The sequence below is a fragment of the Streptococcus oralis genome (assembly GCF_019929345.1).
Lineage (GTDB): Bacteria > Bacillota > Bacilli > Lactobacillales > Streptococcaceae > Streptococcus.
In genome coordinates this window covers 114,998-230,340 of record NZ_JAHZPJ010000001.1, presented here as the reverse complement: position 1 = coordinate 230,340, position 115,343 = coordinate 114,998, and the positions used below count along the sequence as shown (strand labels likewise).

The 115,343-nt window shown below is 40.6% G+C and carries 118 protein-coding genes and 8 pseudogenes (2 of these 126 running past the window's edge); 114 read left to right on the top strand and 12 right to left on the bottom strand.

Annotated elements, in window-relative coordinates; genetic code table 11:
* The 6 genes in view from K1I97_RS01190 to pepF are tightly spaced (at most 44 nt apart) and all read left to right on the top strand, a layout consistent with a single transcriptional unit that may run on beyond the window.
* Positions 1-502, top strand: partial view of a M50 family metallopeptidase gene (locus K1I97_RS01190; protein ID WP_223330989.1) — the final stretch only. It extends 566 nt beyond the left edge of the window; the window shows 502 of its 1,068 coding nt (coding positions 567-1,068); its start codon lies beyond the left edge, outside the window; its stop codon occupies positions 500-502.
* Between the two features lies 1 nt (position 503).
* Complete coding sequence (locus tag K1I97_RS01185) at positions 504-932, top strand: NUDIX hydrolase (protein ID WP_223330990.1); 429 nt, start codon at positions 504-506, stop codon at positions 930-932.
* A gap of 44 nt (positions 933-976) precedes the next feature.
* Positions 977-1,993, top strand: a complete 1,017-nt coding sequence (locus tag K1I97_RS01180) for an AbiH family protein (protein ID WP_223330991.1) — start codon at positions 977-979, stop codon at positions 1,991-1,993.
* A gap of 12 nt (positions 1,994-2,005) precedes the next feature.
* Positions 2,006-2,956 carry a 50S ribosomal protein L11 methyltransferase gene (gene prmA / locus K1I97_RS01175; protein WP_223330992.1) on the top strand — a complete coding sequence of 317 codons (951 nt, stop codon included), beginning with the start codon at positions 2,006-2,008 and terminating at the stop codon, positions 2,954-2,956.
* A gap of 1 nt (position 2,957) precedes the next feature.
* Positions 2,958-3,701 (top strand): 16S rRNA (uracil(1498)-N(3))-methyltransferase, encoded by a 744-nt coding sequence (locus K1I97_RS01170; RefSeq protein WP_223330993.1) that lies wholly within the window; start codon positions 2,958-2,960, stop codon positions 3,699-3,701.
* 10 nt (positions 3,702-3,711) lie between these two features.
* On the top strand, positions 3,712-5,508 hold the full coding sequence (gene pepF / locus K1I97_RS01165) for an oligoendopeptidase F (RefSeq protein ID WP_223330994.1): 1,797 nt from the start codon (positions 3,712-3,714) through the stop codon (positions 5,506-5,508).
* An 81-nt stretch (positions 5,509-5,589) separates the two neighbouring features.
* Here the strand turns inward: pepF and K1I97_RS01160 are convergent, their stop codons facing one another.
* A complete protein-coding gene (locus K1I97_RS01160) occupies positions 5,590-6,570 on the bottom strand; it encodes a hypothetical protein (RefSeq protein WP_223330995.1) in 981 nt (326 codons plus the stop codon).
* 324 nt (positions 6,571-6,894) lie between these two features.
* On the opposite strand from K1I97_RS01160, the gene K1I97_RS01155 reads away from it, so the two are divergent.
* The 5 genes and pseudogenes from K1I97_RS01155 to K1I97_RS01125 all read left to right on the top strand — a co-directional run bounded on the left by K1I97_RS01155 (position 6,895) and on the right by K1I97_RS01125 (position 10,464).
* Positions 6,895-7,557: a hypothetical protein gene (locus K1I97_RS01155; RefSeq protein ID WP_223330996.1), complete on the top strand. Its 663-nt coding sequence runs from the start codon at positions 6,895-6,897 to the stop codon at positions 7,555-7,557.
* 9 nt (positions 7,558-7,566) lie between these two features.
* Positions 7,567-8,854: pseudogene (locus K1I97_RS10280) on the top strand (Mbeg1-like protein).
* Positions 8,842-9,258, top strand: coding sequence for a hypothetical protein (locus tag K1I97_RS01135; RefSeq protein ID WP_223331000.1), 417 nt, complete (start codon positions 8,842-8,844; stop codon positions 9,256-9,258). The pseudogene K1I97_RS10280 and the gene K1I97_RS01135 overlap by 13 nt, the downstream one beginning before the upstream one ends.
* Complete coding sequence (locus K1I97_RS01130) at positions 9,252-9,566, top strand: hypothetical protein (protein WP_223331001.1); 315 nt, start codon at positions 9,252-9,254, stop codon at positions 9,564-9,566. The genes K1I97_RS01135 and K1I97_RS01130 overlap by 7 nt, the downstream gene beginning before the upstream one ends.
* Before the next feature lie 106 nt (positions 9,567-9,672).
* The gene (locus tag K1I97_RS01125; RefSeq protein ID WP_223331002.1) at positions 9,673-10,464 is read left to right on the top strand and encodes a DUF2785 domain-containing protein; all 792 of its coding nucleotides are present in this window, start codon (positions 9,673-9,675) and stop codon (positions 10,462-10,464) included.
* A 129-nt stretch (positions 10,465-10,593) separates the two neighbouring features.
* Here the strand turns inward: K1I97_RS01125 and K1I97_RS01120 are convergent, their stop codons facing one another.
* Positions 10,594-11,358: a (S)-acetoin forming diacetyl reductase gene (locus K1I97_RS01120; RefSeq protein WP_223331003.1), complete on the bottom strand. Its 765-nt coding sequence runs from the start codon at positions 11,356-11,358 to the stop codon at positions 10,594-10,596.
* Positions 11,359-11,626: 268 nt separating this feature from the next.
* On the opposite strand from K1I97_RS01120, the gene K1I97_RS01115 reads away from it, so the two are divergent.
* Positions 11,627-12,295: an MIP/aquaporin family protein gene (locus tag K1I97_RS01115; protein ID WP_223331004.1), complete on the top strand. Its 669-nt coding sequence runs from the start codon at positions 11,627-11,629 to the stop codon at positions 12,293-12,295.
* A gap of 94 nt (positions 12,296-12,389) precedes the next feature.
* Here the strand turns inward: K1I97_RS01115 and trxA are convergent, their stop codons facing one another.
* The 3 genes from trxA to K1I97_RS01100 form a co-directional block, all read right to left on the bottom strand.
* Positions 12,390-12,704: a thioredoxin gene (gene trxA / locus K1I97_RS01110; protein WP_001029581.1), complete on the bottom strand. Its 315-nt coding sequence runs from the start codon at positions 12,702-12,704 to the stop codon at positions 12,390-12,392.
* A 15-nt stretch (positions 12,705-12,719) separates the two neighbouring features.
* Positions 12,720-12,941, bottom strand: coding sequence for a DUF4649 family protein (locus K1I97_RS01105; protein WP_009730461.1), 222 nt, complete (start codon positions 12,939-12,941; stop codon positions 12,720-12,722).
* A 96-nt stretch (positions 12,942-13,037) separates the two neighbouring features.
* The gene (locus K1I97_RS01100; RefSeq protein ID WP_143989374.1) at positions 13,038-13,418 is read right to left on the bottom strand and encodes a MarR family winged helix-turn-helix transcriptional regulator; all 381 of its coding nucleotides are present in this window, start codon (positions 13,416-13,418) and stop codon (positions 13,038-13,040) included.
* Positions 13,419-13,614: 196 nt separating this feature from the next.
* Here K1I97_RS01100 and K1I97_RS01095 point away from each other — a divergent pair, with 196 nt between their 5' ends.
* Positions 13,615-13,989 (top strand): CidA/LrgA family protein, encoded by a 375-nt coding sequence (locus tag K1I97_RS01095; protein ID WP_061415609.1) that lies wholly within the window; start codon positions 13,615-13,617, stop codon positions 13,987-13,989.
* The gene (locus K1I97_RS01090) at positions 13,986-14,681 is read left to right on the top strand and encodes an LrgB family protein (protein WP_223331005.1); all 696 of its coding nucleotides are present in this window, start codon (positions 13,986-13,988) and stop codon (positions 14,679-14,681) included. The genes K1I97_RS01095 and K1I97_RS01090 overlap by 4 nt, the downstream gene beginning before the upstream one ends.
* 31 nt (positions 14,682-14,712) lie before the next feature.
* Here K1I97_RS01090 and K1I97_RS01085 read toward each other — a convergent pair whose 3' ends face one another.
* Genes K1I97_RS01085 through K1I97_RS01075 form a run of 3 tightly spaced genes read right to left on the bottom strand, consistent with a single transcriptional unit; the run spans position 14,713 to position 16,528 of the window.
* Positions 14,713-15,447 carry a hypothetical protein gene (locus K1I97_RS01085; RefSeq protein WP_223331006.1) on the bottom strand — a complete coding sequence of 245 codons (735 nt, stop codon included), beginning with the start codon at positions 15,445-15,447 and terminating at the stop codon, positions 14,713-14,715.
* A gap of 15 nt (positions 15,448-15,462) precedes the next feature.
* A complete protein-coding gene (locus K1I97_RS01080; protein ID WP_223331007.1) occupies positions 15,463-16,158 on the bottom strand; it encodes an ABC transporter ATP-binding protein in 696 nt (231 codons plus the stop codon).
* Positions 16,159-16,162: 4 nt separating this feature from the next.
* Positions 16,163-16,528, bottom strand: coding sequence for a GntR family transcriptional regulator (locus K1I97_RS01075; protein WP_223331008.1), 366 nt, complete (start codon positions 16,526-16,528; stop codon positions 16,163-16,165).
* Positions 16,529-16,665: 137 nt separating this feature from the next.
* Between K1I97_RS01075 and nrdR the strand changes: the two genes are divergently transcribed.
* The 26 genes and pseudogenes from nrdR to K1I97_RS00940 all read left to right on the top strand — a co-directional run bounded on the left by nrdR (position 16,666) and on the right by K1I97_RS00940 (position 39,403).
* Positions 16,666-17,139 (top strand): transcriptional regulator NrdR, encoded by a 474-nt coding sequence (gene nrdR / locus K1I97_RS01070; protein ID WP_001203677.1) that lies wholly within the window; start codon positions 16,666-16,668, stop codon positions 17,137-17,139.
* Entirely contained in the window at positions 17,140-18,303 is a 1,164-nt protein-coding gene (locus K1I97_RS01065) for a DnaD domain protein (RefSeq protein ID WP_223331009.1), read from the top strand.
* Complete coding sequence (dnaI, locus tag K1I97_RS01060) at positions 18,304-19,200, top strand: primosomal protein DnaI (RefSeq protein ID WP_007521157.1); 897 nt, start codon at positions 18,304-18,306, stop codon at positions 19,198-19,200. It begins immediately after the preceding gene.
* Positions 19,197-19,910 carry an NADPH-dependent oxidoreductase gene (locus tag K1I97_RS01055; RefSeq protein WP_223331010.1) on the top strand — a complete coding sequence of 238 codons (714 nt, stop codon included), beginning with the start codon at positions 19,197-19,199 and terminating at the stop codon, positions 19,908-19,910. The genes dnaI and K1I97_RS01055 overlap by 4 nt, the downstream gene beginning before the upstream one ends.
* A gap of 13 nt (positions 19,911-19,923) precedes the next feature.
* A complete protein-coding gene (gene der, locus K1I97_RS01050) occupies positions 19,924-21,234 on the top strand; it encodes a ribosome biogenesis GTPase Der (RefSeq protein ID WP_001207684.1) in 1,311 nt (436 codons plus the stop codon).
* Between the two features lie 228 nt (positions 21,235-21,462).
* Positions 21,463-22,335: a TPM domain-containing protein gene (locus K1I97_RS01045; RefSeq protein WP_223331011.1), complete on the top strand. Its 873-nt coding sequence runs from the start codon at positions 21,463-21,465 to the stop codon at positions 22,333-22,335.
* Between the two features lie 208 nt (positions 22,336-22,543).
* A complete protein-coding gene (locus K1I97_RS01040) occupies positions 22,544-23,140 on the top strand; it encodes a LemA family protein (RefSeq protein ID WP_223331012.1) in 597 nt (198 codons plus the stop codon).
* 386 nt (positions 23,141-23,526) lie between these two features.
* Positions 23,527-24,171: pseudogene (locus K1I97_RS10275) on the top strand (DUF4956 domain-containing protein).
* A 127-nt stretch (positions 24,172-24,298) separates the two neighbouring features.
* Positions 24,299-24,991, top strand: coding sequence for a phosphoglycerate mutase (locus K1I97_RS01025; RefSeq protein WP_223331015.1), 693 nt, complete (start codon positions 24,299-24,301; stop codon positions 24,989-24,991).
* A 126-nt stretch (positions 24,992-25,117) separates the two neighbouring features.
* The gene (locus K1I97_RS01020) at positions 25,118-25,819 is read left to right on the top strand and encodes an ABC transporter ATP-binding protein (protein WP_223331016.1); all 702 of its coding nucleotides are present in this window, start codon (positions 25,118-25,120) and stop codon (positions 25,817-25,819) included.
* Positions 25,815-28,520 carry an FtsX-like permease family protein gene (locus K1I97_RS01015; protein ID WP_223331168.1) on the top strand — a complete coding sequence of 902 codons (2,706 nt, stop codon included), beginning with the start codon at positions 25,815-25,817 and terminating at the stop codon, positions 28,518-28,520. Before K1I97_RS01020 ends, K1I97_RS01015 begins: the two co-directional genes overlap by 5 nt.
* Before the next feature lie 144 nt (positions 28,521-28,664).
* Positions 28,665-28,934: a 30S ribosomal protein S15 gene (gene rpsO / locus K1I97_RS01010; protein ID WP_001018251.1), complete on the top strand. Its 270-nt coding sequence runs from the start codon at positions 28,665-28,667 to the stop codon at positions 28,932-28,934.
* Positions 28,935-29,311: 377 nt separating this feature from the next.
* Positions 29,312-29,590 carry a TIGR04197 family type VII secretion effector gene (locus tag K1I97_RS01005; protein WP_223331017.1) on the top strand — a complete coding sequence of 93 codons (279 nt, stop codon included), beginning with the start codon at positions 29,312-29,314 and terminating at the stop codon, positions 29,588-29,590.
* Positions 29,587-29,946 (top strand): hypothetical protein, encoded by a 360-nt coding sequence (locus tag K1I97_RS01000; RefSeq protein WP_223331018.1) that lies wholly within the window; start codon positions 29,587-29,589, stop codon positions 29,944-29,946. The genes K1I97_RS01005 and K1I97_RS01000 overlap by 4 nt, the downstream gene beginning before the upstream one ends.
* Positions 29,936-31,567: pseudogene (locus K1I97_RS00995) on the top strand (T7SS effector LXG polymorphic toxin). Before K1I97_RS01000 ends, K1I97_RS00995 begins: the two are co-directional and overlap by 11 nt.
* Before the next feature lie 10 nt (positions 31,568-31,577).
* Complete coding sequence (locus K1I97_RS00990) at positions 31,578-32,183, top strand: TipC family immunity protein (RefSeq protein WP_000721868.1); 606 nt, start codon at positions 31,578-31,580, stop codon at positions 32,181-32,183.
* Entirely contained in the window at positions 32,116-32,646 is a 531-nt protein-coding gene (locus K1I97_RS00985) for a hypothetical protein (protein ID WP_223351600.1), read from the top strand. The genes K1I97_RS00990 and K1I97_RS00985 overlap by 68 nt, the downstream gene beginning before the upstream one ends.
* A gap of 10 nt (positions 32,647-32,656) precedes the next feature.
* On the top strand, positions 32,657-33,265 hold the full coding sequence (locus K1I97_RS00980; protein WP_223331020.1) for a TipC family immunity protein: 609 nt from the start codon (positions 32,657-32,659) through the stop codon (positions 33,263-33,265).
* A gap of 12 nt (positions 33,266-33,277) precedes the next feature.
* Positions 33,278-33,886: a TipC family immunity protein gene (locus tag K1I97_RS00975; RefSeq protein WP_223331021.1), complete on the top strand. Its 609-nt coding sequence runs from the start codon at positions 33,278-33,280 to the stop codon at positions 33,884-33,886.
* A 4-nt stretch (positions 33,887-33,890) separates the two neighbouring features.
* Positions 33,891-34,505 (top strand): TipC family immunity protein, encoded by a 615-nt coding sequence (locus K1I97_RS00970; protein ID WP_223331169.1) that lies wholly within the window; start codon positions 33,891-33,893, stop codon positions 34,503-34,505.
* 4 nt (positions 34,506-34,509) lie between these two features.
* Positions 34,510-35,118 (top strand): TipC family immunity protein, encoded by a 609-nt coding sequence (locus K1I97_RS00965; RefSeq protein WP_223331022.1) that lies wholly within the window; start codon positions 34,510-34,512, stop codon positions 35,116-35,118.
* A 4-nt stretch (positions 35,119-35,122) separates the two neighbouring features.
* Positions 35,123-35,737, top strand: a complete 615-nt coding sequence (locus K1I97_RS00960) for a TipC family immunity protein (RefSeq protein ID WP_223331023.1) — start codon at positions 35,123-35,125, stop codon at positions 35,735-35,737.
* Positions 35,738-35,893: 156 nt separating this feature from the next.
* Entirely contained in the window at positions 35,894-36,940 is a 1,047-nt protein-coding gene (locus K1I97_RS00955) for a FecCD family ABC transporter permease (RefSeq protein WP_223331024.1), read from the top strand.
* A gap of 1 nt (position 36,941) precedes the next feature.
* Positions 36,942-37,697, top strand: a complete 756-nt coding sequence (locus K1I97_RS00950; RefSeq protein ID WP_223331025.1) for an ABC transporter ATP-binding protein — start codon at positions 36,942-36,944, stop codon at positions 37,695-37,697.
* Positions 37,698-37,716: 19 nt separating this feature from the next.
* Positions 37,717-38,727, top strand: coding sequence for an ABC transporter substrate-binding protein (locus K1I97_RS00945; protein WP_223331026.1), 1,011 nt, complete (start codon positions 37,717-37,719; stop codon positions 38,725-38,727).
* The gene (locus K1I97_RS00940; RefSeq protein WP_223331027.1) at positions 38,708-39,403 is read left to right on the top strand and encodes an alpha/beta hydrolase-fold protein; all 696 of its coding nucleotides are present in this window, start codon (positions 38,708-38,710) and stop codon (positions 39,401-39,403) included. The genes K1I97_RS00945 and K1I97_RS00940 overlap by 20 nt, the downstream gene beginning before the upstream one ends.
* Before the next feature lie 121 nt (positions 39,404-39,524).
* On the opposite strand, the pseudogene K1I97_RS00935 reads toward K1I97_RS00940, so the two are convergent.
* Positions 39,525-39,830: pseudogene (locus tag K1I97_RS00935) on the bottom strand (transposase); the annotation flags it as partial.
* 308 nt (positions 39,831-40,138) lie between these two features.
* Between K1I97_RS00935 and K1I97_RS00930 the strand changes: the two are divergent.
* The 35 genes and pseudogenes from K1I97_RS00930 to K1I97_RS00765 all read left to right on the top strand — a co-directional run bounded on the left by K1I97_RS00930 (position 40,139) and on the right by K1I97_RS00765 (position 75,530).
* Positions 40,139-40,414: a TIGR04197 family type VII secretion effector gene (locus K1I97_RS00930; protein ID WP_000509001.1), complete on the top strand. Its 276-nt coding sequence runs from the start codon at positions 40,139-40,141 to the stop codon at positions 40,412-40,414.
* A complete protein-coding gene (locus tag K1I97_RS00925) occupies positions 40,402-40,773 on the top strand; it encodes a hypothetical protein (RefSeq protein WP_223331028.1) in 372 nt (123 codons plus the stop codon). Before K1I97_RS00930 ends, K1I97_RS00925 begins: the two co-directional genes overlap by 13 nt.
* Positions 40,764-42,332 (top strand): virulence protein, encoded by a 1,569-nt coding sequence (locus K1I97_RS00920; protein WP_049519004.1) that lies wholly within the window; start codon positions 40,764-40,766, stop codon positions 42,330-42,332. Before K1I97_RS00925 ends, K1I97_RS00920 begins: the two co-directional genes overlap by 10 nt.
* Before the next feature lie 8 nt (positions 42,333-42,340).
* Positions 42,341-42,970, top strand: coding sequence for a hypothetical protein (locus K1I97_RS00915; RefSeq protein WP_223331029.1), 630 nt, complete (start codon positions 42,341-42,343; stop codon positions 42,968-42,970).
* The gene (locus K1I97_RS00910; protein ID WP_223331030.1) at positions 42,967-43,596 is read left to right on the top strand and encodes a hypothetical protein; all 630 of its coding nucleotides are present in this window, start codon (positions 42,967-42,969) and stop codon (positions 43,594-43,596) included. Before K1I97_RS00915 ends, K1I97_RS00910 begins: the two co-directional genes overlap by 4 nt.
* A gap of 52 nt (positions 43,597-43,648) precedes the next feature.
* Positions 43,649-44,182: a thiol-disulfide isomerase gene (locus K1I97_RS00905; protein ID WP_223331031.1), complete on the top strand. Its 534-nt coding sequence runs from the start codon at positions 43,649-43,651 to the stop codon at positions 44,180-44,182.
* 84 nt (positions 44,183-44,266) lie between these two features.
* Complete coding sequence (locus K1I97_RS00900) at positions 44,267-44,794, top strand: thiol-disulfide isomerase (RefSeq protein ID WP_223331032.1); 528 nt, start codon at positions 44,267-44,269, stop codon at positions 44,792-44,794.
* Between the two features lie 179 nt (positions 44,795-44,973).
* The gene (locus K1I97_RS00895) at positions 44,974-45,600 is read left to right on the top strand and encodes a TipC family immunity protein (RefSeq protein WP_223331033.1); all 627 of its coding nucleotides are present in this window, start codon (positions 44,974-44,976) and stop codon (positions 45,598-45,600) included.
* Between the two features lie 98 nt (positions 45,601-45,698).
* Complete coding sequence (locus K1I97_RS00890; protein WP_223331034.1) at positions 45,699-46,295, top strand: hypothetical protein; 597 nt, start codon at positions 45,699-45,701, stop codon at positions 46,293-46,295.
* 49 nt (positions 46,296-46,344) lie between these two features.
* Positions 46,345-46,875, top strand: a pseudogene (locus tag K1I97_RS00885) (hypothetical protein).
* 180 nt (positions 46,876-47,055) lie between these two features.
* On the top strand, positions 47,056-47,688 hold the full coding sequence (locus K1I97_RS00880) for a hypothetical protein (protein WP_223331035.1): 633 nt from the start codon (positions 47,056-47,058) through the stop codon (positions 47,686-47,688).
* Positions 47,689-47,727: 39 nt separating this feature from the next.
* Entirely contained in the window at positions 47,728-48,216 is a 489-nt protein-coding gene (locus tag K1I97_RS00875) for a hypothetical protein (RefSeq protein ID WP_223331036.1), read from the top strand.
* Between the two features lie 104 nt (positions 48,217-48,320).
* Positions 48,321-49,364 (top strand): D-alanine--D-alanine ligase, encoded by a 1,044-nt coding sequence (locus tag K1I97_RS00870; protein WP_223331037.1) that lies wholly within the window; start codon positions 48,321-48,323, stop codon positions 49,362-49,364.
* 84 nt (positions 49,365-49,448) lie between these two features.
* Positions 49,449-50,822, top strand: coding sequence for a UDP-N-acetylmuramoyl-tripeptide--D-alanyl-D-alanine ligase (locus K1I97_RS00865; protein WP_223331038.1), 1,374 nt, complete (start codon positions 49,449-49,451; stop codon positions 50,820-50,822).
* Positions 50,809-51,420, top strand: a complete 612-nt coding sequence (locus K1I97_RS00860) for an NUDIX hydrolase N-terminal domain-containing protein (RefSeq protein ID WP_223331039.1) — start codon at positions 50,809-50,811, stop codon at positions 51,418-51,420. Before K1I97_RS00865 ends, K1I97_RS00860 begins: the two co-directional genes overlap by 14 nt.
* Positions 51,421-51,615: 195 nt before the next feature.
* On the top strand, positions 51,616-52,320 hold the full coding sequence (locus tag K1I97_RS00855; RefSeq protein ID WP_223331040.1) for a YwaF family protein: 705 nt from the start codon (positions 51,616-51,618) through the stop codon (positions 52,318-52,320).
* 230 nt (positions 52,321-52,550) lie between these two features.
* Positions 52,551-53,733, top strand: a pseudogene (gene ftsA, locus K1I97_RS00850) (cell division protein FtsA); the annotation flags it as partial.
* Positions 53,733-53,927 (top strand): cell division protein FtsA C-terminal domain-containing protein, encoded by a 195-nt coding sequence (locus K1I97_RS10270; RefSeq protein ID WP_411575266.1) that lies wholly within the window; start codon positions 53,733-53,735, stop codon positions 53,925-53,927. The pseudogene ftsA and the gene K1I97_RS10270, both read left to right, overlap by 1 nt.
* 16 nt (positions 53,928-53,943) lie before the next feature.
* Entirely contained in the window at positions 53,944-55,200 is a 1,257-nt protein-coding gene (gene ftsZ, locus K1I97_RS00845; protein ID WP_223331042.1) for a cell division protein FtsZ, read from the top strand.
* Between the two features lie 3 nt (positions 55,201-55,203).
* Complete coding sequence (locus K1I97_RS00840; protein ID WP_223331043.1) at positions 55,204-55,875, top strand: YggS family pyridoxal phosphate-dependent enzyme; 672 nt, start codon at positions 55,204-55,206, stop codon at positions 55,873-55,875.
* Positions 55,876-55,884: 9 nt separating this feature from the next.
* Entirely contained in the window at positions 55,885-56,418 is a 534-nt protein-coding gene (locus K1I97_RS00835; protein ID WP_223331044.1) for a cell division protein SepF, read from the top strand.
* Positions 56,418-56,678, top strand: a complete 261-nt coding sequence (locus tag K1I97_RS00830) for a YggT family protein (protein WP_223331045.1) — start codon at positions 56,418-56,420, stop codon at positions 56,676-56,678. Before K1I97_RS00835 ends, K1I97_RS00830 begins: the two co-directional genes overlap by 1 nt.
* Positions 56,675-57,466 carry an RNA-binding protein gene (locus K1I97_RS00825; protein WP_223331046.1) on the top strand — a complete coding sequence of 264 codons (792 nt, stop codon included), beginning with the start codon at positions 56,675-56,677 and terminating at the stop codon, positions 57,464-57,466. Before K1I97_RS00830 ends, K1I97_RS00825 begins: the two co-directional genes overlap by 4 nt.
* 8 nt (positions 57,467-57,474) lie before the next feature.
* Positions 57,475-57,735 carry a DivIVA domain-containing protein gene (locus tag K1I97_RS00820; protein WP_223331047.1) on the top strand — a complete coding sequence of 87 codons (261 nt, stop codon included), beginning with the start codon at positions 57,475-57,477 and terminating at the stop codon, positions 57,733-57,735.
* Between the two features lie 16 nt (positions 57,736-57,751).
* Positions 57,752-58,558: a DivIVA domain-containing protein gene (locus K1I97_RS00815; protein WP_223331048.1), complete on the top strand. Its 807-nt coding sequence runs from the start codon at positions 57,752-57,754 to the stop codon at positions 58,556-58,558.
* Positions 58,559-58,813: 255 nt separating this feature from the next.
* Positions 58,814-61,606, top strand: a complete 2,793-nt coding sequence (gene ileS / locus K1I97_RS00810) for an isoleucine--tRNA ligase (protein ID WP_223331049.1) — start codon at positions 58,814-58,816, stop codon at positions 61,604-61,606.
* A gap of 270 nt (positions 61,607-61,876) precedes the next feature.
* Positions 61,877-62,257 carry a hypothetical protein gene (locus tag K1I97_RS00805; protein ID WP_223331050.1) on the top strand — a complete coding sequence of 127 codons (381 nt, stop codon included), beginning with the start codon at positions 61,877-61,879 and terminating at the stop codon, positions 62,255-62,257.
* A gap of 225 nt (positions 62,258-62,482) precedes the next feature.
* Positions 62,483-64,996 carry a preprotein translocase subunit SecA gene (secA, locus tag K1I97_RS00800; RefSeq protein WP_223331051.1) on the top strand — a complete coding sequence of 838 codons (2,514 nt, stop codon included), beginning with the start codon at positions 62,483-62,485 and terminating at the stop codon, positions 64,994-64,996.
* Positions 64,997-65,075: 79 nt separating this feature from the next.
* Entirely contained in the window at positions 65,076-66,107 is a 1,032-nt protein-coding gene (locus tag K1I97_RS00795; protein ID WP_084974840.1) for a 3-deoxy-7-phosphoheptulonate synthase, read from the top strand.
* 1 nt (position 66,108) lies between these two features.
* Positions 66,109-67,140, top strand: a complete 1,032-nt coding sequence (locus K1I97_RS00790; RefSeq protein WP_223331052.1) for a 3-deoxy-7-phosphoheptulonate synthase — start codon at positions 66,109-66,111, stop codon at positions 67,138-67,140.
* Between the two features lie 45 nt (positions 67,141-67,185).
* Positions 67,186-67,548, top strand: coding sequence for a holo-ACP synthase (acpS, locus tag K1I97_RS00785; protein WP_223331170.1), 363 nt, complete (start codon positions 67,186-67,188; stop codon positions 67,546-67,548).
* Positions 67,538-68,641, top strand: coding sequence for an alanine racemase (gene alr, locus K1I97_RS00780; RefSeq protein WP_223331053.1), 1,104 nt, complete (start codon positions 67,538-67,540; stop codon positions 68,639-68,641). The genes acpS and alr overlap by 11 nt, the downstream gene beginning before the upstream one ends.
* On the top strand, positions 68,632-70,674 hold the full coding sequence (gene recG, locus K1I97_RS00775; protein WP_317628031.1) for an ATP-dependent DNA helicase RecG: 2,043 nt from the start codon (positions 68,632-68,634) through the stop codon (positions 70,672-70,674). The genes alr and recG overlap by 10 nt, the downstream gene beginning before the upstream one ends.
* Positions 70,675-71,098: 424 nt before the next feature.
* Positions 71,099-72,079, top strand: a complete 981-nt coding sequence (locus tag K1I97_RS00770) for an acetylxylan esterase (protein WP_223331055.1) — start codon at positions 71,099-71,101, stop codon at positions 72,077-72,079.
* A gap of 331 nt (positions 72,080-72,410) precedes the next feature.
* A complete protein-coding gene (locus tag K1I97_RS00765; RefSeq protein WP_223331171.1) occupies positions 72,411-75,530 on the top strand; it encodes an SIALI-17 repeat-containing surface protein in 3,120 nt (1,039 codons plus the stop codon).
* Positions 75,531-75,572: 42 nt separating this feature from the next.
* Here K1I97_RS00765 and K1I97_RS00760 read toward each other — a convergent pair.
* A pseudogene (locus tag K1I97_RS00760) lies at positions 75,573-75,747 on the bottom strand (IS3 family transposase); the annotation flags it as partial.
* 342 nt (positions 75,748-76,089) lie between these two features.
* On the opposite strand from K1I97_RS00760, the gene K1I97_RS00755 reads away from it, so the two are divergent.
* The 7 genes from K1I97_RS00755 to K1I97_RS00725 all read left to right on the top strand — a co-directional run bounded on the left by K1I97_RS00755 (position 76,090) and on the right by K1I97_RS00725 (position 81,004).
* A complete protein-coding gene (locus K1I97_RS00755) occupies positions 76,090-76,317 on the top strand; it encodes a hypothetical protein (protein WP_223331056.1) in 228 nt (75 codons plus the stop codon).
* An 8-nt stretch (positions 76,318-76,325) separates the two neighbouring features.
* Entirely contained in the window at positions 76,326-77,015 is a 690-nt protein-coding gene (locus K1I97_RS00750) for a PoNe immunity protein domain-containing protein (RefSeq protein WP_223331057.1), read from the top strand.
* A 414-nt stretch (positions 77,016-77,429) separates the two neighbouring features.
* On the top strand, positions 77,430-78,128 hold the full coding sequence (locus tag K1I97_RS00745; protein WP_317628029.1) for a PoNe immunity protein domain-containing protein: 699 nt from the start codon (positions 77,430-77,432) through the stop codon (positions 78,126-78,128).
* Between the two features lie 245 nt (positions 78,129-78,373).
* Entirely contained in the window at positions 78,374-79,174 is an 801-nt protein-coding gene (locus K1I97_RS00740; protein WP_223331059.1) for a hypothetical protein, read from the top strand.
* A complete protein-coding gene (locus K1I97_RS00735; protein WP_223331060.1) occupies positions 79,158-79,763 on the top strand; it encodes an immunity protein Imm33 domain-containing protein in 606 nt (201 codons plus the stop codon). The genes K1I97_RS00740 and K1I97_RS00735 overlap by 17 nt, the downstream gene beginning before the upstream one ends.
* 218 nt (positions 79,764-79,981) lie before the next feature.
* The gene (locus K1I97_RS00730; RefSeq protein WP_223331061.1) at positions 79,982-80,458 is read left to right on the top strand and encodes a hypothetical protein; all 477 of its coding nucleotides are present in this window, start codon (positions 79,982-79,984) and stop codon (positions 80,456-80,458) included.
* A gap of 3 nt (positions 80,459-80,461) precedes the next feature.
* Positions 80,462-81,004 carry a T6SS immunity protein Tdi1 domain-containing protein gene (locus K1I97_RS00725; protein ID WP_223331062.1) on the top strand — a complete coding sequence of 181 codons (543 nt, stop codon included), beginning with the start codon at positions 80,462-80,464 and terminating at the stop codon, positions 81,002-81,004.
* Between the two features lie 101 nt (positions 81,005-81,105).
* Here the strand turns inward: K1I97_RS00725 and K1I97_RS00720 are convergent, their stop codons facing one another.
* Positions 81,106-82,059 (bottom strand): aromatic acid exporter family protein, encoded by a 954-nt coding sequence (locus tag K1I97_RS00720; protein ID WP_223331063.1) that lies wholly within the window; start codon positions 82,057-82,059, stop codon positions 81,106-81,108.
* Positions 82,060-82,108: 49 nt separating this feature from the next.
* Entirely contained in the window at positions 82,109-83,320 is a 1,212-nt protein-coding gene (gene sstT, locus K1I97_RS00715) for a serine/threonine transporter SstT (protein WP_223331064.1), read from the bottom strand.
* A gap of 149 nt (positions 83,321-83,469) precedes the next feature.
* Between sstT and K1I97_RS00710 the strand changes: the two genes are divergently transcribed.
* From K1I97_RS00710 to cas6e, 32 genes and pseudogenes are all read left to right on the top strand, one after another.
* Positions 83,470-84,030 carry a mechanosensitive ion channel family protein gene (locus tag K1I97_RS00710; protein ID WP_223331065.1) on the top strand — a complete coding sequence of 187 codons (561 nt, stop codon included), beginning with the start codon at positions 83,470-83,472 and terminating at the stop codon, positions 84,028-84,030.
* A gap of 57 nt (positions 84,031-84,087) precedes the next feature.
* Entirely contained in the window at positions 84,088-84,996 is a 909-nt protein-coding gene (locus tag K1I97_RS00705) for a magnesium transporter CorA family protein (RefSeq protein WP_223331066.1), read from the top strand.
* Positions 84,997-85,013: 17 nt separating this feature from the next.
* Positions 85,014-85,541, top strand: a complete 528-nt coding sequence (locus K1I97_RS00700) for a YqeG family HAD IIIA-type phosphatase (protein ID WP_000963744.1) — start codon at positions 85,014-85,016, stop codon at positions 85,539-85,541.
* 2 nt (positions 85,542-85,543) lie between these two features.
* A complete protein-coding gene (gene yqeH, locus K1I97_RS00695) occupies positions 85,544-86,650 on the top strand; it encodes a ribosome biogenesis GTPase YqeH (protein ID WP_223331067.1) in 1,107 nt (368 codons plus the stop codon).
* 212 nt (positions 86,651-86,862) lie between these two features.
* Positions 86,863-87,174, top strand: a complete 312-nt coding sequence (gene yhbY, locus K1I97_RS00690) for a ribosome assembly RNA-binding protein YhbY (RefSeq protein ID WP_000060169.1) — start codon at positions 86,863-86,865, stop codon at positions 87,172-87,174.
* A 50-nt stretch (positions 87,175-87,224) separates the two neighbouring features.
* Positions 87,225-87,854, top strand: coding sequence for a nicotinate-nucleotide adenylyltransferase (locus K1I97_RS00685; protein WP_223331068.1), 630 nt, complete (start codon positions 87,225-87,227; stop codon positions 87,852-87,854).
* Positions 87,854-88,447, top strand: coding sequence for a bis(5'-nucleosyl)-tetraphosphatase (symmetrical) YqeK (gene yqeK, locus K1I97_RS00680; protein WP_223331069.1), 594 nt, complete (start codon positions 87,854-87,856; stop codon positions 88,445-88,447). Before K1I97_RS00685 ends, yqeK begins: the two co-directional genes overlap by 1 nt.
* Complete coding sequence (gene rsfS / locus K1I97_RS00675; RefSeq protein ID WP_223331070.1) at positions 88,448-88,801, top strand: ribosome silencing factor; 354 nt, start codon at positions 88,448-88,450, stop codon at positions 88,799-88,801. It abuts the gene before it with no gap.
* Between the two features lie 321 nt (positions 88,802-89,122).
* Positions 89,123-89,863 carry a class I SAM-dependent DNA methyltransferase gene (locus K1I97_RS00670; protein WP_317628030.1) on the top strand — a complete coding sequence of 247 codons (741 nt, stop codon included), beginning with the start codon at positions 89,123-89,125 and terminating at the stop codon, positions 89,861-89,863.
* 9 nt (positions 89,864-89,872) lie between these two features.
* A complete protein-coding gene (locus tag K1I97_RS00665) occupies positions 89,873-90,265 on the top strand; it encodes a hypothetical protein (protein ID WP_000252453.1) in 393 nt (130 codons plus the stop codon).
* Between the two features lie 14 nt (positions 90,266-90,279).
* Positions 90,280-91,377, top strand: coding sequence for a nucleotidyltransferase (locus K1I97_RS00660; RefSeq protein WP_223331071.1), 1,098 nt, complete (start codon positions 90,280-90,282; stop codon positions 91,375-91,377).
* Positions 91,378-91,509: 132 nt separating this feature from the next.
* Positions 91,510-91,764 carry a type II toxin-antitoxin system Phd/YefM family antitoxin gene (locus K1I97_RS00655; protein WP_000388572.1) on the top strand — a complete coding sequence of 85 codons (255 nt, stop codon included), beginning with the start codon at positions 91,510-91,512 and terminating at the stop codon, positions 91,762-91,764.
* Between the two features lie 3 nt (positions 91,765-91,767).
* A pseudogene (locus K1I97_RS00650) lies at positions 91,768-92,022 on the top strand (Txe/YoeB family addiction module toxin).
* 200 nt (positions 92,023-92,222) lie between these two features.
* Positions 92,223-93,935 (top strand): P-loop NTPase fold protein, encoded by a 1,713-nt coding sequence (locus K1I97_RS00645; protein WP_223331072.1) that lies wholly within the window; start codon positions 92,223-92,225, stop codon positions 93,933-93,935.
* Positions 93,936-94,069: 134 nt separating this feature from the next.
* On the top strand, positions 94,070-95,683 hold the full coding sequence (locus K1I97_RS00640) for a ribonuclease Y (protein WP_000404958.1): 1,614 nt from the start codon (positions 94,070-94,072) through the stop codon (positions 95,681-95,683).
* Between the two features lie 134 nt (positions 95,684-95,817).
* Positions 95,818-96,444: a guanylate kinase gene (gene gmk, locus K1I97_RS00635; RefSeq protein ID WP_000775041.1), complete on the top strand. Its 627-nt coding sequence runs from the start codon at positions 95,818-95,820 to the stop codon at positions 96,442-96,444.
* A gap of 24 nt (positions 96,445-96,468) precedes the next feature.
* Entirely contained in the window at positions 96,469-96,783 is a 315-nt protein-coding gene (gene rpoZ, locus K1I97_RS00630) for a DNA-directed RNA polymerase subunit omega (protein WP_002875802.1), read from the top strand.
* Positions 96,784-96,848: 65 nt separating this feature from the next.
* A complete protein-coding gene (locus tag K1I97_RS00625) occupies positions 96,849-99,245 on the top strand; it encodes a primosomal protein N' (protein WP_223331073.1) in 2,397 nt (798 codons plus the stop codon).
* Between the two features lie 12 nt (positions 99,246-99,257).
* On the top strand, positions 99,258-100,193 hold the full coding sequence (fmt, locus tag K1I97_RS00620; protein ID WP_223331074.1) for a methionyl-tRNA formyltransferase: 936 nt from the start codon (positions 99,258-99,260) through the stop codon (positions 100,191-100,193).
* On the top strand, positions 100,186-101,499 hold the full coding sequence (rsmB, locus tag K1I97_RS00615) for a 16S rRNA (cytosine(967)-C(5))-methyltransferase RsmB (protein ID WP_223331075.1): 1,314 nt from the start codon (positions 100,186-100,188) through the stop codon (positions 101,497-101,499). Before fmt ends, rsmB begins: the two co-directional genes overlap by 8 nt.
* 15 nt (positions 101,500-101,514) lie before the next feature.
* Positions 101,515-102,255 (top strand): Stp1/IreP family PP2C-type Ser/Thr phosphatase, encoded by a 741-nt coding sequence (locus K1I97_RS00610; protein ID WP_223331076.1) that lies wholly within the window; start codon positions 101,515-101,517, stop codon positions 102,253-102,255.
* On the top strand, positions 102,252-104,144 hold the full coding sequence (gene pknB / locus K1I97_RS00605) for a Stk1 family PASTA domain-containing Ser/Thr kinase (RefSeq protein WP_223331077.1): 1,893 nt from the start codon (positions 102,252-102,254) through the stop codon (positions 104,142-104,144). The genes K1I97_RS00610 and pknB overlap by 4 nt, the downstream gene beginning before the upstream one ends.
* Positions 104,145-104,232: 88 nt before the next feature.
* Positions 104,233-104,991: a threonine/serine exporter family protein gene (locus K1I97_RS00600; RefSeq protein WP_084971362.1), complete on the top strand. Its 759-nt coding sequence runs from the start codon at positions 104,233-104,235 to the stop codon at positions 104,989-104,991.
* 1 nt (position 104,992) lies between these two features.
* Positions 104,993-105,448 (top strand): threonine/serine exporter family protein, encoded by a 456-nt coding sequence (locus tag K1I97_RS00595; RefSeq protein ID WP_084971360.1) that lies wholly within the window; start codon positions 104,993-104,995, stop codon positions 105,446-105,448.
* Between the two features lie 118 nt (positions 105,449-105,566).
* Positions 105,567-106,739, top strand: coding sequence for a hydroxymethylglutaryl-CoA synthase (locus K1I97_RS00590; protein WP_223331173.1), 1,173 nt, complete (start codon positions 105,567-105,569; stop codon positions 106,737-106,739).
* On the top strand, positions 106,739-108,013 hold the full coding sequence (locus tag K1I97_RS00585) for a hydroxymethylglutaryl-CoA reductase, degradative (protein ID WP_223331078.1): 1,275 nt from the start codon (positions 106,739-106,741) through the stop codon (positions 108,011-108,013). Before K1I97_RS00590 ends, K1I97_RS00585 begins: the two co-directional genes overlap by 1 nt.
* Positions 108,014-108,496: 483 nt before the next feature.
* Positions 108,497-111,277, top strand: a complete 2,781-nt coding sequence (gene cas3, locus K1I97_RS00580; protein WP_223331079.1) for a CRISPR-associated helicase Cas3' — start codon at positions 108,497-108,499, stop codon at positions 111,275-111,277.
* Positions 111,264-112,931 (top strand): type I-E CRISPR-associated protein Cse1/CasA, encoded by a 1,668-nt coding sequence (locus K1I97_RS00575; protein ID WP_223331080.1) that lies wholly within the window; start codon positions 111,264-111,266, stop codon positions 112,929-112,931. The genes cas3 and K1I97_RS00575 overlap by 14 nt, the downstream gene beginning before the upstream one ends.
* Positions 112,932-112,940: 9 nt before the next feature.
* On the top strand, positions 112,941-113,534 hold the full coding sequence (gene casB, locus K1I97_RS00570; RefSeq protein ID WP_000893381.1) for a type I-E CRISPR-associated protein Cse2/CasB: 594 nt from the start codon (positions 112,941-112,943) through the stop codon (positions 113,532-113,534).
* On the top strand, positions 113,524-114,597 hold the full coding sequence (cas7e, locus tag K1I97_RS00565; RefSeq protein ID WP_223331081.1) for a type I-E CRISPR-associated protein Cas7/Cse4/CasC: 1,074 nt from the start codon (positions 113,524-113,526) through the stop codon (positions 114,595-114,597). Before casB ends, cas7e begins: the two co-directional genes overlap by 11 nt.
* A gap of 9 nt (positions 114,598-114,606) precedes the next feature.
* Complete coding sequence (cas5e, locus tag K1I97_RS00560) at positions 114,607-115,326, top strand: type I-E CRISPR-associated protein Cas5/CasD (RefSeq protein ID WP_223331082.1); 720 nt, start codon at positions 114,607-114,609, stop codon at positions 115,324-115,326.
* A gap of 4 nt (positions 115,327-115,330) precedes the next feature.
* Positions 115,331-115,343, top strand: partial view of a type I-E CRISPR-associated protein Cas6/Cse3/CasE gene (gene cas6e, locus K1I97_RS00555; protein WP_223331083.1) — the 5' end (the start) only. It continues 635 nt past the right edge of the window; 13 of the gene's 648 nt are visible here — the first part of the coding sequence; it begins with the start codon at positions 115,331-115,333; the stop codon falls past the right edge of the window.

Sequence of the window (115,343 nt, the reverse complement as noted above, 5' to 3'; positions counted from 1 at the left end):
GTTAAGGCATTCTGCCCAAACTTTGCTTGCTCCTCAAGAGTATGATTTGAAAGACTTTATCATGCCTGTTGCTGAGGATGCGAGAGGGAGCTTTGCAGAAAGTATTCAAACTCTTGAGGGAGTGGTTTTCATATTGGATGGTCATTTAGAGGCAGCTAAAAAGCTATTTCAATCTTTACTAGAGAGAACAGAACACTCGCTGTCTGAAACTTTTTGCCAGCTATACCTTCTTCAAATCGCCTTGCTGGAAGGGGATAATGAGAAAGCAGAGGAATATACAAGTATTCGAAGCATTAAATCCTTTTTAGCTCTAAAAATGACAGATGTGCAGGTGATTCAAGCCTGGTATCAATTTAAGGTAAAGAAAGATGTAGCTCAAACTCGCAAGGCTATGAAGATTGCTAGACAGAAAATGAATAGCAGCCGAATGCTACGGGACGAGAAACGCTATTATGAAAACTGGTTAGCAGAGCTGGAAAAGGAATTAGCTGAAGGAGTCTAACATGGAAATAGAAATTTCTGATTTCACAGGTTGCAAAATTGCCCTCTTTTGTGGTGATAAGCTCTTAACTATCTTACGTGATGACAAGGAAAACATCCCATGGCCCAATATGTGGGAACTACCAGGTGGTGGGCGTGAAGGGGATGAAAGTCCTTTTGAGTGCGCAGCGCGTGAAGTTTTTGAGGAACTGGGGATTCGTCTGACTAAAGATTGTCTGCTTTGGAGAAAGGTTTATCCCAGTATGCTTTTTGAGGGGAAGGAGTCAGTCTTTCTAGTTGGCAAGTTGGCTCAGGAACAATTTGATAAGATTGTATTTGGTGACGAAGGACAGAGTTACAAACTGATGAGTATTGACGAATTTCTTGACTCAGATAAGGTTGTACCCCAGTTGCAGGATAGAGTGAGGGATTATATTAATAAAAGTAAATGATTTGAAAAATAGAGAAATTATTAGAGGGAGCAGAATTTAAAGATATGAATATCACTTATATCGTCGGAAATGGTTTAGATTTACAATATGGTTTAAAAACAAAATACAAGGATTTCTATGATTTTCAACATAAAGTTTATATGGAAAGGAAAAAGAAAGAAGGATATTCAAATTTCATTTATGAGTCTCTATTTTCTGATAAAGTAAATGATTATGAAAATTGGTCAGATTTTGAATTGTCAATTGGTAAATTGACAAAAGATAACGACCTCATCTTCTCAAGTATAGAAATGAAGGAGAAGTTTATAGATGATTTTAGTGAAGTAGTTGATGATTTAAGAGAACATCTACGCATACAACAAGAAAAAAATCTTGAGAAAGGTAATGCAATTGACTTTATAAGCACTCTAGATGATATGATAACCTCTCTCCCTGTAATTAATCAACCTGCTATCAATAAAAAATATAATGAAAATCTATATCAACACGATATTGTGAATATATTAACTCTTAATTACACAAATGTTATCGATAAATTATATAATGAGTCAGCAAAATCATTCAGGAATCAATTACGAGCTAATCTTTATAATTTTTATATTGAGCCACCAATTCATGCACATGGGACGGTGGATGTCTGCACGGTTTTAGGGGTTAGTGATGAAACACAAATTTCAAATAGTTTAGAAGAAGAACAAAAGGAATCTCTAATAAAAAGTTTAGTTTTGAAAAACTATAGAGAAAATATGGATGTTAAAAATAGTGATATTATAAAAAACTCTGATATTATTATTCTCTATGGGGTTTCTTTGGGAGAGACTGATAGGTATATCTGGAGTCAAATCGCTGAACGATCAATCAGTAGTTCTGTTCCTGTCATAATTTATCATTATGTACCAAATTTCGATCCAGGGAACCCCACTAGGGTGAAACGTTTATACAGAAAGGTAGAAGATAAATTCATACAGAATAGTGGTATTGATTTAGAGTTAGAGAAGAAATTAAGAGATAATCTTATTGTTGTTATTGGAAAGACTATTTTTAACCTGATGGAAAGGTAAGCACAGTACAAAATGGAAACATGGCAAGAGTTAAAAGTTACAGTGAAGCGTGAGGGAGAGGAGCTGGTCTCTAATCTCTTGATTGAGCTGGGAGCGCAAGGTGTTGCGATTGAAGACAGTATGGACTATGTGGGGAATGTCGACCGTTTTGGCGAGATTTTCCCAGAGGTTGAGCAACAAGAAGAGATCGTGGTGACAGCCTACTACCCTGATACGGTTGATGTGGCAGTGGTTGAGGCGGATTTGCAGGCTCGTCTAGCAGAATTGACCGATTTTATGGATCTAGGAGAGGTCAAGATGGGCACGACTGACTTGGCTGAGGAAGACTGGGCAGACAACTGGAAGAAATATTATGAGCCAGCTCGCATCACTCATGATTTGACCATTGTGCCGTCTTGGACGGACTATGAGGTGACTGCGGGAGAAAAGATTATCAAGCTGGATCCTGGTATGGCCTTTGGAACTGGAACGCATCCTACGACCAAGATGAGCCTTTTTGCCTTGGAGCAGGTTCTTCGTGGTGGCGAAACGGTTTTAGATGTGGGAACTGGTTCAGGTGTCCTCTCCATTGCTAGCTCGCTTCTGGGTGCTAAGGAAATCTTCGCCTATGACTTGGATGATGTGGCGGTTCGGGTGGCTCAGGAAAATATTGAGCTCAACCCTGGTATGGAAAATATCCATGTAGCGGCAGGAGATTTGCTTAAGGGGGTTGAGATTGAGGCAGATGTCATCGTGGCTAATATCTTAGCGGATATTCTCATTCATTTGACGGACGATGCTTATCGTTTGGTCAAGGATGAAGGCTACCTCATCATGAGTGGCATTATCAAGGACAAGTGGGATATGGTGCGCGAGTCAGCTGAGTCAGCTGGATTTTTCCTTGAAACCCACATGATTCAAGGGGAATGGAATGCCTGTGTCTTTAAGAAGACTAAGGATATTTCAGGTGTGATTGGAGGCTAGCATGCAGCAGTATTTTGTCAAGGGCAGTGCAGTCTCTCCTGTCACTATTGAGGATAAGGAAACCAGCAAGCATATGTTTCAGGTCATGCGCTTGAAAGAAGATGATGAGGTGACCTTGGTCTTTGATGATGGTATCAAGCGCTTGGCGCGCGTGCTGAATGTGGAAAATCGTCAGTTTGAATTGGTTCAAGAATTAGCTGACAATGTGGAACTGCCCGTTCAAGTAACCATCGCATCAGGATTTCCCAAGGGAGACAAGCTGGAGTTTATCACTCAAAAAGTGACGGAACTAGGCGCTAGTCAAATCTGGGCCTTCCCTGCCGACTGGTCAGTTGCCAAGTGGGATGGCAAGAAATTGTGTAAAAAGATTGAAAAACTAGAAAAAATTGCCCTTGGAGCAGCAGAACAAAGCAAGCGTAATGTTGTTCCAAGTATCAAGCTTTTTGAGAAAAAAGCTGACTTTCTAGACCAACTAGAACAGCTTGACTCTATCGTAGTGGCCTATGAAGAATCAGCAAAAGAAGGAGAAGCTGCTGCGCTTCTGCAAGCAGTCTCTGGTCTTGAAAAAGGAGCTAAATTGCTCTTTATCTTTGGCCCAGAAGGCGGGCTCTCACCTGCAGAAGTTGAGTCTTTTGAAGCTAAAGGAGCCGTCTTTGCAGGCCTAGGTCCTCGTATTTTGCGAGCAGAAACAGCACCACTTTACGCCTTATCAGCCCTTAGTGTTTTATTAGAATTAGAGAAATAAGAGGAAGAAAATGGAACAAAAACACCGTTCAGAATTTCCAGAAAAGGAACTTTGGGACTTAACAGCCCTATACCAAGACCGTGAGGATTTCTTGCGTGCAATCGAGAAAACGCGCGAAGACATCAATCAATTTAGCCGTGACTACAAGGGTAATCTTCATACTTTTGAAGATTTTGAGAAGGCCTTTGCGGAATTGGAACAAATTTATATCCAGATGAGCCATATTGGCAATTATGCCTTTATGCCTCAGACGACAGACTATAGCAATGAAGAATTTGCCAACATTGCTCAAGCTGGGATGGAATTTGAAACAGATGCCAGTGTAGCCTTGACCTTCTTTGACGACGCCTTGGTGGCAGCAGATGAGGAAGTCTTGAATCGTTTGGGTGACTTGCCACATTTGACAGCAGCCATTCGTCAGGCCAAAATCAAAAAAGCCCACTACCTAGGGGCTGATGTGGAGAAGGCCTTGACCAATCTCGGTGAAGTTTTCTACAGTCCACAGGACATTTACACTAAGATGCGAGCTGGGGACTTTGAAATGGCCGACTTTGAAGTCAATGGCAAAACCTACAAAAACAGCTTTGTTACCTATGAGAATTTCTACCAAAATCACGAGGACGCTGAGGTTCGTGAGAAATCTTTCCGTTCTTTCTCAGAGGGACTCCGTAAGCACCAAAATACTGCCACGGCAGCCTATTTAGCTCAGGTCAAGTCTGAAAAACTATTGGCTGATATGAAGGGTTATGACTCAGTCTTTGATTATCTCCTAGCTGAGCAAGAAGTTGACCGTGCCATGTTTGACCGCCAGATTGACCTCATCATGAAGGATTTTGCGCCAGTTGCTCAGAGATACCTCAAGCATGTTGCCAAGGTCAATGGTCTTGAAAAGATGACCTTTGCAGACTGGAAATTGGACTTGGACAGCGCCCTGAATCCTGAAGTGACCATTGACGATGCCTATGATTTGGTCATGAAGTCAGTAGAACCTTTGGGACAGGAATATACTCAAGAAATCGCCCGCTACCAAGAAGAGCGCTGGGTAGACTTTGCTGCCAATAGTGGCAAGGATTCTGGTGGATATGCGGCGGATCCGTATCGCGTGCACCCTTATGTCCTCATGAGCTGGACTGGTCGTTTGAGCGATGTCTATACCTTGATTCATGAAATCGGGCATTCTGGTCAATTTATCTTTTCAGATAATCACCAAAGTTACTTTAACGCTCATATGTCGACCTACTATGTCGAAGCACCGTCAACCTTTAATGAGTTGCTCCTCAGTGATTATTTGGAACACCAGTCTGATGACCCGCGCCAAAAACGCTTTGCCCTTGCCCATCGCTTGACAGATACTTACTTCCATAATTTCATTACCCATCTCTTGGAAGCAGCCTTCCAGCGTAAGGTGTATACACTGATTGAAGAAGGAGAGACCTTTGGGGCAAGCAAACTCAACAGCATTATGAAGGAAGTTCTGACGGATTTCTGGGGAGATGCCATTGAAATCGACGACGATGCGGCCTTGACTTGGATGCGACAAGCTCACTATTACATGGGCTTGTATAGTTATACCTACTCAGCTGGACTAGTTATCTCGACTGCAGGTTACCTTAATCTGAAACATTCAGAAACTGGAGCTGAAGACTGGCTCAATTTCCTTAAATCAGGTGGTAGCAAGACACCGCTTGAGTCAGCCATGATTATCGGAGCCGATATCTCAACGGACAAACCGCTCCGTGATACCATCCAATTCTTGTCTGATACGGTTGATCAGATTATCGCCTATAGTGCTGAGTTGGGAGAGTAAAGGACGGATTTAAGCCATTTTAATGACAAGATGAATACACAAAAATCACCTGTTTGAGGTGATTTTTTCTGCATTGAAGACTTATTCAAACTTTCCTTTATTGACTTCGTTTGAAGCTTTCATGCTAATTTGTAAAAGATTGGTGAGATTCTTATTATCAAGGCTAGCATCTCCGTTATTATTCACTTTTATGGCGAGGTAATGAGGGTTTCGATCAAAATAATCCATTCCCTCTAAGTCTACATAGTTGTCAGCTTTAAAATCAAGCGCAGCTAATTGAAAAACGAACCGAATATTTAGGGCTTTAGCATAGTCGGTCTGACCAACCTTTTGTTGCTCTTCCACCAGTCCTTGGAAGAATTCGAGATTGTTAGTGTGATAGGATGCTTTGACCTCATATTGGTAAGTATCTACAGCTGGGGACATAAATTTCAAATAGACCAAGTCGCCTTCTACCTTATAATCTTCAAGAGTATAGGCGCCTGCTTTTCCTAATGCATTGGTGTTGACCTTGAAAAACATTGGTGCATAAATTTTGAGAGGATATTTTTCTCTCTTATACTCAAAGATGGTATCATTTGAAAAATTCGGACGGGCTTTAGTTAACTCAGGGACTAAATATTCGTTCCAAACTTTATCAAATAACTCTTCTTGATTGCTTGCGCCAGCTGCTTTCACAACTAGGTCAAGATTTTCTTGATTGACAAAGACGGCATCCACTAATTTGAGGGCTGTTTGAACTTTAGGATCAGAAATTTCTTTTTTCTTTTTCTCGAGATTTTCAGCTGCCTCTTTAGTGCGATCTAAAGTTTTATTAAATTTACTGCCACTGTTTGTTTCAACAAAGGTTCTCTCATAGTTGGTAGGTGCAACTTTGGCATTCCAGTCAAATGAAGCGGCAGGGCCAGTCACATCTTTCTTGTGATAGATCGAGGATTCAGTTCTTTGTGAGTCCTCAGAGTGATTAGTAGCCGTAGTTGAGGAATTTGATGAACAGCCAATAAGGGCGAATGCTAAAATTGTAGCAGTAGTTAAAAAATAAACTCTAAACTTTTTTCTCATTGTAGTCTCCTTTCACAATAACGTATATTGTGTTTCTCTATTATACCATTCTCTTCATTTTTTTGTACGATTGACTAGTAAAAGGTATGATGGAAGAATTCAGTTTGTCCAAAGCAGTTTTGGAGAAATATTTGAAAGACTTTAATGTTTTTGAACGATAAGTAGAAAAGAATTTTTATTTGATTTTTTACTATACACCAGTGTGGAGTAAGGAATAAATTATATCTAGTTTAATGAATTCAGTTTTAAAAGCTACTTTTATGGTATATTATAAGGGAACTATGGTCAGCTGTTTTATTGAATATTATAAGTAAGGAGAAGGTTATGAAAAAACGTGCGTTTTTCACAATGTTACTTTTAGGAGGATTGATAATGACGGGTCTGGCAGGATGTGGAGAAAATAAGAATAGTCGAGAATGGATTGAGAACAAAGTCTCTGAGGTTAGTCGTGTCTATCCAACCGAGAATCTATTTGACTTGTTTAAACAATTTCCGGAAGGGTTCAAGGTAAATCAAGTATATATAAAACGTGGAACCTATATTATCGAGATAACTTTACAAGGAGATAGTAGTAACCAAACAATTTCTGGAGTGCTAACTAAGACACGGGCTTCTGATGATATTACTGAAAAGCCAGAAGAAACAATAAGGGTGGATTATATAGATGGGAAATTTATCTTTTCCGATGAGGGGAAAGCGAAAGAATTATGGCCTTTTGATGGATTCTTATTTCAAAAGTTAACGATTAATCAGTCTTTTCTATCTTCTTTATCTATGAAATCCAAAAGTTATAATGGCAATAATGGTGCATTTGATATTGATTATTTGGTTCGGAATCAAACTATCAATCAGTATTTTAAAAAAGATGAAAATGAACAAGCAACATTAGGTTTTGGAAGCTCATACCGAAACGACGATTATTACTATTATTCAGTAACTGTCAACTACGATAGTATTTATACATTTAGAGAAACGGTATCAAATTAAAAGGAAATAATGCTAGATGAAGAATTTGTGAATAGTGGTATTCCAACTTTAGATGCTTCTAATCTTACCTATGAGTTTGAAAAAGGAAGAGCTGAACGTCCAGAACTTGCATTTCCGGATATTTCTGCACAAGAGCGAGTGAAAGATGCGCAAAGAAGGAAGGCTATACCTGATAATCTAGAATATCTAGATGATTTCAGAGATGCACTAACTGGAACTAGTGGGACAGCCTTTTTAGATAAAAATAGTGGGGAGATTATTATTGCATACACTGGAACGAATCCTAGTGTTGACTTTTCTACGGATTTTAAAACTGATATCTCGAGTATTGGGTTTGCAAGAGGATATCATTATGATGAAGCATTTAAATTCTATGAACGAATTCAATCAAAGTACGGTAATAATATAACTTTGACGGGACATTCATTGGGAGGAAATATTGCTCAGCGTGTAGCATTGGAGTATAATGTGTCACGAACAGTGGTCAACAATTCTGCTCCCCTATATCTAAAATCAACTATTATGGGGGACCAAAAAATTATAGATTATCTGACTCCTTGGGATTCAGCTCGTGAGAAGATTCTCAATAAACGAAAGATATTCACAGGTCAAGTGGTACGAATCCGTACTCAAGATGACTTTCTTAACAATATCTCAATGCCTTTTTTGGGTGTCTACTTGGAAGAAAATTATCTGCTTGAAAATTCTGGTGGGCACAATATTGACCCAGATATTACGGGTGATAAAATCAAATTAACCAAATCAAGGATATTTTGGAAAAACAGAGTCCAGAGAAAATGACTGGACTTGAAAAGAAGAACTATGAGACCTTGAAGAAATTGCAAGGTGTCAAAAATGGACTTCTAAAGCAGTTGAGTACCCAATTTTTATCAGATGGTAGTATAAGTAGCCATGAGATGTTCTTCTTGGACAGCGTCCAAGCAACAGCTGTTGCGACGGTAATGACAGAGAGCGTCAGTAACGGACACAGCGAGATTGAGGCAGTGGCTAAAAAAGCAGTTACAGATGCTGAAACACTCTACGATAAAAGTAAGGAATTCCCTGGTTTGTAACCGAGTTGACTTATGATGAGATAGAGGATGCCTATGCAGATGCTGGGGTAACGTATGATAGTATTGTGGGTGAGACTCAGAGACATTTTGATGAAAAAGTAAGTAAATCAGCTGCGATTGTAAAAGCCTTTACGGATTTGGAAACCAACATTCAGAAAGGTGTTGAACAGGCGGTTGAAGGAGACGAAAGCTTGGCAAGGGATATTAATCAATGGACAAACTAGAAGAAATCCAAGTGAAAATAAAAAAGCAAGAAGAGGGACTTTGGTCCTTGGAGGATGACTATAGAACTGCTAAGAAGAAAATAGCAGAGTCTTATGAAAGTTTGGATCATAATCGCTCTCAGTTGACAAGATTATATGAGGAGTTTGAAAACATTGCTCATAATTTTGATAGACAGAATTCTGGAGATGAGAGAGAGCGCCACCAATTTCTGATGTTATTAGAATCTTATTCAAGTGAGACGAGTAGTGAGTATCTTCGTCAGTATGCTAAAATAGAGGCAAAAGATGAAGAGTTGCAGACTCAGTACCGAAAAGAGCGCTCTCGCTTAGAAAAAGAGTTAGAAGAGAGTTATAGTCAAAGAAAAGACTTATATGAGTTAGAAAGGGAGCAGAAGAAATGCTAGTGGATTTAGTCATAGATGCTTTGATTGGCTCCATGTCAGAATCAGCCAGACGAGAAATCAAAAAAACATTAGAAAGAGCAACTATCAAAGCCTTTTGTGCTCCTCCTATAAAATCAGGTAGAAAAGATATCGTAGATAAGTACGAAGAGGAGATAGGGATTCTTGCTATGACAAATAAGACTGCTGTAACGACTTTAGCAGCTCAAATGGATAGCTCAATTAATGGTTTGGGACAAAAAGCAATTAGCGAGACTATTAGTAAAAATAGTACATCTTTTGAAGATTTAACTCCGAAAAAGAAAAAATAGTGCTTTAACCATGCCATGTTCCTTTTCAATTTTTCCAAATATTCCTATTCAAAGTCATCTTCGGATGACTTTTTGATAAGCTAGTAGAAATGCAGAGGTACTAGGGATGTATCAAGAATTACAAAGAAAAGTGATAGAAGAAAAACCAAGCTATAGCCGAGAAGAAATCCAGTGGTTGCTTGAGCATTTAGGAGATCCCTCTCCAGAAATTAGAGACGAACTTGTTTTTACGAGTTTGGCTAGAGGTATTCAAGAAGAGTTGTTTACCCTTGAGCAGTTTCAGTTTATCTCAGAAGAGGTCTCCTCTGATGAAGGTCTATACAAAGAGATTGATAGTAGAGGAGTTTCGGCTCTTAAACGTTCTTTTAGGGCACTTATTTATGCCAATCTACTGTCCTGCGATGGTACTAAGGAATCACTTTATTACCAGCAGTTGCCTTCTCCTATCAGGGCTGCCATGTTAAATCAAGGATTGTACTATCTTACGAAGGAAAAAGAGACGACGGGCTACTTTTATCAGTATGGTTGGATTCACGCTTTTGCGCATGGGGCTGATCTTTTGACGGAAGTTATATGCCATCCTAGCTTTCCAAAGTCAGATATAGCCGAAGCATTTGAAATCATTGGGAAAATCTTTAAAGGAGTTGAGATTCGTTTTACAAATGATGAAGATTGGCGGTTAGCCAGAGCGTTTTATGAACCAATCTTACGAGGGAAAATCGAACCGTCTCTCCTCACTGCTTGGCTGCAAACAGTCGAATTTCCCTTGAAAGAAGTAAATGATTTCCATAAATTTTCCAATTTCAGATCTTGTTTGCTGGAAATTTACCTTCAACTAGATTGTCATAATCTTTTACAAGATGACTTGAAAAAAATCATTCAATCTTTTCACTATTAAATTTTATAGGGTTACGGTATGGGGAGTTCTTCTAATAGATTAGCTAATCGTTTTGAAAAAGTATTGAAATCGAAATGGTGCAGATAGTAAAAGAGGTTGGATATTTATCCCAACCTCTTTTTATGTATCTTAATGGAATTGCATACCACCATCAACGATAATGGTTTGACCTGTGATGTAGTTTGAATCTGGTCCAGCAAGGAAGCTGACCGCTGCAGCCACATCTTCTGGTTCAGATAGACGTTTCAAGGTAATATCTTTTGCGAATGTCTGCATTCCCCATTCGTCATCTTTTCCAGCATTTTTCCCAACTTGGTGAGCAATATCGTACATCATTGGGGTTTTTACGATACCTGGTGCGTAGGCATTGACAGTAATACCTGAGTCTGCCAAATCTCGTGCCAATGTTTGTGTAATTCCACGAACAGCAAATTTTGTACCACCATAAACTGTCAGGTTAGGATTTCCGACAACACCTGCTTGAGAGGTTGCGTTGATAATTTTACCACCGTGACCAAGTGATTTAAATTGAGCTTGAGCAGCTTGGGAACCCCAAATCACCCCACCGACGTTAATACTGAATGTACGTGTAAATTGTTCTTCTGTAATCGTATCAAGAGGAGTAGTTGGGGCGACACCAGCGTTATTTACTACAACATTCAAATCACCAAAATGGTCAACAACCTTTTGAAATGCTTGGGCAACTTCTGCTTGTTTTGAGACATCTGCTACGACAGCAAAAGCATTTTCAGCTGATAATTCGGCAACAGCTTTTTCAGCTGTTTCTGGATTGTAGTCTAAGACTCCTACTTTAAAGCCATCTTGGACCAAACGTTTTGCAATTGCAAAACCAATCCCTTGACCTGCACCTGTGACAATAGCAACTTTAGACATATGATTCCTCCTTGGTATCAGCGATACCGTTCAAATGTTCTATAAAAGAATAGCAAAGGTTTACAAATGAGCCTCGATAACGATTCTTGAAACCCCTATCAACGCTATACTAATAGTATACACCTTTGAAAAAAATGTTTCAAATAAATGACTCTATTGTATAACAGGATTCAAATGAAGCCTCAACAAAAATTTTCAAGTCATTTTTCTTGAATCCGCTCATTTGTTTTGGTAAACTGGTACATAGTTTTGAAAAAGGAGACTTATCATGAAAAAATTTGTTGCTGAATTAATCGGTACTTTCATGCTTGTGTTCATCGGAACAGGAGCTGTTGTTTTTGGAAATGGTCTTGATGGCCTTGGACACCTTGGAATTGCTCTTGCCTTTGGTTTGGCAATCGTGGTAGCAGCTTTCTCAATCGGAACTGTTTCAGGCGCTCACTTGAACCCAGCTGTTTCGATCGCTATGTTTGTAAACAAACGTTTGTCATCTTCTGAGCTTGTAAACTACATCCTTGGACAAGTAGTTGGAGCTTTCCTTGCGTCAGCTGCAGTCTTCTTCCTCTTGGTAAACTCAGGCATGTCAACTGCTAGTCTTGGTGAAAATGCCTTGGCAAACGGTGTAACTATCTTTGGTGGTTTCCTGTTTGAAGTCATCGCAACTTTCTTGTTTGTTTTAGTGATCATGACCGTGACTTCAGCAAGTAAAGGAAATGGTGCGATTGCTGGTTTAGTGATTGGTTTATCATTGACAGCAATGATTCTTGTGGGATTGAACATCACTGGACTTTCAGTAAACCCAGCTCGTAGCTTGGCGCCTGCTGTATTGGTAGGTGGCGCAGCCCTTCAACAAGTATGGATTTTCATTCTTGCACCAATCGTTGGTGGCGTTCTTGCAGCACTTGTTGCTAAAAACTTCCTTGGAACAGAAGAATAATAAGCAAAAAGAGCCTTGCTCCCCAATTTGAGGAACAGGGCTTTTTCTATGCAAACAAAAAAGCACTCCCTTTTTGAATGGGAGTGTTTCGTGATTAGCTCAATTCAGCAACGATGGCCTTGATTTGTTCCGCAGTATGAACACCCGCAACTTGTTTCACCACTTGGCCGTCTTTTTTGAAGAGAAGAGTTGGGATAGACATGATTCCAAAGGCACGAGCTGTGTTTGGATTTTCATCAACGTCCATTTTGACGATTTTCAAGACATCTTCTGAAAGTTCTTCAGACAATTTATCCAAAATCGGTCCTTGCATACGACATGGACCACACCAAGTTGCCCAGAAGTCTACCAAGACCAAACCGTCTTTTGTTTCTTGTTCAAATGTTGCATCTGTAATTGCTTTTGCCATTGTATTTCTCCTTTTTTAGTTATATTGGCTTAAATCTTGTTTCATGAGATAGAAGAAGACATCTCCATAAGTCCCATGGTAGTCCAAATCATGCCCATTATAGGTTAATTTTTGAACTGGATAATAGTCTGCGACACCGATAAGGCAAGCTTGTTGAGAACGTTCAAAGTCTTCATAAGACTCGAAAGTCATGGTTCTCTCTTGCTTGCTGGCGTCTAGATAGGTAATTTCGATCATATAAAACTCCTTTATTCGATCTTGACTTTATTGTACTCCTTGAAAAGAGGAATGTCAAGAAAAATGATTGCGCACGCAACTTTTTTAAAAATCTGATTAAGAAATGAAGTCAAGACTCGTCTCCAGTCTTTCTTCGACGGCCTTTTGTAGATAAGCTAGGGTTGTTTGTCCTTCGTCAGTCAGGCAGATAAAACTAGCTCGTCTATCCTGATCGCAACATCTGCGACTAAGTAAACCGCAGTTTTTTTCTTCTAGTCGAGCTACCATTCGAGAAACAGCGCTCGGACTAAGATGGAGTTTATCGGGTAAATCAATCTGTCGTAAGGATTTTTCATCAGCTAGATCCAGATAGTAGAGTAGATAAAACTCTTTTAAGGTCAACCTTTGTTCACTCTGCTGGGCAATGGTTTCTTCCAACAAGGCTTCTATTTCCTTTTGACGACGGTTGTAGTCAAACCATTTTTCCAAATAGGTCATTGCTTTCTCCTTTCTTTTCAAAGTTAAAATTACAAAGTCATTACTGACTGGCTTTGTAACACAAGATGATTGCGCATGCAATGATTATACTACTTTTAACTAATCCTTGCAAGAAAGAAAAATTTCGATATTTCCTTGAAATTTTCTGAAAAAAGAGTAAACTGGTATGCAAGAATTCTATTTCAAGGAGTTTGAGATGAAGTTATATGTTCAATTAATGATTCTCTTTGTGATTTCTCTAATCGGTGAGGGAATCTCTAGTTTCTTACATCTGCCAATCCCAGGCAGTATTATCGGTTTGATTATTCTTTTTCTAGCCCTGCAATTCAAGTGGCTGAGGACCAGACATGTCAATATGGTCGGAAATTTCTTGCTGGCCAATATGACCATTCTCTTTTTGCCGCCAGCAGTTGGAATCATGGAAAAGTTTGATGTGATTGCCCCTTATCTTTTGCCCATCGTCTTGATTGTCTTTTTTGCGGCTGTCATCAACATTATCCTCATCGCTCTAGTGGTTCAGTTTATCAAGAGACGATTTGAGGGAGATTATGAGAAAGGAGATGCCAAATGAGTGAATTTGTATCCAATCCTCTGTTTGGGCTTGCCCTGTCTATCCTAGCTTATCTATTGGGGATGTTGATTTACAGACGTTTTCCCCATCCATTGACAACGCCCTTGCTTTTGTCAGCTATTTTTATCATTATTTTCCTTAAGGCGACGGGTATTTCTTATCAAGATTATTACCAAGGTGGGGTTTATCTGAACAACTTGATAGTCCCATCGACAGTGGCCCTAGGAATTCCGCTTTATAAGAGCTTTCATCTGATGAAGCACCATGCTCGCAGTATTCTCTTTGGTAGTCTGCTAGCAGTAGTTGTCAATACTAGCTTCACTGCTATAGTAGCGAAAATATTTGGCATGGACTTTTTCCTAGCTATTTCTCTTTTTCCCAAGTCAGTGACAACCGCCATGGCAGTGGGAATCACAGAAAAATTGCAAGGTTTAACAACTGTAACCTTGGTCGTCGTAGTGGCGACTGGGATTTTAACCAGTGTTATCGGGCCAACACTTTTGAAGTGGTTGAAAATAGATGATCCAGTAGCTGTAGGCCTTTCCCTTGGAGGAACGGGACACGCTGTCGGAACGGGAACGGCCTTTCGATACGGCTCTGTAGCCGGCGCCATGGGTGGTTTAGCTATCGGTGTCACCGGTATTCTCTATGTCTTTGTCAGTCCCATTGTAGCCAGTTTGATATTGAGTTAAAGAAAAACCCAGCTTTCTAGCTGGGCATTTTTTATTGCAAGTTAACCTTGTTTTTTAAGATATAGTAGGTACCGAGATAGTAAATGATTCCTAGAACTAAGTTTTTCAGGAAGTTTGTAATCATGAGCGTGTCAATCTGATCATCGACCTTGAAGAAGAATCCTATATAAGAAACGACGATAGAAATCACAATGTAGGCTAAAACAGCGAGGGCTGTGCGGTATTCATTGAAAAGTTGGCCGATTGAAATTGAAAGATAGATAGATAAAATCCAAGTGGCTGAACCTGTAAGAAGAGAGAGTCCGTAAAGCCAACCGTAACCGAGATAAGGAGACATAAGACGATAGAGGGTTGGGATTTCTTTCACTACAGGAGTGAGAGAGAAGATGATAAGAACACTTAAGATAAATACAATATAACTCAATATTGACCAGATTAGACCACCCAGCAGTTTAGCCGAGATAATCTGGTGCTCAGAGACAGGAAGAGTCAATGTCAGATAGCCCTGACGGTCATAGACACTTCCCTTAAATCTTCGGATGATTAAGAAGATAGTTGCAATCCAAAGAGTAACGCTGAGCCCTCCAAAAGCCAACAGCAGAAGTATCAATAGATAAGGTGAATTATTGCTATAACTATTATAGGTATGACTAATGCTAGTGATGGACATACTTATCAGTACAGAAATGGCAAGTACAGCTCCATAGAGCGCCAAATACCATTTGTTAACATTTTTAAATTCATAACGAACTAGATTCCAAAACATAATAATCTCCTTTAACTAAGCCTTGAACTCTTGGCGGAAGAGCTGGTCAATTGACTCGCCTGACTCATAACGAACATCGTCCACATTCCCTTGGCGGACGACTTTTCCATTTTTCAGGAAAATGATTTCATCTAGTACGGATTCAATATCTGAAATCAAATGGGTTGAAATCAAGACGCTTGAGGTTGAAGAGTAGTTATTGATGATAGTATTTAAAATATAGTCACGGGCAGCCGGATCCACACCACCAATCGGTTCGTCGAGCACGTAGAGACGAGCTTCTCGACTCATAACGAGGATGAGTTGAACCTTTTCTTTATTTCCTTTTGATAACTGCTTGAGACGGCTGTCTTCGCTGATTTCGAGGTCTCGGAGGAGTTTCTGAGCTCGCTCAAGATTGAAATCTTGATAGAAGGTTTTAAAGTAAGCTAGAGCTTCCTTAACCTTCATTTGTTCATTCAGATAAGTCGTATCTGGCAGATAGGAGACAATGGCCTTGGTAGCAGGACTAGGATCCATGTTGTTAATAAGGACACGTCCTTGGTCTGGTTGAAGAAGTCCGTTGATCATCTTGATTAAGGTTGTTTTTCCAGATCCGTTCGGACCAAGGAGCCCAACAATTTTTCCCGCGGGAATCTCAAGAGAAATATTGTCAAGGGCTGATGTAGCTCCATAAGATTTTGATACATTTTCAAATGTTAGTAGTGTCATAGTCTTAAACTCCTTTGATATAGCTGTTTAACACAGAAGGCAGCTCTTCTTTTTTATAACCAAATTGAAGCATTCCAGTTACAAAATCATGTAGTTGTTCCTCGGATAGTTGCTTACGGGTTTGGACAATTAGGTCCCGATTTTCTGTCACAAAACGTCCTGTTGTACGTTTGCTGTGGACTAACCCTTCACGCTCAAGGTCAGACAGGGCGCGCTGAATGGTATTGGGATTGACCCCAACTTCGCTCGCTAGTTCTCTTACGGTAGGGAGCTGTTGGTTGGGCTCCAGTTCATGGGAAACAATCTGTAATTTGATTTTTTCCATAATCTGCAAATAAATGGGTTTTGTATTATCAAATGACCAGGACATCATAGTCTCCTTTCCTTTTTATTGTTCTAATTGGATAATACAATAAAACAAAAAACTTGTCAAGTAAAAATAAGAATTGTTTTGGGAATTGCTTAAAAAATGGTATAATGAAAAGAAAACGACAAGGAGGGAAATGCATGCGTTGTCCAAAATGTGGGGCTACCAAGTCTAGTGTTGTTGATAGTCGACAAGCCGAAGAAGGAAATACCATCCGCCGAAGACGTGAGTGCGACGAGTGTCAGCATCGTTTTACAACCTATGAACGAGTAGAAGAGCGAACGCTGGTTGTCGTCAAAAAAGACGGTACACGAGAACAGTTTTCAAGAGATAAAATCTTTAATGGGATTATCCGCTCAGCCCAGAAGCGCCCTGTTTCGAGTGATGAAATCAACATGGTGGTCAATCGTATCGAGCAAAAACTCCGTAGTCGCAGTGAGAACGAGATTCAAAGTGAATACATTGGAGCCTTAGTCATGGAAGAATTGGCAGAGCTTGATGAGATTACCTATGTTCGTTTTGCCAGTGTTTATCGTAGCTTTAAGGATGTGAGTGAGTTGGAGAGTCTGCTCCAGCAGATCACCCAGTCCTCTAAGAAGAAAAAGGAAAAATAGATGAAGCCAAATGACCGTTTTTCTTTTCTAAAGAATAATCGGGTGTCGCAAGATACCTCTTCCCTGGTGCAGTGCTACCTCCCGATTATCGGTCAGGAGGCGCTGAGCCTCTATCTATATGCCATTACCTTTTGGGATGGTGGACAAAAGGAACACCTTTTTGCCAACATTCTTAATCATTTGAATTTCGGGATGAATACGCTTCTCCAGTCTTTTAAAATCTTATCTGCTGTGGACTTGTTGACTCTTTATCAAAAGGGAGAAACCTATGAATTGCAGCTTCATTCTCCCCTTTCAAGTCAGGAATTTTTAAGTCATTCTGTCTATAGCAGATTATTAGAGAGAAAGATTGGGGATACAGCTGTTTCTGCTATGAAACAGGCTCCAAGTGAGGGAGAAGCACTCTCTGTTTCTTTGAGTCAAGTTTTTCCAAACCTGACTGAAGAAGTGATACCAATCGAGTCAAAAAGCAAGTTAAAAAATGATTTTGACTTGGAACATTTTCAGCGCCTGATGGCTCGAGATGGCTTGCGTTTTGAAGACGAGCAGGCGGATGTGTTAGAATTATTTGCTATCGCAGATGAAAAAAAATGGACCTGGTTTGAAATCTATCAATTAGCCAAGGCGACAGCGGTGGCTCAGGTTATTTCAGTCAAACGCATGCGTGAAAAGATAGCACAAAAGCAGGTTTCTTCTGACTTTAGCCCCAAAGAAATGACCATTATCAGGGAAGCCAAAAATAAAAATCCCCTACAATTTTTAGCGGAAATCAAGCAAACGCGTAAGGGGAGCATCACCCAAAGTGAAAGAGAACTCCTTCACCAGATGGCGTCTTTAGGTTTGTTGGATGAAGTCATCAATATCGTCTTGCTTCTAACCTTTAACAAGGTTGATTCGGCAAATGTCAATGAAAAATATGCCATGAAGGTCGCAAATGACTATGCTTATCAAAAAATTCGGACAGCAGAAGAGGCTGTGCTTCGGATTCGAGAGCGTCAGCAAAAAGGCCAAGAAGACCAAAAATCAAAAACTAGCTCAACTAAGACAAATGTTCCCAAGTGGAGTAATCCAGAATACAAGAATCAAACCAGTGAGGAAACTCGTCTGGAACTAGAACGCAAAAAACAAGAAATGTTAGCCCGATTAGAAGAAGGAGGAGACTAGATGGAAAGTGTTGGTGACGTTATCAAACGTCAGACAAGTCGTTTTCAGTATCAGGACCTAGTCCAGCAGATCATGAAAGACCCAGATGTAGCGGCTTTTATCCAGAAAGAATCCCTCAGCCAAGAGGAGTTAAATCGTAGCATCTCCAAGTTCAACCAATATATCACAGAACGGGACAAGTTTCTTCGTGGGGATGCGGACTATATAGCGCGTGGCTACAAGCCTATCTTGGTCATGAATCACGGTTATGCGGATGTGTCTTATGAAGAAACACCAGAACTAATCGCGGCAGAAAAAGAGGCTGCAATTAAGAATCGTCTTAAGTTGATCAATCTACCAGCAAGTCTCAAGAAAGCGAAGTTGGCTCAGATTGACCTGGATGATCTAGGACGGTTGCCGATTTTTGAGAGACTCTATTCCTTTGTTGACCTTTACCCAAGTATCCGAAAAGGCCTCTATCTTTACGGAGATTTTGGTGTTGGAAAGAGTTTCATGATGGCAGCCTTAGCTCACGACCTATCTGAAAAACGTGGGGCCTCAACAACTATTCTCCATTATCCAAGTTTTGTCATTGATGTGAAAAATGCCATCGGTGAAGGATCTGTGAAGACTTTGGTGGATGACATTAAGTTAGCTGAAGTTCTGGTCTTGGATGATATTGGTGCAGAGCAGTCGACTCCTTGGGTGCGTGATGAGATTCTCCAAGTCATTCTTCAGTACCGCATGCAGGAAGATTTGCCGACCTTCTTTACTTCCAACTTTAATTTCCAAGATTTGGAAAAACATTTTGCCAAAGGAAAGAATGGAAATGATGAGACTTGGGAAGCTAGACGGGTTATGGAACGAATCCGTTATTTGGCTGAGGAGACAAGACTAGAAGGAGAAAATCGCCGATGACAGAAACCATTAAACTGATGAAAGCTCATACTTCAGTTCGTCGCTTTAAGGAGCAAGAGATTTCTCAAGAACACTTAAATGAAATCTTGACAGCTGCTCAAATGGCGTCATCTTGGAAAAATTTCCAATCCTACTCTGTGATTCTTGTGCGCAGTCAAGAGAAGAAAGATGCTCTTTATGAATTAGTTCCCCAGGAAGCCATTCGCCAGTCAGCAGCCTTTTTGCTTTTTGTCGGTGACTTGAACCGAGCTGAAAAGGGAGCAAGCCTTCATACGGACAGTTTCCAACCTCAAGGAGTGGAAGGTCTCCTTATCACGTCTGTGGACGCTGCGCTTGCGGGGCAAAATACCTTGCTTGCAGCAGAGAGTCTGGGATATGGTGGTGTTATCATCCGTTTGGTCCGTTACAAGTCAGAAGAAGTGGCAGCGCTTTTTAACCTGCCTGACTATACCTACCCTGTTTTTGGGATTGCCCTTGGTGTGCCAAATCAACAACATGATGTCAAACCAAGACTGCCTTTGAACCAAGTGGTATTTGAAGAAGAATACCAAGAACAGCCAGTAGCGGCGATTTTGGACTATGACAAAGTACAGGCAGACTATGCTGGTGCGCGTGCGACGACCTCTTGGAGTCAACGTTTGGCAGAGCAGTTTGGTCAAGCCGAACCTAGTTCAACTCGGAAGAATCTAGAACAGAAAAAGTTATTGTAGAAAGTGAGAAAACATGGCCTTACCAACTATTGCCATTGTGGGACGTCCCAATGTTGGGAAATCAACCCTATTTAATCGGATCGCTGGTGAGCGGATCTCAATCGTAGAAGATGTCGAGGGTGTGACACGTGACCGTATCTATGCGACGGGTGAGTGGCTCAATCGTTCCTTTAGTATGATTGATACTGGAGGGATTGACGACGTCGATGCTCCCTTCATGGAACAAATCAAGCACCAGGCAGAAATTGCAATGGAAGAAGCCGATGTCATCGTCTTTGTGGTGTCTGGGAAAGAAGGAATTACGGATGCGGATGAATACGTGGCCCGCAAACTCTATAAAACCCATAAACCTGTTATCCTAGCGGTTAACAAGGTTGACAACCCAGAAATGCGAAATGATATTTTTGATTTCTATGCGCTAGGATTAGGTGAACCACTGCCAATTTCGTCTGTCCACGGTATTGGTACGGGTGATGTACTGGATGCTATTGTGGAGAATCTACCACACGAAGTCGAAGAAGAAAATCCAGACGTGATTAAATTTAGCTTGATTGGCCGTCCTAACGTTGGAAAATCAAGTTTGATTAACGCTATTTTGGGAGAAGACCGCGTGATTGCTAGTCCAGTAGCTGGAACAACGCGTGACGCCATTGATACCCATTTTACAGATGCTGATGGACAAGAGTTCACCATGATTGATACAGCTGGTATGCGTAAGTCAGGTAAAGTCTACGAAAATACGGAGAAATACTCTGTCATGCGTGCCATGCGTGCCATTGACCGTTCTGACGTGGTTTTGATGGTCCTCAATGCCGAAGAAGGTATTCGTGAGTACGACAAGCGTATCGCAGGTTTTGCCCACGAAGCCGGTAAAGGGATGATTATCGTGGTCAACAAGTGGGATACACTTGAAAAAGACAACCACACCATGAAGAAATGGGAAGAGGATATCCGTGAGCAGTTCCAATATCTGCCTTACGCACCGATTGTCTTTGTGTCGGCTCTTACCAAGCAACGTCTCCATAAACTGCCTGAGATGATCAAGCAAATCAGCGAAAGTCAAAACACACGTATCCCTTCAGCTGTCTTGAACGATGTTATCATGGATGCCATTGCTATCAATCCAACACCGACAGACAAAGGGAAACGCCTCAAAATCTTCTACGCGACTCAAGTGGCAACCAAGCCACCAACCTTTGTCATCTTTGTCAATGAAGAAGAACTCATGCACTTCTCTTACTTGCGTTTCTTGGAAAATCAAATCCGCAAGGCCTTTGTCTTTGAAGGAACGCCGATTCACTTGATTGCAAGAAAACGCAAGTAAACCTTGCTTGTTTTCCTATAAAAATAAATTGAAAGAAGACTGTGGGGTCTTCTTTGTTCTATTTTAAGGGAGCGAAAAAAGCTTATCAATTTGAAGTGGAAATCTGTCATCAAAATTCAATCAATTTTCTAGTTTTTGTAATCTATTTGTAATGAAAATGCACTTTTTTTGTAAAAATCAAAATGCTATAATTCCTTAAATCAATTTTCCTTTATCAGGGAGGTTATTATGAAAAGAATCAGATTATTTAAAAATAGTTTGTTGGTTCGCTTGCTTGGATTGTTGATGGTCTTTCTCTTCTTGTCAGCATTCACAGCACCTGAAAAACCTGAGTATGGGATTTATGATCCGGATCATTATCTAACCGAGGAGACAATCAGACTGATTCGAGGCTTGAACAAGGTAAATAGTCAAAAAACAGAAAAATTCCAAATGGGCGTTTACGTTATGAAAAGCCTAGATGGAGAAACAATCGAAACAGTCGCCAATGAAACAGCTAGAGCTTGGAAAATTGGCTACTCGGGAGATAACCATGGTGCCTTGGTCGTCGTAGCAGTCCAAGATAGAAAATCACGGATTGAAACCAGTAATAATGTGGCCAGTAAGATCACAGACTATCAGACTCACAGGTTCTTGACAACAGCACGCCCTTATTTTCAAAAGGGAGACTACAATAATGGAGTTCTCTCAATAGTAAACAATCTCAACTACATGTTCTATAGTGGATCGAGTACGACTGCTTCAAGTTCTAGAAGTAGTTACGACTATACCACCAACTCTAGTCGCTTAAGGGAACTTGAAAGGTATGCTGGTGAGAGCAGTTCTTCGAGACGGCATCGAAAAAGCAGTTCGAGTGATGGAGTTATCGGATTTGGAATTCTCATTTACTTCATCGTGATGATCATCGGATTTATTTCTGGAGGTCGTGGTGGCGGTTCACATGGCGATGATTCTGGCGGTGGCTGGTGGAGCGGTGACTCATCAGATTCAGGATCCTCTTGGTCTGACTCAGGTTCTTCTTGGTCTGACTCGGGCTCCGATTCATCTGGTGGCTGGGACGGCGGTGGTTTTGATGGTGGCGGTTCGTCTGATGATTGGTAAACCATCACAGACAGATGCAAATATAATGAGGTTTCTCTAACGTTACCGCAATTGACTCTTTAATCAAGGGCGAGAAACTAAACCTTTGGAAAATTGATTTAAGAGATGGAACTAGCTATAAAGGTTCAAGTCCATCACCGTTGAACTCGGTTTCTATACAGAGACTATTCTCAGAAAAGTTGATAAAAGAAAGTGTTAAGGTTTTGATATGAAACAAAATAAAGTAATTCTCTCAATAGTGGCGATTTTCTTTGGACTACTAGTTCTAGGAAGTTGTTCTGCAGTGGCAACCTATAATGGTCTGGTTGGTGAACAGACTAAAGTGGAGCAGGCTCAGGCCGATGTCTCGACAGCCCTCCAACGTCGTTCGGACTTGATTGGTAACTTGGTAGAGTCCGTTAAAGGACAAATGAATCATGAAACCGAAGTCTTTACCAAGATTGCTGATGCTAGAGCTAAAATCGGTAGTAGCTCCGTGACATCGGAAGAAAACCAAAAGGCTCAGGGAGAGTTGAGCTCAGCTCTTTCCCGCTTGATTTCCTTGACGGAGAATTATCCAGAACTCAAGAGCAATCAAAATGTTGAGCAACTAATGGTTGAACTTGAGGGAAGTGAAAATCGTATCTTTGTAGCACGCAAGGATTATAACAAGGTCGCAGCTGGGTACAATCAAAAATTGAGAAGTTTTCCAACCGTGCTCTTTGCGAATATGATGAACTTTAAAGAGGCTGAAACCTTCAAAGAAACAGAAGAAGCCAAGACAGTTCCTAAGGTCGATTTTGGAACATCTTCATCAAGTCAATAAAGTGAACTAGCTCTGTGAATAGGGGAAATTCTTTAGCATGAATCCTGATTTTAGAGCTCAAATCTTGGGAAAGTTAGGTCCCTTGTCTACTGTAGTGATCCGTGTCAGCTGAAATTTGGAGAGGACCAAAAATTGGACCTCTCTTTTTTGATATTCAAATTGATGAAAATCCTGATTTTGAAGCTATCAACATTTTGGGAGCGCTTTCAGAGGATAATAGGGAAATCAAGGTTTCTGGCCAGTATCCGACCTGATTGGCAAAGATTTTAAACGGGCATGGGCTAGAATATCAATTCTTTTCAAAATATGATAAGGCTTATCTAAAAGCAAATGAGCTCACGAAGCATCCACTTGTCTAGTATAAAGGAGATGAAGATGCTTTTCCGATATTCAATAGTATTTATTTGGCAGCTGAGGTCAAGATTAATCCCCTAGCCTTCGTTCTCGCCGTAGCAACAAATTTAGTTTTAGGGATCATCCTAGCAATGGTTTATAAGCGCCAAACCATCTATACAAAAGAGTTTGTAGTCACCTTTTCCCTCTTGCCAGCCATTATTTCCATTATCATCTTTTTGATGAATGGAAATTTAGGTACTAGTGTGGCCGTGGCAGGGACTTTCAGCCTCATTCGATTTCGATTGGCTGCAGGAGGTGCTAAAGAACTCCTAGCTGTCTATATGGCAACGGCTGTTGGTATTACAGTCGGTATGGGATTTGTTGCCTTGTCAATCCTCTTTACACTGATGATTTCGCTTGTTTGGATAGCGCTTGAAAACAAGACGTTATGTGACAATGAAAATTCCAGCAAGTTCTGATTATGAGCTGCTTTTTGAGGCAATTTTTACGGCAAACTGTAAAAATGTTGAGATGATCGCTATCGAATCAGCCGAAAATAAAATGGTCAAGCTGGAATATGTAATTGATCTTCTTCCGAAATCAGTGATAGCAAATTGATGCACCAGTTCTTGGCCTATAAAGACATTTTATCCATGTCCATCTCCAGAGTCACAAAAAAGAAAAAAATCTTATAAGGTGGAAGAGAAGAGGAAGAGGCTCTTCTCTTTTTAGTTGATTTTAACTAGCTTTTTTGTGAAAAATTGTGTAAAATAGAATAGATAAACGAGGGAAACCTCGAAAAATTAAAGGAGAATCCATCTAATGGTAAAATTGGTTTTTGCTCGCCACGGTGAGTCTGAATGGAACAAAGCTAACCTTTTCACTGGTTGGGCTGATGTTGATTTGTCTGAAAAAGGTACACAACAAGCGATTGACGCTGGTAAATTGATCAAAGAAGCTGGTATCGAATTTGACCAAGCTTACACTTCAGTATTGAAACGTGCGATCAAAACAACAAACTTGGCTCTTGAAGCTGCTGACCAATTGTGGGTTCCAGTTGAAAAATCATGGCGCTTGAACGAACGTCACTACGGTGGTTTGACTGGTAAAAACAAAGCTGAAGCTGCTGAACAATTTGGTGATGAGCAAGTTCACATCTGGCGTCGTTCATACGATGTATTGCCTCCTGCAATGCCTCGTGATGACGAATACTCAGCACACACTGATCGTCGTTACGCTTCACTTGACGACTCAGTTATCCCAGATGCTGAAAACTTGAAAGTGACTTTGGAACGTGCCCTTCCATTCTGGGAAGACAAAATCGCTCCAGCACTTAAAGATGGTAAAAACGTATTCGTAGGAGCTCACGGTAACTCTATCCGTGCCCTAGTAAAACACATCAAACAATTGTCAGATGACGAAATCATGGACGTGGAAATCCCTAACTTCCCACCATTGGTATTCGAATTCGACGAAAAATTGAACGTAGTTTCTGAATACTACCTTGGAAAATAATCTATAAACAGAAAGCCTAGGAATTCCTAGGCTTTTTTTGTATTTGCTTCTGGTTTCCAACTATTTGAAAAAGCGTTATAATGATAATAAAGAATGACTTAAATGTAAGAAAGAGAGAAGGACGATATGGCTTATATTGAAATAAAACACAGCTACAAGCGTTACCAGGTTGGGGATACGGAGATTGTGGCTAATCGCGATGTGAATTTTGAAATTGAAAAGGGGGAGCTGGTCATTATTCTTGGTGCTTCAGGTGCTGGAAAATCAACCGTTCTCAATCTCCTAGGAGGTATGGATACCAATGATGAGGGGGAGATTTGGATTGATGGTGCCAATATTGCCAACTATAGTTCGCACCAACGAACAAACTATCGTCGTGAAGATGTAGGTTTTGTTTTTCAATTTTACAATCTGGTCTCCAATCTGACATCCAAGGAAAACGTGGAACTGGCCTCAGAAATCGTGACAGATGCCTTAGATCCAGAGCAGGTCTTGACAGACGTAGGTCTGGCTCATCGCCTCAATAACTTTCCAGCCCAGCTTTCTGGAGGGGAGCAACAGCGAGTCTCCATTGCACGCGCTGTAGCCAAAAATCCTAAAATTCTCCTCTGTGATGAACCGACGGGTGCCTTGGATTACCAGACGGGGAAGCAAGTCTTGAAGATTCTCCAAGACATGTCTCGTCAAAAAGGAGCGACGGTGATTATCGTGACCCACAATGGCGCGCTAGCACCTATTGCAGATCGGGTGATTCACATGCGCGATGCCACGGTTAAGAGCATGACGATCAATGAGCATCCGCAGGATATCGATACCTTGGAGTATTAGCATGAAAAAAACATATCGGAAAGACCTAATTCAGTCAGTGACGACATCAAAGGGACGCTTTGTTTCTATCTTGACCTTGATGATGCTGGGTTCTCTAGCTCTAGTAGGTCTTAAAGTAGCCAGTCCAAACATGGAACGTACGGCAGAGGATTATCTCCGTAAAGCCAATACCTTGGATCTGGCCGTGATAGCTGATTATGGCTTGGACAAAGAAGACCAAGACGAACTAAAGACACTTCAAAGAGCAAGTGTTGAGTTTGGCTATATGGCAGACCTAACCGTTGAAAACAGTGAAGAAGCGGTTCGACTTTATTCCAAACCAGAGAGCATTTCAACCTTCCAAGTGACAGAAGGGCGACTGCCAGAGGCTGATGGGGAAATTGCTCTAGCTGACTTCTGGAAAGACCGCTATCAGATTGGGCAGACCATTACCTTTACTAAGAAAGAAGAAAAGTCCGTCCTAAAATCCCAAACTTTCACAATTACCGGATTTGTTCAGTCGGGTGAAATTCTTTCTAAAGAAGATTTAGGAAGTGCTAGTAGTGGAAATGGAAGCTTGGCTGGCTATGGAGTGATTTTACCCAGTCAGTTTGACTCAGATGTCTATAGTATCGCGCGTGTGCGCTATGACGATTTAAAAAATCTGGATGCTTTTTCATCAGACTATAAGACCAAACGATCCCAACATCAGGAAGAGTTGCAAGACTTGCTGGAAGATAATGGTCAAAAAAGATTGGCAAGTATCAAATCAAATGGGCAAAAGAGCCTGGAAGAGGGCAAAGAACAGCTCCAAACTGCTGAAAGCAATCTTGAAAATGGCAAGAGTCAGTTAGAGCAGGTCGAAAGTCGCTTGAAAACGCAAGAAGAACAAGCGACCGCTTTACCAGAACCACAAAAGAGTCAAGCCAAGGGACAGTTGACAAAAGCTAAGGAAGAACTGGCAACTAAAAAAGAGAAACTGGCTCAGACAGAGAGTGATCTAGCCAATGAAAAAGAGAAGCTTGAACAGCGTCAGAAAGAGCTTGATGAACTGACAGAGCCGAAATACCACGTATACAATCGCGAAACCATACCAGGTGGTCAAGGCTACCTCATGTACAGCAATGCATCGTCAAGCATTCGTTCAGTCGGGAATATCTTCCCAGTGGTGCTTTATATGGTTGCTGCGATGGTGACCTTTACAACTATGACTCGCTTTGTGGATGAAGAACGCACCAATGCTGGTATTTTCAAGGCCTTGGGTTACCGCAATCAAGATATTGTTGCCAAGTTTGTCCTCTATGGTTTTCTTGCAGGAACTGTGGGAACCATTATAGGAACACTTCTTGGACATTATCTCCTTGCCGGCGTGATTTCGGATGTTATAACAACTGGGATGGTCGTTGGTAAAAGTCAGGAGTATTTTTACTGGTCTTATAGCCTTCTTGCCCTAGCCTTAAGTTGGGTATCCAGCGTTTTGCCAGCTTATCTGGTAGCGCGGAGGGAACTACACGATGAAGCAGCCCAACTCTTACTTCCCAAGCCTCCCGTTAAAGGAGCAAAGATTTTACTGGAACGCCTGAGCTTTATTTGGAGTCGTATGAGCTTTACTCATAAGGTTACGGCAAGAAATATCTTTCGTTATAAGCAACGAATGTTGATGACCATTTTTGGAGTTGCGGGTTCAGTTGCTCTTCTATTTGCAGGTCTTGGAATTCAGTCATCTGTGGGAGGAGTTTCCGAGCGCCAATTTGAACAAATCCAGCAATACCAGATGATTGTAGCGGAAAAGAGCAGTGCAACGGAGCAAGAAAAAACAGATCTAGAAAGTGCCTTGCAAGCTGAATCTATCCACGCTTATCAAAAGATTTACTCTAAATCCATTGAAAAAGATTTCAAAGGAAAAGCAGGACTTCAGACTATCACCATGATGGTCACAAACAGAGAAGACTTCAAGCCCTTTATCACATTAGAGGAAAAGGGGCAAGAGGTGCAGGTTACCGATGGAGCAGTCGTGAGTCAAAAATTAGCCCAACTAGCAGGTGTTACGGTTGGAGACAAGCTTGAGCTTGATGGGAAGGAAATCAAGGTCGCAGCTATTTCTGAAAACTATGTTGGACACTTCGTTTATCTCAACCGAGCGACTTACGAACAAGTCTATGGCACCAGTCCGCAAGGCAATACCTACCTAGTAAAATTAAAAGAGCCAACACCTTCCAATACGGAGAAAGAAGCTGCTATCTTTATGGGAAAGGCAGCTGTTTCTGGGGTCGTCCAAAATGCGACGGCCATCCACCTCTTTGAATCCGTGGCTAGTTCGCTCAATAAAACCATGGCAATCCTTGTCCTTGTTTCCGTTTTACTAGCCATTGTCATTCTCTACAATCTCACTAACATCAATGTCGCAGAACGTATACGTGAACTTTCCACTATCAAGGTTCTCGGTTTCCATAATAAAGAAGTGACCCTCTATATCTACCGCGAGACCATGGTGCTGTCCCTTGTGGGAATTGCTCTCGGTTTGGTAGCTGGCCACTATTTACATCAATTTTTGATTCAAATGATTTCACCAGCCAACATACTCTTTTATCCTCAGGTCAGCTGGGAAGTCTATGCTCTTCCAATCGTCGCAGTGACTGTGATTTTAGCCGTACTGGGGCTCTTTGTCAATCGCCACTTGAGAAAAGTAGATATGCTCGAAGCCCTGAAATCAGTAGAGTAATTCACGGTTTTAAATAGTAAATCAGTTGACAAAGTCCTTGCTTCTTGGTAGAATAAGAACTGTCGCAAAGACAAATAACTTCTTCTTGGTTACAGGCATGCCAACCTGTCACTCGGATGAAGCCAAATAAAAAGGAGAAACATCATGGCAATCTCAAAAGAGAAAAAAAATGAAATCATCGCACAATATGCACGTCACGAAGGTGATACAGGTTCAGTAGAGGTTCAAGTTGCTGTCCTTACTTGGGAAATCAACCACCTTAACGAACACATCAAACAACACAAAAAAGACCACGCTACTTACCGTGGATTGATGAAGAAAATCGGTCGCCGTCGTAACTTGCTTGCATACTTGCGTAAAAACGACGTTAACCGTTACCGTGAGTTAATCAACTCTCTAGGACTTCGTCGCTAATCTTGCGTCTAAAACGTTTCTATACTTCGTTGCCTTCGCCTCGATGTACCATCAGTACAATCTTCGGCTTGTCGCCTAGTCTATAAGCGTTTTATCCAGCAAGAATCATGATGCTAAGGGCGATAAAAATCCGTATGAAAATAGGGAAACGACGCAGTGTTCGATGAACATAAGGAGTTTCATCTTCTTCACTAGGATTTTAGCCTAGGCTCAAATTAGCTCTCTGGATTCAGAGGGGCTTTTTGTTAGTTATAAGATTATTCTATTATCTAAATATAGTATAAACAAGGGCTTGTATTCAAAACATGGTATAATAGGCCTATATAGCTAAATGAAGTGAACTATCACTAGGGATTCGAGAAAAGGATAGGACAGTCATGTCAACAGTAAAAAGTGATCAAAATGTTGCAAAAACGTATGCGAGTCAGCTTAAAAATGCTTGTCAATCTTTAACAACTATCGCTGTGGCTAGTCAAGATGACCTAACGACTCTTCAAGGGAATAACAAGGCCCATCAATGTCTGACAAAGGATCAAAATCTAGCTAGTCAGATTACAGCCACTGTCACCCTTACTTCCAAACGACTTCACTCTGTAGCGAGTGATTTTGAAGCGCTAGATGAGGCTGCTGCCAATGGTTTTAGGAGTAATGCATGAGCAAGTTGGATGAGTTGAAGAAAAGAGAGCGAGAACTTTTGTACCAGCTAGAAGACAATGGAAAAGAGAAGTACCGCACCACAGAACTGATAGAAATCTTTGAAGGGTATGATAGAGTTAGTCACCGTTATCAAAGTGATTTGTGGGAGGCAGCCTATCAAAGCCGATATGCAGGACAGTTGGAAGAAACGCTCCTGCAAAGAAACCAACTCAAAAACCAAATCCTTGAGGACCTCAGCTACCATATGGATGATTTGAAAAAAGAAGAGTTCCGGTTAGAGGAAGACTTGGATGCGGTTTACTATGAAAGACGCAAGGAACTAGAAAGAGAGGAGGAGACGCATCATGGGCATTGATATGTATTTGGAACAATCACAACTACAAAGTTCGAGTGTAGCGACCATGTGCCAATCACAGGTGGAGGCTTATCAAGACTTGCAATCAGCCATTCAAAAATTTTCAGAGGATACGGAGAGTCTAAAGGGAGATGCTTATGATTCGGCTAGAAGTTTTTTCGCAAGTGTCTTACTGCCCTTGAGCAAAGGGGGACAACTCTATGCAGAAACCTTCTCTCAAGCTATCAAGAAATTACCAGAAGACTACCAAACGATGGTCGACACCAAGAGTTGGTGCGAGGATGATCTGCTTGATAAGATCCGCCAGGAAGAGTAAATGATTGCCTATTTATATGAAGTCAATCAATCCTTCTCCACCTTGAGCCTAGATAGCGAAAAAAAGGGGAATAATACGGAACTCATACGAGGTCACCAGGCTAATAAACGTAACTATGAAACGATTTTGAAAGACCTACGCTCCTATGATAGCTACTCAGGAGGACTGTTCGATGATCTTGCTAGTATCGATGTGCAACTGAGTCGTGGACTAGCTCAGATTGAAAGTAGTTGGGATGCAAAAAATGGGGTCTTTAAAGTCCCATCTGACCTGACTTGGGCCAACTACCTGACTGCCTATGCTGACACAAAGGATATGAAGCTCAGTCGTCAAGAGAAAGCCTTTGTCCAAACCATGATGGCAGAATACGGTTTTGACGCAGAGACAGCTCAACAGCTCTTGACCATCAAGCAAGGGATAGACAGGAAGTTCCCGACCTCTAGCCAAGAGTTTCGAGACTATATCTTTTTGCGAGTCGTTGGTGCGGTCAACTATGATGGGTTTCGGTGGAACGAAACGGCGGGTCATTTGAAAACTTATTTTTATAATGTGACTGTTGGCAGTTCGATTACAGGAAAATCAAGGACAGTAGAAAAGCCACTTCTTGAAATTTTTAAAGAACTTGGAATCAAAGATGAAACAGATGCCAAAAAATTGATTTATAATCTTAGGTTGCAACATGAACTGGCTAGTGGGAAAGCTAGTTATTCAAATAAGTTAAAATCTGAGGACCCTGAATTATATGAAACTTTCAAAAAGCGTTATTCCGAAACTTATAATAAAGAAGATGGTTTTGATAAGTTTTGGGATAGCAAACTAAAGGCTTATTCTAACAACGGAGCAGGTCACGCAGACTTTACCCACCAGTCCATCACTATGGCTACTCATCTGAATCCTAGCAGTTTCCAATTATCCGATTTCTATGGCGGTAGAGAGCGTGTCAAGGATCTTTCAGGCTGGGAAGGAGACACGACTAAAAATGCTACGGATAAAAAACCAAGTATTGGTGAAGATGACTACAAGGCAGACCTAGACTCGGTCAATCTTATTGGTCGCATGCAGAAAGGGCAATCCTATGACCAAGCTATAACTTCTTATTACTCTGACCTTCAAAAGGATTCGACTCTGAGAGAAAGAGAATTTTTGAAAAATAAAGATTGGAAACAAGTCAGAAGTACTATCTATGCCAGTATTCTTCCGTTAGAGGTTATGGAAAAAGGAGAAGATGCTATTAAAGCATATATTGAAAGTAACTATCCAGGTGTATCCAAGTTTTTAAATCGCTTGGAAGCCGTAGCGGATTAGGAGGAAATCTATGAAGAAAATACTAGGTGTTTTAACAATAGTAGTATTACTTGTATCAGTTTGTTTTTACTTCTTTACGCATCAACCTAAAAATATTTTTGATGAAATCTACCAAGAAACAGAGAAAACCTATCGCACAAATAATATTTTAAGAAATATAGAAGGTTTTGAAATTGATGATGTCTGGCCAAGTGATGGAGATTATTTTAAATATAGCCCTTTAGGAAAGTATAAGACTCTTCCGAAAGACTATCTTGAACTGAGAGTTGGATTTAATTTTGAGAAAGCGTATAGTAAAATGTTTGTTTCAGTTGAGAGAAAAGTAGCTGATGGTATGAAGCTATGGATGGTCAACAAATATAATCCAAACACTAAAACAATCAAAAAGTCAATTCAAATAGTATTATCAGGAAACGAGGATAGCTATATCGAAGACGAAGAACAGGTGAAATCCTACTTAGAAAAGTATGGTATTACTGTCAAAGATTTGGATTCTTACTACGATGAAATCGTCAATCAGAAAGTCTTGAAAGACTGGTGTTCCATCTATGACAGTAAGTACTCGCCAAGCAACTATGGCGATGTCAAGGTTGAAACCCAGTGGGAGAATTGGTGACAGGCCCCCAGATTTCACTTACCAGTCCATCACTATGGCTACTCATCTTAATCCTAATCAAGTTCAGTTAGCCGATGTCTATGGCGGTAGAGAGCGTGTCAAGGACCTTTCAGGCTGGGAGGGAGACACAACCTTTAACGCTAATGATATGAAGCCAAGTATTGGCGAGGATGACTACAAGGCAGACCTAGACTCGGTCAACCTTATCGGCCGTATGCAGAAGGGACAATCCTATGATCAAGCCATCTCTTCTTATTATGCTGACCTTCAAAAAGACTCTTCTCAGAGAGAAAGAGAATTCCTAAAAAATAAGGATTGGGATACAGTCAGAGATACTATTTATGATAGTTTGCGACCAACGGATATTAAGCTAGATGGAGAAGATGCTCTTAAAACATATATTGAAAGAAAATATCCAGGAGTGTCCAAGTTTTTAAATCGTTTAGAAGCTGTGGCAGATTAGGAGAATGATGATGAAAAAAATATTAGCTTTAATAGTGTTGTTCGCACTAATTGTATTATCCTGTTTCTACTTTTTTATCCATCAACCTAAAAATATTTTTGATGAGATTTATCAGGAGACGGAGAAAACCTATCGGTCAAATAATATTTTAAGAAACATAGATGGGTTTAAAATCAGACCCGATTGGCCTAACGATGGAGAATATTTTGCATACACCCCTTCAGGGAAATATCAAACTCATCCTGAAGGTTATAAAGACATAAGTATTAGCTTTAATTTCGGAGAAGGTATTAAAGGAATGACGATACGTTTTGAAAAAAGGATTAATTCGGATATTACCCTATGGTATTCAGCACACTATAATATGCAAAAGAAAGTGCTCAAAAAAGGGCTTGCGATTTTTGAAGAGCCAAGGCAACCAGGTCAATATCTTAATGATGAAGAAAAAGTAAGAGACTATTTAAAAAAATACAACATAACCAAAGAAGAATTAGAGAAAGACTTCGACGAAATCGTCAATCAGAAGGTTTTAAAAGACTGGTGTTCCATCTATGACAGCAAGTACTCGCCAAGCAACTATGGCGATGTCAAGATTGAAACTCAGTGGGAGAATTGGTGACAAGGTGATAACATGAAGAAAATCCTCGGTTTAGTAGCTTTAGTCTTACTAGTTGTATTATTTTGTTTTTCCTTTTTTCCTAAACAACCTAAAAATATTTTTGATGAAATCTACCAAGAGACAGAGAAGACATATCGTACAAATAATATTTTAAGAAACATAGATGGGTTTAAAATTAGTCCAGGTTGGCCTAATGATGGAGAATATTTTGCATACACCCCTTCAGGGAAGTATCAAACTCATCCTGAAGGTTATAAAGACATAAGTATTGGATTTAATTTTGGTTCAGGTATTAAAGGAATGACGATTCTTTTTGAAAGAAAGACTAATTCGAATATTACCCTATGGTATTCAGCACACTATAATATAAAAAAGAAAATCCTCAAAAAAGAGCTTGCGATTTTTGAAGAGCCAAGGCAACCAGGTCAATTTATTGATGATGAAGAAAAAGTAAGAGAATATTTAAGAAAAAATAATATTTCCAAAGAAGAATTAGAGAAAGACTTCGACGAAATCGTCAATCAGAAGGTTTTAAAAGACTGGTGCTCTATTTATGACAGCAAGTACTCGCCAAGCAACTATGGCGATGTCAAGATTGAAACCCAGTGGGAGAATTGGTGATAACATGAAGAAAATCCTCGGTTTAGTAGCCTTATTCATGATAATTGTATCATCCTGTTTCTACTTTTTTATTCATCAACCTAAAAACATTTTTGATGAAATCTACCAAGAAACTGAGAAAACCTATCGAACAAATAATATTTTAAGGCATATAGATGGCTTTGAAATTAGTCCAGGTTGGCCAAGTGATGGAGAGTATTCTAAATATTATCCATTTGGAACTTATAATAAAGACCATACCCCAGAAGAGTATTTTGAAGTCGAAATTAGTTTTAATTTTGCTACAAAAACACAGTTAAGTTCAATCTCATTTGAAAAGCGAATCGGGCCAAACGTTAGAGTTCGCTTATGGAATAAATATACTCGTAAGGATCGTATTTTAAAAAAATTTGTCAAAATAGGATTAAAGAAAGCAGATACGGAAACTTATATCGAAGACGAGGCCCAAGTAAAATCCTATCTCGAAAAGTACGGTATCACTGCCAAGGATTTGGATACTTACTACGATGAAATCGTCAATCAGAAAGTTTTGAAGGACTGGTGTACCATTTATGACAGCAAGTACTCGCCAAGCAACTATGGTGATGTCAAGATTGAAACCCAGTGGGAGAATTGGTGATAACATGAAGAAAATCCTCGGTTTAGTAGCCTTAATCGTACTAATTGTATTATCTTGTTTCTACTTTTTCATCCAACAACCTAAAAATATCTTTGATGAGATTTATCAGGAAACCGAGAAAACCTATCGGTCAAATAATATTTTAAGAAACATAGATGGCTTTAAAATCAGGGCAGGTTGGCCTAATGATAGTGAATACTTTGCATACACTCCTTCTGGGAAGTATCAAACTCATCCTGAAGACTATAAAGATATAAGTATTAGCTTTAATTTTGGAGAAGGTATTAAAGGGATGACGATTCGTTTTGAAAAAAGGATTAATTCGGATATTACCCTATGGTATTCGGCACACTATAATATAAAAAAGAAAGTACTTCAAAAGGAGCTTGCAATTTTTGAAGAGCCAAGGCAACCAGGTCAATATCTAGAGGATGAAGAAAAAATAAGAGAATATCTCAGAAAATATAATATTTCTAAAGAAGAATTAGAGCAAGACTATGACAAAATCGTCAACCAGAAAGTCTTGAAGGATTGGTGCTCGATTTATGACAGTAACTACTCACCGAGCAACTATGGCGATGTCAAGATTGAAACCCAGTGGGAGAATTGGTGACAATATGAAGAAAATCCTAGGCCTAGTAGTCTTATTCGTGATAATCATATCATCCTGTTTCTACTTTTTTCCTAAACAACCTAAAAACATTTTTGATGAAATTTACCAAGAAACGGAGAAAACATATCGGTCAAATAATATTTTAAGGCATATAGATGGGTTTAAAATCAGACCGGATTGGCCAAGTGATGACCCCAATATTTTGTATACTCCGTTTGGATTATACAACAAAGAGAAAACACCGTCAGATTATTCTGAGATAGAAATTGGTTTTAATTTTCAAAACTCACAGAAGGTTTTGTTCATTTACTCTGAAAGAAGACTATCTTCCAATGTTAGTGTAAAAATATGGGGAAGCTACAATTATAAATTAGGTGTTTTGAGTAAAGAAGCCACTATAATAAAAAAAGAAAATAATTCCAAAGTATATATTGATGATCAATCAGAGGTAAAATCCTACCTAGAACAGTACGGTATCACTGCCAAGGATTTGGATTCTTATTACGACGAAATCGTCAATCAGAAAGTTTTGAAGGACTGGTGTACCATTTATGACAGTAAGTATTCACCAAGCAACTATGGCGATGTCAAGATTGAAACTCAGTGGGAGAATTGGTGATATATAGAATTTTCACTAATTTTATAAATAGGTAAGCTCTCTGACTTCAGAGGGCTTTTTCTATATATGTTTCTATCCTTGTTCATCTAGTAGAAATATGGTATACTTTTCATGAGAATTTTCTAAATTTTTAAGATTCTATCAAAGGAGGTTTGCATGCTTTCCAAATTTTCTGGAAGCCGACGGGACCTGCAATTTGTGTTACTTTTAGGTATTTTGCTAGCTGTTTTAGGGATTTCCCTCCTTCTAGCAGTTTCTATGGGATCCGTTGCGATTGATCTAGGTGATACCTATCGGATTATTTTGAGCAGGTTGGGTTTTCCTCTTGAGATAGGAGAGGTTTCCAAGTCCACTCTTGCCATTGTATGGAACATGAGATTCCCCCGAGTATTGTTAGGATTGATAGTAGGTGCTGGTCTTTCTATGTGTGGTAGCGTGATGCAGTCCACAGTGAATAATCCTATTGCTGAGCCCTATGTCTTAGGCATCTCTGCGGGTGCAACTCTAGGTGCAACTTTGAGCATCATTCTTGGCTTAAAAGTGATGATTAGCCTTGGAGCTTTTCTTGGAGCTATTTTGGCAACAATCGCTGTCCTCATCATTGCCTCTATGCAGGGAAGAATGACGACTTCTAGTCTGATCTTATCAGGAACGGTGGTCAATGCCCTTTTTCTGGCATTTTCCAACTTTATTATCTCAGTTGGAGCTAATGCTGACAGTGTGATGACCATTAAGTTTTGGACCATGGGCTCGCTTGCTGGAACTACCTGGGCAGACTTGGTCCTGCCAACTATAGTAGTAGGAATGGCCTTTCTATTTTTTTCTACTCAGTATCGTGTTTTTAATGCGATGATGATGGGAGATGAGGCTGCTTTAACTTTGGGGATTCCCTTACGCTTTTATTGGTATCTTTATGTGACCATGGTGGCTGTTCTGACAGCAGTATTAGTGGCAACTTGTGGGATTATTGGATTTGTTGGTCTGATTACTCCTCACTTAGCTCGAGGGTTAGTAGGAACGAATTACATGAGACTTTTTCCCGTTGCGACCTTACTGGGCGCCCTCTTTGTCGTCTGGGCAGATGTACTCTCTCGTGTCATCATTCAAAATGCTGAGTTGCCGATTGGTATTTTTACAGCCTTAGTAGGTGCTCCCTTCTTCATCTACATTGTTGGAGGTAGGCGAAGGGAGGTGAGGGCCTGATATGGACTTGATTTGTCAGGATGTCCACTTTGGACTAGGAGAGAAAAAAATCTTAAAAGGAGTTTCTCTTAAGGTTGAGGGGCATCAATTTCATACGATACTAGGGCCAAATGGAAGTGGAAAAACCAGCCTGCTTAAACTCCTCTATCGTCAGGAAAGGGCGGACAAAGGCTTGATAAGCCTAGATGGAAAGCCGCTGGAGCATTGGTCACTCAAAGAAACAGCCAAGCAAATGGCAGTTGTCACCCAGTTTAATCAATTGCAGTTTGATTGTACAGTTGAGGAAATCGTCTTGCTGGGAAGAACGCCTCACCTCTCTTTTTTACAGAAGGAAAAGGAAAGGGATTATGCCATCGTTCAAGATGCTCTCGTCAAGGTGGATATGCTTGAGAAGAAAACTCGTCTCTATTCATCTCTGTCAGGTGGAGAAAAGCAACGAGTCTTGTTGGCACGTGCCTTAGCGCAAGAACCGACCCTCTTGCTCCTGGATGAACCAACCAATCACCTAGATATCAAGTATCAGCTAGACTTGTTGGCCATTGTGAAGAATCTTAAGGTCAATGTTCTAGCTGTCCTACATGACATTCAACTTGCTTGTCGCTATTCGGATTATCTCTATCTGATGAAAGAGGGGGAAATCCTTTACCAAGGGACTCCAAAGGAGACCATCACCCCAGAGTCATTGCAAACTGTATATGGAGTTCAAAGTCAGGTTACTTGGACCGAGGATCAGCAAGCCATGATTCACTATTTATAAAAATGAAAAGGAAAATAAGATGAAAAAAACACTGAGCATTTTACTCGTAGCAGTAGCTACCCTAACCATGGCAGCTTGTGGTAATACTACTACAGAAAAAGCTACCACACAATCTAGTACAGAAACAAGTCAAAAGGCCAGCACAGAGACGACTTATCCGCTAACGGTCAAGACCTATGATGCTAAGGGAAATGAAGTCGAACAAGTCTTTGACAAGGCACCTGAAAAAGTTATCACAAATAATCTTTCAACCACTGAAATCTTATTGGAGTTAGGCTTGAAGGATAAAATTGCTGGCATGCTCAACCCTGACAATGCTGTAACAGGTAAATACAAGGACGCGATTGCAACGATTCCTCAAATCGGTGATAAAAAAACAATCTCTCAAGAGACAGTCCTTTCTTATGAGCCAGATGCTGTGATGGGTCGAAACATGATGTTTTCTGAAAAATCCTTGGGAACAGTTAGCACTTGGAATGAAAACAAAATCCCAGTCTATACGCAAAAAGCTTCTCTCTCAACAATTCAGCAAGATTTGGGAAATATCGTAGAAGATGTCAAAAATCTTGGAATGATTTTCAATGTTCAGGACAAGGCCAATGAATACGCAGCCCAATTACAAGCTAAAATTGACGCTGTTAAGAAAGCAAACCCAACAAGCCAAGGTGAAAAGAAAAAGGCTTTGATTATGGTTGCTTATAATGATGAAACCTTTGGTGCCTACAAGTCTGCTTTGCAAGAAAGCCTGCTAAATCAACTTGGTTATACCAACGTTGCAACGGGAACCTCAGGCTTGACCTTGGAAAATCTCGTGTCAATGGATCCTGAGTTGATTATCTATGTAACCAGTGACCGTAATAAAAAATTGGATGCCAACGCAGTAGAATTGATGAAGGCAAATGCTGTTTTGGAAGGTGTTCCTGCAATTAAGAATCAAAAAATCATGACCATCTCTTACGACGAGTTGATGGACTATGGTCCAGCAGTGATTGATTCCCTTGAGAAAATCAATGACTTTATCAATAAATAATGAGTTTGACTGGGAAGGGATCCAAGTCAAGGTCAGTCTTCCTTCGACCTATGATCCCAATCAAACCTATCCAGTTATTCTCTTGAATGATGGAAACTTGGATTTCCTCTCTTCCCTTTCAGAATCTGTGATTTTAGTGGGTTTGACCTCTAAAAATCGCCTAGACGATTACACTCCATGGAAGGCAGCTGCTCTGAGAGATGGGGCTCCAGATTTTGGCGGTCAGGCAAATACCTATCATAGTCATTTATTTGGAGGTCTTTTAGACAAGTTGCAGTCACTTTATCGCCTGGACAAAAATCGCCTTGCTTATGGAGGTTACTCACTAGGTGGTTTGGCGGCTGTATACAGTCTTTTCCATTTTGACAAGGTCTCCTGTGTCTTCTCTATCTGCGGTTCCTTTTGGTATCCTGATTTTACGACTTATTGCAAGGAAGAAAAGGTGAAAAATTTGGACTGTTTGCTGTATTTACAGAATGGTCAAACAGAAGGAGCCCATCATACCAATCGCTTGGCTCAAGCACCAGCCTATGCTGAGCAGATCCATACCAGTCTTCAGCAACGCTATCCGGCTGGTCAGTTTGTCTTTGATTCTTATGGGCATCATGAGCAAGTGGCTGAGCGATTTCTAGCTTTTTCTAACTGGTTGGCTCAAAAATGGAAAATCGAATCATAACCGCCTGTTAATGTACTGCCCCCAAAAGTTGGATAAATAGTGATTGAAAGGATTTAGTTCTGTATTGCACAGGACTAAATCCTTTTCTACTATTTGTCAAGTATATCAAGATATTTGATGAAAAATAGTTTGAGTTCCATAGTCTGAATTTAATAGTCAAACTCGTGTGTGGTTTGGTTGAAGTCACTTGCGATTGTCTTTTCCGTTTCTCATAGAAGTCTGCGATATGACAAGGATTGGTGTAGCTAGCTAAAGCTATGTTATGAATGCACTTAAAGAGAATCTTTCCGGCATAGGGATTTCCACGTTTGGTGATATGTTCCTTGGCTAAAAAGTTTCCAGATTTATAGTGTCTGAGGTCAATGCCGATAAAAACATTGATTTGATTGGCAGAGTGAAATCTACGAATGTCACCAAGTTCCAATATTGTTCCCCAGATGGTGCCGACAAGATGTTTTAGTTTGGTCTTAATTCGTTTATTGGCCTCTTTGTCAACTGTAGTGGGTTGGGGAAAAGCTAACATATGAAGAGGATAATTACTATCTTCTCCATTTTTATATTTAGAGAAATAAAAATCCGTTTTTTAGAGTTGTTAAAGTTCCAAAAACTAAAGGTGTTGAGTTTGATAGTTTTGATAATATGGAAACTCTTTAGTTCCTTATGATTCATTTTGAAATCGTACTATTTTTGTGTTATGATATGGTCAATATACAATGAATAAGGGGAGTTTGAAGTATGGGTGGAAAGATAAAATCTAGCACGATAGCAGCAGAGGCAGCTATTAATGAATTGGTCGGGTATGACACGAGCAAGAAGCAAAATCAGCAAGTAGAATTTTCATATACTTCTGAAATCGCTGGGATGGAAGCGGGACGTCAGGCCTGCAACCAAATGCTTCAGGCAGTCAGTGATTTCAGCTCGGCTGTTTTGACCCAAGCAAATAAGTTTCCAGAAATTGCTCATAAGATTGAAAAACGCGACGTAGAGCTGGCTAAGAGATGGGAACATTAAAAATGGCAGATAAGAACGAAGAAAAACGCTACAAACTTTGGAGAGAAATTGTCAAGATTGACGATAAAGAAGAAAGTCTTCAGACTCTAAAAAGACAATATGAACAGCAGCTAACTCACTTTCACTCAGAAATCCAGAGCATCCACCATCGTATGGCGACTCTATTGGCTCTCTCACCCAGTTCTCGTCAAATGATAGAGCAAATCGAAAGTGAAAATAGAACCATTCAGCGACAGGTCAACTCCTATGTAGATGAGGAACTGGATGAATTGGGAAAACAAACGAAGAAGGCACGTCGGTCTTTCGATGAAGCCAGAGAAGAACTGATATCAGAAAGGAACCGGCTACCATGGGAGTAAAATACAGTGCACAAGAATCCCAAGAATTGATTCAGGCCATGACTAACAATCTCCAAGTCGCAAATGAAGTCACGGACCGCTTATCTAGTGGATGTGACCACCTGATTTCCTCTTTAGACTCAGGTGAGCTGACAGGAGCAGCCTACACAGCTGGGAAGGGTCTCTTTACAGAGATTATCATCCCTAGCATCAAGAAGTTACAAGCAGCGATAGATGATATCCAACTAGAGTTGACCTCCTACAAAAATGCAGATGCTCAGGTCTCTGGATATGGAGATTTGGACCTGGACCAGCTCAAGAAACTGAAAAAATTGAGAGAAGAGCAGCTAGCTATCGTAGAAGCTCAGATTCAAGCGAGGGAGAACTGGTTAAATCAAATCAAAGATCTCTTTACACTTAATTGGGGGAAAGCTTTCTCTGAGAAGACCATCCTCTACAATACTAAGTCTCAAATCGAGTCAGGTATTCAGGATTTGGATGACAAGATTGAAAAACTAGAATTTTTTGTCTCACAAGTTTCCCAGTATTTCAGTGATAGTCTAGAAGTCCTTAGCTTAGCGATTCAAGGAGCTACGCAACTAAGTAAAATCATTGTCGATAGCGATGGCAACTACTATGCGGACGGTCTGGACATGAGCTGGGTGCAAAAGATGAAGGATGTGAAGATTGTTTCGCATGCCAAAAGAGATTTTCAAGACTCTGAAACTCGTGCCATCAATAAAGCTTCTAGGGATATGATGCTATCGGACGATGGTGATGCCTACTATCGTGCTGAATTAAAGAAGCGCTTAAAAGGTCACGACAAGTCCGAATGGGATAAAATAATCGACGACTACAATCACACTCTTAAGATTGATGAAACAGGGAATATCATTGAAATTCATTCCTTGGAGCAAGGCTATGTCGTTTTAAAAAATGGGAAGTATGATGATGATTATACTCATTTGGTTAACAAAAAGCTTGATGAACTAAAAGCCCAAAACTTTGAAGCAAATTCAGTCGAATTTTGGAGTGGAGTAGCTCAAATTTTCTCTGGTTTAGGAGTCTACTTTGCGAGTGGTGCTCTCGAAACATTGAGTATAATGGCTAGTCCACCAACAATGGGAGGAAGTCTCGTAGTTGGTACCGCAGTATCTGTATCAGTGGTACAATATGGAAATGTACTGATATCTAGTGGAGCAGTAACTAGCTTATCAGCTATTACAAATACGGCCTTACTAAATGGCGAAATTCAGGTTAATTATTCTAGCAACTACGATAGCTGGAAGGCCAATAAACCTACGAGTAAGACTTTTGGGACTGTTGAAGGAAAAGTAAAAGGAAAGAAAGGGAATATTCGCGTAGATGCAGAACCCCATAGTGGTAAAGTTCAGATTCAGTCAGGGGGAGGAAAATCAGGTTATAGAGTTAATGCCCATAGGGGAATGGATGAAATTGTCGATGCAGCAAGTGCTAGAGAATGGATTGATGATATTTCAGAATTGAATAAATTATCAAATTATGAAAAAAATCAATTAGTCAAATATATTTTAAAAGCTGTTAAGTGGTTAAAATCATAGGAGGAAAAATGAAAGTTTACATCAAAGGCGATTACACCAAAGAAATTCCATTTGATTACATGGAACTAGCGAAAAGGATGTGGTTTGAGGAAAAAGATGGAAAAGAGCCGGATTTGTCGTATGCTGGGTATCTAGAACTACCAATTGAGAAACTTTCTATTCACTTAGAATTAGACAAGAAAACTCATGATGATAGATGGAAAAGTGTTCAGATTAAGGAAGGGATAAAGTATGATTTTTTATCCCATAAGTCAGAATATATACAGTTAGACTATGAAGATGCTATCATGTCGGACTTTCGTGAGAAAGGTGAATGTTTAAGAATTGCTTCTAAGCACCTTGACCTTCTCACTGTTGATAAACGAGCTATGTATATTATGGCCATTGAAATTGCGACTGCTATTGATGGTCAGATTAGCGAAGATGATAAAGAGAGCTGGTTAAGTGTGGAGGAATTTAAAAACCGGCATGAGGATATCCTTTCGATGAGTTATGAAGAAGCTAATGAGCTGAGTTTGGGAGAAATTCCGTTTATGGACGATGTAAGAGACCCAGTCTGGGAAGAAGATGACCGTAGAAATGAAGAATACATCAAAATCCATGGCGAGCCAGTTTATGATGACGAGGAAGACGAGTGAGACTATATATCAAAGGCGATTATACCAAAGAAATTCCGTTTGACTATTTAGAACTAGCGAAGAGAATGTGGTTTGATACTAAAGATGGGAAGACAGTAGATATTTCTTATTTTGGGAATACTCGCCCATTTAAAACAGACCCAACTATTCACTTGAAATTGAATAAGTGGATGCATGATAATAGATGGAATAATGTTCAGTTGAAAGAAGGGATTACCAACGAATTTGGAAGTCATATATATGAAAACCTTGAATTAGATTTTGAAGACAATCCAGCAACAGACTATCGAGAAAAAGGAGACTGTCTACGTTTAGCTTCTACCCACCTTGACTTTCTCACTGTTGATAAACGAGCTATGTATATTATGGCCATTGAAATTTCGACTGCTATTGATGGTCAGATTAGCGAAGATGATAAAGAGAGCTGGTTAAGTGTGGAGGAATTTAAAAATCGGCATGAGGATATCCTTTCGATGAGTTATGAAGAAGCTAATGAGCTGAGTTTGGAAGAAATTCCCTTTTTGGACGATGTGAGAGACCCAGTTTGGGAAGAAGATGACCGCAGAAATGAAGAATACATCCAAATCCATGGTGAACGAGTTTATGACGACGAGGAAGACGAGTGAGAACTGATAATGACACCTATTTGAAAGTGAGTGTTGAATAGAGGAAAGATGAATGTCAGATAAAGTAAAACAGCTTAAATGGTTGATTGTATTGTTTTTGTTCCTATTAGCAATCCCTTCATATTTTGCTTACAATCATTTCCGACAATCTAGTGCTTTAAAAGAAGCTTTTGAAAAAAATGAAAGAATTGAAGTTCTTCATCGTTTGATGGCATCAGAAAAATATGCACCTGACATCCGCAAGGCAGGCTATACTATTCCTTCTGACGGAGCTATTCGATTGGATGGAGTTATTTATCCATTAGAAATAGAAGGAGAGTTACATTTGAAAATTAGCCCTCCCAAAAAGGATGCTAAGGATTTTCAGTTATTTTTCATTACACAGATTAATGAAAAACAAACGCATGTAGCTTTTATTTTAGATAAAAATCTGAATTTAATTGATTCCAGCTATTCTCAGCAAAATGGTAACGGGAAAAGAGAGATTGTTTCTATCTCACAAGCCGAAGAAGATTACTTGTTGAGAAGTGTTCAAAGCGAGATTGATGACTTCATGAAAAAAATGTATCAAACCTTGTATGGTTAGATTGTTAGAGAAAGTAACTTCTTGCTCAACGCAATGCTGTATGAACAACACTTCTATGATTACTTAGACAGAGGGGGTGAAAAAATGACAGGACTTAAAGAAATACTAATCGTGATTGCTTCTGTAATTGTCTTAGCTACTGGCTTGAATCTTTATTTTCAGTATCAAAACCACCAAGAACATATGCAATTAAAAACCTCCTTTGAAGAGAGGGACAATATAGCCGTCTTACAACGTTTAATGGCGTCAGAAAAATATGCGTCTGATATCCGTAAAGCGGGTTATGTCGTTCCTCCCGATGGAGCTATTCGTTTGGATGGAGGAATTGACTCCATAGAGATAAAAGGAGACATCAATTTGGATATCTCAAATCCGGGACGGAATGGGGTTACTGCTTATTTTAGAATAGAGATAGATGGTAAAATAACTAGTGTACTCTATGAATTGGATAAGAACTTTGATATAGTTTCTAGCAGCTACTTTCAATTTAATGAAAAAAATATAAAAGAGAGTGTGAACATCTCTCAATCCGAAGAAGAGCGCCTATTAAAGATTGTTCAAAGCGAGATTGATGGCTTCATGAAAAAGATGTATCAGACTTTGTATGGATAGTTTACCAGAGAAAGTAACTTCTTTCTTAACACAATGTCGTATGAACAACGGGGTGTGTTGAGGGATTTTACTAGAAAAAGATACCGTAGATAAGCTACAAAAAAATTACCCAAGTACTTATAATTTCATTCGAAATATTGAAACAGGTAATCAAGAATTGACAGAGATGAGGTGATTAGATGAGGAAGAAAAAATTTGTAATTTTTTCATTGTTAATGGTTCTATTATTATCTTTCTCTGGTTTTCAGTATTATAAATATCAGAGAGTTCATAATATTTTTGATGAAATATACTACGAAGAAAGTGATTATCACAATTATACATTTCTCTGGAAAGGACGAGCTTTTTATAAGTTAAAAGGGTTAAAAATTATCGATAATGGATCTCAAGATTTATATAAACATTCTATTGATTATAAAAGTGTAAATTTACCAAACACTATTCATTCTCTAGGTTATTATTTTTATTTTGGATTTCAGGAGATGACGAAAGTTGGGATAGAAATGCGTTTGAGACTGCCAGATACAGAGACAACCATAAATGTAGATTACCAGTACGATGTAAACAATCAGCAATTAGAACGGTTTATGTGGTACTATGATGATGAGAGTACAGGATATTTTCAGCAATCTCAAATAGAAGCCTTTCTAGTGGAGCATGGAAAGACTGTCGATGAGATTCGCAAGGAAGCAGATAATGTACTCCGTAATAAAGTCCTTAAAGACTGGACCACTATCTACTCTAGTCGTTTTAGCCCAGATAATTGGGGAGAAGTGACAGTTAAGGATATATGGAGAACCGAATAACAAACGGAACGACGAGGTAATAGTTTTATAAAGGCAGCTTGCTATGACAGAGTTCTTAAGAACATTTTGTAAAAAAAGAAGTCACTTTGGAGCAGTAAATGAGAAATAAAAGTAAGTCTATCCTATTTTTCCTTTTTTATATGGTATTGTTCATCATTAAGCCAATCTATCAATATTATTCATTTTCTAAGATGGATGTGAATAGTAGTATGGTTCAATTGATTCAAGATAAAAATGATCAGGATTGGCATGCTCTTGATAAGCATATTCATCTAGTGCCCTCAAAAGAAAATGGAAAGAACATCGGCCTTATCTATGTGGTGGATGACTATAATCAAATTGAAAGTAAGATTTCTTCTGAGAATCAAGCGGTATCCATCAGTTACAATAATCGATTACAAGGAGACAAGAGTGTTGAAATTAGTTGGTTAAATGGGGAAAAGCGGTTGTATCATGCTGGGAGATATTTGAAATTAGCAAGTGAAAATCAAGCTGTGATTGAAAGTAACACAGGTTCTTCAGTGACCGTTTGGGAACAACGCTCGGACAATGCGATGAATCAGTTATATACAGTTGTGAATCAGATGAGAAAGATAGTTTTAAATCATTTGCTTCAGAAAATTTTCTACTATTCGATAGCTTTGGTCTGCTTTCTTTTGGGTTGGAAAATATACTCTCTTTTAAGGAGGGATTGAGGGCCACAGTTCTTCTGGATTTTAATAGTGATGAGAGAGGAAAACTAAAATGCTAACACCCGTGTTATTTATTGTGTCTTTATTTCTACTTTTACGGCACTTTAAAAGCAGTCTCTCAAGAATGATCATCGGATTGTTGTATGGTTCGTTTGCGGCAGTTTTTATTTGTGTGGTTTTAAATGCTGGTAAGTACACTCTGCAACCAGGTCAAAGTGTTCAATTGAGAGTTTATCCCAATACAGATCAGCTAGAGTATAATTCGGAATTGATTTTAGAAAAAAAGGATGATGCCAAAGTAAAACTATCGGGCCGAAAAGGATGGGGTATGAAAGGTAGTAATACAGTTTATAATGCCGAGAAGCAGTCAGTAACTGAGATTATTATTTCCAAAGATGGCACAGAGCGCAAAGACTGACCAAATGATAAGAGTAAAAGTATCTATTTAGAAAGTGATGGAATAGTGGTTCAAGGAGAAATAAAGGAAGTATTTGGGGTGACGGAAGTAACTCCCTACACGATCACCATCACCAATGTAGACGACAAGCTAGCTCACTTTGAAGCTCAAGTGGTGGATCGGTAGATTTAAGAATCGTAAACTAGGTCTCAGTTGTTGCAATTGTTTGGTAACGAGACTAATTTGCTCTGATAGTAACAATTAGCTTGTTGCTTTCGGATATGCAAGAGAGAATCTAGTGGCGAATGCTAGTCAGAATTTCAAAAAAAGATTTAGATAAACCTAATCCCGCAGTTGGAGAGTAAAATGTTAAAAAGAATAAGAAACTATTATAAAAACAAACCAACTCAAGCTGTCTTGATGCTTATAGTTCTTATTTGGTCAGTATATGAGATTGGTGCGACCAGTTTGGCAAGTAACTCAGCATTAACTAAGGAATTCATGCATAGTCGGTATGTGATGGTTTGGCCAATGGTAGATAAGAAAATGAAATTATACCACTATGCGGAAGAATGGACTAATGACGTTTTAGTTGGAATGATGCATTTAGACTATGGAAATATTAGAATAACTAGTTTTCCTAAAAAATGGGAGAGTGAAGCTGAAGTTTACTATACGCTGTCTCAGGATGAGTATGCTGATAGAGTATATTTTTTCTTAGACGAGCCAATTTCCAAAGCCTATATCAGCAGATTAGAACAAAATTATTATTTGATTTCAAAGAATGCAGTTGCTATTAAAGAGGAAACAGGTAAGACGGTTGAACAGTTAGGCCAAGAAGTGGGGAATGCAAGGAAAAACTTCTTATCAGCGCTTAGAAAGATGAAAATCCTTCGTTTGGTCTACTTGATTCTTCGTATGATAGTATTGTTGCAGTGTATCAGGTGGTCGGGTCAGCGTAGAAAAAGGAAAGAGAACGAAATTTTGCAGAATAGATAGAGCTCCAAAAAGGTATGATGACTATAAGGAGAGTTACAAATGAGCATGAAGAAAAAATCGAATTGGAATTTAGGTTGTAGTTTAACACTTGTTGTAGTTTTGGCGGCTATTTTTTTCTTTAATCTATGGGCACAAAATCTTGGTAAGTATACTCTGCAACCAGGAGAGTCGGCTAACTTTACAGTAAATCCTCGGACACATGATGTAGAATACTACTCAGAATTAATCTTGAAAAAAAATGACACTAATAAGCTTAAATTATCAGGTAAAAAAGTTTGGTTTGAGATGGATAGCGATATTTTTTATGGTGTTGAAGAACAAAAACTTTTTAGAAGAAATCATTCAGAAAATGATGATGAAGAGTTACCCAATAATCAAAAAGATATCCATTTAGTCCAGGATGGAATTGTTGTCAGTTACAAAGGGGAAAAAGTTTTTAATGTGACTAATAACGAGTCCTACACGATCACTATCACCAATGTAGACGACAAACCAGCTTACTTTGAAGCTCAAGTGGTGGATAGGTAAAATTTCAGCTCTCAAATGAGGGCTTTTTTAGATACAAGTTTCAAAAAAGAAGCAAATATGATATACTAAAGAACGAGTATTCTATTAGAATTAGGACAAACAATATGAAACAAACGATTATTCTTTTATACGGTGGACGCAGTGCAGAACGTGAAGTGTCTGTATTGTCAGCTGAAAGTGTCATGCGTGCGGTCAACTACGACCGTTTCACAGTCAAGACTTTCTTCATCAGTCAGTCAGGTGACTTTATCAAAACGCAAGAATTTAGCCAGACTCCAGGCCAAGAGGATCGTCTCATGACCAATGCGACCATTGACTGGGACAAGAAAATCGCGCCCAGTGCCATATACGAAGAAGGTGCAGTGGTCTTTCCAGTTCTTCATGGTCCGATGGGAGAAGATGGTTCTGTTCAAGGATTCTTGGAAGTCTTGAAAATGCCATATGTCGGCTGTAATATCTTGTCATCAAGCCTTGCCATGGACAAAATTACGACTAAGCGTGTTTTAGAATCTGTAGGGATTGCTCAAGTTCCTTATGTGGCCATCGTCGAAGGTGATGATGTGACTTCTAAAATCGCTGAAGTTGAAGAAAAATTGACTTATCCAGTCTTCACGAAACCGTCAAATATGGGTTCAAGTGTCGGTATTTCTAAGTCTGAAAACCAAGAAGAACTCCGTCAAGCCTTGGAACTCGCCTTCCAATATGACAGCCGTGTCTTGGTAGAGCAAGGAGTGAATGCCCGTGAAATCGAGGTTGGTCTCTTGGGGAACTACGCTGTTAAGAGCACGCTTCCTGGTGAAGTGGTCAAGGACGTTGCTTTCTACGACTATGATGCCAAGTATATTGACAACAAGATTACCATGGATATCCCAGCTAGAATTAGTGATGATGTAGTAGCTGTCATGCGTCAAAATGCTGAAACCGCCTTCCGTGCGATCGGTGGACTCGGTCTATCTCGTTGCGATTTTTTCTATACAGATAAGGGAGAGATTTTCCTAAACGAGCTCAATACCATGCCAGGTTTTACCCAGTGGTCTATGTATCCACTACTATGGGACAATATGGGAATCAGCTACCCAGAACTAATCGAGCGTTTGGTTGACCTTGCCAAGGAAAGCTTTAACAAGCGCGAAGCGCATTTGCTATAAAAATGAAAGAGAGGGTAGAAGCCGGAACCGTCACTGTAAGGTGAGTCGAGTTCTTGGACTTCAACCCTTTTTAAAGGAGTAGAAATGAAATTAACAATCCATGAAGTTGCCCAAACTGTTGGAGCTAAAAATGATGTTAGCCTTTTTGCGGACGCTCAGTTAGAAAAAGCTGAGTTTGACAGTCGTTTGATTGGGACGGGAGGTTTGTTTGTGCCACTTAAAGGTGCGCGCGATGGTCATGACTTTATCGAAACCGCTTTTGAAAATGGTGCAACAGTAACCTTGTCTGAGAAAGAGGTTGCAAATCATCCCTATATTTTAGTAGACGATGTGTTGACTGCCTTTCAAACCCTTGCAGCCTACTATCTTGAAAAAATGGCAGTTGATGTCTTTGCGGTCACAGGTTCAAATGGCAAGACAACGACCAAGGATATGTTGGCGCATTTGCTATCGACAACTTACAAGACCTACAAAACTCAGGGCAATTACAATAACGAAATTGGTCTTCCTTACACAGTTCTTCATATGCCAGATGATACTGAAAAATTGGTATTGGAGATGGGGCAGGATCACTTGGGAGATATTCATCTCTTGTCAGAATTGGCCCATCCCAAAACAGCCATTGTGACTTTGGTTGGAGAAGCTCATTTGGCCTTTTTCAAAGATCGTTCTGAGATTGCTAAAGGAAAAATGCAAATTGCAGACGGCATGACTTCAGGTTCCTTGCTCTTAGCACCAGCCGACTCCATTGTAGAGGCCTACTTGCCAGCTGATAAAAAGGTGGTCCGTTTTGGGCAAGGGGCAGAATTGGAAATCACAGACTTGATTGAGCGTAAGGATAGTCTGACCTTTAAGGCTAATTTCTTGGGAAAAGCTCTTGACTTGCCAGTGACTGGTAAGTACAATGCGACCAATGCTATGATCGCATCTTATGTGGCTCTACAAGAAGGAGTTTCAGAAGAGCAAATTCGTCAGGCCTTCCAAGATCTTGAATTGACGCGTAACCGTACTGAGTGGAAGAAAGCAGCCAATGGAGCAGATATCCTGTCTGACGTATACAATGCCAATCCAACTGCTATGAAGTTGATTTTGGAGACTTTTTCGGCTATTCCAGCCAATGAAGAAGGCAAGAAAATAGCTGTTCTAGCAGACATGAAGGAACTCGGCAACCAGTCTGTTCAACTCCATAACCAGATGATTTTGAGTCTCTCGCCAGATGTGCTGGATACCGTTATTTTCTATGGAGAAGATATTTCTGAATTGGCCCAACTTGCCAGTCAAATGTTTCCAATCGGCCACGTTTTCTACTTCAAAAAAACAGCTGACGAGGACCAATTTGAAGACCTAGTCAAGAAGGTTAAGGAAAGCCTTGGGGCCAATGACCAAATTTTGCTTAAAGGCTCTAACTCCATGAATCTAGCCAAGTTGGTAGAAAGTTTAGAAAATGAATGCAAGTGATTTTGCCAAGTATCTGCAAAGAATGCTAGCCATTACGGATACTGGATTAACCTTTACAAAAGATCCTTTCGACCGTGAGCGCTACGAGGATTTGCGAAGTCTGTTATCTGAAATGTTGAATCAGGTATCAGACCTCGATGTAGAAGAAGTGGCAGAAGTCATGAAACCAACTTCCGCTTATGCAACTCCTCTGATGGACGTCCGTGCTTGGATTGTTGAGGATGAAAAAGTCTGTTTAGTTAGAGGAAAAGGAGAGGATAGTTGGGCTTTGCCAGGTGGTTTTGGTGAAGTTGGCTATTCTCCAACCGAAAATATTCTTAAAGAAATTGAAGAAGAAACCGGTTTTACAGCAAAAGCTGAAAGGTTACTTGCAGTTTTTGACACCAATCGTTTCCAACTACAGAGCAAACAATATGCAAAGTTTGTCTTTGAATGTAAGCTTCTTGATGGACAATTTCAAGAGAATCAAGAAATTGCTGAGCTTCAATTTTTTGCCATTGACCAATTGCCAGTCTTATCTGAAAAACGCATCACCAAGGGACAAATGGAGATTCTTTGGCAGGTTTATAAAGGACAAAGAGACCAATATATTGATTAGGTTATGCTAGAGAAATCTGCAAATCAAAAAAGGGTGTTTGTAAGATGCATTTCTGCGGTACAAATGATATAATAGATTGCAAATTTAAGACGCAAGTATTCTATGCTTAGTATAGAATCAAGTTTTTCAAAAAATTTAAAAGCTGGAGAAAGTGAATTTTTTACCGCCTCTAGCTAGATGAACGAGGAATAGAATATGAATTTGTGGGATAAATTATTTACCACACAGATATCAGAACCGCCCCAGTTTGAACTTCACTGGTACATTGGTTTGTTATGTTTATTGGCACTTACTTTCTATGCTTCTTATCGTTTTCGCGACAAAGTGGCTTACCAGCGTTTTATTCAGATCCTTCAGTCTGTTCAACTGATTGTTCTGTATAGCTGGTATTGGGGAAATCTCATGCCTCTGTCAGAAAGTTTGCCCTTCTATCATTGCCGTATCGCCATGTTTGTGATGCTCTTGATTCCAGGGACATCCAAGTACAAACAGTACTTTGCCCTTTTAGGAACTTTTGGAGCAACAGCAGCACTGGCTTACCCACTCTTTGATCCCTACCCATTTCCACACGTGACCATTTTGTCCTTCATTATCGGACATGTCGCCCTTTTAGGAAATGCGCTCCTATACTTGTTTAGAAACTATCAACCTTCCCTTCTTGATTTGAAGAATGTGGTGTGGATTACTTTCGCCTTAAATGGCTTGATATGGGTTGTCAACTTAGTTGTAGGTGGGGACTATGGATTTTTAACGAAACCACCAATTGTTGGGAATCATGGTCCATTAGCAAATTACATCATCGTGTCAAGTGTATTGGTAGTAGCCATCAGTTTGACTGCAAAAGTATTAGAAGTTTTTTTACAACAAAGAGCAGAAAAGATGATTCAAGAGAAGGTCTAAGAAGATCTTCTCTTTTTAGTGAATACAACGAGAATGCTTTTTTCTAAGCAAGGACTTGATTTATTTTCATAAAAGAAGCAAAAAAGATTTTTACAAAAACCTTGAGGAAATTTATGAAAAACTAAGCACGATTGGATTTTTTGTGTTATAATATTTTGTGAATAGCTGTGCCCTATTACAGTTATTAAAATAGAAGTGAGAAACTTGGAAGACAGAGAGGACGCGATGTAATGACTAGAGATGGTTTTTTTACAGGCTTAGATATCGGAACTAGTTCCATCAAAGTACTGGTTGCTGAACTTAGAGATGGTGAAGTAAATGTGATTGGCGTTAGTAATGCCAAAAGTAAGGGTGTCAAAGACGGAATCATTGTTGATATTGAGGCTGCTGCTTCGGCAATTAAATCGGCAATTTCCCAGGCTGAAGAGAAAGCAGGGATTTCGATTAAGTCTGTAAACGTTGGACTTCCCGCGAATCTCTTGCAGGTAGAGCCAACACAAGGAATGATTCCCGTTACCTCAGATACAAAAGAAATTACAGATCAAGATGTGGAAAATGTTGTCAAATCAGCTTTGACTAAGAGCATGACACCTGATCGTGAAGTCATTACTTTTATTCCCGAAGAGTTTATCGTGGATGGCTTCCAAGGAATCCGTGATCCTCGTGGAATGATGGGTGTTCGTTTGGAAATGCGTGGCTTGCTTTACACAGGTCCTCGTACCATTCTCCACAATCTTCGCAAGACTGTCGAACGTGTAGGAGTTCAGGTAGAAAATGTTATCATTTCTCCACTAGCAATTGTAAATTCTGTCCTCAATGAGGGAGAACGTGAATTTGGTGCAACAGTGATTGATATGGGTGGTGGACAGACTACAGTAGCAACTATCCGCAATCAAGAATTGCAGTTCACAAATATCTACCAAGAAGGTGGAGACTATGTTACAAAAGATATTTCTAAAGTCTTGAAAACTTCTAAACGAATTGCTGAAAGTCTAAAACAAAACTATGGTGAAGCTTATGTGCCGTTAGCAGGAAATGAGACTTTTCAAGTTGAAGTGATCGGTGAGGTTGAGCCTGTTGAGATAACAGAAAGCTACTTAGCAGAAATCATTTCAGCGCGTATTAAGCATATCTTCGATCAAATCAAACAAGAGTTGGATAGACGCCACTTGTTGGATTTGCCTGGAGGGATTGTTTTGATTGGTGGGAATGCCATCTTGCCAGGGATTGTTGAATTAGCTCAAGAAGTATTTGGGGTACGAGTGAAACTCTATGTACCAAATCAAGTTGGTATTCGAAATCCTGCTTTTGCACATGTGATTAGCTTGTCTGAATTTGCAGGTAAATTGACAGAGGTAAATCGTATTGCTCAGAAGGCGGTTAAAGGAGATGAATTTCTTCGTCAAAAACCAATTAGTTTTGGGGTGCCTACTCAGAGTGTAACTCCAATCTCACAACCTGCTCCTATACAGCCTGCTCCAACAGTGGCTGAAAATACTCAGGAAGGAACGGTTGCTCCTAAAGATGAGTTCCAAGTAACTTCTCAAAATAAACCGAAATTAACAGAGCGTTTCCGTAGCTTAATCGGAAGCATGTTTGACGAATAAAAGAGGAAAAGAAACTATGACATTTTCATTTGATACAGCGGCTTCTCAAGGCGCAATCATTAAAGTAATTGGTGTCGGTGGAGGCGGTGGTAATGCTATTAACCGTATGATCGACGAAGGTGTTGCGGGGGTTGAATTCATCGCAGCAAATACAGATGTACAGGCTCTTAGCAGTACAAAAGCTGAAACAGTAATCCAACTCGGACCAAAATTGACTCGTGGTTTGGGTGCTGGAGGTCGTCCTGAAGTTGGTCGTAAAGCTGCTGAGGAAAGCGAAGAGGCTCTGACCGAAGCCCTTAGTGGTGCAGACATGGTCTTTATCACTGCTGGTATGGGTGGTGGATCTGGTACAGGTGCTGCTCCTGTTATTGCGCGTATTGCTAAAGATCTTGGTGCCCTTACAGTAGGTGTTGTGACACGTCCTTTCGGATTTGAAGGAAGCAAACGTGGTCAGTACGCTGTGGAAGGAATCAACGAACTTCGCGAACATGTTGATACTTTGTTGATTATTTCAAACAACAATTTGCTTGAAATTGTTGACAAGAAGACACCGCTTCTTGAAGCTCTTAGCGAAGCAGATAACGTTCTTCGCCAAGGTGTTCAAGGAATTACTGACTTGATTACCAACCCAGGGTTGATTAACCTTGACTTTGCTGACGTAAAAACTGTAATGGCAAACAAAGGGAATGCTCTTATGGGGATCGGTGTTGGTAGTGGAGAAGAGCGTGTCGTTGAAGCAGCTCGTAAAGCTATCTACTCTCCACTTCTTGAGACAACGATCGATGGCGCAGAGGATGTTATTGTCAACGTTACTGGTGGTCTTGACTTGACTTTGATTGAAGCAGAAGAAGCTTCTGAAATCGTCAATCAAGCAGCTGGTCAAGGAGTAAACATCTGGCTTGGAACATCAATCGATGAAAGTATGAAGGACGAAATTCGTGTTACAGTTGTAGCGACAGGTGTTCGCCAAGAACGTGTAGACAAAGTTGTTGGTTCTCCAGTTAAGCAAGCAGCTCGTAGAGAAGTTTCTAGAACTCCGCATTCACACACATTTGACCGTCACTTTGATTTAGAGGACACCGCAGAAGTTGCAAAACCGAACTCGCGCCGTTATGAAACCAACCAAACATCTGCATTTGGTGACTGGGATTTACGTCGTGAGTCAATCGTTCGCCCAACTGATTCAGTCGTGTCACCTGTAGAACGATTTGAAGTACCTGTTTCTCAAGATGAGGATGAGTTGGATACACCTCCATTTTTCAAGAATCGTTAAAAAATGAATTTGAAAAAAAATACGGAATTAATTTTTCAGCAAATCGCGGATGCTAGTCAAAAAGCAAATCGTGATTTAGATTCAGTTTCAGTGATTGCTGTCACAAAATATGTAGATATAGAAACAGCGGAAGCATTGCTTCCGCTTGGTGTTCATCATATTGGTGAAAATCGTGTTGATAAATTTTTGGAAAAATATCAGGCTTTGAAAGATCGACCTGTTACCTGGCATTTGATCGGAACGCTCCAGAGGCGTAAGGTAAAGGATGTCATCTCTTTTGTAGACTATTTCCATGCTCTAGATTCTCTTAAGCTCGCTCAAGAAATTCAAAAAAGAACGAATCGTACGATTAAGTGCTTTTTACAGGTCAATATTTCTGGCGAGGAAACTAAACACGGGTTTTCCAAAGAAGCCTTGCTGGAGCAATTAGCTGACTTAGCTCAGTTAGATCGAATTGAATATGTTGGTCTAATGACCATGGCTCCTCTTGAGGCAGATACGGATGAATTGAGAACGATTTTCAAAAAAACACAAGAACTGCAAGCAGAAATTAGAGAAAAACAAATCCCTAACATGCCTATGACAGAGTTAAGTATGGGAATGAGTCGCGATTATGAAGAAGCGATTCAGTTCGGCTCGACTTTTGTTCGAATTGGCACAGCTTTTTTTAAATAGGAGAGACTCATGTCTTTAAAAGATAAATTTGATAAATTTATAGATTATTTTACAGAAGATGGAGAAGAAACAACACCTCGCTATGAATCTCAACAAGATGAAGTGGTTGTTTCACCAATTTCAACTTCTAAGGAATTGCCAGTACAGTCCCAAGCAAGTACATCAAAAGATGCCAATATCACTCGCTTGCATGAACGTCAAAAGGAACTAGCTATGCAAAGTCACCGTACAGATGGAAAAGTAATCATTGAAGTTCGTTATCCTAGAAAGTATGAAGATGCAACAGTGATTGTCGACCTATTAACTGGGAATGAAAGTATCCTGATTGATTTTCAGTACATGACGGAAGTTCAAGCACGTCGTTGTTTAGACTATCTTGATGGTGCACGTCATGTTTTGGCTGGTAATATGAAAAAGGTTGCGAGTACGATGTATTTGTTGACACCAGTCAATGTAGTTGTAAATATTGAAGATATTAAATTGTCGGATGATTCACAAAATGCTGAGTTTGGTTTTGATATTAAGCGAAATAGAGCGAGATAATGTTTTTTCTAATTCACTTAATCCAAAATGCTGTGAACATCTATTCCTTCATTCTTCTAGCTTTTGTTTTACTTTCTTGGTTTCCTAATGCCTACGATAGTTCACTAGGTCGCTTAATCATTCGCCTTGCTCGCCCAGTTATTGAGCCACTTCGTAAACTCAATCTACAATTTGCTGGTCTTGACTTTACGGTTTGGGCAGTGCTGATTCTGATTCAGTTTGTTGGAAATCTCTTAACACGACTAGTCCTATTACTATGACAGCAAATCGAGCCATTTATCAGCATTTTTCCCAAGATGATATTCCCTTTATTGATAAGGGTTTAGAGTGGTTCAAGCGGGTAGAAGATACATATGCGCCGGTACTTACTCCTTTTATCAATCCCCATCAGGAACAGATTTTGAGGGTGCTAGCTGGGACATATGGACTGGGTTGCCAAAGTAGTGGTGATGTTCTTCCGACAGAGTCGGTTCGTGTTCTTATCTATCCCGATTACTTTGAACCGGAGATATCAGACTTTGAAATGGCCTTGTTGGAAATTTGCTATCCGAGTAAGTTTGAACAACTGAGTCATGGAAAAATATTGGGAACAATCATCAACCAACTAGGAATTGACCGTAAATTATTTGGTGATATCTTGGTAGATGAAAAGAGAGCACAGATTTTTGTCAATCGTGATTTCATTCCTCTTTTTCAGGATGGAATAAGAAAGATTGGCAGACTTCCTGTATCGCTGGAGGAACGTCCTTTTACCGATAGGATTTTGTCTAAAATTGATTATAGAGAACGAGAAATTTTAGTTTCGAGTTTTCGATTGGATGCCCTCTTATCAAGTGCCTTGAAATTATCTAGAAACCAAGCTAGTCAACTGATAGAGAAAAAATCTGTCCAGGTGAACTATCATCTGGTTGAAAAAAGTGATTACCAGGTTGCAGTTGGAGATTTGATCAGTGTGAGAAAGTTTGGTCGTCTAAAAATTGTCAAAGACAATGGACAGACAAAAAAAGACAAGATAAAATTAAGCATTCAATTATTATTAAGCAAGTGAGAAAAAATATGTCGATTACACCACAAGAAATAAGTGATAAAGCTTTCTCAAGAACATTCAGAGGCTACAATCAGGAAGAAGTTGACCTCTTTCTAGATAAGATTTACTTTGAATTAGAGGAGATGATTCGATACAAAGATGAAACTGAACTCTATATCAAAAAACTAGAAGAACGTCTTTCCTATTATACTAATGATATTCCTAAGAGAACAGTAACAAACAACCAAGAGCAAGAACCAGAGGCAATGAATGATTCTATTTTTTATTAAGTAAGTGAGGAAAAGTATGCCAATTACATCGTTAGAAATTAAAGATAAAACCTTTGGTACAAAATTTAGAGGTTTAGATCCAGAAGAAGTTAATGAATTCCTTGATATTGTTGTACGTGATTATGAGGAGTTAGTTCGTAGCAATCATGATAAGGAAAGACAGATTAAAAGTTTAGAAGAGCGCTTATCTTACTTTGATGAGATGAAAAATTCTTTGAGTCAGTCTGTTTTGATTGCTCAAGATACAGCTGAAAGGGTAAAACAGGCAGCTCAGGAACGTTCAAGTAATATTATTAAACAAGCTGAACAAGATGCAGAGCGCCTTTTAGATGAGGCTAAGTATAGAGCTAATGAAATTTTACGCCAAGCAGCAGATAATGCTAAAAAAGTGGCTGTAGAGACAGAAGAATTGAAAAACAAGAGTCGTGTATTCCATCAACGTCTCAAATCAACAATTGAAAGTCAGTTGGCAATTGTTGAATCACCAGATTGGGAAGATATTTTGAAGCCTACGGCAACTTATCTTCAAACAAGTGATGAAGCTTTCAAAGAAGTTGTGAGCGAAGTTTTAGGCGAAAAGCTTCCTTCTCAACCTGAAGAAGACCCAATTGATGTGACACGTCAATTCTCTCCTGAGGAAATGGCGGAATTGCAAGCTCGTATTGAGGCGAGCAGTAAAGAATTAGCTGGATTAGAGGAAGAACAAAAAGAAGATGAAGACGTTAGTACACCTTCTTTAGAAGACTCTATAGAGGCAATTGTTGAAGCCCAGTCAGATTCTAAAGAAAAGAAATCAAAAAAAGAATCTGTTTCGATTTTATAAGTATAAAATGTGAGAACAAGATCTAACCAACTATATTTCCAGCGAGTAGGAGATGGTGTGAGTCCTACAATCCCTAGTGGTTAGATTATCCTCTCAACAAATCTAGTCTGAAAGCAGTAAGACTGGACGTTCCCCACGTTACGGGAAAAGAGGAAAAGAGACCCTGTCTTTTTTCGAATAAAGGTGGTACCACGATTTTCGTCCTTTTTGCGAATCGTGGTTTTTATTTTGTCAATTTAAATTAAAGGAGTAACAATGAAACTCAAAGATACCCTAAATCTTGGAAAAACTGAATTTCCAATGCGTGCTGGTCTTCCAACCAAAGAACCAATCTGGCAAAAAGAATGGGAAGAAGCAAAACTTTACCAACGTCGTCAAGAATTGAATCAAGGAAAACCGCATTTCACCTTGCATGATGGCCCTCCATATGCAAACGGAAATATCCACGTTGGACATGCCATGAACAAGATTTCTAAAGATATTATTGTTCGTTCAAAATCGATGTCAGGATTTTATGCGCCTTACATCCCAGGCTGGGATACACATGGTCTACCAATCGAGCAAGTCTTGGCAAAACAGGGTGTTAAACGCAAAGAAATGGACTTGGTTGAGTACTTGAAACTTTGCCGTGAGTATGCTCTTTCTCAAGTAGATAAACAACGAGAAGACTTTAAACGTTTGGGTGTTTCTGGTGACTGGGAAAATCCTTATGTGACCTTGACTCCAGACTATGAAGCAGCTCAAATTCGTGTCTTCAGTGAAATGGCTAAAAAAGGCTATATCTACCGTGGTGCAAAGCCAGTCTACTGGTCATGGTCTTCTGAGTCAGCCCTGGCTGAAGCGGAAATTGAATACCATGACTTGCTTTCAACTTCCCTTTACTATGCCAATCCAGTTAAAGATGGGAAAGGTGTTCTAGATACAGACACCTATATTGTCGTATGGACAACGACTCCATTTACCATCACAGCTTCTCGTGGATTGACAGTTGGAGCGGATATTGACTACGTTGTGGTGCAACCTGCTGGTGAAGCTCGTAAGTTTGTGGTTGCTGCAGAGTTGTTGACTACTTTGTCTGAGAAATTTGGTTGGGCTGATGTTCAAGTCTTAGCGACTTACCGTGGTCAAGAATTGAACCACATCGTGACAGTCCACCCTTGGGATACGGCTGTAGATGAGCTGGTGATCCTTGGCGACCACGTTACGACTGACTCTGGTACAGGTATCGTCCATACAGCGCCTGGTTTTGGTGAGGATGACTACAATGTCGGTGTTGCTAATGGTCTTGAAGTTGCTGTAACAGTTGACGAACGCGGGATCATGATGGAAAATGCTGGTCCTGATTTTGCGGGTCAATTCTATGACAAGGTGGTTCCAACTGTTATCGAAAAACTTGGTAACCTCCTTCTTGCCCAAGAAGAAATCTCTCACTCATATCCATTTGACTGGCGTACGAAAAAACCAATCATCTGGCGTGCAGTGCCACAGTGGTTCGCCTCTGTATCTAAATTCCGCCAAGAAATCTTGGACGAAATTGAAAAAGTGAAGTTCCACTCAGAATGGGGGAAAGTACGTCTCTACAACATGATTCGTGACCGTGGCGACTGGGTGATCTCTCGTCAACGTGCCTGGGGAGTTCCCCTTCCTATCTTCTACGCAGAAGACGGAACACCAATCATGACTGCTGAGACCATCGAACATGTGGCTCAACTCTTTGAAGAGCACGGCTCTATTGTCTGGTGGGAACGTGATGCTAAGGACCTCTTGCCAGAAGGATTTACTCATCCAGGTTCACCAAATGGCGAGTTCAAGAAAGAAACAGATATCATGGACGTATGGTTTGATTCAGGTTCATCATGGAATGGAGTAGTGGTCAACCGTCCAGAACTCAAATATCCAGCAGATCTTTACCTTGAAGGTTCTGACCAGTACCGTGGTTGGTTCAACTCATCACTTATCACATCTGTTGCCAACCATGGCGTTGCTCCATATAAACAAATCTTGTCACAAGGTTTTGCCCTTGATGGTAAAGGTGAGAAGATGTCTAAATCTCTTGGGAATACCATTGCTCCAAGTGATGTTGAAAAACAATTTGGTGCGGAAATCTTGCGTCTCTGGGTAACAAGTGTGGACTCAAGCAACGACGTGCGTATCTCTATGGATATCTTGAGCCAAGTCTCTGAAACTTACCGTAAGATCCGTAACACTCTTCGCTTCTTGATTGCTAACACATCTGACTTTAACCCAGCTCAAGATGCAGTAGCTTACGATGAGCTTCGTTCTGTTGACAAGTACATGACCATTCACTTTAACCAGCTTGTGAAAACGATTCGTGATGCCTATGCCAACTTTGAATTCTTGACAATCTACAAGGCCTTGGTGAACTTTATCAACGTTGACTTGTCAGCCTTCTACCTTGATTTTGCTAAAGACGTTGTTTACATCGAAGGTGCCAAATCACTCGAACGCCGTCAAATGCAGACAGTCTTCTATGACATTCTTGTCAAAATCACCAAACTCTTGACACCAATCCTTCCTCACACAGCAGAGGAAATCTGGTCATATCTTGAGTTTGAAGCTGAAGAATTTGTTCAATTGTCTGAATTACCAGAAGCTGAAACTTTTGCCAACCAAGAAGAAATCTTGGATACATGGTCAGCCTTCATGGACTTCCGAGGACAAGCTCAAAAAGCCTTGGAAGAAGCACGTAATGCCAAAGTGATCGGTAAATCGCTTGAAGCACACTTGACAGTTTATCCAAACGAAGTTGTGAAAACTCTTCTTGGAGCAGTGGACAGTAATGTGGCTCAACTTTTGATCGTGTCAGAATTGACCATCGCTGAAGGTACAGCTCCAGAAGGCGCAGTTAGCTTTGAGGATGTTGCCTTTACAGTTGAACGCGCTGCAGGTGAAGTTTGTGACCGTTGCCGTCGTATCGATCCAACAACAGCAGAACGCAGCTACCATGCAGTCATCTGTGACCACTGTGCAAGCATCGTAGAAGAAAACTTTGCGGATGCAGTTGCTCAAGGTTTTGAAGAAAAATAAGTTATATGAAGCTGAGAAAAAATTCAATTTAAGGATGAAAGTCAGTAAGTATATCTATGATAAAATGCGATATATCAAGTTTTTTTGACACGTAGTATCAGGGACTCACTACTATTTTATGTATCCGATAAAGAGGGGGGCGCAAGCCCCTCTTTTTGAATGCAAGGGATTAAGTTAGAAATCGGAGATGATATTTGTTCGTATCTTGAGAAGGTCTTTTGTTTCTGAGATAAATATGGTAGAATGATAGCTACGATAGAGGAGGTTCTTATGGAGATAAATAGATTAGTTCGACTCAATTGGAAGCTGGGTATGATAGCAGGGATTGCCTTGCTTTTGGGACCCGTTCTAAGATTTTTACTATCCTATGCTGGGGCTGTTATTTATAAAGATCCTTCAAAAATACTGGTCGTCACGGTTGCCTTTTCCTTGCTCCTGACATTTTTTAAGATTTTGATGATTGCATTAGGCACCTTTATGTTAATCTATTTTGAAGAAGATCAACAACTTCGAAAGCTGCCTTCTATTTTATTTATCCTTGGTGGAGTGATGGGCACGCTTTCAGCGACCGAGTGGATAGGAGGATTTTTCGTTATTAAAGGGGCCGTTTCTTTTTCTAAATTTTTAAAAGAAGTCTATGAACTTGTATGATACTCCGGTGAAAACAACGTTTGTACCGCACTCCAGAAGTTAGATTTTTTCTATCTAACCTTTTGGGGAGGTACACATCTTTAGAACAATTTTTGACATGGCCTTCTAGACTATCTTCTAGTTCGTTTCCCTTGAAAACAGGGATTTTTTCTTGAAAAATAAGAGTAAATATGCTACAATTAAAAGAACTTTCTAAAATCTTCAGAATTAAAAGTAAGGAAAATAATGGCTAATATTTTAAAAAAAATCATCGAAAATGATAAAGGTGAAATAAGAAAATTAGAAAAAATGGCAGAAAAGGTCATGTCCTATGAGGATGAAATGGCAGCCTTGACCGATGAAGAACTACAAGCAAAAACAGTCGAATTTAAGGAACGCTATGCAAATGGTGAAACGTTAGATCAACTTCTGTACGAAGCATTTGCAGTTGTCCGTGAAGGGGCTAAACGTGTCTTAGGTCTTTTCCCATATAAGGTTCAGATTATGGGGGGGATTGTCCTTCACCACGGTGATGTACCTGAAATGCGTACAGGGGAAGGAAAAACCCTGACAGCGACCATGCCAGTGTATCTGAATGCCTTATCTGGAAAAGGAGTCCACGTTGTAACGGTCAATGAATACCTGTCAGAACGTGATGCGACGGAAATGGGTGAACTCTATTCATGGCTTGGTTTATCGGTAGGAATTAACTTGGCGGCTAAATCTCCAATGGAAAAAAGAGAAGCTTATGCTTGTGATATCACCTACTCAACTAACTCTGAGATTGGTTTTGACTATCTGCGTGATAACATGGTTGTTCGAGCTGAAAATATGGTACAACGTCCACTCAACTATGCCTTGGTTGACGAGGTGGATTCGATTTTGATTGACGAGGCGCGTACGCCATTGATTGTATCCGGTGCCAATGCTGTCGAAACGAGCCAGTTGTATCACATGGCTGATAGCTTTGTCAAATCGTTAGATAAAGAAGATTATATCATTGACATTCAATCTAAGGCAATCGGTTTGTCTGATTCAGGTATTGATAAGGCCGAAAGTTATTTTAGACTGGAAAATCTTTATGATATCGAAAATGTAGCTTTGACTCATTTTATTGATAATTCTCTTCGAGCTAACTACATCATGCTTCTTGATATTGACTATGTGGTCAGTGAAGAGCAGGAAATCCTGATTGTCGATCAATTTACAGGTCGTACTATGGAAGGTCGTCGTTATTCTGACGGATTGCACCAAGCAATTGAAGCCAAAGAGGGTGTTCCAATTCAAGACGAAACAAAAACTTCAGCCTCTATTACTTACCAGAATCTATTTCGTATGTATAAGAAGTTGTCTGGTATGACTGGTACTGGTAAGACTGAAGAAGAAGAATTCCGTGAGATTTATAACATTCGCGTGATTCCAATCCCAACTAACCGCCCTGTTCAGCGTATTGACCATCCAGACCTTCTCTATGCTAGCATCGAAGCAAAATTTAATGCCGTTGTTGAGGATGTCAAAGTTCGTTACCAAAAAGGACAGCCAGTTTTAGTTGGTACAGTTGCCGTTGAAACCAGTGATTATATTTCCAAAAAATTAGTGGCAGCAGGGATTCCCCACGAAGTTTTGAATGCGAAGAACCACTACAAAGAAGCACAAATCATCATGAATGCTGGTCAACGTGGCGCAGTTACAATTGCAACTAATATGGCTGGTCGTGGTACCGACATCAAGCTCGGTGAAGGGGTTCGTGAGTTAGGTGGACTTTGTGTCATCGGTACTGAGCGCCACGAGAGCCGTCGTATTGATAACCAGCTTCGTGGACGTTCAGGACGTCAAGGAGATCCAGGTGAGTCACAATTTTACTTGTCTCTTGAAGATGATTTGATGAAACGTTTCGGTTCAGAACGTCTGAAAGGTGTCTTTGAACGTCTCAATATGTCTGATGAGGCCATTGAATCACGTATGTTAACGCGTCAGGTTGAAGCAGCTCAAAAACGTGTTGAAGGAAACAACTACGATACTCGTAAACAAGTCCTTCAATACGATGACGTTATGCGTGAGCAACGTGAAATCATCTATGCACAACGTTATGATGTCATCACTGCAGACCGTGACTTGGCTCCTGAGATTCACGCTATGATTAAACGTACAATCGGACGAGTTGTGGATGCTCATTCACGTTCTAAGGAAGAAGAAAAAATCGAAGCTATTTTGAATTTTGCTAAGTACAATCTGCTACCAGAGGCTTCTATTTCTGAGGAAGATTTAGCTGGTTTATCAGATCGTGAAATAAAAGATGAACTCTTCCAACGTGCTTTGAAGGTATACGATAGTCAAATCTCAAAATTACGTGATGAGGACGCAGTCAAGGAATTCCAAAAAGTTTTGATTCTTCGAGTTGTGGATAACAAGTGGACGGATCATATTGATGCTCTTGATCAGTTACGAAATGCTGTTGGTCTTCGTGGATATGCCCAAAATAACCCAGTTGTTGAGTATCAAGCAGAAGGTTTCCGCATGTTTAATGATATGATTGGGGCGATTGAGTTTGATGTGACTCGTTTGATGATGAAAGCACAAATCCATGAACAAGAAAGACCGCAGACCGAGATTAATATTAGCACAACAGCTACTCGAAATATCGCCGCTCAGCGTGCTAACCTTCCAGCAGATGTGGACTTGAGCCAAATCGGACGAAATGACCAATGTCCATGTGGATCTGGTAAGAAATTTAAGAACTGTCATGGTAAGAGACAATAATATAAGATAAGATACAGGCGGATACCTGGTGAAAATACATTTTTACTTGGTGTCCGTTTGCTTTATAAGGAGATGAATCATGGTATTTAAAGCTAAAAGTCCTAAAATTAACATTGAAGAAGTTCGTGCCTTGTCTAAATTAGAGGGAGCAGCTCTTGCAAGAAAAAAACAACGTGATCAGGAATTGGAAGCCATCATCCGTGGAGAAGACCAGCGTATTCTCTTGGTGATTGGACCATGTTCATCTGATAACGAAGAGGCGGTTCTCGAGTATGCCAAGCGTCTATCTGCTTTACAAGAAGAGGTCAAAGATCGCATTTTTATGGTCATGCGTGTCTATACGGCTAAACCTCGTACCAATGGAGATGGCTATAAGGGCTTGATTCATCAACCAAATGCGACAGAAGCTCCTAGCTTGATCAATGGGATCAAGGCTGTTCGTCAGCTCCACTATCGTGTGATTACCGAGACTGGTATGACAACAGCGGATGAGATGCTTTATCCTGAAAATCTTCCGCTGGTGGATGATTTGATTTCTTATATGGCTGTTGGAGCTCGTTCTGTAGAGGATCAACAGCACCGTTTTGTAGCGAGTGGAGCAGATTTCTCAACAGGATTTAAAAATCCAACATCTGGAAATCTCAATGTTATGTTTAACGGGATTTACGCAGCGCAAAATAAACAGAGTTTTCTCTTTCTCGGTAAAGAGGTGGAAACAACGGGAAATCCATTGTCTCATGCCATTCTTCGAGGTGCCTTGAATGAATACGGGAAAAATATTCCTAACTACTACTATGACAATTTGATGGATACCATTGCCCAGTATGAAAAGATGGGCTTGGAAAATCCCTTTATCATCATCGATACCAATCATGACAATTCAGGCAAGCAATATATGGATCAAATCCGTATCGTTCGTCAGACCTTGATCAACCGTGACTGGAATGAGAAGATCAAGAAATACGTTCGTGGTTTCATGATTGAGTCCTATCTAGAAGATGGACGTCAAAATGAACCAGAAGTTTTTGGTAAGTCCATTACAGATCCGTGTCTAGGATGGGACAACACAGAAGCACTTGTTCGCGAAATTTACCAAACACTAGGAGAATAAGATGGCATTTATCGAAAAAGGTCAAGAAATTGATATTGAAGCAATCAAGGCTGCGACCCAGTTGTCAGCTGAGGCCTTGCGAAAGAAAGAAGCCCGCGATAGAGAGTTGGCAGCCATCATCTCGGGTGAGGACGATCGAATCCTTTTGGTGATGGGACCTTGCTCTTCAGACAATGAAGAAGCAGTGCTCGAATATGCTCGTCGCTTAGCAGACTTGCAGAAAAAAGTTGCGGATAAAATTTTTATCGTGATGCGTGTCTATACGGCTAAACCTCGTACCAATGGAGATGGCTATAAGGGCATGATTCATCAGCCAAATACCAGCGAAGCGCCTAGTCTCATCAATGGTTTGCAGGCTGTTCGTCAGCTCCACTACCGTGTGATTACCGAAACGGGCTTGACAACAGCTGATGAGATGCTTTATCCGTCAAATCTTGTTTTGGTCGATGATTTGGTCAGCTACCATGCTGTTGGAGCTCGTTCAGTGGAAGATCAAGAACACCGCTTTGTAGCCTCTGGGATTGATGCTCCGGTTGGGATGAAAAATCCAACATCTGGGAACCTTGGAGTTATGTTTAATGCTATCTATGCAGCTCAAAACAAGCAAACCTTCCTTTACCATGGTCAAGAAGTGGAAACTTCAGGAAATCCCTTGGCCCACGTTATCCTTCGTGGTGCCATGAACGAATACGGCAAAAATGAATCCAATTTCTACTATGAAACCCTCTTAAATGCTATCAATCGCTATGAGACCATGGGACTTGAAAATCCCTTTATCATTATCGATACCAATCATGACAATTCAGGCAAGCAGTATATGGAACAAATTCGCATTGTTCGCCAATCCTTGCTGAATCGTGACTGGAATGAAAAGATTAAAAAGACGGTTCGAGGCTTTATGATCGAATCTTACCTAGCAGATGGTCGCCAAAACCAACCAGAAGTCTTTGGTTGCTCTATTACTGACCCTTGTCTAGGTTGGGAAAATACAGTAGCCTTGGTAGAAGAAATTTATACTACCTTAACAAAATAAGTGAAAAGGATGGAGTTGGGGGAATCTCAACTCCTTTTGATGAAAATGATAGTTGGACATGGAATTGACATCGAAGAATTGGCTTCGATAAAAAGCGCAGTTACACGGCACACAGGCTTTGCCAAGCGGGTGCTAACAACTAAGGAAATGGAGCGTTTTGCTAGTCTCAAAGGGCGCAGACAGATTGAATACTTGGCTGGTCGCTGGTCGGCTAAAGAAGCCTTTTCCAAGGCTCTGGGAACTGGGATTGGCAAACTGACCTTTCAGGATTTGGAAGTTTTGAACAATGAAAGAGGGGCTCCCTATTTTAGTCAGTCGCCATTTTCAGGAAAGATTTGGCTGTCGATCAGCCATACAGATCAGTTTGTGACAGCAAGTGTCATTTTGGAGGAAAATCATGAAAGCTAGTCCACATAGACCAACCAAGGCTCTGATATATCTAGGAGCTATTCGAAAAAATATCCAGCAAATGGGGGCTCATATCCCTGAAGGAACGCTCAAGTGGGCAGTGGTCAAGGCCAATGCCTATGGACATGGGGCAGTAGCCGTTGCCAAGGCTATTCAAAATGATGTTGATGGATTTTGCGTTTCCAATATCGATGAAGCCATCGAGTTGCGTCAAGCAGGTATAAACAAGAAAATCCTCATCTTAGGAGTTTCTGAGCTAGAAGCTGTTGCTCTAGCTAAAGAATACGATATCACCTTGACAGTGGCTGGACTGGAATGGATTCAAGCGCTGTTAAACAAGGAAGCAGATTTAACTGGCTTGACTGTCCATCTCAAGATTGACTCAGGAATGGGACGGATTGGTTTTAGAGATGCCAGTGAAGCTGATCTGGCTCAAGACTTGCTCCAACAACATGGCGCTCGCATTGAAGGGATTTTTACCCACTTTGCGACTGCAGATGAGGAATCAGATGCCTATTTTAATAAGCAGTTAGAACGATTTAAATCTATTTTGGCAAGTATGAAGGCAGTTCCAGAGCTGGTTCATGCCAGCAACTCGGCAACGACCCTCTGGCATGCAGAGACTATTTTCAATGCAATCCGTATGGGAGATGCCATGTATGGTCTCAATCCAAGTGGAGAGGTTTTGGACTTGCCTTATGCCTTGACTCCAGCCTTGACCTTGGAATCTGCTCTAGTTCATGTCAAGACAGTTTCAGCTGGAGCTTGCATGGGCTATGGAGCCACCTATCAGGCAGATAGTGAGCAAGTCATTGCGACGGTGCCAATCGGTTATGCGGATGGTTGGACACGTGATATGCAGAATTTCACTGTCTTGGTAGATGGCCAAGCTTGCCCAATCGTCGGACGAGTATCTATGGACCAAATTACCATTCGTTTGCCTAAGGTTTACCCGCTAGGCACAAAAGTAACCTTGATCGGCACAAACGGTGACAAGGAAATCACAGCAACTCAGGTAGCGACCTACCGTGGAACCATTAACTATGAAGTGGTTTGCCTCCTCAGCGACCGCATTCCGAGAGAATATTATTAAAAAGAAAGGAGTGGAGCATGAATCTACATCAACCCTTGCATGTCTTACCTGGTGTGGGGCCAAAGTCAGCAGAAAAATACGCCAAACTAGGAATTGAAAACTTGCAAGACCTCTTGCTCTACTTTCCTTTCCGTTATGAAGACTTTAAGACCAAGCAGGTACTGGAATTGGAAGATGGGGAGAAGGCGGTTCTGTCTGGTCAAGTCGTGACTCCTGCCAGTGTCCAGTATTATGGTTTCAAGCGCAATCGCCTGCGTTTTAGTCTCAAGCAGGGAGAAGTCGTTTTTGCGGTGAATTTCTTTAACCAACCCTACTTAGCTGACAAGATTGAACTAGGCGCAACTCTAGCCGTTTTTGGAAAATGGGACCGTGCCAAAGCCAGTCTGACTGGGATGAAGGTCCTGGCTCAGGTGGAGGATGACCTCCAACCTGTCTATCGATTGGCTCAGGGAATTAGTCAAGCCAGTCTGGTCAAGGTCATTAAGACGGCCTTTGATCAGGGATTGGATCTCTTGATAGAGGAAAATCTTCCCCAGTCTTTGCTGGACAAATACAAACTCATGTCTCGTTGTCAGGCAGTCCGTGCCATGCATTTTCCTAAGGATTTGGCAGAATACAAGCAGGCCCTTCGCCGTATTAAGTTTGAGGAACTCTTTTATTTTCAGATGCAGTTGCAGTCGCTCAAGTCTGAAAATAGAGTTCAAGGAAGTGGTCTGGTTCTGAATTGGTCCCAGGAAAAAGTGACAGCCGTTAAAGAAAGTCTTCCTTTTGCCCTGACCCAAGCTCAGGAAAAGAGTTTGCAGGAAATTTTAACTGACATGAAGTCCGACCACCACATGAATCGTCTCTTACAAGGGGATGTAGGGAGCGGAAAGACGGTGGTTGCTGGCCTGGCCATGTTTGCGACGGTGACGGCTGGCTATCAGGCAGCTCTCATGGTGCCAACAGAAATCCTAGCAGAGCAACACTTTGAGAGTTTGAAGGGTCTTTTTCCGAACTTGAAACTCGCTCTCTTGACAGCTTCCTTAAAAGCTGCAGAAAAAAGAGAAGTCTTGGAGACCATTGCCAAGGGTGAGGCCGACTTTATTATCGGGACTCATGCTTTGATACAAGATGGAGTGGATTATGCTCGTCTTGGCTTGATTATCATCGATGAGCAGCACCGTTTTGGTGTGGGGCAAAGGCGTATTCTGCGAGAAAAAGGAGATAATCCTGACGTTCTCATGATGACAGCGACACCGATTCCTCGGACGCTGGCTATCACAGCCTTTGGGGATATGGATGTTTCTATTATTGACCAGATGCCAGCAGGACGAAAACCTATTGTGACTCGCTGGATTAAGCATGAGCAGCTGCCTCAGGTCTTGACTTGGTTAGAGGGAGAAATTCAAAAAGGTTCTCAAGCCTACGTCATCTCTCCCTTGATTGAAGAATCTGAAGCTCTGGACCTGAAAAATGCCGTTGCCTTATCTGAGGAGTTGACAGCTCATTTTGCTGGCAAGGCTGAAGTAGCTCTTCTACACGGTAAGATGAAGAGTGACGAAAAAGATCAGATTATGCAGGAATTCAAAGAGAGAAAAACGAATATTCTGGTTTCGACGACGGTTATCGAGGTTGGGGTTAATGTTCCAAATGCGACCGTCATGATCATCATGGATGCCGATCGGTTCGGTCTCAGTCAGCTTCACCAGCTCAGAGGTCGTGTTGGTCGGGGGAACAAGCAGTCCTATGCTGTTCTCGTTGCCAATCCCAAGACTGAGTCAGGGAAAGACCGCATGCGCATCATGACAGAAACGACTAATGGATTTGTCCTTGCTGAAGAGGATTTGAAAATGCGCGGTTCCGGTGAGATTTTTGGAACTAGACAGTCAGGACTTCCAGAGTTTCAAGTGGCTGATATTATCGAAGATTTTCCGATTTTAGAAGAAGCGAGGAAGGTTGCCAGCTACATTAGTTCTATGGAAGGTTGGAAAGAGGATCCAGAATGGCGGATGATTGCTCTCCATCTGGAAAAGAAAGAACATCTAGATTAATACTCTTCGAAAATCAAATTCAAACCACGTCAACGTCGCCTTGCCGTACTCAAGTACAGCCTGCGGCTAGTTTCCTAGTTTGCTCTTTGATTTTCATTGAGTATAAGCTTTCTCTAAGGAAAACTTAAGCTAGCTTTTAGGATTATTTCTTATAATAGTGTCAACAAAAAAGAAACGAGGACTTTCTCATGACTATTAAAGTAACCTACCAAAAGAAGTTTCAAACTGTCAAACAAGAGAAAGGAGCTAGCACCTATTGATACACAAAGAGCGGAAACGCTCTTTTTATTTTTAAAACTACTTTCAGGTGCTCTGTTTGAAGTTAGAGAATCTAAAATCACTTTCTATTTACCATTCTTTCTTGCATTGCTTTCCTAGATATGCTACAGTTGTGATAGCGATTACAAAATAAAAGGAGTATGCTATGAAAAATCCAGCTTTGTTAGAAGAAATTAAGACTTATAAAGGACGGGATGAGGTTCCAGAAGATTTTGATGCTTTCTGGGATGAGGAACTCAAAAAAGTTTCATCTCTTCCAGCCTACCAGTTGGAGGAAAGAGATTTCCATATTCCTCAAGCCAAGTGCTATGAGCTCACTTTTGAAGGAACCAATGAAGGCAAGGTTTATGCGCGTGTCGTCCTTCCAAAGAGTGAAGGTAAAGTTCCGTTAATCTTCCACTTTCATGGCTATATGGGACGTGGTTGGGACTGGGCCGACATGCTGGCCTATACTGTAGCTGGTTACGGCGTTGTTTCTATGGACGTTCGAGGCCAGTCGGGCTATTCGCAAGATGGCTTGCGCTCTCCACTAGGAAATACGGTGAAGGGGCATATCATCCGTGGTGCTGTGGATGGTCGTGAACATCTCTTTTATAAGGATGTTTATCTGGATATTTACCAGTTGGTTGAAATTGTTGCTAGTCTACCTCAGGTGGATGAGAAGCGACTTTCTAGCTATGGTGCCTCACAAGGAGGAGCTCTAGCATTAGTTGCAGCAGCGCTTAATCCTCGGATTCAGAAAACAGTTGCCATCTATCCCTTCTTGTCTGATTTTAGACGAGTGCTTGAGATTGGCAATACCAGTGAAGCCTATGATGAACTCTTCCGTTATTTCAAGTTCCACGATCCTTTCCATGAAACAGAGGAGGAAATCATGGCGACTCTTGCCTATATCGATGTGAAAAATCTTGCCCATCGTATTAAAGGTGAGGTCAAGATGATTACGGGCTTGGATGACGACGTCTGCTACCCTATTACCCAGTTTGCGATTTACAACCGTTTAACTTGCGATAAGGCCTATCGCATCATGCCAGAGTATGCTCACGAAGCCATGAATGTTTTTGTCAATGACCAAGTTTATAACTGGCTCTGTGGCAGTGAGATTTCTTTTAAGTACGTAAGATAATGAATAAGAGAGCTCGCGAGCTCTCTTTTTATATCAAAATCCTGAAAGTACTTTTAGGAAATTCAAAATATTAAAATAGTTTTAAAAGTGGAATCTATTCTATATCAATTTAGCTATAAAGTTCAGAGTTTATTGTATAATAAGGGAAAGACATTATGCGAAAGGAGGAAATTTTCCGCTGTTTGGTCAGAGAGTAAGAGCAGTGGACGTTTGAAGAATGGGAGGTCTCATTCAGTCGGTTATTTTCTTTTTACTTGTTTAGTTGGAGGAACTAAAAATTTTAAGAAAAAAAGAAAGCGCTTTATTTATGGAGAATATGAAAGGTAAAAAAATGAAGTATAGGGATTTTGATCGAAAACGACGATATGGCATTCGGAAATTTGCAGTTGGGACAGCTTCTGTACTAATTGGAACAGTTGTGATTGGAGTTTCGCCAGTTTTAGCCCAAGAACAGGGAAATGCAGTAGCACCAAGTACTGAAAATGTAGAAAAAGGCAAAGACCAATCATCAGAAGAGGTGCCTAAAGAAGCCGTGGTAGCAAATGTATCTGATGCTGATAAGAACGCAGTTGGGACTGAACTAGATCAAGATAAGCTCAAGAAGCAGGTAGAAGCAAAGATAGCAAATGCAACGGAAACAGCCCTAAAGGAAGAGGAAAAATCAACAGACTCGAATGCTATTCCTCGTGATTATTATTCAAGGGATTTACAGAATGCCACTCCAGTCCTAGAAAAAGAAGATGTTGAAACTAATGCTTCAAATGGTCAGAGAGTTGATCTTTCAAGCGAATTAGAAAAGTTAAAGAAACTTGAAAACGCAACAGTCCACATGGAGTTTAAGCCAGATGCCAAAGCTCCAGCATTCTACAATCTCTTTTCTGTGTCAAGTGCTACTAAAAAAGATGAGTACTTCACTATGGCAGTCTACAATCAAGTAGCTCTGATTGAGGGGCGCGGTGCCAAAGGGGAGCAATTCTATGATAAATATACGGATGCTCCTTTACAAGTACGTCCTGGCCAGTGGAATTCAGTGACTTTCACAGTTGAAAAACCGACAGCAGAATTACCAAATGGCCGAGTGCGTCTCTATGTGAACGGTGTTTTATCTCGAACAAGTCTGAAATCAGGCAACTTCATCAAAGATATGCCAGATGTAACGCATGCTCAAATTGGAGCAACCAAGCGTGCTAGCAATACAGTTTGGGGAAGCAATCTACAAGTTCGAAACCTAACCGTCTATAATCGTGCCTTAAGCCCAGAAGAAGTTCAAACGAGAAGTCAACTATTTGAAAGAGGTGATTTGGAGAAGAAACTTCCTGAGGGTGCGAAAATCTCAGAGAAAGAAGACGTCTTTGAAGGCGGAATGAACAACCAACCAAATAAAGATGGAATCAAGAGTTATCGCATTCCAGCTCTTCTCAAGACGGATAAAGGAACTCTCATTGCAGGTGCAGATGAACGCCGTCTTCATTCGAGTGACTGGGGTGATATCGGTATGGTTATCAGACGTAGTGAAGACAATGGTAAAACTTGGGGAGACCGAGTAACCATTACCAACTTACGTGACAACCCAAAGGCCTCTGATCCATCGATCGGTTCACCAGTGAACATCGACATGACCTTGACTCAAGATCCTGAAACCAAACGCATCTTTGCCATTTATGACATGTTCCCAGAAGGAAAAGGAATCTTTGGTATGTCTTCGCAAAAAGAAGAAGCCTACAAAGAAATCAATGGCAAAACCTATCAAATCCTCTATCGTGAAGGAGAAAAGGAAGCTTATACCATTCGAGAAAATGGTACTGTCTACACACCAGATGGCAAGGCGACGGACTACCGCGTTGTTGTAGATCCTGTAAAACCGGCCTATAGCGACAAGGGTGATCTATACAAGGGTGACCAGCTACTAGGCAATATTTACTTCACAACAAACAAAACTTCTCCATTTAGAATTGCTAAGGATAGTTATCTATGGATGTCCTACAGTGATGACGACGGGAAGACCTGGTCAGCACCTCAAGATATCACTCCGATGGTCAAAGCCGATTGGATGAAATTCTTGGGTGTAGGGCCTGGTGTGGGGATAACCCTTCGTACTGGACCGCATAAAGGTCGAATCGTAGTTCCAGTCTATACGACCAACCGAGCTAACCACCTCAATGGTTCCCAATCATCTCGAATCATCTACTCAGACGACCATGGTAAGACTTGGCATATGGGTGGTGGTGTCAACGACAATCGCAAACTTTATGATGGCACAGTGATTGATTCAAGCACCATGAGCAATTATTATGCTCAAAATACGGAGGCTTCTGTTGTTCAGTTAAACAATGGAGATCTCAAACTCTTTATGCGTGGATTGACAGGAGATTTACAGGTTGCAACCAGTCATGACGGTGGTCTCACTTGGGACAATAACGTTGATCGCTACGATGTACCAGATGTTTATGTTCAAATGGCTGCGACTCATACGGTTCAAAATGGTAAAGAGTATATTCTCTTGGCAAATGCGAACGGTCCAGGTCGTAAAAATGGTTATATTCGAGTGGCTCGTGTAGAAGAAGATGGCCAGTTGACTTGGTTACACCACCATTTGATTCAAGAAGGCGAGTATGCTTATAACTCACTTCAACAGATAGGGCCAGATGAATTTGGGCTTTTATATGAACACCATGCTCCTGGAGGTGTTCCATATACACTCTCCTTCAAGAAATTCAACTGGGATTTCTTAGCCAAGGATTGGATTTCTCCTAAAGAAGCAAAAGTGAAATATGCGATTGAAAAATGGCCAGGCATCCTTGCTATGGAGTTTGATTCGGAAGTATTGGTCAACAAGGCACCAACCCTTCAATTGGCAAACGGTAAAACAGCACGCTTCATGACCCAGTATGACACAAAAACCCTCCTATTTACAATAGATTCAGAGGATATGGGTCAAAAAGTTACAGGTCTGGCAGAAGGTGCAATTGAAAGTATGCATAATTTACCAGTCTCTGTAGCGGGCACTAAGCTTTCGAATGGAATGAACGGAAGTGAAGCCGCGGTTCATGAAGTTCCAGAATTCACAGGCGGTGTAAATGGTGAAGAGGCAGCTGTTCATGAAATTCCAGAGTATACAGGTCCATTAGGTACAGCAGGTGAGGAACCAGCACCAACAGTTGAAAAACCAGAATTTACAGGCGGGGTTAATGCTGTTGAGGCCGCAGTCCATGAAGTACCAGAGTACAAAGGTGGTGTGAATGGCACTGAGGCAGCTGTGCATGAAATTGCAGAATATAAGGGAGCAAATTCGCTTGTAAGTCTTGCTGCAGAAGATTATACTTACAAAGCTCCTCTTGCTCAGCAGACACTTCCTGAAACAGGGAACAAGGAGAGTGGCTTCCTAGCTTCACTAGGACTAACAGCTTTCTTCCTTGGCTTGTTTGCACTAGGGAAAAAGAGAGAACAGTAAGAGTGAACTGACCCCCAAAAGTTGGACAAATAATGATTGAAAGGATTTAGTTCTGTATTGCACAGGACTAGGTCCTTTTAGTTTTACTTTGATTCGTTTGTTATTGTAGTAATCAATGTAGTTGGCAATCGTCTTTTTAATTTTTTTGAGAAGCTGAATCCTTTTCAAAATCATAAAACATCCCTGATTTTAAAATGCCAAAATCTTTCTCAATCATTTTTTGCTTTGATCTAGTAGAGTAATAGTGGTTCTTCCTCCTTTTAACAATCTCTAATCTATAATATTCAATCAGACTCATCATGTATGTAAGACCAGAAACACATATGCCCAATCTATTTGAAAGCCGTTTGAAGTTTTACCCTTGTTCTCGTAAGTTGCTTTCGTAACAAAGTCCCTCAAAAGTTAGATAGAAAAATCTAACTTTGAGAGCATGATTCATTTTATGATGGTCTTTTTTGGTTTGGCAAACGCTGGTATATAGGTTTGTGGTATACTAAAATTATAGAGTTACTATCGTCAGTTCAATTATGAGCGTCTCAGCAAGGACATAGTAACGGGATTGGGTGATGCTGGTCATCAGGGGCTTGATGATGTTTACTATAATCCTAATGGCCACCCACCATACATCGTTTCGGAGGCTAAGTATAATAAAGCAAAATTGAGTAAAGGCTTAGCGGATGGAATGGACCAGATGGATCTTGAATGGATCAATAATCTTTTGGATAGAGTAGTAAGTGAAGAACATTTGGCTGCAATTCAAGATGCTATGGCTAAGAAAATGAAGTGAGGAATAGGATGTTTAGAGATAAATTTAAAAATAAAGATTATTTTATTAAAAGATTAGAATTTAATAGTGAAGTTTTTTATGATTTTGAGGAGATGGCATCAGAGATACAGGATAATAGAATGAGTAGATTTTATTTGATTCAATCTGGTTATTCCGAAAAGCTATTGACCATTAATTATTCCCTAGGATATTCATTAGATGAAGTATTTAAGTGGTTTAAAATTAGTCTCAATTATTATCAAAAATACTATCAAACCAAAGGGAGTATTTATACTCTAATTGATTACCTCTCATTAGCTGTTCTGTTCGAAGACCGCAAAGAAGAATTTATCGAAGATGTTGAGAAAATCTTTAGTAAGTATCAGTCCTTCGTAGATTCAGGCGAGCAGTATGAGGACGGCTACATCGAAACACTTGCTCTTTACTTATTAAAGGGCGATGTTGAGAATTTCCACTCGCATTTGGAATACCTGAATATGATTGGGAATGATGCAGATAGTGTCATTGAAGCGCAGAAGTTCTGGTACTATGCCCACTCAGAAGCTTCATGGTATGACACGCATAAGACAGAGGATGCCTATTATGGTTACTGGAGTTTTGATACCGCTGCCCTTTGCAAGATGCGTGGTATCTATGATGAACGTTTCAAGGATTTGGATTTTTTCCCATACGACCTATTGGTTCAGAAAGATAAATAATATAAGTTGACCGCCCTTTTGGGCGGTTTTTTGTGGTTTGGCAAACGCTGGTATATAGGTTTGTGGTATACTAAAATTATAGAGTTACTATCGTCAGTTTGGTTATGAGCGTATCAGCAAGAACATAGTAACGGGGTTGGGTGATGCTGGCCATTAGGGAATTGATGGTGTTTACTACAATCCAAATGGGAATCCGCCATATATTATCGCTGAAGCTAAGTATAATAAAGCTAGACTTGGTAAAACTAAAGATGGGAAACAGATGAGTAAGTCTTGGGTAAGAAATAGGTTAGAGAAAGCTGTGGGTCTAGATCTTGCGGAAACTATTCGTGAAACTGAATATATCGGAGATGTTCAAAAATATCTATTTAATTTAATGTTAAAAAGAATGGTGAGATCAATGAAGTGAGGAATATGATGTTTAGAGACAAATATAAAGATGAAGATTACTTTAATGAAGTTTATCATTTCAATATTGAGGCGTTTAAGAGAAGAGAATTAGGTACTTATAAGTCCCGTGTTTTACCGCAATACATAAATAGATACTATTCTTCCCAATCTCTCTATACTAGAGAACTAGTATCTATGTGTTATTCCCTAGGACATTCATTAGATGAAGTATTTAAATGGTTTAAAATTAGTCTCAATTATTATCAGAAATACTATCAAACTAGAGGGAGTATTTACACATTAATTGATTACCTATCTCTTGCTGTTCTGTTCGAAGACCGCAAAGAGGAATTTATCGAAGATGTTGAGAAAATCTTTAGTAAGTATCAGTCCTTCGTAGATTCAGGCGAGCAGTATGAGGACGGCTACATCGAAACACTTGCTCTTTACTTATTAAAGGGCGAAGTTGAGAATTTCCACTCGCATTTGGAATACCTGAATATGATTGGGAATGATGCAGATAGTGTCATTGAAGCACAGAAGTTCTGGTACTATGCCCACTCAGAAGCATCATGGTATGACACACATAAGACAGAGGATGCCTATTATGGTTACTGGAGTTTTGATACTGCTGCCCTTTGCAAGATGCGTGGTATCTATGATGAACGTCTCAAAGATTTGGATTTCTTCCCTTATGATCTCTTGGTTCAGGAAGATAGATAATATCTAATTTGACCGCCCTTTTGGGCGGTTTTTACATTCTGCGTTTGTATGATATAATAAATTGAATTTGTTCATGATTTCCAATCAAACATCTTCATGATAAAATCAATCTAGTTAGTCAATTTTAAGGCTACAAAAGTGGACAGGCTACAGGTGAAATCATCAGTGAAATCGTTTCATTTATTGGTCCTGCTAAGTTAGCCAAGATAGCCGGCAAGAGCAAGCTGATTAGCCGATTGTCACAGGTGCCCAAGATTGAAAAGGGTCTATCTTATATAAAACAAGCTCGTACGATGTTGTCTGACAACTATCTGAGCACACTAGCACGGGAGAGCTACGGTGCGACCAAGGACTTCTTTAGAAGTCGTTTGGGGAATCTTTGGGATGACTTTAGTCTCAAGAAGCTCTCCCCTGTGGGGTTGGATGACTTCCGTTATGGAGAGGACATTGGCAAGCATACAGCTCGACTCTACCAGAGTACGGGTGAGAGTGCGGAGTATCAGAGTATACTTCGGGATCTTTATGGCGATGCAAGCGAGCAGAGCGGCCGGAAGGTCGGCCGAGAGTTCAGCAAGGAAGCTAGTGAACAACTATCTAAGCATAGTGATGATGCTGCGAGTACTTCTAAAGGAATTTCAAAAAAAGAATATAATTCGCTTCGCAAGAAAACACCAAGTCAAGAGATACGCGATCATGTCAATAATATTGATGGAGAAAAATTTGATCCAATTTATGGTTATCCAGTTGAAACCCTCGAAGCAGACCATATTGTCTCTATGAAAGAAATTACCGAAATGGATGGATTTGCTCCTCTATCTGATGTTGATAAGGTAGAGGTTTTGAATCTTGAGGATAATTTTATGGGATTAGGTAAACCTACCAATAGTTCCAAAGGGTCTAAAACTTGGAGTGATTGGCAGGGGCATTCCAAATTAGGAGATATTCCGGCTGAGATAAGAGAAAAAATGATAGCTTTGGAGCGTGAAGCTAGAACTAAGCTACAAAATGAAATTTTCAGGAGGTTGAAAAATGACGGAAGTGCTTGATACAAAAGTAGAGAAGAATGGTTTGATCTTTTACGGGACATTCTCTGAAGGTCTTTTTGAGGAATGGCTCAAAGTTGTGAATGTACTGCCCTCGAAGGAACGAATACAAGATGGCCTGCTAATACAAATCGGTTTCAGCATATATAAACTTGCTCAATTGAACATGGACCAATTTAGGATAGTGTCAGTCAACTATGAAACAAATCCTTTTAAAGAGTTTACTGATGATTTGACCTTGGCTCTTTGGATTCAGTCTGAACAAAGTACACTAGCTAAAGAGATTAAGATTGAAGTTTCTGAAATCAGATTTGATGAGAAAATAGTGTTGGCTAAAGGTGTCTTTGAGTGTGAACATTACTATTTGCAGAGACAAGATACTGATCGAAAAGGTGATTCGGGATGGTTTGTTGGCTATCAAAATCAAGATACAGATGATTTTGTTGCTATGTATGCTTTTGAAATATTGAAAAAGAATCCAAAACTAATAAAAACTTTGATTCTACCTGCGGACTACCTAGTAGTAGTTAATGGTGGAGATATTCAGGCGATTCTGAATGAACAAGATGAAGAAATTTTTTCCGCTTCATAAAGTTACCCAACTTGCTTGGGAAAGAAAAGCAACCTATTTTAGATTTTCTAGCTAGTAAATGACGAATGGCATCTAATGGTCTTGTCTATGAACTCAAAAGGAGAAAAATGTTAGAAAAACTTTGTAAAAGTAGTAGACTGCCCTAAGAAGTGATTGAAAATATAAGGAAATTGCTAAAGAATACAGATTTGAACTAGGATTTACAAAGGAGTAGACAGATGAAATTAGACAGCAGGGTTGAACAGGCTTTGCAAGCTATAAATTTTGTGGAGCGCTATAAGGAGCTTTCAGATAAATTTAGTTTAGATAGAACGCCTAAAGACAAACGCTTAAATATTATTACAGGCGAGTTGGTATTTGATGTTTTTGAAAATTTAGGGTATAGAGCTAAATTTGATGGACGTGAAAAATTCTTTTATATTGAGCCTTTTAAAGAAAATGGTTATACTTTTGGATTCCATATTAGTATCTTTAAAGGATTGGTAGAATTGATATGGATTGTTAAGGACTCTCAAAACAAAGTTATACTGGGGACCCCACTGATGGAGTTTTCTAGGAGGCTCATCTCTCCGGATTATAAAATCATGGATCCAGTGATTGCGAATTATGATGACTTTGAAAATGTCATGAAAGTTGCTTTTGGGATGTACGAAGACTTTAAACAGTCTTTTATGAAGATTGAGGCGGAGGATTAATAGATGTTAAAAGATTTTGTCAAAGTGGCAGATATGCCCCAAGAAGTGATTGAAAAATACCAGAATCAAGTTCCAGCGGAGTTGCTACAAATTTGGCAGGAAGATGGTCTGGGAACCTTTTTAGATGGTTATTTGAAGGTGATCAATCCAGAGGATTATCTTGAGCTTCTCCAAGATAGTTATTTCAGAGGAGATGTCGCTTTTCCTATGTTTGTAACAGCATTTGGAGATATTATTACTTGGGAAGAGAACGCCTACGTGGGAATTGTCCAATATAATATTCAGGATTTAGATATTATGATTAAGCGGATGGATCGTTTCATAGAGTATGTTGATGATGAAGATTTCAAAGACGATTATTTCGATATTCCACTCTACAAAAAAGCTGTTGCCAAACATGGTCAATTAGCCTACGATGAATGTTTCGGTTTTGTTCCTTTACTAGCTTTGGGAGGCGTAAAAGATGTGGATCATATGGATAAGGTAAAAACCTTGGAGCACATTTACCTCATGTACCAGCTGACAGGTGGCGTGATGGACGACTAGGAGTTGCTATTTCTTTTTTGAGAACAGTACGAGAGGATGAACTTTCCTTCCAAATGCAAAACAAAAGAACCTCAGAGGAATTCTCTGAGGTTCTTTGCGTTCTAGTTTCCATATTTTTGGTAAAAATCGACCTTGACTTGGATAAAGGTTTCGGATTCGCGTAGTAGTTGCAGGAGGGTAGCACGGGTTTCAAACTCCTCACGTGTTTTAGGGAGACTCCGATTGCGGAAGACTTGCAGATAGCGTTCGATGTCATCAAGTAGGTCATGAGCAGGATTGGTCTGGCTTAGCTGGGCAGCAATCTTAGAAAAGAGCTGGGCTAAAATCAAACTCTCACTTGCGGCCAGGTGACAGGTATTGATCTGCTGGGCCATATTTCGCAGGATGCGACTTTGCCTCTGCCTCATCTCAAAGTAGTGGATGTGGTAGTCTGTCTGGTGAAAGAGGTGATCCGAGTGGTCCAAATAGACAAGCTTGAGGGCTTCATCGAGTAGCACATCTAATTCATCAACGAGTTGGGCTTGGTTGCGTCCGTCTCCTCTTGACAGATAGTATTTAAAGCGAAGCAGGATGTCTTTTAACTTTTCTTCGACCTGAAGGTGGTAGCTTTGGATGGCTTTCTCACGAGAGGGCATATAAAGGTTGACCAATAGAGCAAAGCTTGTCCCGATGAGAAAGAGGAGCACTTCATTGAGTAGGAGGGCTGGGGAAGTAGACTCCTGTACCAAGAGATGGCTGACCAAGACACTGCTAGGGGTGATGCCGATTTCCCAACCCATTTTGTAAGCAAGAGGGACATAGAGAGCCAGATAGAGGCCCAAACTCCAGATGTGAAAGCCTGTCAGCTGAAAGGCTAGAACACCGATGACGAGCGCTAGGAGCATGGAAAAGAGGCGGTTACGTGCTAATTTCAGCGTGCTTCTGCGCGTGTCGGAGAGGCTTAAGAGAGCGATAATTCCAGCTGAAACTGCTGATGATAGATCTAAAAAATAAGCGAGAAAACAAGCGAGACAGGTCGCTAAGATCAGTTTTGTCGTACGTTGAGTGAGGGACATGAAAATTTCCTAAACTAATAGAGTCAAGTGTTTAACGAGGAGTCAGAGACTAGGGGCGAAGTTTTCGGTTTGTAGCATACTCGGCAACGGCTGTAAAGAGGACATCTGTTGAAGAGTTCAGGGCTGTTTCGCAGGAGTCTTGAACGACCCCAATCACAAAACCGACTCCGACAACCTGCATAGCCAAGTCGTTGGAAATCCCAAAGAGGCTACAAGCGACAGGAATGAGGAGAAGCGATCCTCCAGCGATTCCAGAAGCTCCGCAGGCAGAAATGGCAGCCACGACACTGAGCACAAATGCTGTCCCAAAGTCTACCGAGATTCCGAGTGTATTGACAGCAGCCAGGGTCAGGATGTTAATGGTAACGGCAGCGCCAGCCATGTTGATGGTCGAACCAAGCGGGATGGAGACAGAGTAGGTGTCAGGATTCAGTCCCAGGTCTTGACAGAGTTTCATATTGACAGGGATATTGGCGGCAGAGCTACGAGTGAAAAAGGCTGTAATACCACTGACACGTAGGCATTTTAAAACAAGGGGATAGGGATTTTTCCTCATAAAGAGAAAAGCGATGAGCGGGTTGATGACGAGAGCTACAAAGGCCATGGTAGCAATCAAGAGTCCTAGGAGAACACCGTAGTTAGCCAGACTGACAATGCCCTTGTCGGAGATGGTCTTGAAAACCAAGCCTAAAATCCCAAAAGGTGCTAGATTGATAATCCATTCCACGATTTTAGAGGTGACATCTGCCATGGTTCTCAGTAATTCTTTGCTGTGTTTACTTGCTTCTCTCATAGCCAAGCCAAAGATGACTGCCCAAGAGAGAATCCCGATATAATTGGCTTCAACAATGGCATTTAAGGGATTGTCCACCAGTTTGAGCAAGAGATTACTGAGGACTTGACCGATACCGTCAGGAGCAGCAACTTCTGTATTTGCACTGGTCAGGGTGATTTGCACAGGCAGTAAGAAACTAGCTAGAACGGCCACCAATGCAGCAGCAAAGGTTCCTAGCAAGTATAGGAAAATAACAGTCTTCATATTGGTATTTTGCCCCTTTTGGTGTTGGGAAAGGGCATTGGCAACAAGGGCAAAAACCAAAATAGGAGCGATGGCTTTCAGTCCGCCTACAAAGAGGTCTCCGAGTAGGCCAATTCCTGTAAGGTTTGGAAAGAGCATCCCTAATGTAGCTCCCAAAATCATTCCAATAAGGATTCGTTTGATGAGGCTTGCCTTGGTCCAGGCTCTAATGATTCGTTTCATAGCAGTCTCCTTCAAATGTATTGTTTATAATTATAGTATAAATATGCTATAGAGGCAAGTGATATTTTGAAAATAGGAACGATAATTGAATAATTATGAAAGAAAAGAGAAGGACGATTTTATGGTATAATAGTAAAAAGGAGTTTTATATGCAAGATTTTTTTCAACGCTATTTTGATAAACTTGATTTAACAACCATGTTAGAGAATCTCTTGACCAAGGTGATTTCTCTTTTGATTTTGTTTTTACTATTTTATATAGCTAAAAAGATGCTTCATGCGACTGTACGAAAGATTGTCAAGCCCTCGCTTAAATTTTCCAATCGGGATGCAGGCAGACAAAAGACCATTTCTCGTTTGCTTGAAAATATTTTTAACTACACACTCTATTTCTTTTTGATTTACTGTATCTTGTCTATTTTGGGTTTGCCAGTTTCTAGCCTCCTTGCTGGTGCGGGGATTGCTGGGGTAGCCATTGGTATGGGGGCGCAAGGTTTTCTGTCCGACGTTATCAATGGTTTCTTTATCCTCTTTGAACGCCAGCTCGATGTGGGCGACGAGGTAGTTCTCACAAATGGTCCTATTACCGTTTCTGGAAAGGTCGTTAGTGTAGGAATTCGTACAACGCAACTGAGAGGTGATGATCAAGCCCTTCACTTTGTTCCTAACCGTAATATCACCGTCGTCAGCAATCTATCTCGTACTGAATAGCCCTGCTATTTTAGCAGATTTGTGGTACAATAGAAGGAGTTTGGTAAAGGAGAGAGTATGCTATTTGTAGAGAAAAAATTAGGTCACGATTGTACATGGATAGACCTTGATGTAGATAAGATTAAAAACATGGAAGACCTTTCGGACGTCTATGGATTGGACAAGGAAACCATCGAGTATGCTCTAGATAGAAATGAACGCGCCCACATGGATTATAACCGTGAAACGGGGACGGTAACCTTCATTTATAATGTTCTTGATTTAGAAAAAGATAAAGAATATTATGAAGCGATTCCGATGACCTTTATCGTTGAAAAACAACGGTTGATTACTATCAGCAATCACAAGAATACTTATGTGATTGAACGTATGGCGACCTACCTTGAAAGCCATGAAATTATTTCCATCTACAAATTTCTTTTTGCCAGTTTAGAGATTATTAGTAATGCTTACTATCCAGTTATTGAAGAAATGGATAAAAGTAAGGATGAAATCAGTGCACTTCTTCGTCAAAAAACAACTAAAAAAAATCTTTTTGCCCTATCTGACTTGGAAACTGGTATGGTTTACCTGACAGCTGCTGCCAAACAAAATCGTCTCCTCTTGGAACATATCCAAGTGCATGCTCTTTATCGTAATTTTAATGAGGTAGAAAGAGAGCAGTTTGACGATGCCATGATTGAAGCCCATCAGTTGGTTTCGATGACAGACTTGATTTCTCAAGTTTTGCAACAACTCTCAGCCTCTTATAACAACATCCTAAACAATAATCTGAATGATAATTTGACAACTTTGACAATTATCTCAGTCTTGCTAGCTATCCTTGCGGTTATTACAGGATTTTTCGGAATGAATGTTCCTTTACCGTTTACAGATGAACCAAATGCTTGGATTTATATTTTATTAGCTAGTTTAATATTGTGGGGAATCTTAGCTCAGTATCTAAAGAAAATTGCTAGAAATTAAAAAGAAAAGGAGCCAGAATGGCGATTGAAAACTATATGCCAGATTTTGCTGTGGAAGCAGTTTATGATCTGACAGTCCCAAGCCTGCAGGCGCAGGGGATCAAGGCTGTTTTGGTCGATTTGGATAATACCCTCATTGCTTGGAACAACCCTGATGGGACACCAGAGATGAAGCAATGGCTACATGACCTCCGGGACGCGGGCATTCGCATTATCGTGGTCTCAAATAATACCAAAAAACGGGTTCAACGTGCAGTTGAAAAATTTGGGATTGATTACGTTTATTGGGCCTTGAAGCCCTTCACATTTGGGATTGACCGTGCTATGAAGGAATTCCACTATGAGAAAAATGAAGTGGTCATGGTCGGCGATCAACTCATGACGGATATTCGTGCAGCGCACCGTGCAGGAATTCGTTCGATTTTAGTCAAACCCTTGGTCCAACACGACTCCATCAAAACGCAGATTAACCGAGCTCGTGAGCGCCGTGTTATGCGAAAAATCACTGAAAAGTACGGACCGATTACATATAAAAAAGGAATTTAACTATGGAAGAAATTCTCTGTATCGGTTGTGGAGCAACCATTCAGACGACAGATAAGACTGGTCTTGGCTTTACACCCCAGTCGGCACTTGAAAAAGGTTTGGAGACTGGTGAAGTTTATTGCCAACGCTGTTTCCGTCTCCGTCATTACAATGAAATCACAGATGTCCAGTTGACGGACGATGATTTCCTCAAGCTCTTGCACGAGGTAGGAGACAGTGATGCCTTGGTGGTCAATGTCATTGATATCTTTGATTTTAATGGCTCTGTCATCCCAGGCTTACCACGTTTTGTATCGGGCAATGATGTCCTCTTGGTTGGAAATAAAAAAGATATCCTGCCCAAGTCTGTTAAACCGGGCAAGATTAGCCAGTGGCTGATGGAACGTGCTCACGAAGAGGGCTTGCGTCCTGTGGACGTCGTCCTGACTTCGGCACAGAATAAGCATGCCATTAAGGAAGTCATTGATAAAATCGAGCACTACCGTAAGGGGCGTGATGTCTATGTGGTTGGGGTGACCAACGTTGGAAAATCAACCCTTATCAATGCCATTATCCAAGAAATTACGGGTGACCAGAATGTCATCACGACTTCGCGCTTCCCAGGGACAACCTTGGACAAGATCGAGATTCCGCTTGACGATGGTTCTTATATTTACGATACACCAGGGATTATCCACCGCCACCAGATGGCTCATTACTTGACGGCTAAAAACCTCAAGTATGTCAGCCCTAAAAAGGAAATTAAGCCCAAAACCTATCAGCTCAATCCTGAACAAACCCTGTTTCTAGGTGGTCTTGGACGTTTTGACTTCATATCAGGTGAGAAGCAAGGTTTTACTGCTTTCTTTGACAATGAACTCAAACTCCACCGTACCAAGCTAGAAGGCGCTAGTGCTTTTTATGACAAGCACCTGGGAACTCTCCTCACACCACCAAATAGCAAGGAAAAAGAAGATTTTCCAAAACTAGTCCAGCATGTCTTTACCATCAAGGACAAGACTGATCTAGTCATCTCAGGACTAGGCTGGATCCGTGTAACAGGAATAGCCAAAGTCGCCGTCTGGGCACCAGAAGGCGTCGCCGTCGTCACACGAAAAGCCATTATTTAAAATAAAATCACTGAGCGAACAAAGTGAGCTCATACAGAGATAGTTATTGCCCGTGGTGTGATTGCCAATCTTTAGATTGGCAAGGGGCACAATTGAGACCTAGGCTCAATTGTGAGGTCAGGAAATCCATTTTTCAAAGATAAAATCTTTGAAAAATTAGTTCCGACCGTCCCTCACCACCTAAAATAACTATCAAAAAAGGAAGAAAGAACATGTCATTAACATCGAAACAACGTGCCTTCCTCAACAGTCAGGCACACACCCTCAAACCTATCATCCAAATCGGGAAAAATGGACTCAACGACCAAATCAAAACCAGCGTCCGTCAAGCTCTTGACGCTCGTGAATTGATCAAGGTTACACTCTTACAAAACACAGACGAAAACATCCACGAAGTAGCTGAAATCTTGGAAGAAGAAATCGGTGTGGATACTGTCCAAAAAATCGGACGCATCTTGATTTTGTTTAAACAATCTAGCAAGAAAGAAAATCGCAAGATTTCTAAAAAAGTTAAAGAAATCTAAACACCTACTCCAAGAACTGTTTTTACAGAGAATTAAAGGAAGACGAGCCTATGGCAATCGAATTATTGACTCCCTTTACCAAGGTAGAGTTGGAGCCAGAAATCAAGGAGAAAAAACGCAAACAAGTTGGGATTTTAGGGGGAAATTTTAACCCCGTTCACCATGCCCATCTTGTTGTAGCGGACCAAGTACGACAACAGTTAGGACTGGATCAGGTTCTGCTCATGCCAGAATACCAACCTCCTCATGTAGACAAAAAAGAAACCATCCCTGAACACCACCGCCTCAAGATGCTTGAATTGGCGATTGAGGGTATTGAAGGTCTCGCCATTGAAAACATCGAGCTAGAGCGCAAGGGCATTTCCTACACCTACGACACCATGAAGCTTCTAACTGAGAAGAATCCAGATACGGATTATTACTTCATTATCGGGGCTGATATGGTGGACTATCTGCCTAAGTGGTACCGAATTGATGAGCTGGTCGACATGGTTCAGTTTGTAGGGGTTCAGCGTCCGCGCTACAAGGCAGGGACTTCCTATCCAGTTATCTGGGTGGATGTGCCTCTCATGGACATCTCGTCCAGCATGGTGCGTGACTTCTTTGCCCAAGGTCGGAAGCCCAACTTTCTCCTACCTCAGCCAGTGCTAGACTACATCGAGAAGGAGGGGCTTTACTGATGGCATACCAAGACTATATCAACTGTTCCCGAGAGGCTTTGTTGGAAAAAATGGCAGAGCTTCTGCCTGAAAAACGCTTAACCCATTGCTTGGGGGTGGAGCGTGCAGCCATAGAGCTTGCCCAGCGATTCGGAGTTGATGCCGAGAAAGCAGGTCTAGCAGGCCTCCTTCATGACTATGCTAAAAAGTTGTCAGATCAGGAATTTCTAAACTTGATTGACCGTTATCAGCTAGACCCCGACCTCAAAAACTGGGGCAATAATGTTTGGCATGGCATGGTTGGAATTTACAAGATTCAGGAAGATTTGGATTTGCATGATCCAGAGATCCTGCGGGCCATTGAAATCCATACAGTCGGTGCTGACCAGATGACAGATCTAGATAAGGTCATCTACGTCGCAGATTATATCGAGCATAACCGTGCCTTTCCGGGAGTGGACCAGGCGCGTGAGATTGCAAGTCTATCGCTTGATAAGGCGGTGGCCTATGAAACAGCGCGAACTGTGGAACATTTGGCTCATCAGGGATTCCCTATCTATCCCCAAACCCTTGAAACCTATAACGCCTTTGTACACTATTTGAAAGAGGACTAAATGAACGAAAAAGAATTACTAGAACTAGTCGTGAAAGCGGCTGATGAGAAACGTGCGGAGGATATTCTCGCACTTGATGTACAAGATTTGACCAGCGTGACGGACTACTTTGTTATCGCTAGCTCGATGAATAGCCGTCAGTTGGACGCTATTGCTGATAACATTCGTGAAAAAGTAGCGGAAGCAGGCTTTAAAGGCAGTCATGTCGAAGGTGATGCAGCTGGAGGCTGGGTTTTGCTGGACCTCGGCGGTGTCGTTGTGCATATCTTCTCGGAAGAAATGCGTGCCCACTATAACCTAGAAAAACTATGGCATGAGGCGGATTCAGTAGATATTTCAGAAGCCTTGGCCTAGTAGATGAACTCAGTTGCAGGCAACTGGGTTTTATTTGCTTATTTTAGAAAAAATGGATAGAAAGGTGAGGGCGTCGTGTTTTGTTCATCTCGAAACTGAACACGAGCTAAAAGCTGCGAGAAAAAGAGTAACTTCCTTTGTATCTGATGATACAGCAGAAAGTTTCCTATTTTCTCCTTGCTTTTAACGCTCTTTGTATCTTAGAAAGGATTTGAACCCGTCCTGTAATCGTCGGAAAATAGATAGCCTTCCTTGGAGCTCGGCTCCATCGTCAAGCTCCTAATTTTCATTCCGATTACGGGCGGACTTGGTATCATGATTATGGCAACTTATGAAACCTTTGCGGCTGTTTACGATGCTGTAATGGACGATAGTTTATATGATAAATGGACGGATTTTTCTCTGCGTCATTTGCCTAAGACCAAGGAGAGAAAGACGCTTTTGGAATTGGCTTGTGGAACAGGTATCCAGTCTGTCCGCTTTTCTCAGGCTGGCTTTGATGTGACAGGACTTGACTTGAGCGCGGATATGCTGAAGATTGCTGAGAAGAGAGCGACTTTAGCCAAGCAAAAGATTTACTTTATTGAAGGCAATATGCTGGATTTATCCAAGGCTGGTAAGTACGACTTTGTTACGTGTTACTCGGACTCTATCTGCTACATGCAGGATGAGGTCGAGGTAGGAGACGTCTTTAAGGAAGTGTATAGTGCCCTCAATGAAGATGGAGTTTTTATCTTTGATGTGCATTCGACCTACCAGACAGATAAAGTTTTTCCAGGCTATTCCTACCATGAAAATGCGGAAGATTTCGCTATGCTTTGGGACACCTATGAGGACGAAGCTCCTCACTCCATCGTGCATGAGTTGACTTTCTTTGTCAAGGAGGCTGACGGTTCCTTTAGTCGCCACGATGAAGTGCATGAGGAGCGGACCTATGAGGTCTTGACCTATGATATTTTGCTGGAGCAGGCTGGTTTCAAGTCCTTCAAACTCTATGCGGACTTTGAGGACAAGGAGCCGACAGAAACCAGCACACGTTGGTTTTTTGTCGCGCAGAAGTAGGAGATGGATATGGTTCGATCAAAATATTCTTGGGAAGAAGTTTCGCAGTTTAATCGTATTCGTCAAAATGGAACGCTTTGGGAGAAAGATGGACAATACTTCTATGTTCAGGAAGAAGGAACCGTATTTTCAGAGTTAGTCGTTTACGATATGTCTAAGAAACTTTTTGATATGTTAGTAAATGAAATAAAATCGGAGGATGATATCCGACATATGCTGATGTATGGAACATGGCCAATGACAGTTGCTGGATGCCATAGACCAACTATGTTGATAGCTTATCCTGAGTTACAAAAAAATTATAGTAATGAACAACTGGCAGAAATCCTTCCAGTAGGAGAAAAACAATGGCTTAACTGGAGAGGAAGATTGCCTGAGCGGTATCGTAGATTTCGTCATTAGAAAGGGAGAACATCATGACCATCACAGGTATTATCGCGGAGTTCAATCCTTTTCATAATGGCCACAAATACCTGCTTGAGCAGGCGGAGGGATTGAAAATCGTTGCCATGTCAGGGAATTTCATGCAGCGTGGAGAGCCTGCTATCGTAGACAAGTGGACACGTGCCCAGATGGCGCTGGAAAATGGAGCGGATTTGGTAGTGGAATTGCCCTTTTTAGTCAGTGTTCAGGCAGCAGACTTCTTTGGACAAGGAGCTGTGGATATCTTGGCTCGGTTGGGTATTGATACTCTAGCTTTCGGGACGGAGGGAGTTCTGGATTATCAGAAAATTGCTGACCTATACACGGAGCAAGGTGCTGAGATGGAGAATTTTGTGGATAATCTGCCTGATTCCCTCTCCTATCCCCAGAAAACCCAAACTATGTGGAAGGAATTTGCAGGTCTTGATTTTTCAGGCAATACACCCAATCATGTTCTAGCTTTGGCCTATGCCAAGGCGGTTGCGGGACGTAGAATCAAACTCCATCCGATTCAGCGTCAGGGAGCTGGTTATCATTCTGTGGATAAGGATGTGGACTTTGCCTCGGCAACAGCTCTCCGTCAGCATCAATCAGACCAAGATTTCTTAGAACGTTTTATGCCTTCTCTTGCCCTCTTTGTCCAGGCCAGTAAGGTGAGTTGGGATGACTATTTTCCCTTGCTCCGCTATCAAATTTTGTCAAATCCAGACCTAACGACCATCTATCAGGTCAATCAGGAAATGGCTGTGCGCATCAAGGAAGCTATCAAGACGGCTCAGTCTGTAGAGGAATTGGTTGGAGCAGTTGCCACCAAACGCTACACCAAGGCGCGTGTACGTCGCCTCTTGACCTATATCTTGGTGCAAGCTAGAGAAAGAACCTTGCCAGAAGGCATCCATGTCCTTGGATTTACCGAAAAAGGCAGACAACATCTCAAGTCTCTGAAAGAGCAGGTCTCTCTAGTGAGCCGAATTGGCAAAGAACCTTGGGATGCTATGACTCAAAAGGCAGACCAGATTTACCAACTAGGACAGCTAAGTATCGCAGAGCAGAATTTCGGTAGAGTGCCTATCAAAATCGAATCAAACTAAGTCTACTGAAAGGTAGGCTTTTTTAGAAGATTTTCGAATAAATAGATATAAAAGAAACATCTTGTACAAGTTCCTGACAATTTCTTTCTTTTCGTGTATAATAGTGGAAAAGAGGTAAAACGAGGTATGGTTATGGAAGCAGTTCTTTACTCAACATTCCGAAATCATTTAAAGGACTACATGAAGAAGGTAAATGATGAGTTTGAGCCTTTGACGGTGGTCAATAAAAATCCAGATGAGGATATTGTAGTCCTTTCAAAGAGCGAATGGGACAGTATTCAAGAAACCCTGAGAATCGCTCAGAACAAGGAACTTTCTGACAAGGTCTTGCGAGGAATGGCTCAAGTTCGTGCTGGAAGTACTCAGGTGCATGTCATTGAGGAGTGAGAAATGCTGCTCAGATTTACAGAAGATGCCTGGGCGGATTATTACTATTGGTAAAACCAGGACAAGAAAACACTAAAAAGAATCAATAAATTAATCAAGGATATTCAACGCGATCCTTTTGTAGGAATGGGGAAACCAGAACCGCTCAAGTATGATTATCAAGGTGCTTGGTCACGTCGCATTGATGCAGAAAATCGCTTGATTTATATGATGGATGGAGATAGCGTGGCTTTCTTGTCCTTCAAAGATCATTACTAAGTCTACTGAAAAGTGGGCTTTTTTATTTTAGAAATTTTAGCTAGTAAATTGAAGGTAAATTTTTGGAAAATGACAGATTTCCTAAGTTAAGAAATCAGTGAAAAATTTTAGTATAATAACTAAATTCTTGTCCCTTGAATCCGCTTTATAACTCTTATTTTGTGGTATAATCATAATAATATGGATTAAAAGAGGTATATATGAAAAATATAATGACGAGGATTCTTAATTTTCTTCTGAAATTCAAACCATTGAAATATTTATTGAAAAGGCCATCATGGAGTAGTAATGTTAGAGTTGTTGAGTGGTATAAAATATTTATAGCCAGTATATGGGTACTATATCTTGCGCTGGAGATTGAACAATTTAAACGCTTTGCTTTACCTATCTATAAATTTGTATCTAATTATAATTTTTTAAAAGATATTATTTCGATTTTGTATGCGAATCGTGTAATAATATTGTTAGCACTGACTATACCAACAATACTATTCTGGTTTTTAGACATAATTTTTAAAAAAATTAGTTATAAGAAACTGGACCCAGAGCTATTTCCGGAATATGACTTGGGTGACTATCCTTTTCAAACTCATCTGGTGGAGTTTTTAAATAGTTCAGATTCTATTCATAATGTCTTCTGGTTGGATGGTTCTTGGGGAAGTGGGAAAACATTTTTTATAAAGACGTTTTTTGAAAATCAAATTTACAAAAAGAAAGAAATCTACTATATTTCTTGCTTTGGGATCAAAACAAGAGAGCAAGCAGAGAAGATATTGATTAATGAGATAGAAAAACAATCCATACTCGGGAATTTGGACTTTATTCCACTTGTTGGAGGAGTTTTTAAATGGTTCTTTAAAACAGTTGGAACGGATTTGATGAAGCGAGATTCTATCATCATTTTTGATGATTTTGAACGGGTTTCATATGTAGCAAAATCAGATAACTCTTCAGATGCAGCAAAATCAGATGAGCGTTTAGATGAAGCAAAATCTGATAACCCTTCAGATTACAATGATTTATTGGGTTATATTGACTATCTTTCTGAGAATAAAAAATTTAAAATTATTGTAATTTTAAATAGTAAGGAAATAGAATCAACAAAGAAATATCTCATTGATAATAAATTTAAGCTGAATCATAATAGAATGGTATCTACAGGAGAAGTCATAGATAACATTTTGAAAAAGAGTAAATTGAGAGATGATGACTTTGGGAAAATGTTATCATTGATTTTTAAAATTTATTATGTAGATATAGAGGAAAGAGTTGTACAAGATAAAAATAATAATTCAAAAGCAAAAAAACCAAATCTGAGAGAGTTCCAGAAGTCGTTAGAAGAACTTTCAAATAAAACTGATAATAATGAGAAAGCAGACTACATTATTAAGTGGATGAATGGTTGCGAGGAAACAGAGAGTATTCTAGTATTATTTTTTGAATCTTATAAGCGTTTTAATTGGATAGACAAATATAACAAGTTATTTGAGTCTGAAGGATATTTTCATTTTGAAATGTTAGCAAAGATTGTAGATTTTAATATTGAAGATCTTATAGAAATTTCAGATGATTTTTCGAACATAGATAAAAAATCATATAATAAGAAAAAGGCCTATCTTTCTCAACTTTTATCGTGTTTATGGGAGATAGGGTTAAGAGATTTATTTTTATCAGAAGAAACCGAGGATGTATTTTATCGTAACGGTAATCATTCTGGTTATGATATAGAGGAACGTCTAGTTGAAATATACTATGATGTTTTAGACAATAATATAAAAGATAATTATACAATTAATGACAGGGAGAAATTAGAAGCCCCAGAATATCAGAACTTTATAAAAAAATATCTACCTTTGGAATCGAAGGGGCAAATCACAATTAATCACATTCCATTATATGAATTAATACAATAGAGCTTAGAATTAGATGGCTCTTTGTCTAAATTTCAATAGAAACTCTTCAATTTGGGTTTGTGAAAATCGGTTTTTTATGATAGAATATTAAGGAATGTATGTCATTCGATAAACAAATTTAATGAGGTAAAAACATGGAAATCATGACACTTGCGATTGCTGTTTTTGCCGTCATCATTGGTTTAGTCATTGGATATGTCAGCATCTCAGCTAAGATGAAATCATCTCAAGAAGCTGCAGAGTTGATGCTTCTAAATGCTGAACAAGAAGCAACTAATTTACGAGGACAAGCTGAGCGTGAAGCGGATTTATTACTAAATGAAGCCAAAAGCGAAAGCAAGTCTCTTAAAAAAGAAGCACTATTGGAGGCCAAAGAGGAAGCCAGAAAATACCGTGAAGAAGTGGACGCTGAATTTAAGTCAGAACGTCAGGAGCTCAAGCAAATTGAAAGTCGTTTGACGGAGAGAGCTACGAGCCTTGACCGCAAAGACGACAATTTGACGAACAAAGAAAAAACACTTGAACAAAAAGAACAAAGTATTTCTGATAGAGCAAAAAACCTTGATGCACGTGAAGAGCAATTAGAGGAAGTCGAAAGACAAAAAGAAGCTGAACTTGAACGTATCGGTTCCCTTTCCCAAACTGAGGCTCGAGATATTATCTTGGCTCAGACAGAGGAAAACTTGACCAAGGAAATTGCTAGCCGCATTCGTGAGGCTGAGCAAGAAGTTAAGGAACGTTCAGACAAGATTGCGAAAGATATCTTGGTTCAGGCTATGCAGCGTATCGCTGGTGACTATGTAGCAGAGTCAACAAACTCGACAGTTCACCTACCAGATGATACCATGAAGGGACGCATTATCGGTCGTGAAGGACGTAATATTCGTACCTTTGAAAGTTTGACAGGGGTAGATGTCATCATTGACGACACGCCAGAAGTGGTAACCTTGTCAGGATTTGATCCGATTCGTCGTGAAATTGCTCGTATGACCATGGAAATGTTGCTCAAAGACGGCCGCATCCACCCAGCTCGTATCGAGGAGTTGGTGGAGAAAAACCGTCAAGAGATTGACAATAAGATCCGCGAATACGGTGAGGCTGCTGCCTATGAGATTGGTGCGCCAAACCTTCATCCAGACTTGATGAAGATTATGGGACGCTTGCAGTTCCGTACTTCTTATGGACAAAATGTCTTGCGTCATTCGATTGAGGTTGCTAAGTTATCTGGTATTATCGCGAGTGAACTTGGTGAAAATGCAGCTCTTGCCCGTCGTGCTGGTTTCCTTCATGACATCGGGAAAGCTATTGACCGCGAGGTTGAAGGTAGCCACGTTGAGATTGGTACGGAGTTGGCTCGTAAGTACAAGGAACACCCAGTTGTGGTGAATACGATTGCTAGCCACCACGGAGATGTCGAAGCCGAAAGCGTCATTGCAGTGATCGTTGCTGCAGCAGATGCCTTGAGTGCAGCGCGTCCAGGTGCTCGTAGTGAATCTCTTGAAAACTATATCAAGCGTCTTCACGATTTGGAAGAAATCGCCAATGGCTTTGAAGGCGTGCAAAATAGCTTTGCCCTTCAAGCAGGACGTGAGATCCGTATCATGGTTAATCCAGGACAAATCAAAGACGACAAAGTCACAATCTTGGCTCACAAAGTTCGTGAGAAAATTGAAAATAATCTCGATTACCCAGGAAATATCAAGGTAACCGTAATCCGCGAACTTCGTGCAGTAGATTATGCTAAATAAATAAGAAAGAGCAGTTGAAATATTACTGCTTTTTTGTTACACTAGATAGAAAGACTGTAGGAGGATAACTGACGCTATCATCAGTATCCGAGAGAAATTTCATTTTATTTCACAGACTAACTAAAGGAGACATAATGGCAGACCGAGGCTTGCTAATCGTTTTTTCTGGTCCTTCAGGAGTTGGGAAAGGAACGGTTAGAAGAGAGATTTTTGAGAGTTCTGAGAATCAATTTCAATATTCTGTATCGATGACGACACGTGCGCAACGTCCTGGTGAAGTGGACGGGGTGGACTATTTCTTCCGTACTCGTGAAGAGTTTGAAGAGCTGATCCGTCAAGGTCAGATGTTGGAATATGCAGAATATGTCGGTAATTACTATGGAACTCCTTTGACCTATGTCAATGAAACTCTGGATAAGGGAATCGATGTCTTTCTTGAGATTGAAGTCCAAGGAGCTCTTCAGGTTAAGAAAAAGGTCCCAGACGCTGTCTTTATCTTTCTAACGCCACCAGATTTGGATGAATTGCAAGATCGTTTGGTAGGTCGTGGAACAGATAGTGCAGAAGTGATTGCCCAACGAATCGAAAAAGCCAAGGAAGAAATTGCCCTCATGCGTGAGTATGATTATGCTATTGTCAACGATCAGGTGCCCCTCGCTGCTGAACGTGTCAAGCGTGTGATCGAAGCAGAACACTTCCGTGTGGACCGTGTTATTGGTCACTACCAGGAGATGTTGCCAAAATCTCCAACTACTCGATAAACTATAGGAAACAGGTACAAGCAAATGATGTTAAAACCCTCTATCGATACCTTGCTAGACAAGGTACCATCAAAATATTCACTCGTAATCTTGGAAGCAAAACGTGCCCACGAACTAGAAGCAGGTGCGCCAGCTACTCAAGAGTTTAAGTCTGAAAAATCAACTCTTCGCGCTTTGGAAGAAATCGAGTCAGGAAACGTTACGATTCACCCAGATCCAGAAGGAAAACGTGAAGCGGTTCGTCTCCGTATCGAAGAAGAGAAACGCCGCAGAGAAGAAGAAGAAAAGAAAATCAAAGAGCAAATCGCTAAAGAAAAAGAAGATGGTGAAAAAATTTAAGGTTGGGGGGACTCAATCTTATTTTTTCTATTGCAAGAATTTGCTGACAAGAAGGAGGTGGGAAGATGGCTATTGCAAAGATTATCGTGGATATTCCCTTGATGCAGACGGACCAGCCCTATAGTTATAAGGTACCTGAGGAATTTGTAGACATGCTGGAAGTTGGTATGCGAGTCCATGTTCCTTTTGGCAAGGGCAATCGTTTGATCCAAGGGATTGTGTTGGGCTTGGAGTTCCAGTTGGATGAAGAAGTGGCTGATCAGGACTTGAAAGAGATTGCAGAAGTCCTAGACTTTACGCCCGTCTTGACCCAGGAGCAACTCTGGCTGGCTGAGGAGCTACGTAAGTCTGTCTTTTCTTACAAAATCTCCATTCTAAAAGCCATGCTTCCAGGATTTTTAAACTCCAGTTATGATAAGATTCTCTATCCTCTAGAAGACCTAAGTCAGGCAGACAAAGAGCGCTTGTTTGGTTCAGAAGATTCGCTAGCCTTTTCTTCTCTAGATTTAGCTAAGCAGGCAGAAATGATGCGCTTGACCAGAAAAGGGTTGCTTCGTTTAGAGTACCAGGCAGTCGATCAGAAGAAGGTCAAGACCCAGTCTTGGTATGAGGTTCATGTCGAGCGGTTAGAAGGTATTGAGATTTCTGCGCGTGCTAAGAAAAAGGCAGAGCTCAGAGACTATTTGCTTGCTCATGCGGGAAGTGCTCCTCTGGCTAGTTTGTTAGAGTCCTACTCGCGGGAGCAAGTCAACTTCTTTGTGGAACAAGGAGCTCTAACCCTAGTACAAAAGGAAGTGCAACGTTCAGCTGTTTATTTTGAAGGCATTGAAGCCAGCCAACCTTTGGAATTGAATCCTGAACAAAGACAGGCACGTGATGCGGTTGTCAGTGCTATTAGCAGTCAACAGCCTCCTTTCCTCCTTCAAGGAATTACAGGAAGTGGGAAAACGGAGGTATACTTGCAGATTATCCAAGGGGCCTTGGACAAGGGCAAGACGGCTATTTTACTGGTACCTGAGATTTCTTTGACGCCACAAATGACGGAGCGGTTCGTTGCTCGTTTCGGCGAGAAAGTAGCTATTCTTCACTCAGGCCTGTCCAATGGTGAAAAGTACGATGAATGGCGCAAGGTTGAGCGTGGCGATGCCCAAGTTGTCGTTGGCGCTCGATCAGCTATCTTTGCTCCTTTGAAAAATCTAGGTGTCATGATTATCGATGAAGAGCATGAAGCTAGCTACAAACAAGACAGCAATCCCCGTTATCATGCCAGAGAGGTCGCCATTTTACGGGCCCAGTACAATCAAGCAGCACTGGTCCTTGGTTCGGCAACACCGAGCTTAGAAAGCCGTGCGCGGGCTGGCAAAGGTGTTTATCAACACTTACGCCTGACCCAACGAGCCAATCCTTTAGCCACCATTCCTGAGGTTCAAGTGATTGACTTTCGTGACTATATCGGGCAGAATGAGACATCAAACTTTACGCCTCCTTTGCTAGAGGCCATTCGAGATCGCCTGGATAAAAAAGAACAGGTAGTCCTCATGCTCAACCGTCGGGGTTATTCTAGCTTTGTCATGTGTCGGGAGTGTGGGACGGTGGATACTTGTCCCAACTGTGACATTTCTCTGACTCTCCACATGGATACCAAGACTATGAACTGCCATTACTGTGGCTTTTCTAAGGGAATTCCTCATGTCTGTCCCAACTGTCAGAGCCGCAGTATTCGCTACTACGGTACAGGAACTCAGAAAGCCTACGATGAGCTAGCAGAGCTCTTTCCTCAGGTCCGCATTCTGCGGATGGATGTGGATACGACCCGCAAGAAAGGTAGTCACCAAGCTCTTCTTGACCAGTTTGGTCAAGGGGAGGCAGATATCTTGCTGGGAACTCAGATGATTGCCAAGGGATTGGATTTTCCAAATGTGACCCTAGTCGGAGTGCTCAATGCGGATACGGTCTTGAACTTGCCTGATTTCCGTTCTTCTGAGAGAACCTTCCAGCTCTTAACTCAGGTTGCTGGTCGCGCAGGTCGTGCGGAAAAAGCAGGGCAGGTCTTGATCCAGTCATACAATCCTGAGCACTATGCCATTCGTTTTGCCAAAGATCAGGACTACGAAGGCTTTTACGCTTATGAAATGAGTATCAGACGCCAACTTGGCTACCCACCTTATTATTTCACTATTGGGATTACCCTCTCTCACAAGAACGAAGAAGAGGTTGTCAAACGTGCCTATGAAGTTATGGGGATTTTGCGCTCAGGTTTATCGGAAACTAGTAAAATCCTTGGACCAACGCCAAAACCCATCGCCCGTACCCACAACCTTTATCATTACCAGATTTTGATTAAATACCGTTTAGAAGATGAGCTGGGACCAACTCTCAATCGAGTTTTGGCCTTGACTCAAGAACGGGAAAATAGCGAGCTCCGTCTCAGCATTGACCATGAGCCGCAGCAATTTTTATAAGAAGGAGAAGAAATGACAAAACTAATCTTTATGGGGACACCTGAATTTTCAGCGACAGTTTTGAAGGGGTTGTTATCAGATGATCGTTACGAGATTCTAGCTGTTGTGACCCAGCCAGACCGCGCTGTCGGCCGTAAAAAAGTGATCCAAGAAACCCCGGTTAAGCAGGCTGCCAAAGAAGCAGGCCTTCCCATCTACCAACCTGAAAAATTATCTGGGAGTCCAGAGATGGAAGACATTATGAAGCTAGGGGCGGATGGGATTATCACTGCTGCTTTTGGGCAGTTTCTCCCAAGTAAACTCCTTGATAGCATGGACTTTGCGGTCAACGTTCACGCTTCCCTTCTTCCAAAACACCGTGGTGGTGCGCCTATCCATTATGCCTTGATTCAAGGGGATGAGGAAGCTGGTGTGACCATTATGGAGATGGTTAAGGAAATGGATGCAGGAGATATGATTTCTCGTCGTAGCATTCCTATCACAGATGAGGACAATGTCGGGACCTTATTTGAGAAATTAGCGATTGTAGGTCGTGACTTGCTTTTAGATACTCTTCCTGCTTATATAGCTGGTGAAATTCAGCCAGAACCGCAAGATCCAAACCAGGTTACATTTTCTCCAAATATCAAACCAGAGGAAGAAAAATTGGACTGGAATAAGACTAATCGTCAACTCTTCAACCAAATCCGTGGAATGAACCCGTGGCCTGTTGCCCACACTTTCCTTAAAGGCGATCGCTTTAAGATTTATGAAGCCCTTCCAGTAGAAGGTCAGGGAGCTCCAGGTGAGATTCTGTCTATTGGCAAGAAAGAATTGATCGTTGCAACGGCAGACGGAGCTCTATCTCTCAAGCAAGTGCAGCCAGCAGGTAAGCCTAAGATGGACATTGCATCCTTCCTCAACGGAGTTGGACGAACATTGACTGTAGGAGAACGATTTGGTGACTAAAGTAGAAACGGCTAGAAATCTAGCTCTAGCAGTGCTAGAGGATGTTTTTGTCAACCAAGCATATTCCAATATTGCTTTAAATAAACACCTCAAAGGCAGTCAACTCTCAGCAGCAGACAAGGGTTTGGTGACAGAGATTGTCTACGGAACGGTAGCCCGCAAACTCACCTTAGAATGGTATCTGTCCCACTTTATCGAAGACCGAGATAAGCTAGATAACTGGCTCTATGTTCTTCTTCTCATGAGCGCCTATCAACTCTGTTATCTGGACAAGGTGCCTGACCATGCTGTGGTCAATGAAGCAGTGGAACTAGCCAAAGCCCGTAAAAAAGGCAGTGAAAAATTGGTCAACGCTGTCCTTCGTCGTATCTTGCGAGAAGGGTGGCCAGATATTGAAACTATCAAACGCAAAAACAAGCGTGATTCCATTGCCTATTCTCTCCCAGTTTGGTTGGTGTCTAAACTCAAGGAAGAATACGGCGAAGAGCGAGCCCGAGTTATCTTTGAAAGTCTTTTGGTGCGCAACAAAGCTAGCATTCGAGTGACTGACTTGAGCCGAAAAGAGGAAATCAAGGCCGTGTTAGAGGCGAGTGATTCACCTTTGGCCGCTTCTGGTCTGGTCAAGGAGCAGGGACACTTTGCGGGACATGATTTGTTTTTAGAGGGTGCTATTACCATCCAAGACGAGTCCAGTCAACTGGTTGCTCCGGCTCTTGATCTACAAGGGGATGAAGAGGTCCTAGATGCCTGTGCCGCTCCGGGTGGGAAAACAGCCCATATGGCTTCTTACCTCACATCTGGAAAGGTTACGGCTTTGGATCTTTATGATCACAAGTTGGACTTGATCCAAGAAAACGCCCAACGTTTGGGTGTGGCGGATCGGGTTCAGACACAAAAATTGGACGCCAGAAAAGTACATGAATTTTTCGGTCGGGACTCATTTGACAAGATTTTAGTAGATGCTCCTTGTTCTGGAATTGGACTTTTGCGCCGCAAACCAGATATCAAATACAACAAAGAAACAGCGAATTTCGCATCATTACAGCAAATTCAGCTGGAAATATTAGGTAATGTTTGTCAAACCTTACGAAAAGGTGGTATAATAACGTATAGTACCTGTACTATTGTCTCAGAGGAGAACTTTCAAGTTGTTGAAGCTTTTTTAGAAAGTCATCCAGAGTTTGAACAGGTAAAACTAGAACACGAATGCAAGGATATCTTGAAAGATGGCTGCATCTTGATCACCCCTGAACTATACGGAAGTGATGGATTCTTCATTAGCCAATTTCGCAAGATATCAGATTAGGAAGGAACTGACACAATGGAAATAGCATTATTAACAGATGTTGGTCAGAAACGAACAAATAACCAAGACTATGTCAATCACTTTGTCAACCGAGCAGGACGCACCATGATCATCTTGGCTGATGGGATGGGAGGACACCGTGCAGGAAATATCGCTAGTGAGATGGCGGTAACAGACCTAGGCGTGGCTTGGGTTGATACCCAAATTGACACGGTCAATGAAGTTCGTGAATGGTTTGCCCACTACCTAGAAATTGAAAATCAAAAAATTCATCAACTTGGTCGCGATGAGGCTTATAAAGGAATGGGGACAACCCTTGAAGCAGTAGCCATTATTGGAAATCAGGCCATCTATGCTCACATCGGAGATTCTCGTATTGGTTTGATTCGTGGTGAAGAGTATCATCAGTTGACGAGTGATCATTCCTTGGTTAATGCTTTGTTGAAAGCTGGCCAATTGACCCCAGAAGAAGCAGAAAGCCACCCTCAAAAGAATATCATCACACAGTCTATCGGACAAAAGGATGAAATTCAGCCAGATTTTGGTATGATTACGCTGGAGACTGGGGATTATCTCCTGCTCAATAGTGATGGTTTGACTAATATGATTTCAGGTAGTGAGATTTACGATATTGTAACCAGTGATATTTCCTTGGAAGACAAAGTGGCAACCTTAATTCGTTTTGCCAACAATGCAGGTGGTTTAGATAATATTACAGTTGCCCTTATTTACATGAACGAGGAGGCTATAGAATGATCCAAATCGGCAAAATTTTTGCCGGACGGTATCGGATTCTAAAACAGATTGGTCGAGGAGGCATGGCAGATGTCTATTTGGCCAAGGATTTGATCTTGGATGGGGAAGAGGTAGCTGTCAAGGTCCTGAGGACCAACTACCAAACTGACCCAATAGCTGTAGCGCGCTTTCAGAGAGAAGCGAGAGCTATGGCAGATCTAGACCATCCTCATATCGTTCGGATAACAGATATCGGTGAAGAAGACGGCCAACAATACCTAGCGATGGAGTATGTGGCTGGCCTTGACCTTAAACGATATATCAAAGAAAATTACCCTCTTTCAAATGAGGAAGCAGTTCGTATTATGGGACAGATTCTCTTGGCTATGCGTTTAGCACATGCTCGCGGGATCGTTCACAGAGATTTGAAACCTCAAAATATCCTTTTGACCCCAGATGGTACTGCCAAGGTCACGGACTTTGGGATTGCAGTAGCCTTTGCAGAGACCAGTCTGACTCAGACCAATTCTATGCTAGGATCTGTTCATTACCTGTCACCTGAGCAAGCGCGTGGCTCAAAAGCGACTTTCCAGAGTGATATCTATGCCATGGGGATTATTTTCTATGAAATGCTGACTGGTCATATCCCTTACGATGGGGATAGTGCGGTTACGATTGCTCTCCAGCATTTTCAAAAACCACTACCATCAGTCATTGCTGAAAATCCATCTGTACCTCAGGCTTTAGAAAATGTCGTTATCAAGGCAACCGCTAAGAAGCTATCGGATCGCTATCAGTCGGTTTCAGAAATGTATGTGGACTTGTCAACTAGCTTGTCCTATAATCGTCGAAATGAACCTAAACTGGTCTTTGATGATGCCAATAAGGCGGATACCAAAACCTTGCCAAAGGTTTCGCAAAGCACTCTAACTTCTATCCCTAAAACTCAGGTGCAAGAAGAACGCCCATCAGTAAGAAAACCAACTCAAGAAATTTCAAATCAGGCGTCTGTACAAAAGCCAGCTAAAAAACGGAAGTTTAAGGCTCGCTATATGATTATACTAGCTGGTCTATTGTTAGTTGCAGCTTCTCTCATTTGGATTTTTTCTAAAACTCCGGCAACGATTGCCATTCCTGACGTGGCTGGACAAACCGTTGCAGAGGCCAAAGAAACCCTTAAAAAGTCCAATTTTGAAGTAGGCGAGGAAAAATCAGAGGCCAGTGAGACGGTGGCTGAAGGCCGAGTCATTCGAACAGATCCAGAAGCTGGAAGTGGCCGAAAAGAGGGAAGCAAGGTAAATCTAATCGTTTCATCAGGCAAGCAATCCTTCCAGCTGAGTAACTATGTGGGACGTAAGTCCTCGGATGTTATTGCAGAACTCAAAGAGAAAAAGGTTCCGGAAAATCTCATCAAGATTGAGGAAGAGGAATCTAGCGAGGGCGAAGAGGGAACTGTTTTAAGGCAAACACCAGCTGCAGGAAGTACTTATGATTTGACCAAGGCAACCAGTATTGTTTTGACGGTTGCTAAGAAAGTGACCAGCGTTTCGATGCCAAGTTATATTGGATTAAGTCTCGAATTTACTAAGAACAATTTGATTCAAATTGTTGGTGTAAAAGAAGCTAATATCGAAATTGTGGAAGTATCAACTGCTCCTGAAGGAACTACTGCAGGAATAGTTGTTAGTCAGGATCCTAAACCTGGTGAAAAGGTGGATCTTAATAAAACACGTATTAAGATTTCGATTTATAAACCGAAACCAGCTCCTTCATCATCCTCATCATCAAGTTCATCCCAACGTGAGAATCAAGGAACAGATACAACACCAACACAGGGAAACCATCAAGGTAATAACCCGTCCACTAATCCATCAAGTGGAGAGAGAACACAAGTTCCAACACAAGACTAGATGAATCTTTGTCATGATTTCATGACAAAGATTTTTTTATCACAAGATTTTGTGATAAAATATAGGGAGTAGAAAAAAGGAGGAGAAAATGGACGAATCGAGAGAGTTAAATGCCATCATTGATGTCATTATGCTAGCAGGAACCATTCTCTTGAAAAGTGGTTCGGAGATTCATCGGGTTGAGGATACCATGATCCGTATTGCCCATTCACAAGGAATTATGGATTGCAATGTTCTTGCCATGCCCGCTGCTATTTTCTTTTCTATCGAAAACACCAATATTTCTCGGATGAAACGGGTGACCTCATCCTCTTATAATATTGAAAAAGTTTGCGATGTCAACCAAGTATCACGGGAGCTTGTGGGTGGGCAGATTGATCTCTCGACAGCCTTTAAAAAGCTGAAGGAAATCAGAAATCAAGCCCTTCCTTATACCAAGTTCCAAGTGACTGTAGCAGCGACTCTCAGTGCCCCTTTCTTCTCGATTATGTTTGGGGGCAATGTCTATGACGCTTTTGGCGCAGCTATTGCGACCTTATTTGGATTTGCCTTCTCTCTTTATGTAGAGAAGTTTGTCCGAATTCCATTTGTAACAGCCTTTGCGGGTGCCTTTGTTTTCGGATTGATCGCCCAGTTCTGGGCCCGCTATACTGGATTTCCTTCGACGGCAGACCTGATCATAGCAGGAGCCGTCATGCCCTTTGTTCCAGGGATTGCTCTGACAAATGCGGTACGGGATATCATGACCAACCATATCAACTCTGGTATGAGCAAGATGTTCGAATCTTTGCTCATTACCCTCGCTTTAGGGGCTGGCACCTCTGTCGCCCTGGTTTTGATGACATAAGATGACTCTAACAAGTATTTTACTCCAAGCAGTTGCGAGTTTGCTCGCCATTATCACCTTTTTAATCGTACTGAATGTCCAACGCTCCATGCTCCTTCCTGGTGGTATTCTCGGAATGGGCGTTTGGCTCCTCTATCTCGTACTCAAAGAACCAACCAATGTCATCGTTGCAACCTTTATCGCAGCGGTGATTGGTTCTTGTATCAGCCAGATTTTAAGTATTCTCTATAAGACACCAGCAGTGGTTTTTGTCTTGGCTATTCTTGCCCCCTTGGTACCAGGTTATTTATCCTATCGAACGACAGCTTTCTTTGTGACAGGCGATTACAGCCATGCTATTGCCAGCGCGACCTTGGTGGTTATGTTAGCTCTAGTCATTTCTATCGGAATGGCTAGTGGAACGGTGATTTTAAAGATTTATTACTACATTCGAAAACAGAGAGGAATCTCCTCCTAAGGCTGTCAAAGAAAAGGCTTGATTTGGTGAATCAAGTCTTTTTTCTCTCTTTTGCCCCTATTTGTGATAAAATAGAATGAAACGATTTTTTACAATGAATGAAAATACAGAGGTAAATATGACAATCGGTATTGATAAGATTGGTTTTGCAACCAGTCAATATGTCTTGAAATTACAAGACCTAGCAGAAGCAAGGGGAGTTGATCCCGAAAAATTTAGCAAGGGACTCTTGTTAAATGAAATTAGTATTGCACCACTGACTGAGGACATTGTTACCTTGGCTGCTAGTGCCAGCAACTCTATTTTAACAGACAAAGAAAAAGAAGAAATCGACATGGTCATCGTGGCGACTGAGTCAGGAATTGACCAGAGTAAGGCGGCAGCAGTCTTTGTTCATGGTCTATTAGGCATACAGCCTTTCGCCCGTAGCTTTGAAATCAAGGAAGCCTGCTATGGAGCAACAGCTGCCCTCCATTATGCCAAGTTACATGTGGAAAATTCTCCAGAATCAAAAGTCCTAGTCATTGCCAGTGATATTGCCAAGTATGGTGTGGGGACTCCGGGTGAGCCCACCCAGGGAGTTGGAAGTGTAGCGATGCTAATCACAAAAAATCCGCGCATTATGGCCTTTAACAATGATAATGTTGCTCAAACTCGTGACATCATGGATTTCTGGCGACCAAACTACTCAACGACTCCTTATGTCAATGGTGTTTATTCAACCCAGCAGTATTTGGATAGTCTCACGACGACTTGGGATGAATACAAGAAGCGCTACGATTGGACCATAGGTGATTTTGCAGCCATCTGTTTCCACTTACCTTATCCTAAGCTGGCCCTAAAAGGCTTGCGCAAGATGATGGACAAGACTCTATCTCAAGAAAAACAGGATAGTTTGCAAGAAAACTTTGACAAATCAATTCTCTACAGTCAGATGATTGGGAATATCTATACAGGTTCCCTCTTCCTCGGACTCCTCTCCCTTTTGGAAAATGCAGATAATTTGAAGGCTGGCGATAAAATTGCCCTCTACAGTTACGGAAGTGGAGCTGTTTCAGAGTTCTTTAGTGGTGAATTGGTCGAAGGCTATGAGGCCTATCTAGACAAAGAACGCTTGAGCAAGCTCAAGCAGCGTACAGCCCTATCCGTTGCAGACTATGAAAAAGTCTTCTTTGAAGAGGTGCAGTTGGATGAGTCGGGTTCAGCCCAATTTGCAGCTTATGAACATCAAGACTATGCCTTGGTGGAGATTGTCGACCACCAACGCCGATATAGCAAGGTTGAAAAATAATGAAGATAAGTTGGAATGGATTTTCTAAAAAATCATACCATGAGCGCCTTGAACTGTTGCGAGCTCAGGCGCTCCTTAGTCCTGAAAAGCAAAGGAGTCTAGAGCAGGATGAGCAAGTCAGTTTGGCTGTTGCAGACCAGCTGAGTGAGAATGTGGTGGGAACTTTTTCTCTGCCTTATTCGATCATTCCAGAACTTTTGGTGAATGGTCAGGATTACACAGTTCCTTATGTGACAGAAGAACCCTCAGTGGTTGCTGCGGCCAGCTATGCCAGCAAAATCATCAAGCGAGCAGGCGGTTTTACTGCTCAAGTTCATCAGCGCCAGATGATTGGTCAGGTAGCCCTTTATCAAGTTGCTGATCCTGAACAAGCGCAAGCGAAGATTGCCAGCAAGAAGGCTGAGCTCTTGGAACTTGCCAATCAAGCCTATCCTTCCATCGTTAAACGAGGAGGTGGGGCGCGTGATTTGCGTGTAGAGCAGATTAAGGGAGAAACTGACTTTCTCGTTGTTTATCTCCATGTCGATACCCAGGAAGCCATGGGAGCCAATATGCTCAACACCATGCTAGAAGCCTTGAAACCAGTCTTGGAAGAACTCAGTCAGGGACAGAGTCTCATGGGAATTTTATCCAACTATGCGACCGATTCTCTAGTGACAGCAAGTTGTCGTATTGCCTTTAGGTACTTGAACCCTCAAAAGGACCAAGGACGTGAAATTGCAGAGAAGATGGCTTTGGCTAGCCAGTTTGCGCAGGCTGATCCTTATCGAGCGGCTACTCACAATAAAGGGATTTTTAATGGTATCGATGCCATTTTAATCGCCACGGGTAATGACTGGCGTGCTATCGAAGCTGGGGCTCATGCCTTTGCCAGTCGAGATAGACGCTATCAAGGTCTTAGTCAATGGAAGCTGGACATGGAAAGAGAAGAATTGGTCGGTGAGATGACCCTACCTATGCCTGTAGCGACCAAGGGTGGCTCAATCGGTCTCAACCCACGTGTAGCTCTTAGTCACGAGCTACTGGGAAATCCTTCTGCTAAGGAACTTGCACAAGTCATCGTTTCTATCGGTCTCGCCCAAAACTTTGCGGCCCTCAAAGCCTTGGTCAGTACGGGCATCCAGCAAGGTCACATGAAATTGCAGGCCAAATCCCTAGCTCTCCTAGCTGGTGCTAGTGAGACCGAGGTTGCTCCCCTCGTTGAGCGCCTCATCGCAGATAAAACCTTTAACTTAGAGAGAGCTCAGCAATTTTTAAAAGACTGGCGCTCTTAACCAGTTGAAACCGTGGTATTAGTCTCAAAAAATGAAACATAGGGAAAACAAATTCATTGTCAATTGAAAAGTCTCACATATAACGATGAACAAGAGAGGATTACATTATTCTCTCTTTTTTTGATATTTGAATCACAGAGAATGTCCCCATTATGATTATTACTTTCCTTGTTATTATGCCTCATAACTAATATAGTCGTTTTTCAATAATACAATCCTTTACAGTTAATTCAAGGGAAATATCATCCATTTCTTACTTTAGGGTATGAAAGTGAAGTAATTCTATGGTGAATGGTTTTATAGTAATAAAGATCATTCTAGTAATGTTTTAAAACTCCTCTAAAAAGGATTTTCCCATTCTTATGTTTACACTACTTTAGAAAATAGCATATGTTTGTAACCCCTTCCATGTTTGTTGTTGTATTTTAAAACTTTTAGGTATAAAATGGAAGTATATAAAATGGGATGAAAAGGGGATGAATCATGTCTAAGAAAAAGTCCGATACGCTTTGGGCTAAGAAAAAGGAAGAAAATGGTAGATTTTTTTGGTTACCCTTGTCTCAGCATCTAGAAGATACAAAAAATATAACTGGACTTCTCTGGGAGCATTGGTTAAGTGAGGGGCAAAAAAAACTGATTGAGGATTCTCTGGATTCAGCAACATATAATGGAGATTTAGGGAAACGACTTGCACAATTTTTAGCTGCTGTTCATGATATCGGGAAAGCAACTCCAGCCTTTCAAACTCAAAGAGGATTTGCAAATTCAGATGATTTGGATATTCAACTATTAGAAAAATTGGAGCAGTCAGGATTTACTAAAATTAGTTCACTTCAACTATCATCACCGAAAAAGAGTCATCATAGCCTTGCGGGTCAATATTTGCTATCTAGTTATGGTGTTCAAGAGGATATTTCGACAATTATTGGTGGACACCATGGACGACCGATTGATACGATTGAGGATGTAAAAAATCAAGGGAGCTATCTTTCAAACTATTTTCAAAATGAAAGTAGGGAGAGTGCTATCCATAAGAACTGGGATTTGGTTCAAAAAGAAATCTTCAACTGTGCTTTAGATGAGTTTGGGTTTGACTCTGTGAAAGAGCTTCCTAAAATTAAACAGCCAGCTCAAGTTATCTTATCAGGATTGCTGATTATGGCTGACTGGATTGCTAGTAATGAGAACTACTTTCCTTTATTGAGTGTCAATGAAAAAGAGGAGGTGGATAAGTCAAGACGCCTTCAAGATGGGTTTGAAAGGTGGAAAAAAACTAGTTTGTGGCAACCTAAATATATCTCAGAACCAGATAGTCTCTATAAGGAAAGATTTGGATTTGAACCTAATAATGTTCAATCAATCTTATCTCATGTTATTACTCAAATATCTAAACCTGGGATTGTAGTTCTAGAAGCACCAATGGGGTTAGGGAAGACAGAAGCTTCATTGATTACAGCGGAGCAGTTAGCTACTAAGACGGGAAGAAGCGGTCTTTTTTTTGGTTTACCAACTCAGGCGACATCGAATGGAATTTTTAATCGTATTGAAAAATGGGTTGAAAGTTTAAAAGATGATTCTGAAGACATACTATCTATTCAGTTGGTACACGGGAAAGCAGCTCTAAACGAAGATTTTTTAAAACTTAAAGCTAATACATTTAATTTTGACGATGTAGAAAATGGTAGTGTTATCATTAATGAATGGTTTTCTGGGAGAAAGACTTCGGCTTTAGATGATTTTGTAGTGGGGACTGTTGATCAGTTCTTAATGTTAGCATTGAAACAAAAACATTTAGCTTTACGTCATCTAGGTTTTAGTAAAAAGGTTGTTATTATTGATGAAGTTCACGCCTATGATGCTTATATGAGTCAATATTTGATGGAGGCGATAAAATGGATGGGAGCCTATGGCGTTCCAGTAGTCATTTTGTCGGCGACATTACCTTCTCAACAAAGAGAAAATATCCTTAAAAGCTATATGTCTGGGATGGGGCTCAAATGGCGAGATATTGAAAATACGGACCAATTAAAGACAGACGCTTATCCTTTAATCACTTATAATGATGGCTCAGAGATTCACCAAGTTACAACATTCAATAAGCAAAACATAAAAGACATTCACATCATTCGTTTACAAGAAGAGCAGTTATTGGGAACGGTTAAAGATGGCCTTGAGGGCGGTGGAGTAGTTGGAATCATTGTCAATACAGTGAGAAGATCCCAAGAGTTGGCAAGAAACTTTTCGGAAATTTTTGGAGATGATATGGTAGAATTGCTTCATTCCAGTTTTATTGCGACCGAAAGAATCCAAAAAGAGAAAGAATTATTACAACAAATCGGAAAAAATGTAGAACGTCCACATAAGAAAGTTATCATTGGAACTCAGGTGATTGAGCAATCCTTGGATATTGACTTCGATGTGATGATAAGTGATCTGGCACCTATGGACTTGCTAATACAACGTATTGGACGACTTCATCGACACCAAATAGAACGGCCTCAAAAACATGAAATAGCTAGGTTTTACGTTTTAGGAACTTCCGAAGAGTTGGATTTTGAAGAAGGAAGTAGTTTTGTTTATGGTGATTATCTATTAGCCAGAACTCAGCACTTTTTACTAGATATCATGAGATTACCAGATGATATTTCACCATTAGTCCAGAAAGTTTATAGTCCAGATTTTACAATTGAGTTTTCAAGTCAGGAATTTCAGCAAAAATATTTAGATGCTAAGACAGAGCATGATGTCACGATCAAAAATAAGGAAACAAAGGCAAGAACATACCGTATCGATGATCCTGTCTTAAAAATATCGAGATATAGAAACAATAGTCTGATTGGCTGGTTGAAGAACCTGCATCCAAACGATAGTGAAGAAAAATCTAATGCTCAGGTTCGTGATGTTGAAGATACAATTGAAGTGATTGCTTTAAAGAAAATGTCTGATGGCTATAGCTTATTTATTGAAAATCAAGATATATCTCAGAATATTGATAATCCTTCGGTCGCTAAAAAAGTAGCACAAAATACTTTACGACTTCCGATGAGTTTATCCAAAGGATATAATATCGATCAAACTATTGAAGAGCTTGAAAGGTATAACAACAGCTATTTAAGTCAATGGCGAAATTCATCGTGGTTAAAAGGAGCTCTCGGGATTATTTTTGATGAAAACAATGAGTTTATTCTCAATGGGTTTAAACTCTTATATGATAAAAAATATGGAATTACAACGGAGAGGTTGAATAAGAATGAGTCGATTTAATTTGCTAGATGAACCCTGGATTTCTGTCGTTTATGATGAAAAAGGAACAACAAAAGAAGTTTCCTTGCAGGAATTGTTTATAAATGCTCATCAGTACAAAGATTTAGCAGGAGATACAAAAACGCAAGATTTTGCTGTGCTACGAGTTTTGCTGGCTGTGTTACATACTGTTTTTTCACGCTTTGATGCAGATGGTAATGTCTATGAGTATCTGGCAGTAGATGAGCGGTTTAAACAAATTGAGCCTGTGGAAGAATCTGATATTGCTGACTATCAGGATGATTTATATGATACATGGATAGATCTTTGGGAAAGTGGTAAGTTCCCAGACATTGTTAATCATTACCTAGAAAAATGGCGGGATCGCTTTTACTTATTTGATGAGGAATATCCATTTTTTCAAGTTAGAAAAGAGGATATTGCAGCAGACAAAATTAGTAAAGCAAAAGCAAGCAGTATCTCTGGGAAAAATATCAATAGAACGATTTCAGAGAGTGACAATAAGTTAGCCTTATTTTCCCCCAAGAGTAGTAAAAATAAAGAACAATTGACTGCTTCCGAACTTACACGATGGCTTTTAACTTTTCAAGGGTACTCAGGATTATCCGATAAAGTTATTTTTGGAAAAGAAAAATATAAAGTGTCAAAGGGCTGGTTGTTTGATATCGGGGCAGTTTTTATACAGGGAACTTCTTTATTTGAAACGCTGTTATTAAATTGTATCTTGCCATTCTATGACTATGGTAATTTAGAAAGTATTCAATGTCCCTGTTGGGAATTTGCTAGTTCTGATAATATTAATCGCTATTTGTTTGGTAGTGAATGTACAGATTTAGCTAATCTGTATACGATTTGGAGCAGAGGGATTTATATTGATCCAAAATATGATTTAAATAAGCCTTTCTCTTTTGAGATTGTAAAATTACCCGAAATCAATCATCAGGACAATTTTTTAGAGCCAATGACAACATGGAAATATAATACTACAGGAGAAAATAAAGATAGCTATACTCCTAGGAAACATCTCTTGAATCAATCGTTGTGGCGGTCATTTGGTTTGCTAGCAGTAGAAGATAGAACAGGGCACTTTAGAAGACCGGGAATTATTGATTGGCTAGGAGATATAGGTGACACAATAGGAAATAGATTATTTAATATTATTTCCATTAGTATGCAGGACGATGGAAATGCTACTTCATGGCTTCCAACTGATGAAGTTATTGACTCTATACTTATCAATGATTTAGTTTTGGCTGATTTTAATGAGAGTGGTTGGGTACCACGTATTAATGAGGTGGTGGAAGAAACAAAAACTGTCATTTCTAAAGTATATAAACGCTATATAGAGGATCTAAAAGAAATTAGGAATATCTCCAACAACAATTATACTAATCAGATGGTTGAAATGCTCTATTTCAAAATCGATCACCCTTTTCGTGAATGGTTATCCAGTATCCTACCAGATGATGAAAAGGATCCTAAAATCAAAGAATGGAGAGATTTACTGAAAAAAATGATTAAAGCTGAAGCAAAGAGCATCTTAGGTCAAGGAGGAACGAGGGACTATCTCGGTATTGAAAAAGATGGTCGAATAAAAAATATTGCAACTGCATATAATTCATTTGATTATTTGCTTCATCAACAATTAAAATAGGAGGTGTGTGTGTTGGAACAATCCAAACAGACAGTTGGATCTGTCACAAAAAGAATTATTAGACAATTGAGTTATGAGTTGGAGTCACCATCGAGTAAAGCTGCACTGGCAAAAATTAGAAAAACGTTGGGTAAACCCTTGAGCGATGCAACAGATATCTGGCCGATTTTATTTGAGCATTTACCAGAGGAGTTTGTCAATTCATACCAGCAGCCTAGCTATGAGGAGTTAGCAATTTATACAGCTATCCAATTTTACGCCTTACATCAACAAGGAACTTCAACTGGTGTGATGTTAGATGAGCCCGATACTTATCAAAATATCGGTTCTGCTCTTAGTCAACTTCGAAAAGGAGATGACACGACAGCCATCGACAGAAGGTTCAATGTTATGATTACATCATCAACTTTTGAAGAGTTGATCTACCATTTACGCCACATGATGATGTTACTCAAAACAAAGTCTCCTGCTACAAAGGTTGATTACGCTAAGTTAGCTGAGGACTTGTATTGGTTTTTAAAAAATGTACAAGAAAATCTTCGCCTAAATTGGGCAAGATCATATTATAAACAAATCAAAGGAGAAAAACACAATGACAACTAATCAACGCTTATTTTTAGATATTCATGCTATACAAACTTTGCCACCTTCCAATATGAATAGAGATGATACAGGTAGCCCAAAGACCGCTCAGTACGGGGGTGTAAAAAGATCGCGCGTGAGTTCTCAAGCTTGGAAGAGAGCTATAAGAGACTATTTTAATACTTATGGAGAACAGTCTAATGTCGGTGTCCGAACAAAAGACATTGTAAGATATGTTGCAGGTAAAATTGTAGAACTAGATAATTCTATCAGTTTTGAAGATGCACTAACCAAAGCAGATACAGTCTTGATAGCTACTGGAATTAAGAAAAAAGGTGAAGTCAAGGCACTTTACTTTATGGGGGATAGACAAGCTGAAAAATTAGCTCAAGCGGCCTATGAAAATCTGACTGATAAAAAAGAACTTCAAAAACTAGCTAACTCAAATCCAGCCATTGATGTTGCTATGTTCGGTCGAATGGTAGCTGAAGATCCAACTCTAAACGAGGATGCTTCCTCTCAAGTTGCCCATGCTATTTCAACACATGCTGTACAAACTGAATTTGATTTCTTTACTGCTATTGATGATTTGGCTCCAGAGGATAATGCAGGTGCAGGTATGCTGGGAACCATCGAATTTAACTCTTCTACGCTCTATCGTTATGCCAATGTTGCGATTCATGAATTATCAAAACAACTAGAGGATGAGAAATCCTTAAAGAACAGTTTGAATTTATTCATCGAAGCATTTGCAAATTCACTCCCGACAGGAAAAGTGAATACCTTTGCCAATCAAACTTTACCACAGGCTCTAATCGTTTCTTTGCGTGATGATCGTCCTGTTAATCTTGTCAGTGCTTTTGAAGAACCAGTTAAATCAACAGATGGTTATGTGGCAAAATCTATTGAAAAACTGTCTAAAGAGTATACAAGAGTTGAAAAATTCGTGAATAAACCACTTTTGACTTTCTATGTGACTTTGGATGAGAATGAGAGTTTAAAACAAATAGGTGAGGAAAAATATTCAGTTTTAGAATTATTAAAAGATTTTTCGGAAACCTTAGGACAAGTCCTCAAAAAATAGGTGAATGGCATGAAGACTATTTTGTTGAAATTTGCTGGCCCTTTGCAATCTTGGGGGACAAGTTCACATTTCGAAACAAGACATACGGATTTTTATCCTTCTAAGAGTTCTGTTATTGGGTTGATTGCTTCAAGTCTAGGATATCGTCGAGACGATGATGAAAAAATTACTCGTTTAAACGAGCTGGATTTTGCAGTTCGAGTGGATCAACAAGGAAATTTACTCAGAGATTTTCATATTGCACAGAAGTATACAGAAAAAGGAAAGTTTGAACGAAATTATGTCACAAATCGTTATTATTTAGAAGATGCTGTTTTTGTAGTAGCTCTTTCTCATAGTAATGAGCAGTTTTTGGAAATGATTTTACAAGCTTTGAGAAATCCCTATTTCCAACCATTTATGGGAAGAAGGGCTCTGCCGTTGACTGCAGATTTTATCTTAGGTGAGACTGAGATTGGAGCAGTTGAAAGTTTGAGAACTCTTGAGTGGCAAGCTTCACCATGGTTTATGAAGAGAAAGCTTATGGATGCCGTAACTTTAGAAATCTATTCTGATAGACATTTAACCGATAGAGGTATTTATCAACTGAGACAAGATGTTGTCAAGTCTTTTTCACAAAAGGGGAGAAGGTTTGGCTATAGGTATGAAACTAGAGAACTGGTTCAAGTTCGGAATTCGTTTCGAGATAAAAATACGGCACATGATGTTTTTAAGAGTATAGGAGATTGATGGTATGTATATCTCAA

Bases quoted from the DNA above. Each gene is read 5' to 3' on its own strand.
- K1I97_RS01125 (WP_223331002.1), top strand. From the start codon at position 9,673: ATGTATCAAGAATTACAAAGAAAAGTGATAGAAGAAAAACCAAGCTAT.
- ileS (WP_223331049.1), top strand. From the start codon at position 58,814: ATGAAACTCAAAGATACCCTAAATCTTGGAAAAACTGAATTTCCAATG.
- K1I97_RS00735 (WP_223331060.1), top strand. From the start codon at position 79,158: ATGACGGAAGTGCTTGATACAAAAGTAGAGAAGAATGGTTTGATCTTT.
- K1I97_RS00840 (WP_223331043.1), top strand. From the start codon at position 55,204: ATGAATTTGAAAAAAAATACGGAATTAATTTTTCAGCAAATCGCGGAT.
- K1I97_RS01115 (WP_223331004.1), top strand. From the start codon at position 11,627: ATGAAAAAATTTGTTGCTGAATTAATCGGTACTTTCATGCTTGTGTTC.
- yqeK (WP_223331069.1), top strand. From the start codon at position 87,854: ATGGCATACCAAGACTATATCAACTGTTCCCGAGAGGCTTTGTTGGAA.
- K1I97_RS00585 (WP_223331078.1), top strand. From the start codon at position 106,739: ATGAAGATAAGTTGGAATGGATTTTCTAAAAAATCATACCATGAGCGC.
- K1I97_RS01105 (WP_009730461.1), bottom strand. From the start codon at position 12,941: ATGATCGAAATTACCTATCTAGACGCCAGCAAGCAAGAGAGAACCATG.
- K1I97_RS00805 (WP_223331050.1), top strand. From the start codon at position 61,877: ATGGAGATAAATAGATTAGTTCGACTCAATTGGAAGCTGGGTATGATA.
- pknB (WP_223331077.1), top strand. From the start codon at position 102,252: ATGATCCAAATCGGCAAAATTTTTGCCGGACGGTATCGGATTCTAAAA.
- K1I97_RS00895 (WP_223331033.1), top strand. From the start codon at position 44,974: ATGAGGAAGAAAAAATTTGTAATTTTTTCATTGTTAATGGTTCTATTA.
- K1I97_RS00625 (WP_223331073.1), top strand. From the start codon at position 96,849: ATGGCTATTGCAAAGATTATCGTGGATATTCCCTTGATGCAGACGGAC.
- K1I97_RS00915 (WP_223331029.1), top strand. From the start codon at position 42,341: ATGAAAGTTTACATCAAAGGCGATTACACCAAAGAAATTCCATTTGAT.
- K1I97_RS01160 (WP_223330995.1), bottom strand. From the start codon at position 6,570: ATGAGAAAAAAGTTTAGAGTTTATTTTTTAACTACTGCTACAATTTTA.
- K1I97_RS00860 (WP_223331039.1), top strand. From the start codon at position 50,809: ATGAATGCAAGTGATTTTGCCAAGTATCTGCAAAGAATGCTAGCCATT.
- fmt (WP_223331074.1), top strand. From the start codon at position 99,258: ATGACAAAACTAATCTTTATGGGGACACCTGAATTTTCAGCGACAGTT.
- K1I97_RS00920 (WP_049519004.1), top strand. From the start codon at position 40,764: ATGGGAGTAAAATACAGTGCACAAGAATCCCAAGAATTGATTCAGGCC.
- K1I97_RS00890 (WP_223331034.1), top strand. From the start codon at position 45,699: ATGAGAAATAAAAGTAAGTCTATCCTATTTTTCCTTTTTTATATGGTA.
- acpS (WP_223331170.1), top strand. From the start codon at position 67,186: ATGATAGTTGGACATGGAATTGACATCGAAGAATTGGCTTCGATAAAA.
- K1I97_RS01045 (WP_223331011.1), top strand. From the start codon at position 21,463: ATGAAAAGAATCAGATTATTTAAAAATAGTTTGTTGGTTCGCTTGCTT.
- K1I97_RS00975 (WP_223331021.1), top strand. From the start codon at position 33,278: ATGAAGAAAATCCTCGGTTTAGTAGCTTTAGTCTTACTAGTTGTATTA.
- K1I97_RS01040 (WP_223331012.1), top strand. From the start codon at position 22,544: ATGAAACAAAATAAAGTAATTCTCTCAATAGTGGCGATTTTCTTTGGA.
- cas5e (WP_223331082.1), top strand. From the start codon at position 114,607: ATGAAGACTATTTTGTTGAAATTTGCTGGCCCTTTGCAATCTTGGGGG.
- K1I97_RS01130 (WP_223331001.1), top strand. From the start codon at position 9,252: ATGCTAGTGGATTTAGTCATAGATGCTTTGATTGGCTCCATGTCAGAA.
- K1I97_RS00725 (WP_223331062.1), top strand. From the start codon at position 80,462: ATGTTAAAAGATTTTGTCAAAGTGGCAGATATGCCCCAAGAAGTGATT.
- K1I97_RS00655 (WP_000388572.1), top strand. From the start codon at position 91,510: ATGGAAGCAGTTCTTTACTCAACATTCCGAAATCATTTAAAGGACTAC.
- K1I97_RS01155 (WP_223330996.1), top strand. From the start codon at position 6,895: ATGAAAAAACGTGCGTTTTTCACAATGTTACTTTTAGGAGGATTGATA.
- yhbY (WP_000060169.1), top strand. From the start codon at position 86,863: ATGTCATTAACATCGAAACAACGTGCCTTCCTCAACAGTCAGGCACAC.
- K1I97_RS00940 (WP_223331027.1), top strand. From the start codon at position 38,708: ATGACTTTATCAATAAATAATGAGTTTGACTGGGAAGGGATCCAAGTC.
- rpsO (WP_001018251.1), top strand. From the start codon at position 28,665: ATGGCAATCTCAAAAGAGAAAAAAAATGAAATCATCGCACAATATGCA.
- K1I97_RS00720 (WP_223331063.1), bottom strand. From the start codon at position 82,059: ATGTCCCTCACTCAACGTACGACAAAACTGATCTTAGCGACCTGTCTC.
- K1I97_RS01065 (WP_223331009.1), top strand. From the start codon at position 17,140: ATGAAGCCAAATGACCGTTTTTCTTTTCTAAAGAATAATCGGGTGTCG.
- prmA (WP_223330992.1), top strand. From the start codon at position 2,006: ATGGAAACATGGCAAGAGTTAAAAGTTACAGTGAAGCGTGAGGGAGAG.
- der (WP_001207684.1), top strand. From the start codon at position 19,924: ATGGCCTTACCAACTATTGCCATTGTGGGACGTCCCAATGTTGGGAAA.
- K1I97_RS00670 (WP_317628030.1), top strand. From the start codon at position 89,123: ATGGCAACTTATGAAACCTTTGCGGCTGTTTACGATGCTGTAATGGAC.
- rsfS (WP_223331070.1), top strand. From the start codon at position 88,448: ATGAACGAAAAAGAATTACTAGAACTAGTCGTGAAAGCGGCTGATGAG.
- K1I97_RS00990 (WP_000721868.1), top strand. From the start codon at position 31,578: ATGAAGAAAATACTAGGTGTTTTAACAATAGTAGTATTACTTGTATCA.
- K1I97_RS00955 (WP_223331024.1), top strand. From the start codon at position 35,894: ATGCTTTCCAAATTTTCTGGAAGCCGACGGGACCTGCAATTTGTGTTA.
- K1I97_RS00745 (WP_317628029.1), top strand. From the start codon at position 77,430: ATGATGTTTAGAGACAAATATAAAGATGAAGATTACTTTAATGAAGTT.
- K1I97_RS00660 (WP_223331071.1), top strand. From the start codon at position 90,280: ATGACCATCACAGGTATTATCGCGGAGTTCAATCCTTTTCATAATGGC.
- K1I97_RS00685 (WP_223331068.1), top strand. From the start codon at position 87,225: ATGGCAATCGAATTATTGACTCCCTTTACCAAGGTAGAGTTGGAGCCA.
- K1I97_RS01055 (WP_223331010.1), top strand. From the start codon at position 19,197: ATGACAGAAACCATTAAACTGATGAAAGCTCATACTTCAGTTCGTCGC.
- K1I97_RS00855 (WP_223331040.1), top strand. From the start codon at position 51,616: ATGAATTTGTGGGATAAATTATTTACCACACAGATATCAGAACCGCCC.
- K1I97_RS00950 (WP_223331025.1), top strand. From the start codon at position 36,942: ATGGACTTGATTTGTCAGGATGTCCACTTTGGACTAGGAGAGAAAAAA.
- K1I97_RS00900 (WP_223331032.1), top strand. From the start codon at position 44,267: ATGACAGGACTTAAAGAAATACTAATCGTGATTGCTTCTGTAATTGTC.
- cas3 (WP_223331079.1), top strand. From the start codon at position 108,497: ATGTCTAAGAAAAAGTCCGATACGCTTTGGGCTAAGAAAAAGGAAGAA.
- K1I97_RS00835 (WP_223331044.1), top strand. From the start codon at position 55,885: ATGTCTTTAAAAGATAAATTTGATAAATTTATAGATTATTTTACAGAA.
- K1I97_RS00795 (WP_084974840.1), top strand. From the start codon at position 65,076: ATGGTATTTAAAGCTAAAAGTCCTAAAATTAACATTGAAGAAGTTCGT.
- K1I97_RS00765 (WP_223331171.1), top strand. From the start codon at position 72,411: ATGAAGTATAGGGATTTTGATCGAAAACGACGATATGGCATTCGGAAA.
- K1I97_RS00750 (WP_223331057.1), top strand. From the start codon at position 76,326: ATGTTTAGAGATAAATTTAAAAATAAAGATTATTTTATTAAAAGATTA.
- K1I97_RS00965 (WP_223331022.1), top strand. From the start codon at position 34,510: ATGAAGAAAATCCTCGGTTTAGTAGCCTTAATCGTACTAATTGTATTA.
- K1I97_RS00640 (WP_000404958.1), top strand. From the start codon at position 94,070: ATGGAAATCATGACACTTGCGATTGCTGTTTTTGCCGTCATCATTGGT.
- trxA (WP_001029581.1), bottom strand. From the start codon at position 12,704: ATGGCAAAAGCAATTACAGATGCAACATTTGAACAAGAAACAAAAGAC.
- K1I97_RS00595 (WP_084971360.1), top strand. From the start codon at position 104,993: ATGACTCTAACAAGTATTTTACTCCAAGCAGTTGCGAGTTTGCTCGCC.
- pepF (WP_223330994.1), top strand. From the start codon at position 3,712: ATGGAACAAAAACACCGTTCAGAATTTCCAGAAAAGGAACTTTGGGAC.
- K1I97_RS00930 (WP_000509001.1), top strand. From the start codon at position 40,139: ATGGGTGGAAAGATAAAATCTAGCACGATAGCAGCAGAGGCAGCTATT.
- sstT (WP_223331064.1), bottom strand. From the start codon at position 83,320: ATGAAACGAATCATTAGAGCCTGGACCAAGGCAAGCCTCATCAAACGA.
- K1I97_RS00820 (WP_223331047.1), top strand. From the start codon at position 57,475: ATGTCGATTACACCACAAGAAATAAGTGATAAAGCTTTCTCAAGAACA.
- nrdR (WP_001203677.1), top strand. From the start codon at position 16,666: ATGCGTTGTCCAAAATGTGGGGCTACCAAGTCTAGTGTTGTTGATAGT.
- K1I97_RS00770 (WP_223331055.1), top strand. From the start codon at position 71,099: ATGAAAAATCCAGCTTTGTTAGAAGAAATTAAGACTTATAAAGGACGG.
- K1I97_RS00970 (WP_223331169.1), top strand. From the start codon at position 33,891: ATGAAGAAAATCCTCGGTTTAGTAGCCTTATTCATGATAATTGTATCA.
- K1I97_RS00705 (WP_223331066.1), top strand. From the start codon at position 84,088: ATGCTATTTGTAGAGAAAAAATTAGGTCACGATTGTACATGGATAGAC.
- K1I97_RS01000 (WP_223331018.1), top strand. From the start codon at position 29,587: ATGAGCAAGTTGGATGAGTTGAAGAAAAGAGAGCGAGAACTTTTGTAC.
- K1I97_RS00665 (WP_000252453.1), top strand. From the start codon at position 89,873: ATGGTTCGATCAAAATATTCTTGGGAAGAAGTTTCGCAGTTTAATCGT.
- K1I97_RS00825 (WP_223331046.1), top strand. From the start codon at position 56,675: ATGACAGCAAATCGAGCCATTTATCAGCATTTTTCCCAAGATGATATT.
- K1I97_RS01120 (WP_223331003.1), bottom strand. From the start codon at position 11,358: ATGTCTAAAGTTGCTATTGTCACAGGTGCAGGTCAAGGGATTGGTTTT.
- K1I97_RS00830 (WP_223331045.1), top strand. From the start codon at position 56,418: ATGTTTTTTCTAATTCACTTAATCCAAAATGCTGTGAACATCTATTCC.
- ftsZ (WP_223331042.1), top strand. From the start codon at position 53,944: ATGACATTTTCATTTGATACAGCGGCTTCTCAAGGCGCAATCATTAAA.
- K1I97_RS00610 (WP_223331076.1), top strand. From the start codon at position 101,515: ATGGAAATAGCATTATTAACAGATGTTGGTCAGAAACGAACAAATAAC.
- K1I97_RS01180 (WP_223330991.1), top strand. From the start codon at position 977: ATGAATATCACTTATATCGTCGGAAATGGTTTAGATTTACAATATGGT.
- cas7e (WP_223331081.1), top strand. From the start codon at position 113,524: ATGACAACTAATCAACGCTTATTTTTAGATATTCATGCTATACAAACT.
- K1I97_RS00730 (WP_223331061.1), top strand. From the start codon at position 79,982: ATGAAATTAGACAGCAGGGTTGAACAGGCTTTGCAAGCTATAAATTTT.
- K1I97_RS01020 (WP_223331016.1), top strand. From the start codon at position 25,118: ATGGCTTATATTGAAATAAAACACAGCTACAAGCGTTACCAGGTTGGG.
- K1I97_RS01080 (WP_223331007.1), bottom strand. From the start codon at position 16,158: ATGACACTACTAACATTTGAAAATGTATCAAAATCTTATGGAGCTACA.
- dnaI (WP_007521157.1), top strand. From the start codon at position 18,304: ATGGAAAGTGTTGGTGACGTTATCAAACGTCAGACAAGTCGTTTTCAG.
- K1I97_RS00945 (WP_223331026.1), top strand. From the start codon at position 37,717: ATGAAAAAAACACTGAGCATTTTACTCGTAGCAGTAGCTACCCTAACC.
- K1I97_RS00905 (WP_223331031.1), top strand. From the start codon at position 43,649: ATGTCAGATAAAGTAAAACAGCTTAAATGGTTGATTGTATTGTTTTTG.
- K1I97_RS00700 (WP_000963744.1), top strand. From the start codon at position 85,014: ATGGCGATTGAAAACTATATGCCAGATTTTGCTGTGGAAGCAGTTTAT.
- K1I97_RS01090 (WP_223331005.1), top strand. From the start codon at position 13,986: ATGAGTGAATTTGTATCCAATCCTCTGTTTGGGCTTGCCCTGTCTATC.
- K1I97_RS01100 (WP_143989374.1), bottom strand. From the start codon at position 13,418: ATGACCTATTTGGAAAAATGGTTTGACTACAACCGTCGTCAAAAGGAA.
- K1I97_RS00925 (WP_223331028.1), top strand. From the start codon at position 40,402: ATGGGAACATTAAAAATGGCAGATAAGAACGAAGAAAAACGCTACAAA.
- alr (WP_223331053.1), top strand. From the start codon at position 67,538: ATGAAAGCTAGTCCACATAGACCAACCAAGGCTCTGATATATCTAGGA.
- K1I97_RS00865 (WP_223331038.1), top strand. From the start codon at position 49,449: ATGAAATTAACAATCCATGAAGTTGCCCAAACTGTTGGAGCTAAAAAT.
- K1I97_RS00880 (WP_223331035.1), top strand. From the start codon at position 47,056: ATGTTAAAAAGAATAAGAAACTATTATAAAAACAAACCAACTCAAGCT.
- K1I97_RS00815 (WP_223331048.1), top strand. From the start codon at position 57,752: ATGCCAATTACATCGTTAGAAATTAAAGATAAAACCTTTGGTACAAAA.
- K1I97_RS00645 (WP_223331072.1), top strand. From the start codon at position 92,223: ATGAAAAATATAATGACGAGGATTCTTAATTTTCTTCTGAAATTCAAA.
- K1I97_RS01135 (WP_223331000.1), top strand. From the start codon at position 8,842: ATGGACAAACTAGAAGAAATCCAAGTGAAAATAAAAAAGCAAGAAGAG.
- K1I97_RS00790 (WP_223331052.1), top strand. From the start codon at position 66,109: ATGGCATTTATCGAAAAAGGTCAAGAAATTGATATTGAAGCAATCAAG.
- K1I97_RS00960 (WP_223331023.1), top strand. From the start codon at position 35,123: ATGAAGAAAATCCTAGGCCTAGTAGTCTTATTCGTGATAATCATATCA.
- K1I97_RS01170 (WP_223330993.1), top strand. From the start codon at position 2,958: ATGCAGCAGTATTTTGTCAAGGGCAGTGCAGTCTCTCCTGTCACTATT.
- K1I97_RS01005 (WP_223331017.1), top strand. From the start codon at position 29,312: ATGTCAACAGTAAAAAGTGATCAAAATGTTGCAAAAACGTATGCGAGT.
- yqeH (WP_223331067.1), top strand. From the start codon at position 85,544: ATGGAAGAAATTCTCTGTATCGGTTGTGGAGCAACCATTCAGACGACA.
- K1I97_RS01085 (WP_223331006.1), bottom strand. From the start codon at position 15,447: ATGTTTTGGAATCTAGTTCGTTATGAATTTAAAAATGTTAACAAATGG.
- K1I97_RS00710 (WP_223331065.1), top strand. From the start codon at position 83,470: ATGCAAGATTTTTTTCAACGCTATTTTGATAAACTTGATTTAACAACC.
- K1I97_RS00870 (WP_223331037.1), top strand. From the start codon at position 48,321: ATGAAACAAACGATTATTCTTTTATACGGTGGACGCAGTGCAGAACGT.
- secA (WP_223331051.1), top strand. From the start codon at position 62,483: ATGGCTAATATTTTAAAAAAAATCATCGAAAATGATAAAGGTGAAATA.
- K1I97_RS01075 (WP_223331008.1), bottom strand. From the start codon at position 16,528: ATGTCCTGGTCATTTGATAATACAAAACCCATTTATTTGCAGATTATG.
- K1I97_RS00985 (WP_223351600.1), top strand. From the start codon at position 32,116: ATGACAGTAAGTACTCGCCAAGCAACTATGGCGATGTCAAGGTTGAAA.
- K1I97_RS00600 (WP_084971362.1), top strand. From the start codon at position 104,233: ATGGACGAATCGAGAGAGTTAAATGCCATCATTGATGTCATTATGCTA.
- K1I97_RS00575 (WP_223331080.1), top strand. From the start codon at position 111,264: ATGAGTCGATTTAATTTGCTAGATGAACCCTGGATTTCTGTCGTTTAT.
- K1I97_RS01185 (WP_223330990.1), top strand. From the start codon at position 504: ATGGAAATAGAAATTTCTGATTTCACAGGTTGCAAAATTGCCCTCTTT.
- gmk (WP_000775041.1), top strand. From the start codon at position 95,818: ATGGCAGACCGAGGCTTGCTAATCGTTTTTTCTGGTCCTTCAGGAGTT.
- K1I97_RS01095 (WP_061415609.1), top strand. From the start codon at position 13,615: ATGAAGTTATATGTTCAATTAATGATTCTCTTTGTGATTTCTCTAATC.
- rpoZ (WP_002875802.1), top strand. From the start codon at position 96,469: ATGATGTTAAAACCCTCTATCGATACCTTGCTAGACAAGGTACCATCA.
- K1I97_RS00590 (WP_223331173.1), top strand. From the start codon at position 105,567: ATGACAATCGGTATTGATAAGATTGGTTTTGCAACCAGTCAATATGTC.
- K1I97_RS01025 (WP_223331015.1), top strand. From the start codon at position 24,299: ATGGTAAAATTGGTTTTTGCTCGCCACGGTGAGTCTGAATGGAACAAA.
- K1I97_RS00875 (WP_223331036.1), top strand. From the start codon at position 47,728: ATGAGCATGAAGAAAAAATCGAATTGGAATTTAGGTTGTAGTTTAACA.
- K1I97_RS00980 (WP_223331020.1), top strand. From the start codon at position 32,657: ATGAAAAAAATATTAGCTTTAATAGTGTTGTTCGCACTAATTGTATTA.